Here is a 91845-nt window from a genome sequence, read left to right as displayed (position 1 = left end):
GGACGGATTCGAACCATCGAAGGCAGTGCCGGCAGATTTACAGTCTGCTCCCTTTGGCCACTCGGGAACCCCTCCAGAGGATTTTTATACTTAGCAAGATGTTTTCCCAACTCATCTCCCAAGTGCGGAGCGAATCATAGCAAACTCGCTCAGGCTGTAAAGCGTTTTTCTTGCGTTTTTACGTTGAATGCTGTCTTTTTGGGCAAAGATGGTAGAAAGTCAGCGTTTTGTGTGTCCTTTGAACAGAAGAGAAACGCTCTTTTTACTTGAATTTACACTACTTGACGTTAAACCACGTATCTACTGATAAAATGTAAGCAGTTTAATGACATAAGTTTATTCGTTTAGAAGTCAATATCATGAGCATGAAAGCCACGTTATCGTTATCTGTTTTAACGCTTTCTATATTAATGAGTTCTCCATCAGCTTTCGCAGCTATGCGAGGCTCAGCAGTTACCGTCGTAACTGAACAAGTAGAAACGCACGAGATCAATCAATCCTTATCGCTTATCGGTAAATTAGAAGCGGCGGAGTCTGTGGTTGTTGCATCGGAAGTCGCCGGCAAAGTGAATCAAATCGCTGTTAAAGCGAATCAAAATGTCCAACAAGGTCAGCTGTTAATCAAGTTGGATGATGATAAGGCTCAAGCCGCTTTGATTGAGGCAGAGGCGTACCTTAAAGATGAACAACGTAAGCTAAAAGAGTTTCAACGTTTGGTTAAGCGAAATGCTATCACCCAAACTGAGATCGACGCACAAAAAGCAAGCGTTGAAATTGCACAAGCAAGGCTGGACGCCGCTCAAGCAAATTTGGCCGATCTTCATATTACGGCTCCATTCTCTGGCACTGTTGGTTTCATCGATTTTAGTCGCGGTAAAATGGTTAGCGCGGGTACAGAGCTGTTGACCTTGGATGACCTTTCCGTCATGGAGCTGGACTTACAAGTACCGGAGCGCTATTTATCGATGCTTTCTATTGGTATGGAAGTCATTGCCAAAACCAGTGCATGGGGTGAACAGACGTTTACTGGTCAGGTTACAGGCATTGATACGCGGATCAGCTCAGAAACTCTGAACCTGCGTGTGCGTATTGAGTTTGAGAACCCTGAAAACCGCTTAAAGCCGGGCATGTTAATGAATGCATCATTGGCCTTCCCTGCGATTGAAGCGCCAATTATCCCGGTTCAAGCACTAGAATACTCTGGCACCAAGCGTTACGTATACGTCATCGATGACAACAATAAAGCGACTCGACAAGAAGTCATTCTCGGTGCTCGTGTCGATAACGAAGTCGTTATTGAATCAGGCGTTGAAGTTGGCGACAAAATTGTTGTACAGGGCATCGTTAATATGCGAGATGGTGTTGAAGTTAAGGAAATTGTCGCACCAGGAAAGTCAGAAACAGCTAACGCAACGGGTAATCAAGGTGTTCAAAGCACGCAAGACGAAGCGGCTAAGGAAGCAAACTAATGTTACTTTCTGACGTTTCTGTAAAACGCCCAGTCGCAGCGTTGGTATTGAGTATGCTGCTGTGTGTATTTGGTTTTGTATCCTTTACGAAACTAGCGGTGCGAGAAATGCCGGACATTGAAAGTCCGGTCGTTTCCATTAGTACGCGTTACGAGGGCGCTTCCGCGACGATCATCGAGAGTCAAATTACTTCTGTATTAGAAGATCAGCTTTCAGGCATCAGCGGAATCGATGAGATCAGTTCGACGACGCGAAACAGCAGTTCGCGTATCACGATCACTTTTGAGCTAGGTTACGATCTCAATACGGGTGTTAGTGATGTTCGCGACGCGGTGGCTCGCGCTCAACGTTCGCTACCTGATGAAGCGGACGATCCAATTGTCTACAAGAATAACGGTTCAGGTCAGGCCTCCCTCTATATAAATCTCAGTTCTGCAGAGATGGACCGCACTCAATTGACGGATTATGCAGAACGTGTACTGATGGATCGCTTTAGCTTGATCTCTGGGGTGAGCTCCATTGATCTCTCTGGTGGTTTGTACAAGGTGATGTACGTGAAGCTTAAGCCAGAGCTGATGGCGGGGCGCTCAGTCACGGCTTCGGACATTACATCGGCACTGCGAAGTGAAAACTTAGAAAGTCCGGGTGGTGAAGTTCGTAATGACTCGACAGTCATGTCGGTACGGACAGCGCGTAGCTATAACAAGCCGGAAGATTTTCAGTACCTCGTGATTAAAAGGGCAAGCGACAACACGCCTATCTATTTGAAAGATGTCGCTGATGTTTTTATCGGTGCAGAAAACGAAAACTCGACCTTTAAAAGCGATGGCGTCGTCAATGTTAGTTTGGGGGTAGTTCCTCAGTCTGATGCGAACCCGTTAGAAGTAGCAAAATTAGTTCGAGCTGAAGTTGATAACATCCAGAAGTTCTTGCCGGAAGGAACGCGGCTTGCTATCGACTACGATGCGACGGTGTTTATCGAGCGCTCGATAGAAGAGGTGTATAGCACGCTATTTATTACGGGCGGTTTGGTTATTTTGGTGTTGTACATCTTCATTGGTCAAGCTCGTGCAACCTTGATTCCTGCGGTTACGGTTCCGGTATCGCTGATTTCCTCATTCATTGCCGCTTATTACTTTGGCTTTTCTATCAACTTAATTACCTTGATGGCATTGATCCTGTCTATCGGCTTGGTAGTGGATGACGCGATTGTGGTTGTTGAAAACATCTTCCACCATATCGAACGTGGTGAATCGCCTTTGCTTGCGGCCTATAAAGGTACGCGGGAAGTAGGCTTTGCCGTTATCGCGACAACGTTAGTGCTGGTGATGGTATTCCTGCCGATTTCTTTTATGGATGGCATGGTAGGTCTGCTATTTACTGAGTTTTCTGTCTTGTTGGCGATGTCTGTGATTTTCTCGTCTTTGATCGCCCTAACATTAACTCCTGTATTGGGTAGTCAGATTTTGAAGGCGAATGTAAAACCAAATCGATTTAATCAAGTGGTCGATCGCCTATTTAGTAAACTTGAGAGTGGTTACCGCTCATTATTGAAAGGCGCATTGAAAATGCGTTGGGCTGCACCGCTGGTGATTTTGGTGTGTTTGGGCGGCAGTTACTTCTTGATGAACCAAGTGCCAGCCCAGTTGACCCCTCAAGAAGATCGCGGCGTGATGTTTGCGTTTGTACGCGGGGCTGATGCCACGTCATACAATCGTATGTCAGCCAATATGGACATTGTTGAAGACCGATTGATGCCATTACTCGGGCAAGGGTATCTGAAGTCGTTTAGTATCCAAACGCCTGCATTTGGTGGACAGGCAGGCGATCAAACCGGCTTTGTTATCATGATTCTAGAAGACTGGAACGAGCGAGATGTAACAGCTCAGGAAGCGCTTAACAAAGTGCGTGGCGTACTGGCTGGCATACCTGATGTTCGAGTGTTCCCATTCATGCCTGGCTTCCAAGGTGGTTCGAGTGAGCCTGTTCAGTTTGTATTAGGTGGCTCTGATTACGATGAACTTCTCGTCTGGGCTGAAATGTTGAAAAACAAAGCAGAAGAATCGCCAATGATGGAAGGTGCTGAGATCGATTACTCAGAGAAAACGCCAGAGCTATTGGTTACGGTCGACAGACAGCGTGCCGCAGAACTAGGGGTCAGTGTCAAAGACATCTCTGATACGCTAGAAATCATGCTTGGTGGTAAAAGTGAGACGACTTATGTTGAGCGTGGCGAAGAGTATGATGTGTATCTTCGTGGTGATGAAAACAGCTTTAATAATGCTGCGGATTTAAGCCAGATTTATCTGCGAACCAATAGTGGGCAGTTAGTGACGTTAGACGCGGTCACTAAAATTGAAGAAGTGGCAGCTTCTATTCGTCTATCTCACTACAACAAACAGAAATCCATCACTATTACGGCTAATCTGTCAGAAGGCTACACATTAGGAGACGCGCTGAATTACCTTGATCAACAAGCGATAGACAACTTACCAGGTGACATCTCGGTGAGTTATTCTGGCGAGTCAAAAGACTTTAAAGAGAACCAAGCGAGTGTTGCTGTCGTGTTTGCGTTGGCATTGCTTGTGGCGTATCTCGTGTTGGCGGCTCAGTTTGAAAGCTTCGTGAACCCGTTAGTGGTGATGTTTACGGTGCCGATGGGCGTATTTGGTGGCTTCCTTGGCTTGGTTGTGATGGGGCAAGGCATGAACATTTACAGCCAGATTGGCATGATCATGTTGATCGGCATGGTGACGAAAAACGGCATTTTGATTGTTGAGTTTGCCAACCAGTTGCGAGACCGCGGTGTTGAATTCGAAAAAGCGGTTATTGATGCAGCTGCGCGACGTCTACGCCCGATCTTGATGACAGCATTTACCACGCTTGCTGGTGCCATCCCGTTGATTGTATCGACAGGGGCTGGTTATGAGAGCCGTATTGCCGTGGGTACCGTGATCTTTTTCGGGATGGGATTTGCGACATTGGTGACCTTATTTGTCATCCCGGCTATGTACCGATTGATTTCGGCGAAAACACAGGCGCCAGGCCATGTAGAAGCAGAATTGAACAAAGCACTCAGCCACGATACAAAAGGCCGTATTGCTCATCCTTAGCCGCTGTACGTAAAGCTTTGATTGAAAACACCGAACAAAAGTTGTTCGGTGTTTTTTTATATTGAGAGTGATTACTTATAGATCTAATGATTATTTTTGTTTATTATTTCGCCACTTCTTCGAGGGGCACAGGACTCGCTCATCGTATTGACTGAATGTCGGGTCTTGTTAGGTGTCATGCCGGGAAAGCAGCATATACCTATTATTTGAGGTGTTCTCTTGAAAAAAGTACGTGGTAGTTACATGGTAGAAATGGTTTTAGTTGCGGGTGTTATGGCGTTGTTAGCGACCACTGCACTTCCGACGTTAACGAATGCACTAAAAGATCGTCAAGATGGCATTTTACACTCTCTCGATGCCGGGCAACCAAGTAGCCATGTGAATCAAGAGACAACAGAAAAGTTCTCCGCTCAGTAACTGATGACACTCCGTAGATTATAAAACAAGCCGAGGTAAAAACCTCGGCTTGTTTGTATTTCAATTCTGGTAACTTGGTGCTATCTAATGTTAGAAGCGTTTCCCTAAGCTAACTTGCACACCTTCGTAGCTGTCGTAAAAATCTTCAAAGCCCATATCTGCGACATTATAGATGTACTCTGCGCGCAACCAGATGTCTTTGCTCATATCCCAATGGACACCAGCACCGATATTGAATAGTGCTCCTGAATCATCGGTGACTTTTTGTTGGTTTGGAACGTACATTTCTGCCTGAGTCCCTAACGCGGTCACGCGGCCAAACAAAGAAAGTGGCGTATCGCCAAGGTTATCACTGGTCAATACAGCTGATATACCCGCTTGGTAATAGTGCAAATCCAAATCTGTTTTCAGTTTGTCGTTCTTCAGTTCGTTTTGGGAATAGCGAAGCACACCTTCAAACGCAAGGTATTGATTGACATGATAGCCCCAACCAACAGTGATATGTGGTGTGGACCACTCATTGTCTCTGTCTGAGCCAAAATAGGGTGTATCAAAACCGACGTTACCAGTACCCAGATAAAAATAAGATTGATGAGTTTGTTCTTGAGCAGCAAAAGTCGGCACACTGATGGTCAAGGCAGACAATAATAGAATGGCGTTTTTCATAACTTGACGATAACCTTTGTAAAAGACCGTTGTAATGAGTTGTGTTAATATTAATTTAATCAATAAGATAGATGGCGTTTATCATATCAGTTTTTACGCAAAGGTAGTCATTTAGACTGGGAATTGTTGCGCTAAAGCAGACTTCCTAGGCTGGAGAACTTACTATTCGGTATGGTGACTAACGTCAATCAAATAAGAGAGAAGGAAAGGAAAGTGTCTGAATTCAAATATAAAAATCTGACTCAAGAAGAACAAGATAAGTTAGACGCGGCTACATTTCGTCGTTTATTGGCGCATTTAGACGCGAATAAAGACGTGCAGAACATCGACCTCATGATTCTTGCGGGCTTCTGTCGCAACTGCTTTAGCAAATGGTACAAAGCTGAAGCGGAAAATCTCGGTGTGGATTTAGACATTGATGACGCTCGCGAACGTGTTTACGGCATGACTTACGATGAATGGAAACAAAATCATCAGCCAGCGGCAACGCCAGAACAATTGGCGGCGTTTGAAGCGCGTCAGAAAAAGTAATACTCATTTCCAAAAAAACAGCCCGCACATCAGCGGGCTGTTTTTTTACATTCGAATTTACATATTAAGCGGTAATTGGACCGCAACATGCAGGTTCGACACAGCCTTTCGCTTGAATGACTTCAAGTTGCGCGAGGTAAGGTTGAATATCACCGATGTTCTCTTTTACCCATGCTAAGTCGTAATACGTATCTAAGTAACGCTCACCAGAGTCACATAAAAGTGTCACGATAGAGCCTGTTTCACCGCGTTGTTTCATTTCGCAGGCCAGTTGAAGCACACCGTAGAGGTTCGTCCCCGTTGATGCGCCTACTTTACGCCCAATCAGTTGAGAAACCCAATGTGCAGTTGCCACACTGGCAGCGTCTGGAATTTTGCGCATCTCGTCAATAACACCTGCAATAAAGCTTGGCTCGACACGTGGTCGACCGATGCCTTCAATTTTGCTGCCGGTCTCACCTTTTAATGAGTGATTACCTGACTGGAAAGCGTCGTAAAACACCGAGTTTTCAGGGTCTACGACACAAAGTTTGGTGTCGTATTTTTGGTAACGAATAAAACGGCCAATGGTTGCAGACGTGCCACCAGTTCCTGGGCTCATTACTACCCAATTAGGAATTGGGTGATCTTCTAGTTCCATTTGGCTAAAGATAGAGTTCGCAATGTTGTTGTTGCCGCGCCAGTCAGTCGCACGTTCAGCATAAGTAAACTGATCCATGTAGTGACCATTTAACTCTTGGGCCAAACGTCGAGACTCGTCATAAATCTGATCTGAGCGCTCTACAAGATGCGCTTTACCACCGTAAAACTCAATTTGTTCAATCTTTTTACGTGCGGTGGTTTTCGGCATAACAGCAATGAACGGTAAGCCAAGCAAGCGAGCAAAATACGCTTCTGAAACGGCAGTGCTGCCTGAGGACGCTTCAATCACTGTGGTTTCAGGACCAATCCATCCGTTACAAATCGCATAAAGAAACAACGAGCGTGCCAATCGGTGTTTCAGAGAGCCTGTTGGGTGCGTGCTCTCATCTTTTAGGTAGATATCGATACCATCAAGAGAAGGCAGTTCGAGTTTAAATAAATGAGTATCAGCAGAACGTTGAAAGTCTGCTTCAATTTTACGCACTGCATTGTTGATCCAGTTGTGGTCAGTACACATGGCGTCTCTCCTTGGAAATCGATAGATAAGCATTAGATGGGAATAATTTACCTATAATACGAGAGAAAAACTTTGCTATAGTTGCCGGTAATGACTATTTTGATAGAAAAGTTTTCTACACTTCGTGGGTTTTATAGGATGATTTTGGATCGGGTCGATAAGCAGCTGCTTGCGTTGTTACAAACCGACAGCACCTTGTCATTAAATGAGTTAGCAGAGCAGGTAAATCTGACAACGACGCCATGTTGGAAGCGTTTGAAAAGGTTGGAAGAAGAAGGCTACATCGAAAAGCGCGTGGCGTTACTGAGTGCAGAAAAACTCGACCTGTCTTTTATCGCTTTTGTTCAGCTAAAAACCATCGATCACTCCGAAGATTGGTATCACCACTTTGTCACAACAGTGAGTGATTTCCCTGAGGTGATGGAGTTTTATCGTATGGCCGGCGAGTATGACTACATGATGAAAGTGCTAGTCAAAGATATGAAGTGTTTTGACGAGTTTTATAAGCGCTTAGTTAATAGTGTAAAGGGACTGTCTAATGTGACTTCAACATTTGCTATGGAATCCATTAAATATACGACTGAGTTACCACTTCTCAACTAAATAGCTTTATACGAATTTTATTTAATGGTTACTCTATCTGTTAGCATTTTAAATGTTAACAGGTAGCAGGGTTATTCTAACTAGGTTACTTTTTACTGGGTTGGAATAAATATAAACGATATTTATTCTCTCTTCTATTTTCGCATTAAATGTTTGTTTTTTATCCTTTATTAAGCGCCCATACAGCAAAACGCATGAAAAAATAACGCAATTTTTTCTCTTTATTTTTCGTGTTTTATTTTTATTGAATATTCATTTTTACTAAATTAATTAATTGGTTTAATTTAAACGTTTGCTTAGTGTTGTTTTGTGTATTTTAGTCACCGCTTCTGAACATTTCTTTTTATGCGTAATACAGTAGCAAATACTTAAGTAATAAAGTACTCAAAAATGGATATAGTGATTAATAAAACATCGTATTATTATCGCTAGCACTTATTTGTGACAAAGTGTTTCTAAAAATGAACAGAAAATATTATTTGCTTTTTCTCGCGGCTTTACTCGCTGGTTGTGGTGGTGGAGGTGACTCTAAAACGAACAATACAAAGACACCAACTACTATAACAAAGCAGAGCCGTCCACAGTTAAAAGCTGAAGACACGGTATTGAAGTTTGAGGGCGTGGGAACCGTTACAGAGGCAAAATTGAGCAATGTACATGGCTCGGTGTCTTATCAAGTCATTGACTCTAATCCGCTAAATGTTGTGAAAATTAATGACTCTGGAATGCTACAAATTTTGCGTCCAGGAACGGCAACAATTCTGGCTACGGATAGCAGTTCTGCTTATGAATCCTCTGAAGCACGATTTTCTATCACTGTGGAACGAGGTATTAACACAGACCTTTCGGTTAGTGATCTAAACTTTAATGCAATCGAATCTGAAGGGAAAGCGCTGACCGTTCGTGGCCAAAAAGGTGAATTGAGTTATGAAGTAGAAAGTGGTCATAACTTGATTCGGGTTGATGAGAACGGTTCGGTATATTCATTAGGCTCAATTGGTCAGGCGTCGGTACTGATTACTGACTCAGGTAACGAGCTTTATCTGCCGAAGCAAGTTCGCGCAACGGTGAAGCTTCATGGAGTAGCATCCGGGCAACTTCAATTCGCCTTGCTGGAAGACGAATATAGAAAAGGGCTGACGTTAGAACCTGCACGTTTAGATAAAGCTCAAACGCAAAGCATCACATACAAAATCATTCGCAGCGAACCAGACAACAAAGTTGCCGAGTTACTCAACCCTGAGTCAGGTGTGCTCCTTGTTCATAATGTTGGGCAGTTAACCGTTGAAGCGACAGCAACTTACAGCGATGCCTTTTTAGATAAGCAGCAAACGGCGCAATTTGTTGTGGATGTAAAACAAGGTCAACGCGAAGCAATCAGCGTAGCGGATGTTGTGAAAACTTATGAGGAAGGTGGCCGAATTTTCCCTAAGGTGACGAACGCTCGCGGCGACTATTCACTGCGAATTATTAGCGGCACAGATGTTATCGCTAAATCTATGAGCAGTGAAGCACTGCTGATCAAAGGTGTAGGTACGGCTGAAGTTGAAATCTACGAGCATGAAATGCGTAATTATCCTGCAAGCAAAGCTCGCTTCAATGTTGAAGTTAATCGCGCGCCTCATCCAGTGATGAACGACATTGAAATGTCGCTTATTTATCAGCCTAGCCTCTCAATTCCTTTGGCATTTTCAGGACAAAAAGGCAACGTAAGCCTAGTCGGCAGTTTACCGGACGGTTTAAGAATGACCGATGGCAAATTAGAAGTAGAGACGGCTGGTGAATATAGTCTTAAGTTTGAAGATGATGGTGGGGATTTATATCAACCAATTCAGTTTAATGTAGTCATCAAAGTAGCGAAAGCTGCGGGACAAGCCATGGTGACACAAGATTATGAAATGGTGTATAGCAAAGACTATAGCTTTGATCTTCGTCGTGACTTTGGTTTAAGTACAAGTAACGATCATGTAGAACTCGTTGATAACACTGCTACAGATGTTATAGAGGTTACTGCGGATGGACGTGCCTATGTTTACAAAGCGGGTAAAGCGACGTTAACAGTTCGCAGACAGGAGAGCGCGAATTATACTGCGGGTCCAGATCAGAAAGTGTACGTTAATATTCTGAGTGCGCCGAGTCGGATTGATGTGCAATCCGATGTGGAAGATACTTGGAAAACCAGCCAGCCTTATGTTCAAAAACCGACCATCTCTGGTACGGTTGGCGAAGTTTCGTATCGATTTGCAGAAAATGCAGCAACGGATGTGGTTTCCCTAGACAGCAAAACGGGCGAGATGCGCATCCTCAATGCTGGCAGCACAAGAGTTGTTGTGTCGGATGCAGGGGACGATAAATTTACTCCGGGTGAAAGCAGTTTCTCTGTAACGATCAAACAGGGCACAAACCCTGTATCGATTGCTTATCCAACGGTAGACTTTTCAGCGGGTACTATTATCTCACCAGTGATGAGTGGAGGAGAGGCGAAAGCCAGCTATCGTCTTATTAACCAAAAAGATCCTGTGGTTGAGTTAGTCTCTTCTGAAACGGGGCGTTTGAAGATTTTGCACGCAGGCGAGTACCAATTAGAAGTGACGCTAACTGCACGTAACTATACAACTAAAACCGTATTGGTTAACGGCACCATTAATAAAGCGGATCATCCCGGTCTTACCACGAAACTTCAAACCGTTGAGTTTACGCCTTTCAAGGCAATTGACTTAGATTTCGGTAGAACGGTTGGTACTCGCACTTACTCATTTGGCGATACTGTGAGCAAAGATCTTGCTACGTTAGACAATGCGAATGCTGAGTTGACGCTAACCAATTACTCTCAATACCATTCTATTGCGCTAGATATCTCTGAGAGTGAATCGCGAGATTACAAAGCGTTACCAAGAACAAAAGTCACGGTTAGTGTCGATTTGGCAGAGTCGGGTGTTGCAGATAAATACACACAACTTAATAGCGAACAAACCGTTATTGTGAGCACGCTTAGTGCCCCACAGTTTGCCAATTTAGAAGAGAGTGAATTTGGTATCTTGGGTTCGCGTTCGGTACGTGAACCGACGGATGACGAGTTGCAAAAATACGGTAAAGGTAAGGTTGTGCTATTTATGTTTAAGCCAGTTGGTAGCGATGACCGAAGACAAGAAAAGGCAGCGTGGGTGCATGTTGCTCGATTCGATGGATGTACATCAGAGCTATTTGCTGATGACCTTAAGCCTTTTAATGCAATTGGTTATGATGATCCAGGGTATTGCACCAGCGGTAGCACTATCCGTATGACTCGGTTCTTAGTGATTGATGATTCTAATTTGGAAGACATAGAGTATGAGTTGGCTGCACCAATCATTACTTACCGTCGAGGGGTGCGTGAATTTTTAGCAACGGATAAAGGTGGATTCTATGCTGACCCAAATGTCGTTTACGGGAAAAGCGAATACGGTTACCCGAAATCACTTTACGAATGGTCGGTCATTACTATGAAGTATCAACCGAATTAATCATCGTTTGATACCCACTAAAAAGGAGTGCTGAGCACTCCTTTTTGCGTCTTATGCGCACGGGTTACTTCGTGTAGCGCATGACTCCTTCTTGCACTGCGGTTGCCACTAAATGACCTTGCTGGTTATAGATTTCGCCACGCACTAACCCACGAGTATTACTCGCTGTTGGGCTTTCTATCGCGTACAACAGCCATTCATCCATTTTGAACGGACGGTGGAACCAGATTGAATGGTCAATGGTGGCAACTTGGAAGTTTGGCGTCATTAATGACACTTCATGTGGGTGCATTGCTGTCACGAGGAATCCCCAATCTGATGCGTAGGCCAACAGGTACTGATGAATAAGCAGGTTCTCTGGCATTTCACCATTGGCACGAATCCAAAGATACTGTTTAGGCTCTGCTTTTTTGGGTTTTAGGGGGTTGATGACCGTAACAGGACGAGTTTCAATTGGCTTTTCACCACAAAATGTTTTGCGTAGTCGCTCTGGCAGAAATTCGGCTATATGGCTAGCAAGCTCACTCTCAGAGGCGAAGTTTTCTGGGCCAGGAATGTCTGGCATTTCCTTTTGATGATCAAACCCAGGTTGATCGCCATGGTAAGACGCCGTTAGGTAGAAAATAGGGCGTCCATTTTGAATCGCCTTAACGCGTCTGGTGCTGAAGCTACGGCCATCCCTTAGGTTTTCTACATCATAAATGATGGGCTTTTCTGGATCTCCAGGGTACAAAAAATAGCTATGGAAGGAGTGTACCGCGCGTGTTTCTTCAACGGTGTAGCGCGCAGCAGAAAGCGCTTGCCCAATCACTTGGCCACCATACACTTGAGGCAAACCTAGGTTTTCACTTTGGCCACGAAACAAGCCTTCTTCTAATTTTTCGAGTTGTAGTAGGCTGAGCAATTCTCGTAATGGTTTACTCATTGTGTCTCCTCACCGTTGTCTTTCACTCCAACTTACCTCAACAGTCTCACTCTTGTGAAGTGCCATAGTTAAGAACTATTGAGTAACTTAGAAATAGTATTGTTCCGATTATGAAACAAAATCAATTGTTTGATAAATTCTAACTCAGTCAAACTATTGTCAAATAAACTGACAGGAAGCAGACAGTTTTATATTCCACGCCTATAATTGCTCCGGTTTAATACTCTTTTCGAGGAAGATATGAAAAAAACACTACTGCTTGTTACTTCTTTACTCTTTGGGGCTGCGTTAGTGGGTTGCCAAACTTCTCAAAATACAGAAATGGAATCTGCAGAGGCGTCAATGAAGACGATTACAGGTACAGTGGCTTACCGTGAGCGTATTGCTCTGCCGCCAAACGCAGTGGTTACCGTCGCGTTAGAAGATGTGTCTTTGGCTGACGCGCCAGCAAAAGTACTAGCAAAGCAGACATTCGAAACGGAAGGTAAACAAGTTCCTCTTTCTTTTGAGCTGAACTACGATAACAATGAAATCAAACCAAACCATCGTTACAGCGTTCGTGCGCGTATTGAAGTGGATGGTAAATTGCGTTTTATCAGCGATACACATAACGGTGTAATCACAGATGAAGCACAAACTCACCAGTTGGATATTCGTCTAGTTGGTACGCGTTAATATCAAACTCAGCGAACAAAAAATGGCAGCCTAAGGCTGCCATTTGTATTTTCTTAGCGAAATTTTTCCAATCTCAGATACTTCAATTCCTTCGGCTTCTAATTTCTTTGTTTGTCGTTCTAAATTACTGCCTTTTAAGGATATTTTTCCTTGACTATTTATCACTCTAAACCACGGGAGTTTGCTGTCCTCTGGCAAATTACCAAGCGCCTTACCAACATGTCTTGCGTAGCCCGGGTAACCTGCCATTTTTGCGATTTCCCCGTAGGTGGAGACTTTTCCTTTTGGAATTTGGTGAATTACAGCAAAGATTTGCGCTAAAAATTGGTCCATACTCAAAAGTGTCTATTGTGGATTACTAAGGAATGGTAAACCATCGGACTTGTATATTGCTAACGGTTCTTAACGTTTATATTGCCCGCGATTGACTTTTGTTGATCACATTTTCTCTTCAGTCGTGCCGTATGTTAATGAGCGTTAAAAAGCATAAAACAAACACAAGCTAAGCTTGAATCTAGACCCTCTCAACGACTTTTAATCCCAGTTTTTGCCGTTGAGTTACCAAGTAGGTGGGGAAGCCAGGAGGCGCTATGATTTTATCGACACTTCAATTTTTCATTACGACTTTACTCGCAGTGGTGTGCGTTCGAGCGATGAGTTTGAGCGAGGGAGATATTCCTGTTCTTGCACTCATGATCCCGGCGTTGTGGATCTTGCCACAAGGCGGGTTTGCAGGCTTGGTGTTGCTGGGCGCAATGATGGCTTTTGGCGCTACGCTCTCAATGCAACCAATCGCGCTATCGATTGGTATTTTGATCCTTTTCCCACTTTTAATGGTAGTGTTCTCTCGTAGAAGTTCGTTGGGCGTTCTGCTCACCGCAGGCCTAATCGTACTTACTCTACAAGTCGGTATTATGGTCACGCAACAAGGTGGGAAGCTAGATGGCTCCGCTTGGGTTACAGTGGTTCAAACTGTCGCTGTCATGGCGATGTGGTGGTCTGCTGTACATTGGACCCCATCCAATAAGCACAGCTGGTGGCCGATGCTGTTGTTGTTCCCATTATGGATTGCTGGCTTGCCATATGCCGTTCTTGTGGCACTGAGCGTGACAGGAATGCTGGCTTCAATGGAAACCCTCGCGAAGCTTAAACACTCCATTCGTTGGAGTAAACTATTGTGCTGGACATTACCGACTGTTGGCTTTGCTGCCTTAGTGGTAAGTCCGACTACAGATGTACCAAACCCTGTTTTTGTTGTTTGGATCTGTTTGTTAGGAACGGCTTGGATGACGGACTATATCTTACGTAGCAGCGATGAACAGGCAGAATTATGAGTATTTCGTCAGGTAAAAAGTGACACGTGCGGCAGACTATCGAATTGGTTGTGGAACAAAATGAAGATTAGTATATGTTCTTCATTTCATATTTACTAAACTTCCAATAATAATAACCACAATATAAGTGGTTGATTTAAGATAAGTTTGTCATGACTACCTTTGCTCGAACACTGTTGCTTTTTACTTGTTGCCTACTGAGTTTGAATGTAAAAGCTGAATCACCTTTAATTGCTCATTATAAAGTTGCGACAGAAGCGGATGATGTCGTCACCCGTGTTCTTTTTAATGCTGCATCGAAAGAGTTCGGCTTTACCGTTCAATATGTGAACTATTCCAGCTTTGATGCCATTCTAAATTCCGTCGCGAATGGGGAAGCGGATTTTGCTGCGAATATCACTTACACAGAAGAGCGTGCTCAACGCTTTAGTTACTCCCGCCCAACTAATATCGAATATACCTACCTTTTTGGTTTAAAAGACTCGACGTTGAGTGACATTTCACGAGTTGGCGTCCCTAAAGATACGGTTTATGCCGAATTACTTAAACAATACTACCCGGAGCTAAAACAGGTCTCTTATCAAGGTCATGACCAAGCGGTAACGTTACTGAGATCAGGCGTTGTTGAAGGCGTAGTCGATGCCATCAATCAGCTTAAGCCGATGCTGCTGGAGGGCTTTGACGCTAAGATGTTGAATGATCAGATTTCGATAAAGCCAGTATCGATCATCAGTAAAAAAGATCATCATCTCGAAGAGTTGGATACGTTCGCTACGTTTATTCATGGGGAAGGAGTGCAAAAGCAACTTCGTGAAGAAATCTCCCAGTATCAATTTGAATTAAGGCGAGCGGCATTGCGAGAATCTATTCGCTTATTACCTCTTGATTTCAGTGAGCCTATACGGATCAAGCTCGAATCTATCTTTCCATATGTTGTTTACAACGAAGACGGCAGTATCGAAGGGATGACGGCAGATGTCGTCCTGAGAAGCTGTGAGATCTTGGCATTAAACTGCGTGATCATTAGTGAGCCAAATGAAAGTTGGGGTTCCATGTATCATGAGTTTATGCAGGGGAATTTTGAAATTTTAGCGCCGTTAACGGTCAGTCGCGAGCGACATGAATTTAGTTACTTTCCCAAGCCCCATTACTCACCAGCATCCGTTATGGTCAAGCGTTTAGGTTACAAGCCGAACACTTACTCTCATGTGTCACAGTTGATCTCTGAGCGGATTGGCGTGGTTGCGGACGACTTTTTCGACCAAATGATGACGCAACTTTTACCGCTAAAAGAGCTGAAACGTTATCGTACCCAACAAGAACTCATTCAGGGTTTATTGAATGAAGAGGTCGATTACATTCCGATGGATACCGCGATGCTCAACCACTTTTTACGTCTGAGCGAGTTGGTTCCGATAGAGCAGGACACGGCGATTGGTGAGTTTTACCAGTCACAACTTTCTGTTGGATTGGTGGCGAACGAGAAAGGTGCCATGCTTGCTCCTTTTTTCAGTCGAGCGATAGCGATGTTGGAAGTTGATAAGATCATTGCCCAGTACGACCTGCGCCCAGATTGGCGTACCGCGCTTGAATATGAGGTTCGGCTGGCGACGCAAACACAGGCTGTGTTTGTCTTTGTATTGTTGTTTGCGATTTGCGTTTCGCTTTATCTTTACCGTCAATCGAATACCGACAATTTAACGGGGTTAAGAAATCGCCGCGCGTTGCAAGTAAAACACCGAAAAGGCGTAAACAAAGAGCTATCCATACTTTACTTGGATATTAACCACTTCAAACGAATCAATGATACGTACGGTCACCGTGCTGGTGATGAGGTGTTGCAATTATTGGCGCTAAAAATTCATTATGTATGGTCAGGAAAAAGTTACCGGATAGGGGGAGATGAGTTCATACTGTTGGGCTATCCGACTCAAGCAGAATTAAATAGGGCAATGAAAGAGCTCAGCAGAATTGATGTAAAAGGCAAACTGTGTAGTGAGTTAGAGTCTGTGGGTATCTCTATCGGTGTCTCTGCAAAAAGAGAACAGCACATGAGCTTAGAGCAAGCCATGCATTTAGCTGATGAAGATATGTATTCAAGTAAGCAGTCAACACGCCGTTATCCTTCTTCGCATCGTTACGTGGCTCAATCATAGAGGAATGAATTGATCGAGTTTTGTCCAAACGGTAATGAAATGACGAAATTCAAGGCTTTTGCTCTTGCATTATGAGGGCTGATACTGAATAATCGCCCCATCGATTGAGGCAAGTCCTCTCGAAAAGAATTATGGGGCTCTGGTCCTCTCGCAACAATAGCTCGTGAACTCGGTCAGGTCCGGAAGGAAGCAGCCGCAGCGGGTGACTTGTGTGCCGGGATGTGGCTGGGGTCCCACCCTTTAAAAGCCCTGCGTATATCGCAGGGCTTTTTTCGTTTTTGAACCCTCTTTTACTGCGTTTGCTCTTCAAAGTCTTCTGATGAATCAAGTTTCTTGAGGTTATTTAGGTATAATTTATAATCTCACGCGCTTGATACCGAACTGTCGTGAAGATTGTTTCGAGTACATTCGCCGAATAACCATTTTCACCTGGGATACTTTAATGATTTCAAAAAACCAATTAAAACTGCTTCGTGCTTTAGGTCAAAAGAAACAGCGTAAAGCGCATGGCTTATTCCTAGTTCAGGGTGAAAAGAACGTTTTAGAGCTGGCAAGCAGTTCATTAAAGGTGAAGCATGTCTTCGCAACCGAGGCATTTCTCGAACAAAACGCTAGTGCGCTAAGTGGTTTTGATTGCATTGAAGCATCGCTTGACGACCTGACCAAAGCGAGCACTCTCGTGAGCAATAACGCGGCCATTGCAGTGGTTGAAATCCCGAGTGTAAAAGTGCCTCAAGCAAAAGGCTTGATGATTGCGCTAGATGGTGTATCTGACCCAGGTAATCTAGGAACGATTATTCGTGTCGCAGACTGGTATGGCATCAAGCACATTATTGCGAGTACAGATTGTGCTGATCCGTATAACCCTAAGACGATCAGCGCGACCATGGGCAGTTTTGGCCGCGTACAAGTGAGTCTGGTTGATTTGCCAAGTTACTTAGAAGAAGCCAATTTGCCAGTTTATGGCGCGTTTCTGGAAGGGGAGAGCGTTCATAAAACGGAATTCGCTGCTGAAGGTATTTTGTTGATGGGCAGCGAGTCCCACGGCGTACGTGAAGAAGCTGCGAAGCTCGTGACAAATAAGATCACGATTCCGGCATTTGGTGGTGCTGAGTCGCTGAATGTCGCAATGGCAACCGGTATTATTTTAGACAATATGCGTCGACATCATTGTTAATGTAACTATGCGCCAATATTGAAGCCAGTCAATTTGACTGGCTTTGTTGTATTTACCACCTGTTAAAAATGAGCCCATTTGCAAGTTGTACTCAATTAAACAACAGTGAATGCCGATGATGACTTAATTTTGATTCAGATCAATAGGCTGCACCTATAAATAAAATTACTCATTTCCATTTAGTAAATTCAGGAAATTAGGCGACACTTATCTAAAGGCCGCAATAAAATGCCCTTAAGGAGATAAGAATGCATTCATTAAAAGTAAAAGATTACATGACGTTGCAAGCGGTGACCTTCACTAAAGATATGTCACTTTCGGCTGCTTTGAATAAAGTCATGCAAAGCGTCACATTAGGTGGCCCCGTCATTGATGAGAATGAAAAGGTAGTTGGATTCTTATCAGAACAAGACTTGTTAGATAAATTGGTGAAAGCGAGTTATCACTGCCAAGACACGCATACCGTTCAAGAGTGTATGCATGACGATGTTTTATCTGTTTCTCCAGACATGTCAGTGATTGAGTTGGCTGACATGATGAAGATTGGTAAGCCAAAAATGTATCCAGTGGTTGACGGTAAAGGTAAATTGGTTGGCGTTATCACTAGGCGAGATGTGCTGCGCGCCATCGGGATGACTTTAAATGAGTGTTTTAAGCATCCAGTTTAACCTTTTTGATCAAATATCATAGGTGCTTGATTTTAAATAAGTCATTTGGAAAGACGCTTCGGCGTCTTTTTTATTTTCAATCGACGAGTTTTTAAAAAATCACCTTGACCTTGGAGCTAGCTCTAAGGTTTATCCTTAGTCATAGGCAAAGAGCCTACACCAATAAGGAAAATAAATTATGTGTACGAAACATCAAGGTTGCCAATCTAGCAAAATCAAAACTGCGGTGCCGCTTGGCGCGAGCGAGTCGTGCTGCGCACCAGTGAAATCTTCACTCAATATTTCTCAAGCTGGCGTAGAAGTGTCCGAAAGTTCATGTTGCAGCGGAGGGAGCTGTAGCGCCGACCCTGGTGAGGAAGAAGAGCCCTCAAGGGAGAATGATTCCTCAATTCGAAACTCGTGGCTTGTGTCAGGTATGGATTGCCCTTCATGTGCGCAAAAGCTTGAGAAGGCTATTACGTCTTTGGAAGGTGTTAACCAAGCAAAAGTCTTATTTGCAACAGAAAAACTGGTTGTCGATTTTGACGATCGCGAGCTGACCTCTACGATAGAGCATACAGCCCAACAAACAGGTTTTCCGCTTTCTTTACTCGATGCTCCAAAACCAAATACCGCAACGAAGGGCTGGCGTGGGGTAGTAAAAGACAACATTCAAATTCTCTCTATTGCTAGTGCGATGGTTGTCGCGGCAATAATTTCTAAGATCGATCCTCAAATAAGCACTTGGTTATTCACGTTGACCTGTTTACTGGGTTTATACCCAATTGCGCTTAAAGCGTTCAAGTTGGCGCGTAGCGGTACGCCTTTTGCGATTGAAACGTTAATGAGTGTGGCAGCGATCGGCGCTTTATATTTAGGTGAAACCGCTGAAGCGGCAATGGTGTTATTGCTTTTCCTTATTGGTGAAAAGTTAGAAGCATATGCATCATCCCGCGCTCGAAGTGGTGTCCAAGCGCTAATGGACTTAGTCCCAGAAAATTCAATTTTAATTGTTGATGGTGAGCGTAAAGAGGTGCCTGCAGCTCAGCTTAAGCCGGGGGATATTATAGAAGTTGCACCCGGTGGTCGTTTGCCAGCGGATGGTGTGTTGCAAGATGCGCTTGCAAGTTTTGACGAAAGCGCGTTAACGGGAGAATCCGTTCCCGTTGAGCACCAAACGGGTAGCAAAGTGATGGCCGGGGCTGTAGTTGTCGATAAAGTCGTTCGTTTACAGGTGACTTCTCGTCAAGGCGAGAATGCGATTGACCGAATTCTCCATTTGATTGAAGAAGCAGAATCTCGTAAGGCACCATTAGAACGTTTTCTGGATAAATTCAGCCGTTGGTATACGCCGCTGATGATGTTGGTGTCCTTGATGGTTATCGTCACGCCACCACTGTTGTTTGCTCAACCATGGGAAACGTGGATTTATCGAGGACTTGCCCTGTTACTGATCGCCTGTCCGTGTGCGTTGGTTATTTCAACGCCTGCAGCGATTACTTCTGGCTTGGCGGCTGCGGCGAAGCGGGGGGCATTAATCAAAGGTGGTGCGGCGCTTGAGTTGCTTGGTAATGTGGAGTCCGTCGCATTTGATAAAACCGGTACATTGACGCAAGGTAAGCCGCAGGTGACCGACGTCTTTGCTTTTGATGTAGATGAAGACAAGTTACTTAGCCTGACAGCCTCAATCGAAGTTGGCTCAAGCCATCCTCTCGCGGTTTCTTTAGTTAATAAAGTGCAACAGCAGGGGCTTCCTATTCCTGAAGCGCTAGATAAAACCGCGCAAGTGGGCTCTGGTGTCACTGGTTACGTCGATGGGAAAATAGTCCAAGTAGTCACGCCTTCTAAGGCCGATTTCCCATTTTCTCAAGAAACCGAAGAGCGAGTGGTGACGTTGGAACAACAAGGTAAAACGGTTGTCATTGTGCGTTATGATTACGAGGTCATTGGCGTGATTGCATGGCAAGATACATTGCGCCCAGATGCCCAAGAAGCTATCGCTACGTTGAAGGATCTTGGGATAACGTCGGTGATGCTAACCGGTGACAACCCGAGAAGTGCTGAAGCAATGGCGACCAGAATAGGCTTGGATTATAAAGCAAGCTTATTACCAGCAGATAAAGTGCATTACGTCGAGAAACTATCACAGCAACACACCGTTGCAATGGTGGGAGATGGTATTAATGATGCGCCAGCGATGAAAGCTTCGAGTATCGGTATTGCGATGGGAGGCGGTACGGATGTTGCGCTGGAAACGGCCGACGCGGCATTAACGCACAATCGTCTGATTGAGTTACCTGCCATGATAGAACTATCGCGTGCGACGTTAAGCAATATTCGTCAGAATGTTGCGTTAGCGCTTGGTTTGAAAGGCGTTTTCTTGGTGACAAGTTTACTGGGCATTACGGGTCTATGGGTGGCAGTATTAGCCGACAGCGGCGCAACTGCACTGGTTACGTTAAATGCGTTGAGATTGCTCCGTTTTGAGTCCAAGCAGGCCAAGTGACCTACCTAACTAGCTAATAAAAAGCCCGAGGCATTCGTGTCTCGGGCTTTTTTAACCGTATCGACGAAATCTAATAAGATGTTTTAGTTTGTTTTTGAAATCACGCATCGCTATGCAACAAAATGAGCCAAACTCCCCAAAAGTGTGATCATTGCTTGTTTTGGGTGAAATTATAGTTTCATTACATTTTCTCATTGTGATTGTGATCACTCTATGTTGGTGGAAGGTTCGCTACAGTGCATTTGTACCCAATAACTGATTAATGAGCTTATTGTTCATAAAATAAGCCACAATAAGGAGCGACTTATGTCTCAAGCTGTATTTCATTTAGGTGTTACTGAAGCTGATCTTAATGGTGCGACTCTAGCCATCATTCCTGGTGATCCAGCGCGCGTTCAAAAAATCGCAGAACAAATGGAAAACCCAGTATTTCTAGCAAGTCACCGTGAATACACGCTATACCGTGCCGAATTAGACGGTAAACCTGTTGTGGTTTGCTCTACAGGTATTGGTGGCCCTTCTACCTCTATCGCAGTTGAGGAACTCGCGCAGCTTGGTGTTCGTACTTTCCTACGTGTGGGTACAACTGGTGCAATTCAACCGCATGTAAACGTAGGTGACATGATCGTAACGACGGGGTCAGTTCGCCTTGACGGTGCGAGCCTGCACTTTGCGCCAATGGAATTCCCAGCAGTTGCTGACTTTGAAGTAGCAACTGCAATGAAAGCGGCAGTAGAAGAGTCTGGCGCTGCGGTTCACATGGGTGTGACGGCTTCAAGTGATACGTTCTACCCAGGTCAAGAGCGCTACGACACGTTCTCTGGTCGCGTTGTTAAGCGTTTCCAAGGTTCTATGCAAGAATGGCAAGACATGGGCGTACTTAACTTTGAGATGGAGTCTGCAACATTGCTAACAATGTGTGCGAGCTCTGGTCTAAAAGCAGGTTGTGTGGCGGGTGTAATCATCAACCGTACACAAAAAGAGATTCCAGATTATTCAACTCTGAAAGAGACGGAAGCTCGTTCAATTAAGGTGGTAGTAGAAGCAGCGCGTAAAATGCTGTAAGCCGCGATAATTGGCATTTTAAACAAACGGAAAAACCAGAGGCACGCCTCTGGTTTTTTTCTACCTATCTAAACCCACACTTAAAAATTAGGTATGAAAAAAGCAGCCTGTAACGCTGCTTTTGATCATTTTGAATTCTAGTTCTTATCACTGATACTAGATCTCGTCCGAGCCGCCTGCGTCTTTAAACCAAGCCGTTAGGTGCGTTCTTAAATCTTTAAGCTCATCAGGGCCAATCAGAGCTAGCCCCAAATCTTCTGCACGAGTAATGTCATTGTGACGAAGCGGTCGGAAGCTCACCAGCATTGCACGTGCTTGTAAACCACCTAGTAGATCTCTGAGGGATTCTAGCTTGTACAAGGTGTCATCGCCGTCATCTCGCATGCCTTTGGTTTTACACTCAATGATGTGGAGCTTGTTGTTTACCACTGTTGCAACATCCAACTCATTGCGTACTTCACTTTCACCAAGTTTGCGATAAACCTGAACATTCAAAGAGCGATCTTGAATCGTCGGCATCGTATCTTGAATTTGCTTGACCGTGCTGTGTACCAGAGTCTCTAACCATTCACCGTTTGAAAAGCGGCGTGCATCTTCATCTGCAAACGTTAGAACGCCATTCTCATAAGTGGCGATTTGCGCTTCCACTAAGTCCGAAAGCAGCATGTTGAGCTCACGGTAGCCTTGTTGCTTTTCAGAAAGCTCCACATCAAGTTTTTGCTCTTTGCGGCATGTGGTTGCAAGGTAGTTAAGAGTCGCTAAGCCTGGACCAAGTTCAAGCGCATTTGAGGCCCAGCGTTCACCAAGTTCATACAGTTTTTTATCAAGAAGAGGAGGTAAATCAACGTGGTGGAACTCGCCGCGTGCGCCGAAGATAGTGAGGTAGTCAGCAATCGTAATGTGGTCTTCGACTTGAGTATCTTCTTTGCCATCTGGGTATAACCAGCAAAGCTTATCGCTACTTGGCTCAACCACAAAAATTGGCCAGCGATAGGTACGGAAAACCTCGTACACAGACAATAAGCGATGACGAAGACCGCAACTGGCGTTCAATTTCACATCTTCGCCGCGCTTATGGAGATCTTTTGCCAGTTTTTGAATCGCTTGTTTGATCAGCGAAGTATTGACGGCGGATGGGATTTCAAAAAATTCGGAAGTAATGTCTCGTTGCTCTAAAACGGCACTCAGTCGGTCAAATATATCTAACTGGCTCTTGTCTCCGATGAAGACGATATGTGTGCTTAGCGTACGATTATCTAATAGAGGAGTGACCAATCTCACTGGGTCTTGGTCGATAATACCAACATGAACAGCCATAGATTTTCCTTTTTATGAGGCCGCTCGAAAAGAGATGTGCAAGGGGATGAGCTGGCCATATTAATCATATGTAGACATGGCTGATAAAAAACAAGGGCGACTTAACAAAAAGTCGCCCTTATACAGTTGATTGCACTAATTAATGCTCAAATTTATAAATTATTTATAACTTAAAGCGGTGAACCAATTCATTCTGCTGATGAGCCAAGTGAGTCAGGGATTCACTGGTCTGTGCGATGCTCGACATAGCTTGGAAGCTTTCATCGGCGATACTATTGATATCTTCAATACTGCGTGCAATGTCTGCTGAGGTTTCACTTTGCTCTGCTGCCGCTTGCGAAATATGCGTACTCATTTGGCTGATTTCGATGATTAGCGCTTGAATCTCTTCCATTGAGCTGTTCGCTTTTGATGCTTGCTCAACAGACATCTCCATATCGCTCATACAGCTTTGTATTACTTGATTTGCTGACTGAGAGCTGGATTGCAGATTACTGATCATCGATTCAATTTCAGTGGTGGACTGAGTGGTTCTGGATGCAAGCACACGCACCTCATCGGCCACTACCGCAAAGCCGCGACCTTGTTCGCCAGCGCGAGCCGCTTCAATTGCTGCATTCAATGCCAGTAGGTTAGTTTGTTCAGCAATGTTGCGAATCACATCGAGGATAGAACCAATTTGACCACTCATTTTTTGCAGTTCAGAGACAGCGGAAACGGATTCGTTCAAACGCGTTTCCAGTTGATTTATGGTCGAGATATTGCTGCTCATGACATTTCTGCCTTCTTCAGAGGCAGATTCGACACGCTGCACCATTTCTAGTGAGCCTTGTGCACTTTGAGCGACTTCTTGCACTGAGTGAGACATTTCCGTCATTGCGGTCGCAACGTTTGCTGTTTGCTCGCGTTGTGAGCTTAATTTGCTTTGCGCTTGCGAAGACGTGCTTTCGTTTGTTGCTGCGGTCGAAGATAGGTTCTCTGACGCTTCGTTGAGTTTCACTAAGATCTCGTGAAGACTGTCGGCTAGTGAGTTAATGTGTCCACTCACTCGGCTGAACTCGTTGTTATAGCGAATATCGATACGTTCTGTCATGTCACCTTCAGTCAGGCTTTCAAGCACTTTTAGAATACGAGTCAATGGTTCGCGAACGCTATGCGCGATGTGGTAGCCAATCGCTGTGGCAAGTAGCACGACAACAACGCCAATGATGATGGCTTTCGTCACACCCGCAGAATAAATGTCACCAGCGTCTGCTAACGATTCATTAAGTTTATCCGTTGCGGTTGTCGTAAATTGCTCAAGAATCGCCATGGTTGAATCAACTTTATTCGCTAGGTTGGCGATGTTGTTGTATAGCGCTGCACGAGCATTGAGGTAATTATTGTGCTGGTCTAAGACCCCTCCACGCATTCCCACGTCGCGTGTGAATTGTTCTACCGACTCACCAAATGCTGTTTTTAGTTCAGGTAATTGAGTAACTAAACCACGGAAAGCATAGTTCAAATGAGTCACTGCTTTGCGGTTTTTGGTCACGGCTTGCGTAACAAACTCAGGATCAGAGCTGGCGAGGGCATCAGAGGTTATAACTTCGGCATCTTTTAGCTTAATGAAGTAACTCTTCGCCATGACTTTGACAGAAATGCTGGTTTGATCTGCCACATATTCTTTAAGTCCGACCGACAACTCGGTATTCAGCTTTTGGAAGCGACGTGACGATTTTTGCACTTTTTCTTGCGCAGCGAACATCGCTTCGTAGTTGTCCATGGCTTCAAGAGCTTCAGTAAAATAGCTCTGCTCTAACGCTTTTAATTGTGAAAACGGTTCGGCAAGAGAAGGGTAGATTTGGCTTGCAGTTTCCAGTTGAGCCAAAGTGGATTCGAAACGTTGTTGAGATCTAGCAAATTCCTGACGCATTTCATCCATGCGTTGTTTATTCTCTGTCGTCAGAAAATCTTTAAACGATTTGTCGGCAGAAAGCAGTTCAACACTGGTTTGGTTAGATAACGATACCAGAGGTAGGGATGATTTAGACACGGTGCCAAACTTCCCGTGAATATCACTCATTCCTCCCATCATAATGGCAATTGTGACGGCAAATAGGATGATGATCAGAGCAAAGCCCGCATACATCCTTTTAATAACTGAACCTCGCATAAGTGAGCTTCCTCTCCCAAAATAGACAAGCTACCCAAGAATTTTGAGCTTACTTGGGTATAAAAATAATAATTGTCTTAAAAAAGTAACAAAATTCATTGGATTGTATTGAGTTTGTGACGCGCATTTTATGACGCACACGACAAAAAAAGCTTCGTTAATTAGCGTTTGATTAATAATGTTAAGTGAACACTGTTTTTATTGAGCTCCGCTTTTGGTTGGCGCATACTAATTGGGGTCTAATTACCTTTATAAAATGGAGTCCTCATGGCGGAAGAAACGATCTTTAGTAAAATTATTCGTAAGGAAATCCCAGCCGATATTCTTTATCAAGATGAGTTGGTGACTGCGTTTCGCGATATTAACCCGCGCACACCGAGCCATATTCTCATTATTCCGAATAAATTGATCCCAACAACGAATGATGTTGAAGCTGAAGATGAAGCAATGATGGGGCGTTTGTTCACTGTTGCTAAAAAACTGGCGAAAGAGGAAGGCATTGCGGAAGACGGCTATCGCCTGATCGTTAATTGTAACCCGCACGGTGGCCAAGAGGTTTACCATATTCACATGCACCTATTAGGCGGTCGTCCTCTAGGTCCAATGGTATTGAGCTAAGCTTTAAAAAGTGGGTGGCGCAGTTCACCCACTTCTTTTCCTGTCGAATGACACATTTGTGGAGATAAATGTGAAGCTAGGTGTAAAGCTGTTAGGGCTGATGAGCTGGGCTTTAATGGCCTCTGGCTGCGCGAATTTGTCTGCGGGCAATCTGTTTAGTCACTACAGCAACCAGAATCAAGAAGTTTATCAAGCCGTTGTTGCAGGGGAATATGCGAAAGCGAAACAACTTCAATCGAGCGATGTGGGTGGCGAGATACTTGGCAACTTTGAAAAGGGCCGTATTTCTTTTCTTGCTGAAGATTACCCGACAAGTTTGAAAGCGCTGGAAAATGGTGATCGTGCCGTTCGTGTTCAGCAAGATCGCGCGACTATTTCTGTGTCAGAAACGGCAACGAGCGTCGGCTCTCTCGCAGTGAACGACAATCTCCAAGATTATCATCCCGCCGATTATGAACTTGGCTTTCTGCACCTTTATCTCGGGCTAAACTATTTACAGAAAAACGATTTGGAAGGGGCGCTTGTTGAAGTGCGTCGAGCCAATCAAGTTCAGGAAGCGGCAAGAAAGGCGCGTGAAAAAGAACTAAAAGCAGCAGAAAAAGACCTGAAAAAGCAAGGCATGTCTGCCAATTTAGGCAGTGTGTTGGCGAACTACCCTGATGCTGGTAAAAAACTAAGCGCAGTACAAAACGGCTATTTGTTCTATCTTTCTGGCTTGTTATATGAAGCGTCACGAGATTTAAACAGTGCTTATGTTGATTACCGACGAGCACTCGCTGTGATGCCAGACAACAAACAAGTTGTTGAAAGCACGTTGTACGCCGCTAAGAAACTAGGCATGCGTGAAGACTTACGCATGCTAGAGAAACGGTATGGTAAAGCACCTTCTGGGTTAACTCAGTCTCAAGGTCGAGTCATCGTTATTGATGAACAAGGCGTTGTGGAGGCTTTGAAAGGTTGGCGTATTGATCTACCGATTTACGACAGTCGCGATAATGGGGCCATTTATTCGTTGGCGCTTCCTTATTATCCGAATCGGGGTGCTCAACGTTTTAGCGATGTGGTTTTAAATGGTCAGGTATTGCCTTCTAGCACGCTGACTGATGTTAATGCGATGGCACAAAACGATCTTAATGAACGTCTGACTACAATGGTGATCCGTCAAGCGCTTCGCGTTTGGGCAAAAGATCGAATCCGAAAAGAGGCGGCGAAAAAAGGCGATGATGTGGGTAACATACTTTTCAATGTATGGAACACATTGACCGAGCAGCCGGATACGAGAAGTTGGCAAACATTACCAGCGCAAGTGAAAACGGCATCAAAAGTCGTGAAACCGGGAACACAAAGTTTAAACTTGGGTGATCAAACCTATCAGTTTGAAGTGCCTGCACAGCAGACTACATTGGTATGGGTATCTCGTCAGGGAACACACTCAACCGTGTGGCATAAACAGCTAGGGAGACTGTAATGAAAGCATGGCTTATTTGTTTAGCAATGGCTATTGGTTTAGTTGGATGCGCCGAAAACACGGCTGGTATTCGAATTGATGGTCAAACGCAAAAAGTATTTTTTAATGATAACGTTTTGGGTAGTCGCTTATTAGTGGACAACATCACCACCACTTACGTTGATGATCGTCCACGTGGAGTGGTGCAACTAAGCAGTAACTATAAAGGTGACCAGCACATTCTTTACCGCTTCTATTGGTATGACAATAATGGTTTAGAAGTGAATACCAAGCCTGGCCCATGGCGCAAAATGATTGTGCGAGGGTTTGAGCAAGTCACGTTATCTGAAGTTACTGTGAATCCAAATGGCACTAAATTCCGTGTTCAAATTAGAGAAGCACAAGACAATTAATCTTAACGGCTTTGCCGAAGCTGCCGCGCTAACGATGCGCTGGTATTGAAAAACTAAGGAACTCTCATGAAAAAAAGTATTATTGCTCTTTTAGGTCTTGCCGTCATTTTGGGTGGCTGTTCTAACAAAGTCTCTTACGGCGATGCGCAAGCAACAGAAACCACGACTATCGATTTTGGCTCAACAGATTTACAAAAAATCGCGGCTGAAATGGTGGATAGCATGATGATGTCGGGTTCTGTAGCAGCAATTACTCGTGATCAACGTCCTATCGTTTTTGTTGAGCGAATTAAGAACAAGACCAGTGAACACATTGACACTGAATCCATTACCGACACTATTTCTACTAAGATGCTGAACTCTGGTAAGTTCCGCTTTGTTGATATGGACCGTGTTGAGTCTGTGCGTGAACAGCTTAACTTCCAAAACACGGATGAGCTGGTTAACCAAAGCACAGCGATCCAATTTGGTAAAATGGTGGGTGCGCAATACATGCTTTACGGTAACCTATCTAGCATCGTCAAAAATGCAGGTAGCGATAAAGATGTATACTACAAGATGACCATGCGCCTAATGGACCTAGAAACAGGTTTGATTGAGTGGGCGGATGAAACGGAAATTCGTAAAGCGCAATCGAAGAGCTTATTCGGTCTTTAATCGATACTGATGGAGAAGTCATCAATGGCATGGTTTTCTTGGCAACAAGCAAAACAGTTAGATCCGAGTCTTAATGCTCTCGATGGCTTCTTTACTGAGCCTCCGGTAAAAGTTCAAACCGTTACCGGGGGGCTAACCAACCGCTGTTGGCGGTTGGAATCCTCTCAAGGCCTTGTATACATCTGGCGACCGACCAGTAATGTTTGCAAGGCTTTTTCAATTTCTCGCCACAATGAATATCAAGTTCTGAATGCTATCTCTTCATTAGAAATTGGCCCCAAGCCAGTGTTTATCCACGAGCAAGGTTTACTGGTGGAATGGATCGAAGGGCAAGCACTTTCAGATGTAGGGCTACCAGTAAGAGATTTATTATCCATTGCGGCGACCATTCATCAGCACTCGATCAGCGCGCTCCCTTTGGTTCCATTTTCTTATATTTCTCGCATCGATCATTATTGGCTTGAGCTTGATGGTCAGTATGCGGATACGGAATTTGAGGCTCTATACATGAAGTGGCGCACGGAACCGAGTGTAGCGCCGGTTCCACTAGCTCTTTGTCACTTTGACCTGGGGTGTTACAACCTCGTTCGGGGAGAGAGTGGGGTGAAAGTCATTGATTGGGAGTATGCTGGTATTGCTGACCCTAGGCTTGATTTGACCTTGACTATTCAAGTCGCGGATGCGCCTGTGGAAGAGGCAGTGAAACAGTATTGCCAAATTCGAGGTATCGACGATACGTCTCTTTGGTTAAGTGGTGTACAGGCGTGGCAGCCAAGAACCCTAGTGATGGCGATGCTTTGGTATCTACTGGCCTATAAATTGTGGGGAGATGAACAATACTTAAACAGTGCGCATGAGTTGAAAGGCTCATTGTGTATGGAAGATCACTGTTTTGAGAACTCGTGATATTTTCCCCTTTAACAGTAAGGAAATAGTGGTAGTTTTAATAAAAGTACCAGATACACACAGGGAGAGGTACACATGATTATTTACTTACACGGCTTTGACAGTACAAGCCCGGGTAACTACGAAAAAGTTCTTCAACTGCAATTCATCGACGACGACGTTCGTTTTATCAATTACAGCACCCTTCACCCAAAGCACGACATGCAACACTTGTTAAAAGAGGTGTCTAAAGTTATCGATCAATCGGATGATCCAAACCCGTTAATCTGTGGGGTTGGTTTAGGTGGTTATTGGTCTGAACGAATTGGTTTTCTATGCGGTATCAAGCAAGTGATGTTTAACCCGAACTTGCACCCAGAAAAAACGATGGCTGGTCGAATCGATCGCCCAGAAGAGTACGAAGATATCGCAACAAAATGTGTTGATCAGTTTCGAGCGAAAAATCAGGCGCACTGCTTGGTGATTTTATCCAAAGATGATGAAGTGCATGACAATGCGAAAACTGCAGCTGAGTTAGAAAAATACTATCAAATCATTTGGGACGAAACGCAGTCCCACAAGTTCAAAAAGATCTCTCACCATTTACAAGCGATGAAGGCATTTAAAAATACTTAAGAGTGTTTGAGTGTGAACAGTAAAGCGGCATTTTTTATCGGCTGCTTTGCTGCGAACCCCTCTTGTGAGTATGCCGAGTCACTTTCTCTTTAAAGGCCTCATTTTCTTGGTTTAGCGCTCAGAATATTGTGTTCTCCTTACCGTTTTCTTACTTCCATCCTATGTGGCACGAATACCTTGTTGTAGAGTAGTCGAAAAGTAGTCAATCCGTACTCGTCACACGGATTTTGGTTGCCTTCAAAGTACGTCTCTATATAATGAACCAGACTAAAATAATTTGATAAATATCAAAAAAAATTGAGAGCGAGTAATAAACTTGCCCAAAAATCTCTGGCGTCGTATGCGTACCAGACAAATATGCTGATTCCTAACAAGTTATTGATAAATAAAGAATAAAATTAGGCGGCAGTTTTTAATCCAAATAAATTGAGACACCTCTAAGAACCAAGAATTCATCGGTTGGATGTATGGCACAGCATGTCTGTGAACCATGTGTCGAGCTGAACCCCATATATTCATTTTTGTAGAGGAAAATCATTGTGACACGCATTATCGTTGTAGGCGGCGGTGCTGGTGGTCTTGAGTTGGCAACTAAGCTTGGCCGAACTCTAGGTCGCAAGAACCGTGCGCAAATTACGCTAGTAGATCGTAAGGCGAGCCACTTGTGGAAGCCATTATTGCATGAAGTTGCAACTGGCTCTTTGGACGAAGGGGTGGATGCTCTGAGTTATCGAGCTCATGCAAAAAACCACAGCTTCGACTTCCAAATGGGTAGCCTTCAAGACATCGACCGCGAACGTAAAGTGATCATCTTAAGTGAGCTTAAAGATGAGCATGGTGAGCTTCTGATGCCAAGCCGCGAGCTAGAATACGACATTCTGGTCATGGCGATTGGTTCAACATCAAACGACTTCAACACTCCTGGCGTTCGTGAGAATTGTATTTTCCTAGACAGTCCAGAACAAGCGCACCGCTTCCGCACAGAAATGAACAATGAGTTCCTAAAACTGCACGCGAAAAACGGTAACGGTACGGTGGATATCGCGATTGTTGGTGCTGGTGCAACTGGCGTTGAACTATCAGCTGAGTTACATAATGCTGTTAAAGAGCTGCGCACTTACGGCTTTGGCGATCTTGACTCTAGCAAGTTGAACGTCAATCTGATTGAAGCAGGTGAGCGTATTTTACCAGCGTTACCTCCACGTATTTCTTCTGCTGCTCATCAGGAGCTGGTGAAGTTGGGCGTAAATGTACGCACGGCAACCATGGTGACTAAAGCTGAAAAAGATGGCCTCACCACGAAAGATGGTGAGAAGATCCCGGCACAAATCATGGTTTGGGCTGCGGGTATTAAAGCACCAGATTTTATTAAAGATATCGCTGGTTTAGAAACGAACCGTATCAACCAGCTGGTAGTGAAAAATACACTACAAACGACGCGTGATGATGACATTTTCGTTATTGGTGACTTAGCACAATGTACTCAGGCTGATGGTTCGTTTGTTCCACCACGTGCGCAAGCTGCGCACCAAATGGCAAGCCAAGCATTCAGCAACATCGTTGCGAAGATCAACGGACGCGAGCTGAAAGACTATGTGTATAAAGATCACGGCTCATTGGTGTCTCTAAGCCGTTTCTCTACCGTTGGTAGCTTGATGGGCAACCTAACCAAAGGGTCGATGATGGTAGAAGGCCGTATTGCACGTGTCGTTTATATCTCGTTATATCGAATGCACCTGATGGCGTTGCACGGCGTATTTAAAACCGGACTGATGATGCTCGTGGGTCGTATCAACCGAGTACTGCGTCCAAACCTTAAGCTTCACTAAGACGCCAAATTCACATCTACGCGGATTGCGCGGATGCTGTATCTTCGAAATATAAAAAGCCACCGCAAGTCGGTGGCTTTTTATTTATGTTAGATCTGCCGGTAAAAGTGAGTACACAACGCCATCCTTAGGCTTACCATGAAAAATAAACCGGTTTCTGGCGATGGTTTCTTTTTGTGCACCGACTGACTCAATTAAGGTTTGGCTTGCTTCGTTGTCGGGGTCACAGACAATTTCCAGTCGAGTTAAACTCAGCTTTGCAAAGCAGAATTCAGCCAAGGCTCTAACGGCTTCTTGAGCATAGCCCTGTCGTTGATAGCGGTCAGCAACCCAGTAGCCAATACTTGCCATATTAAACGTGTGATATAACTCGTTTACGGCGGCCATTCCTACTAGAGTGTTACTTTGTCGCTCATAGATACCGAAACCGAAAGCTTCTGTTTTTACCCAGTTAAGTCGGGTTGCCAACAGGAAGTCCTGTGCATCTTTCAACGTAATGTTTTGATTACACCAATCTAGCCACTGGTGTAGGGAAGGGGATTCTGCAAGCAAACGTTGTAGTAAGTGAGCTTCTTCAGAAGGGATGAGCTTGAGCGCTAAGCGGGGCGCAATGATTTCAAAATCTGGACTCATGAACTGATACGACTTCCATGTTGAGTTTAAGTAATTTGAAAACTGTCTACTTCATACTGTAACGCAGTTATTTTCCTTGCTCTGCGTTGGTTAGGAATAACTGAGGACATAACAGATAAAAACAAAGCGCAGCAAATGCTGCGCTTTGTTGAATCACTCGTGCTTATCGAACGCGACGAACTTGAATGATCATGCCCATCAATGGGTTGTCTAGGTAATGAGTCTCACTACTACGCATACGGCGTTTTTGATCCATTCGATAGCTCTTGAGGAACTTTTCTTCTGTTATTGTAGGGGAGATTTCCGCCAAGTTACCCACTTGAACATTACCATCGACCTCACCTAAATCATCCGCCAATTGCTCGGTTGAAGTTGGTTCAAAACGCACTTCTCTAACACTTGGCTCGCGCAGGTCTAGTGTCGTTTCAGCGAATAGATAATGCTGCACGTAAATTTGGAATCGACCGTCTAGTTCATACAAAGGACCGTTGACTGTCTCTTCACTGTAACCGTCAGTGGAAAATGTCTGAGTACTGCCATTGATTGGACTACCATCTGCGTGATAAGAATCAGAAAAATCTCGTCCACCAACAATACGGAAAATTGGGGCGCTAGATTTGCCTCGGTCACCTTGACGCCATGCTACGTGTTTAAGCACTTTAAACCCAGCATGGTTGTTTAATGCCGCTTCTTGCGCATTCAGGCGGAAAGATGAGCGTGGCAGTAGTGTTACGCCTTTAGAGCGACGGTATGATTCACTCTCTAAGCTGCCGACATTTTCCATATCGATTTTTGGCAGTTGATTCGGCCAAGATTCAGTGGTGCTTTCAGCGTCGACTGCTCGCTTGAAAATGATCACTTCAATATCAAATTGACGCTGTGCCCAAGAAGGCATTGAGACACATAGAAGCAATAACGGGATCAGTATTCTCATTCGACTATTAGCTCGTTGGTAATAAATTTTGTTTAAAATCATTCAATAAGTCTTGAACAAACTGAATGCGTTTACGTCGGTCCGCCAATGGTACGCTAAACTTGAACTTAGTTGGACCTTCCATTGCAAATTTTTGCGGCTGTGATTGCAGCAGTTTAACCAAATACGCTGGATTTATGTCAGCATCAGGGTAAAACTCGATAAATCCACCCTTATCATGGGCTTCTATCTTTTTCGCTTTTAGGCTACCAGCCGAAATTTTCAATTCTGAGACAGCAAGTAAGTTCTTCGTCGCGTCTGGAAGCAGTCCAAATCGATCGATAAGTTCCACTTTGAGCTCTGAGAGTTCTTCACCACTCGTAACGCTCGCAATACGTTTGTACATCGACAGTCGTGTATTCACATCCGGGATGTAATCGTCTGGCAAGAGCGCTGGGATTCGCATTTCAACTTCAGTTTGTTCACGAAGCAGCTCGTCCAAAGAAGGTTCTTTACCTTCTTTCAATGCTTGGACTGCTTGTTCCAGCATTTCCATGTACAGTGTAAAACCAACCGATTGAATTTGCCCACTTTGCTCGTCACCAAGCAGTTCACCAGCCCCACGGATTTCCAAGTCGTGAGTTGCTAGAGTAAAGCCTGCGCCTAAGTCTTCCAGTGAGGCAATCGCATCAAGACGCTTGATAGCATCTTTGGTCATGGCTTTTGGATGTGGCGTTAATAAGTAAGCATAGGCTTGATGATGAGAGCGTCCAACACGGCCACGCAATTGGTGCAGTTGCGCTAAACCAAGGTTGTCTGCACGATCCATAATAATGGTATTCGCCGTTGGTACGTCGATACCAGTCTCGATGATCGTTGTACACACCAACACATTAAAGCGCTGGTGGTAGAAATCATTCATGATGCGCTCCAGTTCGCGCTCACGCATTTGACCATGTGCCACGGTAATTCGTGCTTCAGGAATCAGCTTTTGCAAGTCTTCCGCGGTTTTCTCGATAGTCTCTACCTGATTGTGCAGGAAGTAAACCTGACCACCACGCATGATTTCACGTAGTACCGCCTCACGGACCACAGATTCTTCTCTTTGACGAACAAAGGTTTTGATGGCTAAACGACGCGCTGGAGGTGTCGCGATGATCGACAGATCGCGCATGCCACTCATTGCCATATTCAGTGTACGTGGAATAGGTGTTGCGGTTAGGGTAAGAATATCCACATCCGCACGCATTGCTTTGACTTTTTCTTTTTGACGAACCCCGAAGCGGTGTTCCTCGTCAACGATCAACAAACCTAAATCTTTGAATTTAATGTCGCTTGAAAGCAGCTTATGCGTACCAACGACAATATCGACTTTACCATCGGCAACGTCTTGCAAAATGACTTTTTGTTCTTTGGCAGATTTAAAACGAGACAGTACTTCAACTCGGATTGGTAAGTTGGCAAAACGGTCACGGAAGTTTTCGAAATGCTGCTGAGCAAGCAGGGTTGTCGGTACGAGTACGGCGACCTGTTTACTGTTATCCGTTGCGACAAATGCTGCGCGCATAGCGACTTCCGTTTTACCAAAGCCCACGTCACCACACACTAGGCGATCCATCGCTTTTGCTTGGCACATGTCAGACAAGACGGCATTGATGGCCATCGCTTGGTCATCCGTTTCTTCAAATGGGAACGTTGCTTTAAACGTTGCGTATTGCCCACGATCTAGCTCAAATTTGAAGCCCGGTTTTAATTCTCTCTTAGCGTAAACATCCAGCAACTCGGCCGCGACATCACGCACTTTTTCTGCCGCTTTACGACGTGCTTTTGCCCAAGCCTCGCCACCCAATTTATGCAGTGGGGCACTTTCTTCAGCACCGCCTGAATAACGGCTAATAAGGTTTAGTGATGAAACTGGTACGTAGAGCTTGGCATCGTTTTGATACTCAAGGGTGACGTATTCCGTTTTCATGCCACCAGCTTCAAGTGTTTGCAAACCGATGTAGCGGCCAATGCCGTGATCAATATGAACCACGGGTTGACCGGGTTTCAATTCCGCAAGGTGGCGAATAACGGTGTCACTGTTGACTGCTTTTTTATCTTTGCGGCGTCGCTGGATAACGCGGTCACCAAGTAGATCACTTTCACAGATCAGAGCGAAGTTCAGCTCTTCGTGAATGAAACCATGCTCTGCAGCGCCTAAGATCAAACTGAAGCGATCATCTGAATCTAGAGCTTGGTAAAGTGAACCATGTACGACTGGGCGAACTTTGATGCCTTGCAACAGTTCCGTTAGTGCTTCACGACGACCTTCTGACTCTACCGAGAAAACAATTTTGCCGCTGAATTGCTCACTGAATTGACGAAGACGCGAAAGCGGTTCTTTATTTTGTTGCTGAACGCCAAGCTCGGCTAACGATTGTACTGGTAGGTTTTGACGACCAGCACGCTTAACCACTTTCTCTAGGCTCAATTGAGCCATAGGGAGCTGTTTTAGTTGGCTGAAGAGTTCGTCTTTTTTCAGCCAAAGTTGTTCAGGAGTCAAAAGAGGACGTAGTGGATCAACTTTTTTCTGGTCGTACCGATATTCGACATCGGTTAAGAAAGTATCGACCGCAGATTCAATATCACCATATGTGATGACTTGAGAGTCTTCTGGCAAATATTCAAATAAAGTCTCGGTATGGTCAAAAAACAGCGGTTGCCAATACTCAATACCAGCGGGCCAAGTGCCTTTGGTCACTTGCATGTAGATCGATTCTGGCTCTCGGCGTGCTTCAAATTGGGTGCGCCAACGTGTACGGAAATCCTCAATCGCTTCTTTAGTGGTTGGGAATTCATGTGCAGGCAGCAATTGGATTTGCTGAATATCGTCGATAGAGCGTTGGTTCTCTGGATCAAACGTGCGAATGGTATCTATCTCATCATCAAAGAAGTCGATGCGATACGGGTCATCGCTACCCATAGGAAAGAGATCCAGAATCGACCCACGGCTTGCGTATTCACCTGGCCCAAATACTTGGTCTACGTGGCGGTAGCCCGAATTTTCAAGTTGTACACGTAACTTCTCTAGCGAGATTCGATCACCAGTTTTCACCATTAAAGTGTGTTGCAACAGAAAATCACGTGGCGATTGGCGTTGCAATACTGTACTGACCGGGACGATGGTTATGCCATCACGTTGACTTGGCAGTTGGTATAGGCGTGCGATACGTTCAGAGATGATTTCTTGATGCGGAGAAAAGTTATCGTAAGGCAGCGTTTCCCAGTCGGGGAACAGGCTTACCGTTTGGTCGGTGAATTGCTCAATCTCTGCCTGAAGCTTTAAAGCAATTTGCGGGTCAGGCACAACGAGTAGCGAGTGACTCGAATGCTGCTTGGCTAGCTCAGCAATAGCTAGAGGTAGAGCCGCGCCCGGTAAATTACCTAGCTGTTTTTTGTCGCCACGCTCAGAAGGATTGGTGACGGAAAGAATCGTTGCTTTTGTCATAGGAGTTATTTTTTATCTCGCTCCATCGAGCGCTGACGTAAAAGTTTTTGTTGTTGATATAGTGCCGCTTTTATCAGCAAATCTTGGTCAGATTCACGTAGCATCTTATATCTAAGAGTGATAATGAAATCTTGCTCTGAAGCCTCACATTCTTCTACTTGAGCGTAACCGTAAATCGCTGCAGCAGGATGATCGAGAAACAGTTTAACACGAACGAGTTGTTGGGCAGATAGCGCTGTATCTGAACGGTAACTGAGTTGGCTGGCGCCAAACTTTGTGGTTTGGTATCGAATGGAGGCGTCATCTTGTTGTGAAAGCATAAAGCTCAACAAGAGGTTAAGTTTCGCGTTTTGCGTATCAAGCAAGTTAATCACATGCTTTAAATCTTTGTTTTTTAGCTCTAGACGTGCATTGTCTGCCAACATATCTAGATGGCTAAATTCGCTGGCAACAATAAACGGTGCTGGAATTTCGGAGACAAAGGTTTCTTCATCTGGCAAAGCAAAATCCGCACTCAACGTTTCGACGTTGATAGTGAGATTATGATGGACGGTAAAGTATTCTTGCTCTGTCATATAGTCGGTCCTTTTGCCAGCGAGCGCTCCCTGTTCACTCAACAAACAAAGAGAAGTAGGGCACTGATTATCGCTAACTGAATGAAGTTATCAAGTTTACCTGATTTGTCCTTGAACTTTTTGCCCTAAATACAGACTTATTGCATGTCGTTGACAAATTTAGCGATTCTCTTGTCTTCTTAATGAGAAGAGTAAGGTAAGATAATCTGCTAAAGCTTTATATCAAAACAACCAGTTGGTTTGTCTTATATGTATCATCCTATCTCATTATTTATTGGTTTGAGATATCTTCGGGGCCGCTCTGGAGATAGGTTCAGCCAATTTGTTTCTTATATGTCGACGGCGGGTATTACGATCGGTGTAATGGCGTTGGTGACGGTTCTTTCTGTGATGAATGGATTCGAATCGCAGTTAAAAGAGCGCATTTTAGGTGTGCTGCCTCACGCTGTTGTTTCACAACACGATGGAAAAACGCCGTTGACCGAGTCTGCCCCTTCATTTGTTCAAGCGATGTCGAGTGAATCTGAACCGGAGCCTATCGTTCGTGGAGAGGCTGTAATTCAGAGCTCTGTGCAACTGACGGCAGGTTACCTCATTGGCATTGAACCAAAGAAAGGCGACCCGATTAGCAACCATTTGATTGCCGGGCGATTATCGTCACTTCAAGCGGGCGGTTACAACGTCTTTTTAGGTCATAGCTTGGCGCGCTCGCTAAAGGTCTCAATCGGGGATAAAGTGCGCTTGATGGTGACCAACGCGACGCAGTTTACCCCACTTGGCCGTATTCCTAGCCAGCGAAACTTTACTGTCGCTGGTATTTTCAATACGGGATCGGACGTTGATGGTCAATTAATGATTGTTAACATGACGGATGCATCTAAGCTGATGCGTTTTCCGAAAGACACGGTTTCTGGTTGGCGTGTCTTTTTCTCTGATCCATTTATGGTGACGGATTTTGCTGATCAACCCATGCCTGACGGGTGGCAATGGAGTGATTGGCGCGAACAGCGTGGTGAGCTTTTCCAAGCGGTGAAAATGGAAAAGAACATGATGGGACTTATGCTAGGTCTAATTGTGGGCGTTGCTGCATTCAATATTATCTCCGCCTTAATCATGGTGGTGATGGAGAAACAATCAGAAGTCGCAATATTGAAAACTCAAGGCATGACTCAATCTCAAGTGATGACCATTTTCATGGTACAAGGGGCAAGCAGCGGTGTAATTGGCGCGATTGTCGGTGGCGCTGCGGGCGTGATCTTGTCACTTAACCTGAATGCGATTCTTGAATCTGCCGGTGTGGCGCTATTCAGTTTCGGTGGTCATCTACCTATTTTGATTGATTCACTGCAAATTCTTTTAGTGGTGGTGTTGGCGATTGCTCTTAGCCTTGCTGCTACGCTTTATCCTTCTTATCGAGCATCTTCTGTTAAACCTGCTGAGGCACTTCGCTATGAATAAGCTATTAGAATGTCGTGATATTCGTAAAGTCTACCGAGAGGGTTCGTTAGATACGGAAGTGTTGAAAGGCGTAAGTTTCGATATCGATAAAGGGGAGCTGGTTTCTATTGTTGGCTCTTCTGGTTCTGGAAAAAGTACCTTATTGCATATTTTAGGGGCGTTAGATGACGCAACTCATGGTGAAGTTGATTTTCTAGGGCAAAACCTATCGGCTTTAAGTTCGAATAAACAGGCGGCTTTACGCAACAAGCACCTTGGTTTTGTATACCAGTTCCATCACTTGTTAGCTGATTTTACTGCGCTTGAAAACGTGGCGATGCCACTGATGATTGGCGGCGCTAAAGTAACGGATGCAAAACAGGCGGCTAAAGCGCTGTTAGATAAAGTGGGTTTGAGTCATCGGATGCAACACAGACCCTCTGAGTTATCGGGCGGTGAGCGTCAGCGTGTTGCGATTGCGCGTGCATTGGTGAATAAGCCTGATCTGGTTTTGGCCGATGAACCTACGGGGAACTTAGATCATAATACGGCACTGTCTATCTATGATTTGATGCGCGAGCTCAATAAAGAGTCAAACATTGCATTTTTGGTTGTCACGCATGACAAAGAGCTGGCAGCGAAAATGGATCGTCAAATGCACATGCAAGATGGTTTGCTCGTGGATCGTTTTGTGACTGATACTGCGTTTGCGGAGGGCTAATTTTGTTTACCTCTTTAGCATTGATGATTGGTGGTCGCTTCAGTCGAGCGAAAAAGCGCAACAAGATGGTGTCTTTCATTTCGCTTTCTTCAACGATTGGCATTGCGGTTGGTGTAGCCGTGATCATTATCGGTCTTTCTGCAATGAATGGCTTTGAGCGCGAGCTGCAATCGCGTGTGTTGTCAGTTATTCCACACGGTGAGTTGGAAGGCGTTAATGGCCCGCTTCATAACTACACCAAAACGATGAATCAAGCTCTAAACCATGAAGATGTTGTTGCGGCAGCGCCGTACGTTCGTTTTACGGGCTTAGCAGAAAAAGGCAGTAAGCTAAAAGCGATAGAAGTTCGTGGCGTAGAGCCTACTTTCGAGCAAGCGGTGTCGAGCTTATCGAATTTTATTGACCAAGAAGCTTGGCAAAACTTTTATGCCGGTCAGCAGCAAGTGATCTTAGGCCGAGGTGTTGCAAACGAGCTAAATGTCGCAGTGGGGGATTACATTACGTTGATGATTCCGCAAACAGGCGGCGCAAACAAAGTGCAGGCTCCCAAGCGTGTGCGCGTGAAGGTGTCTGGGTTCTTAACGTTGAATGGCCAAATAGACCATTCTTTAGCGTTAGTGCCATTAGCGGATGCTCAGCAATACGCGAGGTTAGGGGAAGGGGTCACTGGCATTTCACTAAAAACGGATGATGTTCTCAATGCGCCTTCTATTGTTCGTGAGGTAGGTAGCATGGTGGATGTTTACGTGTATTTGAAAAGCTGGCAGCAAAAGTTTGGTTTTTTGTATCGCGATATTCAGCTCGTACGCACCATTATGTACTTGGTGATGGTACTCGTGATTGGTGTGGCATGTTTTAACATTGTGTCTACGCTGATGATGGCAGTGAAAGATCGAGCCGCAGAAATTGCAATTTTGCGAACAATGGGAGCAAAAGATAGCCTAATCAAACGTATCTTTGTTTGGCAAGGCGTGTTCTCTGGTGTATTTGGCAGTCTCGTCGGCAGTGTTATTGGTGTCTTAGTGGCGTTAAACCTGACTCCGTTAATTAAAGGGTTAGAGAGCTTAATCGGTCATCAGTTTTTATCGGGTGATATTTACTTCGTCGACTTCTTACCATCACAGTTACACTGGCCAGACGTAGCATTGGTGTCGGTGACGGCGATCGTTTTGAGTTTGCTTGCAACGTGGTATCCCGCTTCTCGCGCCGCGAAGTTAAATCCAGCAGCGGTGCTGAGTTCTAAATAACCAACCGTTTTACAATACGAGAAAAGCAAAAAAGGACCGAACTCGGTCCTTTTTTGTATTTATCCAACTTGAGCGACATCGTATTTCATTCTAACTGTTAGGTGCCCCTCAACTGATAGCGCAAATACTGATTTTTATGCAGTAACGTCTTATCTTATTTTGCGTTTTTGCCAGCTCCGAACTACTGAGTAGCGCCAAAGTCCTCTAATGCCGAAGTAGCCAATAATCGCGGATATGACACCACAGATAGCACAGCCTAATAAGAATGGAGGGCCAATAGTGCTCATCTGTTGCATGATGAATTCCCATGAAAGTTCAAAGTGGAAAGGTTGCGGAGGAACATGCATCACTAAAGCGCCAAGCTTATACGCAAAATAAAATAACACAGGCATGGTGATAGGGTTGCTTATCCATACCAAAGCGACGGAGAGAGGTAAATTGACGCCAAGCATGATTGCCAAACCTGCAGCCATGATCATTTGGCTTGGTAGCGGAACAAATGCCATAAATAACCCAACAGCAAAAGCCCCGGACGCAGAGCGACGATTTAAACACCACAAGTTCGGGTTGTACAACACATTGCCGAAGACCTTCAATGCTTTTTGGCGTTTGATCAATTCATGATCTGGCATGAAGCGTTTTATCAGCTTTCTAGGCATAGGACAGCATGACTCTCTCAGAAAAAAGTTGGACCTTGGCGTTATTTGTAGCGAGCGTAATTTCGTCAGCTTGGTGGCCGACAATACCAGATTGGCGTTGGTTGCTGCTGGGAATAATAACCACTGGCTCAATAATCAAATTACGTCGTGGCTTAATTAGCATAGGCGCAATTGCGGGCTTTATGGTTGTCATCGTCCACGGCAATGTATTGGAGTCTCAGAGACAAGCCCTTTTTCAAGCAGGGGAGAATATTACCATAATTGGTAAAGTTGACAGCCCTTTTACGCAAATAAGTCACGGATATGAAGGCATTGTGGCTCTAAAAAAGGTAAATTCTCAAACTCTGTTACCCTTTCTTAAACCTAAAATCCGTCTTATTACGCCTTTTCCACTCGATGTTAACAGTGAGTTTACGACATCCGTCTCGTTAAAGCCGATTACAGGCCTACGCAACGAAGCTGGTTTTGACGCCGAAAAGCACGCAATGGGTAAAAGTATTATCGCACGCGGTGTTGTTAACAAGGATGTTACCTGGATTATTCGCTCTACTACATCTTTGCGCCAAGCCATTATCGCTGATGTTTCGGAGGATGTGTCCTCCCTTCATCATTTCTCGTTAATAAATGCGTTAGTTTTTGCCGATCGCTCTTGGTTATCTAAGGAGGATTGGCAAGCACTCAGAGACAGTGGTTTACTGCACTTGGTCTCGATTTCGGGCTTACATATTGGTATGGCGTTTACTTTTGGGCTAGTGGTGGGCGGTGCCATTCGTTATGCGTTACCTCAATACCAGCTATTGCCTAGCTTATGTGGGCTGATGTTTGCCGTTGCCTATGCTTGGTTAGCGGACTTCTCATTACCTACTACCCGCGCGGTGTCGGTATGTGTTATTTACGTCGTTCTCAAATATACCTTAGTGCACTGGGCTTCCTGGCGGGTACTTTTGCTCGCGGTAGCGCTACAACTGCTTGTTCAACCTTTTGCATCGTATAGCATGAGTTTTTGGTTATCGTATTTGTCAGTTTGCGCAGTGTTGTTCGCAATCAATTTGATTCGGCATCAAAACGGGGGCTGGAAGGCGAAGTTAAAAGTGCTATTGCTTACTCAATTGATGTTGAGTGTGTTAATCGTGCCTATTAGTGGCTATTACTTTTCTGGTTTCAGTTTGTCATCAATTGCATACAACTTGGCGTTTATTCCTTGGTTCGGATTTATCGTTGTGCCTTTGACGTTTCTGGCCCTGTTCTCATCTTTATTTCTTGAAATGATAGCAAAGTCTCTGTGGCAGTTGGTGGACTGGTCATTGCAGCCATTGAGCACGTCAATACAGTACGCGATAGGCTCCTGGCAACCCATTAGTATAGAAATGACAGGGTTGATTCTGGCGGGAATTGCTTGCTTGGTGTTTCAACGATTCATGTTTCAGTACGCGTGGTGTTTGTTACTTGGCATTGTAATTAGTATTAAGCTCACATCGGAATATGATCAGCAACATTGGCGCATTGATGTACTAGATGTGGGCCATGGCCTTGCGGTGATTGTAGAAAAAGACGATAAAGTGTTGCTCTATGACACAGGTAAAGCATGGCAAAATGGCAGTATTGCGGAGCAGGTCGTCACTCCGGTCTTGCATCAACGAGGTTATGAAAGCATCGATACGATGATCCTCAGCCATTCCGACAATGACCATGCAGGAGGGCGCTTGTTCATTGAAGATGCCTTTTCGCCACAGCGCAAACTCAGTAGCCAAAACTTTATCGGATATGAGTCTTGTACTCGCGGCGATCATTGGAAATGGCAAGGGTTAAATATAGAAGTACTTTGGCCTCCTGCTCTTGTTCAACGTGCATATAATCCGCACTCCTGTGTACTACGTCTTACCGACCCTATTTCTACGTTCAGTATGCTTTTTACTGGTGATATTGAGACCATTAGCGAGTGGATCTTGCTCAGGGAGCCTGAAAAGTTAAAAAGTGATGTGATGTTGGTCCCTCATCATGGTAGTAAAAGTTCGTCGAATCCTCGCTTTATTGAAGCGGTAAACCCGAGTGTGGCCGTTGCTTCTTTGGCAAAAAATAATCAATGGGGAATGCCGGCAGAACATGTTGTTGCAGCATATCGCAAGCTTGACATTACTTGGCTTGATACTGGGGAATATGGTCAGGTAAGCTTCTCTATTCACCGTGATAATTGGCGCTCAGAAACCAAACGTAGCGATACATTTGAGCCTTGGTATAGGCAGATGCTGCGTAGCGGAACTAATATAAAAAGACCTAATGTCGAATTAGGTCTGTAAGTTTTAGCTTTTTATTTTTAATATATCCAACCTGAATTTTTTATTCTTTTTTAATGGTAGTGTAAAACTAAATAGTTTCTTTTCACCATTTGGTCTGGCTAGTTGCTCTAAGCTAGAAAAGTAGTCTTCGAAAAACTCGGTCTTAAGTATACATTCTAACCACAAGTTAGCTTTTATAGAATCTAATTTGTTCCATGGTTTTACTCTTGATGCGTAATGGAGTTGAATCGGATTATCATATGCATCCAATAATTCTTCTTTAGTATAGTTAACCTCATCCACAAACTCTTTTCTGTCATACATACTATACACATAGTTACAAACCATGTTTCTTAAGGGTAATTTTCCAACTCTAGGGTGACAACAGAAGTTTAGAACGTCTTGTTCTGGCTGTATTAATCTGTGAGAGTTTTTTTCGAGGTAGTCTTTAAACCTTTTCTCTAAATTATCTTTTCTAATGAGATCGGCATTCATAAAAAAGTATCCAGCACCTATTTTCAGTTGGCTAATCTCTTCATTAGAAAAACTCTTTTTATAAACATCATTATAGCTTAGGATCTTATCTACAGAGAATACCCCTGATATATAATTATTATCATCGTTGTTATTGTATTCTATAAAATCTTTTGAAATGTCATTTAAGTAAATAACATCGACATCAGATACGATCATTTTTTTATGTTCTTTAATTAAACTTGAAATACTAAGTTTGTAAAACATAGCTTTAGAGTAATGACCTTTTGTTTTTATGTTTTTCCAATCATTTTCAAAGTCGACATTTTCATTGAAATTAATGAAAATAAGTTCTGAGTTTTTGAATTTTTGTATGGTTTTTTTTAATTTTTCTTGATTTAGCAGCGTAATATCTTCATGTAAGACATATATCTGGTATTTGTAGTTTTTATCTGATTTCTCAAGCAAAGAATAGAATGCTACTGCAGCTGGAATAACATAGTTGTTATCAAAGCAATGAACAATGGGAATGACTTGCATATTTTTTATTGTAAATAAGAATGAACATATCAAGAGTATAGAGCGAAATATAAAAGACTAAAAGACTTTCTCTAAGTGGACATAACACATTTATTAATGTTTATCAGTAGATGAACAGGTACGATGGTCAAGTTTGCTTCACGATGAGGCTTGAGCCCCCAATTTTCATATTTAAGATTGAATATCAGTTGAGTCAGAGTAGGTTAGCCAATGATACATTGGAGATCTACTGGGTAAAAGTGGCAGTCTTATACGTTAGCAAACTTAGTGTACGTTCTAGGGATAGGCATATGAGCGCTAACAGAGTAGAATGAATGCCTTAATGTAAGAAAACAAAGCACTTCTATGTCAACAAATACTGATGAAACGACTTGGCAGACGTTTAAGCGTCTCTGGCAATTTATACGCCTTTATAAATCTGGCCTAATCGTTGCTGTTTTAGCATTAGTTATTAATGCAATATCAGATACTTATATGATTTCCTTGCTAAAACCGCTACTCGATGAAGGTTTTGGGAACGCTGAGTCTGATTTTTTACGCACGCTTCCATTGATTATTTTTGCTATGATGTTCATTCGTGGCATAAGTGGATTTGTCTCCACCTACTGTTTGAGTTGGGTATCTGGCAACGTAGTTATGCAAGTCCGTCGCATGGTGTTCAATCACTTTATGCATATGCCGGTGTCTTACTTTGATAAGGAAAAGACGGGCAATTTATTGTCGCGTATAACCTACGACTCAGAGCAAGTGTCAGCGGCAACTAGCCAAGCGTTGGTGAGCATTGTCCGTGAAGGCGCAAGTATCATTGGCCTGTTAGTCTTGATGTTTTACAACAGCTGGCAATTGTCGCTAGTGCTGTTTGCTGTTGCTCCCGTTGTAGCATGGGGTATTGGTGTTGTTTCTAAACGTTTTAGAAAAATATCCAAAAATATGCAGACCATGATGGGTAACGTAACTGCATCAGCAGAGCAGATGCTGAAAGGCCATAAAGTTGTGTTGAGCTATGGCGGCCAAGACATCGAACGTAAACGATTTGAAAAAGTCAGCAACCAAATGCGTCAACAAAGCATGAAGTTGGTGACGGCTCAAGCGGCGGCTAACCCTATCATCCAAATGATTGCATCACTTGCAATTGTTGCCGTTCTTTATTTAGCAAGTATTGACTCGATTAAAGAGCAGTTGACTCCAGGGACATTTACTGTTGTCTTCTCTGCAATGTTTGGTCTGATGCGCCCACTTAAAGCGCTGACTAACGTTACTTCTCAGTTCCAACGTGGTATGGCCGCGAGCCAAACGCTCTTCGCGTTAATTGACCTCGAGCCTGAGAAAAACGAAGGTAAGTTGACAGTTGAACGCGCAAATGGCGATGTTTCGGTTAAAAACGTAAGCTTTACTTACACTGGCGCAGAAAAACCAGCATTGGAAAATGTCAGCTTCGATATTCCAAGAGGAAAAACGGTAGCGCTAGTTGGCCGTTCTGGCTCAGGTAAAAGTACCATCGCGAACTTGTTCAACCGCTTCTATGATGTTGGCAGTGGATCTATCACATTAGATGGGCATGATATTCGTGATTACGAGCTAAAGAATTTACGTCAGCAATTTGCACTAGTATCGCAAAATGTTCATTTGTTTAATGACACGATAGCAAACAATATTGCGTACGCAACGGATGGCCAATACGAGCGCAGTGATATCGAGAAAGCGGCAACACTTGCACATGCGATGGAGTTCATCAGTAAGATGGATGGCGGACTAGATGCGATGATTGGTGAAAATGGTGCTAGCTTGTCTGGTGGTCAACGCCAACGTGTTGCGATTGCGCGAGCTTTATTGCGTGATGCTCCAGTGCTGATTCTTGATGAGGCAACTTCGGCTTTGGATACTGAATCCGAGCGAGCTATTCAAGCTGCACTTGATGAGCTGCAAAAAGACAAAACGGTACTTGTAATAGCGCACCGCTTATCCACAATCGAGAAAGCCGATGAAATTCTTGTGGTTGATGATGGTGCCATCATTGAACGTGGCAACCACGCTGAGCTTATTGAGAAAAATGGTGCGTATGCACAATTGCACCGTATTCAGTTTGGTGAATAAGCGCGGTGATTGAAAAAATCTGGTTTGAAAACCATCCAACAAAATATCTCTTGTGGCCGCTTTTGTGGCCACTGAGTTTATTATTTGGAGCGATAAGCAAGTCAAAGCGAAAGCAATACCAAACTGGCCGCAAGCAAGCTTATAATGCGCCTATACCTGTTGTTGTGGTTGGCAATATCACTGCTGGTGGCAATGGTAAAACACCAGTTGTTGTGTGGCTTGTTGAGCAACTACAGCAAATGGGCTTTAAGCCGGGGGTTGTTTCTCGTGGTTATGGGGCAAAGGCTCCTGCCTATCCGTTAGTGCTAAAAGAAGATACGCCAGCGAAGCATTGTGGCGATGAACCTAAGTTGATTCACCGCCGTACAGGAGCACCTGTTGCGGTAGATCCTGTGCGTTCAAATGCAGTGAAAGCACTGCTAGATTTGGATGTGGATATCATAATTACGGATGATGGATTACAACATTATGCGTTAGGCCGTGATATTGAGTTAGTGATTGTGGATGGGAATCGCCGGTTTGGTAATGAAAGCCTGATTCCATTAGGTCCTTTACGTGAAGGTATTGAGCGACTTAAAGAAGTCGACTTTATCATCACCAATGGCGGTCAAGCACATACGGGCGAAATCGCAATGACTTTAGCGCCATCTAAAGCCATTAACCTCAAGACTAAGCAACTTGTGGACGTTTCTGAGTTAAAAGAGCTAGTGGCATTTGCAGGGATTGGGCATCCACCACGATTTTTTCATACACTAAACTCGATGAACGCAGATGTTAAAGTCACAAAAGGTTTTGCTGACCATCAAGACTTTGACCAACAAGAATTAGAAGCATTGGCTCAACAAGGGGCCAATGTGATTATGACCGAGAAAGATGCCGTCAAGTGCAGCCATTATGCACAAGATAATTGGTGGTATCTGCCTGTATCTGCCCAGTTTGAACCAAACGATGCAGAGCAAATTTTAAAGAGAATAAAAGAGGTTAAAGCGGCTTATGGATCACCGTCTGCTTGAGATTGTAGCTTGCCCTGTTTGCAAAGGTAAGCTGACGTACGATAAAGAGAATCAAGAGTTGATCTGCAAATTGGATCGCCTCGCTTACCCGATCAAAGAGGGTATTCCCGTTCTGCTCGAGCCTGAAGCTCGTACTATGAGTATGGATGAGGGACGCTAATGTCTTTTACGGTTGTCATTCCTTCGCGTTACGCATCGAGCCGTTTGCCTGGTAAACCGTTGGCGGATATTGGCGGTAAGCCAATGGTTCAGTGGGTTTACGAGCAAGCGCTACAAGCGGGTGCGGAAGATGTTATCGTGGCAACTGATGACGAGCGTGTTGCTGATACTGTCTCGTCGTTTGGTGGTAAAGTCTGTATGACCTCTCCTAACCACGAATCAGGTACTGAACGCCTTGCTGAAGTTGTTGAAAAAATGGCTATTCCTGCAGACCACATTATTGTTAATGTGCAAGGGGACGAGCCTTTGATTCCACCGTCTATCATTCGTCAGGTTGCTGATAACTTATCGGGGTGTGACGCTCCGATGGCGACATTAGCCGTAGAAATAGACTCAGAAGAAGAAGTGTTCAATCCGAATGCAGTTAAAGTTGTGGCTAATGAGCAAGGCTATGCGATGTACTTTAGCCGAGCAACTATCCCTTGGGATCGCGATAACTTTGCCAAACAAGACAAAATCATTGCCAACCCATTAATGCGTCATATTGGTATTTATGCTTATCGAGCTGGTTTTATTAATACGTATGTAAACTGGGCTCCGAGCGCATTGGAGCAGATCGAGTGCCTTGAGCAACTACGAGTGCTTTGGTACGGTGAAAAAATTCATGTAGCGGTAGCGAAAGAAGCGCCAGCAGCCGGCGTTGATACGCCAGAAGATCTAGAGGCGGTGCGCGCTATTGTGGCGAAGCAAGCATAACTAAAGGTCACATTGAATTAAGAACGAGAAAGGCTCCTGAATTAGGAGCCTTTTTGTTGCTTATGCCCAAGTATTAGTTAGATGTTTGTGTCATATTGATTCCGTTTAGGGCAGGTCGCTAAGACTTCTCGGTGACCTGTGTCTTTTACTTCTTGCAGAATGACATCAAATCCCCACAATCGGTACACGTGTTTCAGAACTTCTTCGTAACTGTCATCAAGCGGGATTCGGTTATGAGGTACGTATTGCAACGTGAGTGAGCGGTCACCACGAACATCGACATTAAATACCTGAATGTTTGGCTCAAGATTAGATAAGTTGTACTGAGCGGCTAAGGTTTCTCTAATGCGTTTATAACCCATCTCATCGTGTATCGCGGCGACTTCAATAAAGTTTTTGTGGTCATCATCGTTGATCGCAAACAGCTTGAAATCACGGATTAATTTCGGAGAAAGGTACTGGCTAATGAAGCTTTCATCTTTGAAATTATGCATCGCGAAATGTACCGCATCTAACCAATCGGTTCCTGCCAAGTCCGGAAACCACTCCTTGTCCTCATCAGTTGGTTCTTCACAGATACGTTTAATATCTCGGAACATAGCAAAGCCCAAGGCGTATGGGTTAATACCATTAAAGTAAGGGCTGTTATAAGGCGGTTGAGCTACTACACTGGTATGGCTATGTAAGAACTCTAGAATGAACTTTTCGGATACCAAACCCTCATCGTAAAGATGATTGAGAATGGTGTAATGCCAGAATGTTGCCCAGCCTTCGTTCATGACCTGCGTTTGTTTTTGCGGATAAAAATACTGACTGATTTTGCGTACAATCCGCACGACTTCACGTTGCCACGGCTCTAGTAGCGGGGCATGCTTTTCGAAAAAGTAGAGCAAGTTTTCCTGAGGCTCGCTTGGGAATCGCTCTTTAAGATCTTCCTCTTTGGTTTTGGCTCTTGGTACTGTGCGCCACAATTCATTCACTTGAGACTGTAAGTATGCCTCGCGTTCTTCTTGTCGCGCTTTCTCTTCGGTAATGGAGATTTTCTCTGGTCGCTTGTAACGATCCACACCAAAGTTCATTAAGGCGTGGCAGGAGTCGAGCAGTTTTTCCACTTCCTGTACTCCATATCGCTCCTCACATTCAGCCAAATACTTTTTGGCAAACAGCAAATAATCGATGATGGAGCTAGCGTCCGTCCAGGTTTGGAACAGATAATTACCTTTGAAGAAAGAGTTGTGCCCGTAACAAGCGTGAGCAATCACTAGCGCTTGCATTGTCACGGTGTTTTCTTCCATCAAATAGGCGATACACGGATTGGAGTTAATGACAATCTCGTAGGCTAACCCCATTTGACCATGCTTATAGTTCTGTTCCGTTTGGATGAACTTTTTACCAAACGACCAGTGGTTGTAATTGATGGGCATACCAATACTTGAGTAGGCATCCATCATTTGTTCGGAAGTAATCACTTCTATTTGGTTAGGGTAAGTGTCTAGGCGATAGTGTTGTGCGACACGCTTAATCTCTTTGTGGTAGCGTTCCAACAGCTCAAATGTCCAATCCGGTCCATCTGGCAGCATTTTACTATTACGCTTCTTAGGCGCCTCTCCTGAGAGGTTTTTCGTTGCGGTACTCATCGCTAGCCTCCTTACGCCGTTTCTTTTTGGAATAGTTCACGGAAGACTGGGAAAATATCCTCCACAGAGCGAATGTTTTTCATTGCGAAGTTCGGAAATTCATCGGTGAGTTTTTCGTACTCATGCCATAGAGTTTGGTGCGAGCGTCGCGTAATTTCTATGTAGGAGTAGTACTGACAGTTTGGCAGTAGTTTGTTCACTAATAGATCGCGGCATCTTGGCGAGTCATCTGCCCAGTTATCGCCATCAGATGCTTGCGCAGCATAAATGTTCCATTGTCCAATTGGATAGCGCTCTTTTACGATTTCGTCCATCAGTTTCAATGCGCTGGATACAATAGTGCCCCCGGTCTCTTGCGAGTAGAAGAACTCGTGTTCGTCCACTTCTTTCGCTTGGGTGTGGTGGCGAATAAAGACGACGTCTACATTCTCGTAAGTACGAGTTAAAAACAGGTATAACAGAACGTAAAAACGTTTTGCGATGTCTTTCGTTGCTTGATCCATCGAGCCCGATACGTCCATCAAACAAAACATCACAGCTTGACTAGATGGTACAGGGCGTTTTTCATAGTTTTTAAAGCGTAAGTCGAAGGTGTCAATAAATGGAACCCCCTCAATTTTCTTACGCAGCTCTTCAATTTCAGCCTTCAAGCGGTTCTCTTCAAACTGCTGAGCGGGTTCAATGTTTTTGATACGAGCAAGTTCATCTTCTAGCTCTTTGAGAAGACGTTTCTTACCTGCGGTCATTGCCGTACGTCGTGCAAGAGATTGTTGTAGCGAACGTACTACCGCAATGTTTGAAGGGATACCAGCAGTTTGAAAGCCTGCGCGGTGCGTTTTCCATTCAGTAATTTTGGCAATTTGGTTTTTTTCTAGATTAGGCAGCTCGAGATCTTCGAACAAAATATCTAGGTACTCATCTTTTGATATTTGGAATACAAATTCGTCTTGGCCTTCTCCATCTGGACTGGCATTGCCTTCTCCCGAGCCACTACCTTGACCGCCACCTTTAGGACGCTCAATTTTATCACCAGTAATGAACTGGTCATTGCCGGGATGAACTCGTTCGCGAACACCACCTTTGCCTTGATGAAAGATCGGCTCATTGATGTCTTTGTGAGGGATAGAGACGTCTTCGCCCGTTTCCGTATTCGTAATCGAGCGTCGATTCACTGCGTCTGCTACCGACTCTTTTATTTGCTCTTTGTGGCGCTTCAAGAAGCGCTGTCGATTAACAGCGCTCTTGTTCTTGCCATTGAGCCTTCGGTCTATAAATTGCGCCATGAAATAGCCCTCTTCATGTTTCACAAGCGACCTAACTCAATACTGGGTTAGGATGACTTACGTACTCGTAGGTACCACTCAGAAAGTAGGCGAACCTGTTTCTCGGTATAGCCTTTTTCCATCATGCGAGCGACAAAGTCGTCATGCTTCTTCTGATCTTCAGAAGAGGTTTTCGCATTAAATGAGATAACCGGAAGTAGCTCTTCGGTATTGGAGAACATTTTCTTCTCGATTACTGTGCGCAGTTTTTCGTAGCTGGTCCAAACCGGGTTTTGACCATTGTTATTCGCTTTCGCACGAAGCACAAAGTTAACGATTTCGTTTCGGAAATCTTTCGGGTTAGAAATGCCAGCTGTTTTTTCGATCTTCTCTAGTTCAGCATTCAGTGAAGAGCGATCAAATAGCTGACCAGTTTCTGGATCTCGGTACTCTTGGTCTTGAATCCAGAAGTCTGCATAGGTGACATAGCGGTCGAAGATATTCTGACCGTATTCAGAGTAAGACTCGAGATAAGCGGTCTGAATCTCTTTACCGATAAATTCAACGTAGCGAGGCACTAGATAGCCTTTCAAGAACTCGAGATATTTCTCTGCCGTTTCAGCAGGGAACTGTTCACGTTCAACCTGTTGTTCAATCACATAGAACAGGTGTACAGGGTTGGCTGCCACCTCTGTTTGATCAAAGTTAAATACGCGCGACAAAATCTTAAAGGCGAAACGTGTAGAGAGACCATTCATGCCTTCATCGACACCCGCATAATCACGATACTCTTGATAGCTTTTTGCCTTTGGATCGGTGTCTTTGAGCGTTTCACCATCGTAGACGCGCATTTTTGAGAAAATGGATGAATTTTCAGGCTCTTTCAGGCGTGAAAGAATACTGAATTGCGCTAAAGTTTCGAGCGTGCTTGGAGAACAAGGAGCCTGAGACAGCTCACTGTTTTCAAGCAGTTTTTGGTAAATTTTCACTTCTTCGGATACGCGGAGACAGTAAGGTACTTTTACAATGTACACACGGTCGAGGAAGGCTTCGTTATTTTTGTTGTTACGGAAGGTCTGCCACTCAGATTCGTTCGAGTGAGCCAGAATCATACCGTCGAATGGAATCGCAGATAGACCTTCAGTACCGTTGAAGTTACCTTCTTGCGTTGCCGTCAATAGTGGGTGCAGTACTTTGATCGGCGCTTTGAACATCTCAACGAATTCCATTAAACCTTGGTTTGCTTTACACAGCGCACCGGAATAGCTGTAGGCATCTGGGTCGTCTTGCGAATAATGTTCGAGTTTGCGGATATCGACTTTACCAACCAGTGATGAAATATCTTGGTTGTTTTCATCCCCAGGTTCTGTTTTAGCAATACCGATCTGATCGAGAATTGAAGGGCGAACTTTCACTACCTTAAATTTAGTGATATCGCCGCCAAATTCATGAAGGCGCTTAGCGGCCCATGGCGACATAATCGAGCGAAGATAACGTTGCTCGATGCCGTATTCTTTTTTCAAGATATCGCCGTCTTCCGTGGCTTTGAATAGACAGAATGGATGGTCATTCACTGGGCTACGTTCGCCATTAGCAGTAAGAACATAGATAGGCATCTGTTCCATCAGAGCCTTAAGTTTTTCAGCAAGTGAGGACTTACCACCGCCGACAGGACCGAGTAGATAAAGGATCTGCTTACGTTCCTCTAAACCTTGCGCCGCGTGTTTTAGGTAAGACACAATTTGCTCTATGGCATCTTCCATACCATAAAAATCTTTAAAGGTTTCATAACGAGAGATAACACGATTCGAGAAGATGCGGCTCAATCTCGGGTCTTTTGCCGTATCGATTATCTCTGGTTCACCGATCGCCATCAGTAGGCGTTCTGCTGCATTAGCATAAGCGCTTTTGTCATCCTTACACAGGGCTAGAAACTCCTGTAACGACATCTCTTCATCTTTTGCAGCTTCATATCTTGATTGATAGTGGTCGAAAATACTCATGTCGCTTTCCCCTTTAATAGTCAGTCTACCGACGAACGTTGATTCAGGCTTTCCCACCTATTGTTATGCTCCTTGTTGTTTGAATATACGTCCTGTTATCACATTTGGTTCGTACAGAATGTAAGATTGGCGACACCAAAGACTTTGCTTTATGGACAGTTTTTTCATTACAACGGTGAGCGGTGGGTATGAATCTTTCAATCACAGCCTTTCTCTACTTAAGCCTAGTCGGGGATTTGCAATTTTGCTTAACAATTATGAATTTATTGCAAAAGTGACATTTGAATCACTCTTTCACTGAAGATGAATTTATGTCGTGAATAGGTGCAATAGAAATCAAATATTTGGCAAAGACAGACGAGTCTCAGTGATTCATTGCTCTACATCGCACAAGGGAAGCGTAAGAAGGTGAAAAAGCAGCGGTAAGGTTGTGATAGGGCAAATAAAAAAGGAAAGCGAGTGCTTTCCTTTTCGTAGACGAATATTTTATGCGCTGAAGATTTGTGCAAGCTCGTTTTCGCATAAATGGTACTGACGAGGGCAGTTGCGCCAAGTTTGTAGCATACGACGGTATTTATCCAGCATTGGCATTTGGCTGTTAAAGTGATGGTCTGCTTTATCAAATTGAGGGTACAGACCTTCAGAATCAATAAGGAAGCGTACGTAATGGACTTGTTGGGCCTCTGAAGCAATATCAAACCCAAGGAACTGCAAGCGGCGCTGATCCACTTTGTTACGATCTTCGGTATCGAGCATGTTGTAAGATTCTTGCATCGCGTGATACATCTCCATAACGTCGATGATCTCACGACACTCCGCTTCTGACAGACAGCCGAAATCTTTATTCAACTCACGCATTTGTAGCTCATAGCCACGTTCAACGATCGTTTGTAAGCGTTTGTATTTGGCCGCATTACTTGGATCAAGTTGAGACATAAGGTTGTATTGGTTTGATAGAATCAAACGTTGAGCGTTTGACATTTCCATGATGACCTCACTAGATATCTAATACATTTTTAATGTGCTTAGGTTAACGCTTAAGACATGAGTGAAACATGATCTCAACACATATTTAATACTAAAAAATGGCAAGAACTGTCACTTTTGACTAGTTTAAAAACACTTATTTATGGTAATGATTGTATATGTAGTCTCGGTCTGAAAATACTCTTAGCCACTCTGGCTTGAATACGGTTAAAACCGCCAGTGACATACCATTTAATAGGCCCTCAGGGAAGGCAAGCAACGGTACAAAAATAAAGTAGTTATGTTGAATAGTTTCCCAATCGTAATGACCAACCGATAAATGGTAAAAGGAGTTAATCAGCAGATGCAGGCTTCCTGTTATCGCGCCGTTGAAAAAACCTGCAACGAAGATGAACACAAAAATGTTTCTTGGCAAGTAGTGATAACTCAAAAGAAAGACGAGGTAACTAATGAAGATAGGAAGCAGGGCAGACAATACTAAAGACGTGGGTAACTGCAACAACGACACATCATGTAGCAGGTGGTTGACCAGCATTGCGGGGATACTGATTAGAAAGGCCATACGCCAACCATACATCATCGTCAGCGTTGTTAGCGCGAGAAAATGAATCTGTAGTCCTTCTTTTACGCCTGCTTGAGTTGCCCATAGGATGCTGAAAAAAAAGAGTGTTGCAAAAACGAGGTGCTGAAATGCTTTTTCCTTTTCAAGCTTGGGCCAAACTACTTTTTTCCAATCTGGTAGACAGTAGGCGAGCACTATCCAAAGTATGACAACCAGAGAGCCCAAGTTAAACCAATCCATGTTACTTCCTTCCTATGCGATCATGACGCAATCATTTCTATTGTTCTTTTTATACCTAAATCAACTCATAGAGATTCATTGAAGGTACTTAGGTATAGTTAAAAAAATACCAGCAATATGCTGGTATTTTAAAGAGGTTAGTCTTGCTGTTCACTTAGTATTTTACGTTATCGTTGTACTGCGCAAGAATGGATTGAATCTCGTCCATAGTTTCTTTCGGTGGAGGGTTTACCCCTTCGAGTGGGTATTCTAAGCCCAATGCTTCCCATTTATGGGCACCCAATTTGTGATAAGGAAGTAACTCGACCTTTTCGATGTTATCCATATCTTTAATAAACTCACCAAGCATGTGTGCTGCTTCAGGGTCATCTGTGTAACCAGGCACGACTACATAGCGAATCCAAGTTTTCTTTCCGATTTTTTGCAAGTAACGAGCAAAGTCCAATGTACGTCGGTTCGATACGCCGATGAGATCTTGGTGCACTTCATCTTTCATGTGCTTGATATCAAGCATTACTAAGTCTGTTGCATCCAGTACTTCATCAATAACATCAGTGTGTTTACGAACATAACCGTTCGTATCTAGACACGTATGAATACCTTCTGCTTTAGCTGCGCGGAAAAAGTCCCGTACAAATTCAGGTTGAAGCATCGCTTCGCCGCCAGAACAAGTAACGCCACCACCTGATGCATTCATGAAGTGGCGGTAACTTTTCGCTTCGGAAATGATCTCTTCAACCGTAACTTCTTTGCCATCATGCGTATCCCATGTATCGCGATTGTGGCAATACTTACAGCGCATCAAACAACCTTGCAAGAAGACGATAAAACGAATACCAGGTCCGTCTACGGTACCACATGACTCAAATGAGTGAATACGACCAGTTGTTGACATCTTTTGCTCTCATTACTAGTAAATTCTAGCTGTTATTTTATTACAAAAAGCAGGGTTAAAACAGCTTTGTCGGTACTAAAGGCAAGGTTATGTGAAGAAAGAAAATAGATAGACCAATCTAAATAAATGCTTGATCACAGGGTTGGTTAATACCAAACGAGAGAACTTGCCTTGTATTTAGATTGGTGTGGATACAGGGATAAGTCAGCTTTTAAAAAAAGGCGAACACAGAGAAGGAGCCTGTCCCATAAACATCAGTTTGGGATTCTTCATAATCTGGCGTTTTTATCGTAAAGGTTAGGCTTGCACCGTAATTTTGGTTATACCAAGTTGCACCTGCTACGGCGCTTGCTTGCCAATTTTGCAGTGTGACGTCGTATGGCGCTGATGGCTCAGGAATACCAGGGCGATTGCCTTCGATGGTCATGTCATTGAAACGGTAACGACCTTCAAACCCCGTAAATAAGAACCAGCTTGAAGTATCCTGTGCGAGCATACTCGCTGAGAATGGGCTCTCTACACTAATATTGGCGGCTCCGATGCTGCTTGCTAGGTTTGTACCCCAACGAAACATGACGCCTTGAGAGACATCACTACGGAAGTTACCCGCATTGATGTCGTTAATGTTGATGATTTCCCATTGCGTTTTTTGTCCTTCGCTGCGCATCAATTTATTAAATACGCGGTAGCCAAGGCTAAACGCCACTTTATCGTCGATCTGGTAATCCCAACCTTGTGGGTCAGTCGAGCCTGTTATGCCGTGAACGATTTCTTGCGCTTTTTCTGAAAGCGAACTTTCACCTGTTGCACCGATGGTGAAGTTGTAGCGGACGGCTTTGTCATCAGTCAGAGAAAGATAGTTGATCTCAGTATGTAGATAACCCGCATATGGGCGATCATTGACCAGTGGGTAATCCGCTTCAATGTCGCTCGGAGTCCACATTTTGTGGCCAAGAACCAACTCTATTTTATCGATATTGGCGTGTTCTGAGTCAGCCAGACTCAGCCATCTCCATTGGCTTTCTTGTTTCAGTTGGCCTGTTGCGTAGGAAAGAAAAATACCATTTGTGTAGTCTTGGTCGACGCCGAAAATACCATCATTGTCGAGTGTAAAAGAGACCGTAGACTTAGTGGATGCCATCGCAACTGGAGAAAGAAGAGTAAGAACAATTAATTTACTGAGTTTCATATACTTTATTTACTAACTTTTTTCGCATCATACGTAAGAATGTGGGCAAAATCTTTCGTAATATCACAACTTTCATTCAAGAAATAAAAAAAGGCTGATGCTTAGAAGCATCAGCCTTTGTTGTATCACTAAAACGTTATTTCATTAAAGTCTTATAGAGACTCTGTGAATGTACGTGCGATTACGTCAGCTTGTTGCTCTGCAGTTAGAGAGTTAAAGCGAACAGCGTAACCAGATACACGGATTGTTAGCTGAGGGTATTTCTCTGGGTGCTTAACGGCGTCTTCTAGAGTTTCGCGGTTAAGAACGTTCACGTTTAGGTGTTGACCACCTTCGATACCCGCTTCGTGGTGGAAGTAACCATCCATCAGACCAGCAAGGTTAGCGCGTTGTGAACCCTCATCTTTACCTAGTGCATTAGGTACGATAGAGAATGTGTAAGAGATACCATCTTGTGCGTCAGCAAACGGCAGTTTTGCAACTGAAGTTAGTGATGCTACGGCACCTTTCTCATCGCGACCGTGCATTGGGTTAGCACCTGGAGCAAATGGAGCACCAGCACGACGACCGTCAGGTGTGTTACCAGTTTTCTTACCGTAAACCACGTTTGAAGTGATAGTAAGAATTGACTGAGTAGGGATTGCATCACGGTAAGTCTTAAGCTTACGGATTTTGCCCATAAATACAGAAACAAGTTCACATGCGATATCATCAACGCGTGGGTCGTTGTTACCAAATTTAGGGTAATCACCTTCGATTTCGAAGTCGATTGCTAGACCGTCTTCGTCACGGATTGGCTTAACTTTTGCGTATTTGATTGCAGACAGAGAGTCAGCCGCAACAGATAGACCAGCAATACCACAAGCCATAGTACGTTTAACGTCACGGTCATGTAGAGCCATTAGTGCCGCTTCGTAGCTGTACTTGTCGTGCATGAAGTGGATAGCGTTTAGTGCAGTCACGTACTGCTTCGCTAGCCAATCCATGAAGTGGTCCATTTTCTCCCACAACTCATCGTAGTTCAGTACATCGCCTTCGATCTTCGGCATTTGTGGACCAACTTGGATTTTTAGCTTCTCATCCACACCACCGTTGATGGTGTAAAGCATAGTTTTCGCAAGGTTAGCACGAGCACCAAAGAACTGCATTTGCTTACCAACAACCATTGGAGATACACAACATGCGATTGCGTAGTCGTCAGAGTTCATGTCTGGACGCATTAGGTCGTCGTTTTCGTACTGGATTGAAGAAGTATCGATAGACACTTTCGCACAGAACTTCTTGAAGCCTTCAGGTAGTTGCTCAGACCAAAGAACAGTGATGTTTGGCTCTGGAGAAGGACCCATTGTGTATAGTGAGTTTAGGAAACGGAAGTTTGTACGAGTAACTAGCGTACGACCGTCAAGACCCATACCACCCATAGACTCAGTTGCCCAGATAGGGTCGCCAGAGAATAGATCATCGTACTCAGGAGTACGTAGGAAACGAACCATACGTAGTTTCATTACGAAGTGGTCGATCATTTCCTGAGCTTGTTCTTCTGTGATGCGGCCAGCAGCGATATCGCGCTCGATGAAGATGTCTAGGAACGTAGAAGTACGGCCTAGAGACATTGCCGCGCCGTTTTGAGATTTAACAGCAGCTAGGTAACCGAAGTAAGTCCACTGGATAGCTTCTTGTGCAGTTTCAGCTGGACGAGAAATGTCACAACCGTATTTTGCAGCCATTTCTTTGATTTGACCTAGAGCACGGTGTTGCTCTGCGATCTCTTCACGAAGCTGCATTGTCATTTGTAGGTCTTCGCCGTTCTCGAAACGCTCTTGTAGAGAAGAGAACTGTGCGAATTTATCCTTCATTAGGAAATCAATACCGTATAGAGCAACACGACGGTAGTCACCGATGATACGACCACGACCGTATGCATCAGGAAGACCAGTCAATACGCCAGACTTACGACACGCCATGATTTGTGGAGTGTAGATGTCGAAAACGCCTTGGTTGTGAGTTTTACGGTATTCTGTGTAGATTTTCTTAACTTGTGGGTCAAGCTCGCGGTTGTAGGCTTTGCATGAACCTTCAACCATACGGATACCACCGTTAGGGATGATCGCACGTTTTAGAGGAGCGTCAGTTTGAAGACCTACGATAGTTTCTAGGTCTTTTTCGATGTAGCCTGCATCGTGAGCAGTGATGGTAGAGATAACTGAAGTATCAAAATCAACAGGAGCGTGAGTCGCGTTCTCTTGTTTGATGCCTTCCATTACCTTAGCCCAAAGCTTGTTAGTCGCTTCAGTACCTTCAGAAACTAGGAAAGATTCGTCGCCTTCGTACGGAGTGTAGTTCTTCTGAATGAAATCACGAACGTTTACTTCGTTTTGCCAGTCGCCTGCAGCAAAACCTTCCCAAGCTTTAGCAAATTGCTCTGCCATGACATACCTACCTTTTTAGTAGAAAAAAATACGTACTGCTTCGCCGTTGAGCCAGCTATCCCCAAGTTAAAGAGGGGAACAGTACACTCTTATGAATAACAATATTTATAGTCTTAAATTTAAATGTTCGAGTTACAAAACTATAAATATTGTCACTAGTTTTAACGTTTCTCTTTTTAAGCAACAGTTAGAGGTTAAACTAAAATTTTTTTGCAAACCTTAAACTAAATCAATAAATCCTCAAAAATCTCGATAAAAATGGGGTAGCGACTAGCGCTACCCACACATTTTCTGAACTGTCAGCTTTACAGCCAAGCTTGGATGCCATATTGTCCTTCAAGCATACCAACTGCAAGCATAGCAACTAAACAGATAATAAGTACGCTTACTGGGATCACAATCTTGTCTACAAACGACAAGCGAGACGCGCGCTCTTTATCACCAATTAAGCCGTTGTTATCTAAAAGCATAGTTAGTGCCCAAGCTAGAACAGGGTTAACGACTGCTGAACCAAAGATACAGATGCCTGCTGCTTGTGAATCTTTTGAGTCTTTCACCATCTGCATGCCTGCTTCAAGTAGTGGTAGAGAGACACCAACGAGAAGAGCAACGCGCATAACTGGTGGCCATACTGCAACATCCATAGGGAAACCAAGGATTGCAACAATAATACATAGAGAACCTAGTAAGATTGCACCGCCAGGAATAGGGCGCTTCGCGATTGCAGCAGGGATCATGTAAGTCCCCCAAGATGATGTGATGTTACCACCACCGACAGCGGTACCGACCATTTGGCGCACAGAACACATTGTCATTGTGTCATCAACGTCCATCAGTACTTTTTCACTCTTACGTGGGTAGTTCATTTCTTGGAAGATGCGGTGACCCAAGAAGTCAGGAGACCACATTGCTACAGCAAGAATTGCGAATGGTAGAGAAGCAATGAAGTGTTCCATATTAGGAAGACCAAGCATCCAACCTTCTTCTGTTGAACCCCACCAGTAGATTGGGTTTAGGTTTGGAAGACCCGTCTCGGTTACGAATTTAATATCGAAGCCTGCGCCAAGAACAAGTGCGATTGCAAGGCCAGTGAAGGCACAAACAGGGATTGATAGCCAGCGTTTGTTCACTTTAGCAAGGAACGCGTATAGGCCAATAGTAACCGCAAGAACGATTAGACCGATGTAACCCATGCTACCTGCGGCAACTGTGTCGGATTGCAAACCAACAGCCCAAGCTTGAATGGAATTAATTTGGCTCATCGTTCCGGTTAAACCCAAGAAGATGAGAAGGCCACCAGCCGTACCTTCAGAGGTGAGGTTAACCAGTTTTGAACCACCTTTTAACAGGCTCAGAATTAAACCAAACACACCAATGAGAATTGCCAATGCAAGAGGGTGAGCACCAGCAAGCGCGATGGTACCAATAAGAGGGATCATTGGGCCGTGGTTACCTGCTAGGTTGGCTTTAGGGTTAATAAAGCCAGAAGCAAGTACACAGAAAAGAAGTGCAGGGATGAGCATCTCTACACGGGCAACTTCGATGGCGAAATCTTTGCCCAGGTTAACATGGTCCCATGCGGCAGTTAGGCCTTCAGCCCAAGACATCATTACCGCAGAGTACATCGCGATAATACCAATCGTACCGGCAAGTGCTGGAACAAGATCTTCAAGTTCAAAACGGAAGTCACGACCTGGCAAGTTTAAGCCGAAACGACGCGGCTTCATAATTTGTAGTTCGTGGTCTAGGTAGTCTGAACGGCTTGCGAACTCAGATGCTGGACGATGAAGCTCACGGTAGCTCTTGGTCTCGATATCTGAATCAGAGTGCGTTTTGTTAACTGCGTCTGACATAGATTCCTCATATATTTAAAAGTTATGAATTCTTCATTCAATTGTGTTAATCCGCATCCTGCGGCACGCTTATGCTAGCTATTATTAGATTTGTTACACGTCGACATTGTGCCTAAGCATAGCTAATAACTTATTGTGTTGAGGCACAAAAAAATCCTCATCTTTTGGCAGGAGTCTAGCAAGATAGCCATTTAGGGTGATTGATTTAGATCACTTTAAGAATGGTTGTGAAATAAAACTACAGAAAGTTTCTGGCATGCGAATGAGATGGTGAAATCTTGTGTAATTTCATTACACAAGTTGCATAAAATTAGAATTTGTTGCTCTTATCGTTCTGGGATGCAGGGTAAATATCAATATTCATGATGATTATATAAAGCTGGCTTTATTCTTGCTTTCTACAGGGCAAAGACGATTTTTTGGCTAATCATTGCCGCTCAGTTTAGGAAAAAGACATGAAACAGCTTAAAGTACTGCCACTAGTGGCAATCATCTCAGGGTTAATGGTCGGTTGTGGCGGCGGTGGCGGTGGCGGCGGTAGTTCCACACCAAGAACTACATTCACTTTTACTTTTGCAGCTCCAAATGTCATTAGTGAAACAAATGCACAAAAAGACAGCTGTACTATTTACGACCGTAGAGTAGATGGCAATGGCATCGAGCAGGTATTGACCTATCAACCAGCCGTCAGTGCACAGCTAACAGGAGGTAAGGTTGTCGGTTTCTATTCAGACAAGAATGGTGTCCGTCAAGGCGACTTTATCTACCCATCAGGCACTACTTTGAAATTTGTTCTAGAAGACATTCCTGAGGACGGCTATTTTACTTATCAGTTGCTTGATGCTTCTGGAACCGTATTTACGGCAAACAGCTTCAGTCGAGATTTTTTAAAGGACAATAACCTTAGAAACTCAACGTTCTCAATGAATCGAGAGGCGGTGTCTGCTTGTAATAAAAATGGCAACTTCCGTAAGGCTACCCGAACTGACCTTAAATATGAAGCAACGGAGGCTGGTGGCTTAGAGTACAACTTCATATCTCAAATTGCGAAAGAGTCTAAGCCTACCTATTCTATTGATTCTTTAGATGTAAGAGCAATTGGTTCGAAGATGGAGTCGACAGTCGTGCTGCAATATGCAGACGCAGCGAAAACAGAACTGCACCAGTATGGTATTCGCGATTGGTCGAGTGAATCACCATTGCCATTGGTTGGCATGAATGGTTCTTCTCCAATCTTTAACCCAACATCTTTCAAATATGACACTTTAGACATCAGTGTACTTGTTGGTGATTACAACTACGAAGTTGCAGAGCTACCTATGTCAACGACGAAGTTCTACCACCCGCTTGAGCCAAAAACGGAAACTTGGACTTACAGTGTTGCAGCTGAAAAACCTATCAATGGTTGGACGGTAGCGCTGAACCAAAAGATGTATCAGGACGCAAATTGGGATATCTCAATTGATCCAAGCGCTTACTACAACCTAAATGCTCTGCCTGCGTCGCATGTGGTGAGAGGTTCAACTATTGATACTGGTTTTGCTTTCACTGACCAAGATAAAGGCTTTAGCCGCCTTGCATATCGTGCAGAGTCTAACTCTGGAACACTACACCGAGTAACACACAAGATATTTACAACTTTAGAGAGTGATGTCGTTGTTCCGGAGTTGTTCTACTACACATTCGATGACAGTGTGAAACAAGATTTGAAAGTTTCTTCTACAAGTGATTACTCACAATCTATTGTCGTGGAGTCTGCTGAAGCAAACCTAAATAGCTATGACTTTGTTTCTCTTTTCTCTCATGGTGATGTGACCGATCTTAAAGTGGATCACGATGGTCTTGTGATCAGTGAAGTTGATTCTGAGAAGGTCAATACGAATGCTCAGAAATCTGATTTTATGGTATTGGTTAAGTAGCGTCTTAACACTTTTGTAAATTTATTAAGCCCCTTCTAAAGGGGCTTTTTTATATTTAATATTCAGCTTTTGAAGAATAAGTTGCTATATATTGCATATTAATTTGGCTATCGTATCTTTCTATTCGAATTATCTAGGTTAATAATTTGTTGCAAGTTTCAGGGCGTGGTGCTAATTTGTTCCGAATTAGAGAGGGCGGAGTCCCTTAATTGCAGTGACAAAAACACAGGGAGTAGAGCGCATGAATGATGTACCAGCGCTAGATATAAAAGACCTGCACAAAACATTTGGACAGAATGAAGTCCTGAAAGGCATTTCACTTGCCGCGCACAAAGGAGATGTCATCTCCATCATTGGCTCTTCCGGTTCTGGTAAGAGTACCTTTCTTAGATGTATCAACTTGCTAGAAACGCCTACCGCAGGCGAAATTTGGGTGAATGGTGAATTAATCCAAATGAAGAACAACCGAGCAGGGGAATCTGTTCCTGCTAATGAAAAGCAAGTGCAACGTATTCGCTCACGGCTAGCGATGGTGTTCCAAGGTTTCAACTTATGGTCACACCTGACAGTACTAGAAAACGTGATTGAAGCCCCTGTTCATGTTCTAGGCGTACCAAAAGCCCAAGCGATTGAAAACGCAGAAGTCTTGCTTAAGAAAGTAGGCCTATATGAGCGTAAAGACTATTATCCTGGGCACTTATCTGGCGGTCAGCAGCAACGTGCCGCTATTGCCCGTGCGCTAGCAGTTGACCCTGAAGTGATGTTGTTTGACGAGCCAACCTCGGCGCTTGACCCAGAACTTGTTGGGGAAGTATTAGGGGTAATGAGAGATTTGGCAGATGAAGGACGAACCATGCTGGTGGTCACGCACGAAATGGCGTTTGCGCGAGACGTATCAAACCATGTGATGTTCTTGCATCAAGGCTTAGTGGAAGAACAGGGAAATCCAGCTAAGCTATTTACAAACCCGGATTCGGAACGATTACAGCAGTTTATCTCATCCATTTACTAATATTTTTAGGCGGCAGACTATTGCCTCCTAAGCCAGCACAACAAACAAAACGAAATAAAATTGCAATCACAGGAGTATGGAAATGAAAAAGTGGTTATTAGCAGCAACGATCGCTGCAACGGCAGTATCTGGTGTCGCTCAAGCGAAAGAATGGAAAACAGTTCGCTTCGGCATTGAGGGTGCTTACCCTCCGTTTAGCTGGACAGAAACTGATGGTTCTCTGAAAGGCTTCGACGTAGACATGGCCAACGCGCTTTGTGAAGAAATGCAGGTGAAATGTAAGATTGTCGCGCAAGATTGGGATGGCATCATTCCTTCTCTATTAGCGCGTAAGTACGACGCAATCATCGCTGCGATGTCTATTACTGAAGAACGTAAGAAGAAAGTCGATTTCACTGGCAAATACGCACTGATTCCAAACAAATTTATTGCCAAGAAGGGTGCGAATCTGGATTTTGACAACCTAGATGGCAAGAAAATCGCCGTTCAACGTGCAACAACACACGACAAATATCTGACAGATAACTATGGCGATAAAGTAGAAATTGTTCGTTACGGTTCTTTTGATGAGGCTTACCTAGATTTAGCCAATGGTCGTGTTGCCGCTGTATTGGGCGACGCCTCTGCTCTAGAAGAAGGTGTGCTTAATAAAGCGGGCGGCGACGCGTACGAGTTTGTTGGTCCGTCATTGACCGATCCTAAGTGGTTCGGTGAAGGTTTTGGTATTGCCGTGCGTAAACAAGATAAAGATCTAACGAAGAAATTGGACGCGGCGATAATTTCACTACGTGAGAAAGGTGTTTATCAAGAAATTGCTGGTAAATACTTTAACTACGATGTGTACGGTGAATAAACCGTAATTAAGCGACCGTTGGCTTGTTCCTAGAAGTAGTCAACGGTCGATTTTTTGAGTTTAGGGATTAGGAACTCACCTATGCTAGATTTACAAGGATACGAAGCTTCGATTTTAAAAGGGGCTTTAGTAACGATAGAAGTTGCAGTGCTTTCACTCCTTCTTGCGGTGATCTTAGGTATGCTTGGCGCACTAGCTAAGTTAGCGCCTTACAAATGGGCAAGGGCGATTGCCACTCTTTACACCACCGTCATTCGCGGCATTCCAGATTTGGTTCTGATGATGCTGATTTTCTTTGGTGGACAAATACTTTTAAACAATAGCCTGTACTCCATTAACGAAACGCTCAATGAGTGGTTTGCTTCGAGTGATCCAAACCATGAATGGACGTCTTACTTACCCGACTATATTGATGTCAGCCCATTTATTGCAGGTGTACTCACGATTGGTTTTATCTTTGGTGCCTACATGGCGGAGACTTTTCGCGGAGCGATCATGGCGGTGGACAAAGGTGAACTAGAAGCGGCGAAAGCTTATGGTATGAGCTCAGCCTTATCGTTTAGAAGAATCTTACTGCCTCAGATGATTCGTCATGCATTACCTGGATTTGGTAATAACTGGTTAGTGTTACTCAAGACCACAGCGTTAGTTTCCATCATCGGCCTGGATGACATGGTGAGAATGAGCTCGTTGGCGGCAGGTACGACGAAAATGCCGTTTACCTTTTACATGGCTGTCGCGCTCATCTTTCTGTTTTTTACCAGCGTTTCGACCGGGCTACTCAAGCTTGTTGAGCGTAAGTTCAGTATTCATGCGAGGTAAGTTATGGATTTTTCTTTGATTATTGAAAGTTTCCCAACTTATCTTCAGGGCCTTTGGACGACAGTTTGGCTGGTAGGATTAGCGTTGGTTATCGGTTTGTGTGTCTCGATTCCATTAGCCGTGGCACGTAATAGTACCAATTATGCCTTTAGCTTACCTTCTTGGGGATTCATTTACTTTTTCCGTGGAACGCCGTTGTTGGTCCAGTTGTATTTGATTTACTACGGTATGGATCAGTTCTTTCCTGTGAAAGATACCTTGTGGGAAAACGCCTGGTTCTGTGCTTTGGTCGCTTTTATTCTTAATACGTCGGCTTATACTGCAGAAATTATTCGTGGTGCGATTAATGGCTTGCCCAAAGGTGAAGTAGAAGCTGCCAAAGCGTATGGGATGAGTAAGTTTATGACATACAGACGTATTATCTTGCCTAGTGCACTGCGTCGAGCATTACCAGCTTATTCAAACGAAGTGATTTTCATGCTGCACGGTAGTGCGGTCGCGGGTATCGTTACCATTATGGATCTAACTGGCGCTGCGCGCTTAGTTAACTCACGTTACTATGCGCCATTTGAATCTTTCCTTACGGCGGGGCTGTTCTACATGGCACTGACATTTATGATCTTGTGGTGCTTTAAAGTGGCAGAGAAGCGCTTCTTGGCATACCTACGTCCTTTAAGTTAATAATTAATGTCAGCAATGGTATCGGAATGGGTACCATTGCTTTTTGATGATTTTGTTATCTTCATTCCTATTTTTCCTACCGATACAAAAGACTATTTCTTTTTATTCATGTACTTACATTAATATTTGATAAACCCATTGTTTAGTAAGTAAAAATGAAAAAAACAATTCTATCGTTGGGCCTTGCCGCCGTTGCCACTGGATGTGGTGGGGGAGAGGGAGAGTCACAATCTAATGCTCAAGTAAAACCAACGCCAGCTCCAGTTCAACAAGCTCTGGAAACTGGTAATGCACTGCTCGTTTCTGACCCGAACGATTTCATCCGAGAAAGTCGGCAAGTTGTGGAAGGGCACAAGAAACAGTCGAATACGATCAAATCTGCAATTGCGAAAAACCTTTCTGGCCTTTATTGGGATCCAACCCATGATGCAGCGATCTTGGCACCTCAGTATGGGTTCAACGACACCATCTTGATGACCAACAAGGCCATGGCTAGCGGTTATAAAGATCAGGCGTTGTCAATTGGCGTTGCTGGAGAAAAAGCTAATGGTCAACGTTATGCGCTATTAGGTAGTAACCCATTTAGAACGGCACAACGCTTTCCCGAGTCTTCGAATGCAACGATGACTCAATGGCTAAGCAACCTGGTCACTTGGTTGTCAGGCGGAGCTACTTCAAACGTTGTCATCGCGCAAATGGATCAGTCTTATTACTTCCCTGATGAGCAAGCGACTCGGAATTGGCTGAAAGACAATGTTTCACAAGAGTTGGCGTTTAACGAGGCCAACCTATGCGATGGTTCGAAGCTACTTAGCTGCTTGCAAACCAATACTCCAAACTTATTGATCTTGTCACAGCATCTGCAATCTGGCGACACCAACCAACAAGTACTCGATGCTCTGGCATACGCTGAGCAATCCCAAATTCCTGTTCTATACCTACATTGGGATGGAGGACTAACTGAACTTGGCCGAGACATTTTGGAAAAATTCCATGTTGATTATGTGGGAGATAACTATTGGCGTAAGTTAGGCTTGGTTGATTGGGCGCCTTCATCACTCATGAACTTCGTGCCAGACTCTGTTGCTACGCAACAAGCGCTGTTGTCTCGTTTTGAATCTCAAAACTTCAATGTTGACTTGTCACAGTGTGATGACAAATCTTGTCCTGACACTGCGAATATGGAAAGTCAATTTTATGCAGGGGCAAACAGTATTCGCCATCGGTTGCAAAAGCTTGATGAACAAAAAGTAGATTTGTTTAATCAAGACGGCTACCAATACGAAAAACTCATGGTATTGCTGGCTGATCACTATCGTCAAACGGTTGTGTTCCCAATGGACAAACAATCAACCCAAACGACCGAATTCCTAAAGTCGTATTTTGCCGATTACGTACAATACAACAGCCGAAGTGTGAACCCAAAACAACCAAATATGGGGAACTTCAGCCGTAGTGAGTTTAGCCCTGAAGTAAAGAGAATCAGCGCAACGATTAATATGGAATCAAAGCGTAACTTCCGCTCTGCTGGTGTGTATGCGCTTCCTGGGGAGACCTTTACGGTCACGCGCAATGACAGTAATGAAGTGACGACTAAAATTGTCATCAACAGTTTAAGAAGTGGCGCAACTCATGAGTTCAGCAAAGATGGATACACGCGACCAAAAATGCTGACTTCTTTCGCCTATGAGGTGAAGCCGGGTGAAACCATCACGCTGACTTCACCTTATGGCGGGCCTATCCAGGTTCACTTTAACAATAATGATGTACCAGTAGCTCTAACATTTAGCCATGTAGCGCAACACCCTGTATGGAGAAGTGAAAAGGATAACGATGCGTTTATTCAGGAGCTTGAAGCGAATTTGTTCGATTGGGCTGAACTGATCACGCCTGGATTTGAGGTACACTCTAAACGTGACAAAATGCTTGAATCTGTCAACGATGAGATGTGGTCGACACCAGCTGAAATGGCGCTAGCGACAGAAGAGTATGTTCATAACTACCCACATGTCTTGGCTGGTTTCCAAGGGCCGGGGATCGATGAGGTTCCGGAAATTATCCAGTATGCCAAAAATCAAGGTTGGGAAATCGCCAATATTGGTATGGTGAAGCATATGAACGCTGACCAAGCGACGTGTGGTTACGGCTGTTCTGGTAACCCATACGATGCTTACTGGTCATTCAGCCCACTCGGTCACGGTGATTTACATGAGCTTGGTCATGGCTTGGAAAAAGGTCGATTCCGATTTGCAGGCTGGGAAGGGCATTCAACGACCAATTACTACTCGTATTACAGTAAGTCTCGTTTCTTCCAGAATACGGGGAAAGTTTCAACTTGCCAAAGCTTGGATTTCAAAGGCCAGTTTGAATTATTGCAAGCAAGCCGAACTCAAGCGGATCCAAACGCTTACATGGCAGCGCAAAATCAAACTGGTTGGAGTTGGGGAGCTCGCGTTTACATTCAAATGATGATGGCGACGCAGCATGAAGGTGTACTGCAAAATGGTTGGCACTTATTGGCGCGATTGCACCTGATTGAACGTGAGTTTAACCGCTTGAAATCGGATGATGCGCTTTGGAATGAGAGACGATTGAGTATTGGTTTCACCAACTACTCTCGTGAAGAGGCAAATAGCATCTCAAACAACGACTGGTTGCTTATTGCTCTGAGCTACATCTCTCAGCGAGACATGACGAGCTATTTAGATATGTGGGGCTTCTCGTTCACAGAAAAAGCGAAACAGCAGGTTGTGGCGCTGAATCTACCGCCGATGCCTCTCACTTACTTTGCAAGCAGCAATACCGGCTACTGTCTGAACGAATTTGCTCAAACGCCAGTCAGTGTTGATGGTCAAACGGTTTGGCCGCTGAACTAGCTGAGTAGAAAGTAACTTGCATGAAAAAGGGAGACAGAGTCTCCCTTTTTCATGGGGTAAGCTTAGCGTTGAGTCCCGCTTATTGCTCTGTTATGTATTACTTGAACGTCGACCAAATTGGAGCGTGGTCTGAAGGTTTTTCAATACCGCGCAATTCATAATCGATACCCGACTCAATACATTTTTGCGCGAGGGAAGGGGTCGCCAAAATGACATCAATTCGTAGACCTCGGTTATCATCAAACCCGCGAGAGCGATAATCAAACCACGAGAATTGATCGTTCACTTCTGGATATAGCTTGCGGAAGGTGTCCTCAAAGCCCCAATCTAGCAAGGTTTTCAGCCATTCGCGCTCTTCCGGTTGGAATGAACATTTACCTGTTTTTAGCCAACGCTTACGGTTTGGTTCGCCGATACCGATATCTGCATCAATAGGGCTAATGTTGATGTCACCCATAACAATCAATTGCTCGTCGCTATTGTGATGATCGTTTAGGTAGGTCATCAGATCTTTATAAAACTGACGTTTGTATGGGAATTTTGTTTCGTGGCTGATGTTATCCCCTTGAGGGAAGTAGCCGTTTAGCACCGTGATCTTCTCGCCGTTTTCATTTAAAAACGTTGCCATGATCATTCGCTTTTGATGTTCCTCGTTATCCGTCGGGAACCCTTTTTGTACGTGTAGAGGCTCTTGCTTACAAAGCATTGCTACGCCGTAATGTGCTTTTTGACCATGGAAATACACTTTGTAGCCCATGGCTTCGACAGCTTCAATCGGGAATGCTTCATCGTGAACTTTAATTTCCTGAAGACCAATCACATCAGGTTGGTGTTTGTCGATTAGCGCTTGGAGTTGGTGCAGTCGCGCACGTAGTCCATTGATGTTAAAGCTGATTACTTTCATTATTTATCCTTTTGGGGGCGTACTTTTTTATGAATAGTATCATTGTGTAAGAGCACTGAAAATGAGTCTCGTGAAAGGAGTGAAACGCTCTGAGCTACTTTGCTTTTAATTTGTTTTCTAAGTCATTTTGCACGATCTTCAAAGCGTTAAGCGCAACTTCTGGATCTATCTCATTGCTCTCAAGCAAATAGATTAAATCGACAGCCAGTTTGATCTCTTCAGGTGCGTCATCTAAAGGCGAGGTTGGTTGGTCAGCCATTATTGATGTTTTTCCCTATGTGTAATTTGGTTCTCTAGTTTCAGAAGCGCTGTCTCACAACGTGCCAAACGTTGCTCGGTCGCTAGTAACACTTTCTGAGCCTCGGCACGCATAAAACTAGGAGCGGTTTCGACAGCACGTTCTTTTTCTAACACCATTTCGCGCAAGCGTCTTGCCCACTCTTGGTGTTGAGCGAGTTCCTGGTAAAGCACGTTAATAGGCTTGCGGAAATGGCTGCTATGTTTGATCTCATTCTTGCGAATTTTGGTGGTAGAGATCTCGCGTTGAATCGCACCGATTTGCGCTACTAACCGTTCAGTGAGGTACTCAGCACGCAAAGCGGTGAGCTTACCTTCATTTTGCTCACGCACAATCGCATCCAGCGTAGCTTCTGCTTCTTTTACGCAAGGAGTAAGTAAGCGAGAGCGACAACCAAATAAGCGCTCATCAAAAAGCGGAACATGGTGTTCGCCTCTTTGACGGTCAAGAACAGCGGCTTGCTTCGCCATTTGTTCTAGGTTTTCCTGGAGTTGAGAAATGTTCATGACAAACCTACAAACCATGCGTCATAAGCCAATTTTATGGCCAGTATACTGACGACAGTAACAAATACAGGGCGAATGAATTTAGAACCAAACCGAATGGCGGAGTGCGCGCCAACAAAAGCGCCAGCCATTAAACATACCCCCATTGTTAAGCCTAGCACCCAGTTGATATGACCGAGGATTGCAAACGTAATCAAAGAGGTAAAGTTGCTGGTAAAGTTCATTGCTTTTGCTAAGCCAGAGGCGAGCAAGATATTCAGCCGATACAGAGCCATTGAACTGACCGTCCAAAAAGCCCCAGTTCCAGGCCCTGCGAGCCCGTCATAGAACCCTATGGATAATCCTTGCATGTACTGTTTTCTATGAAGTTTTGGGCAAGGCTCGGGAATTGGACTTTGATGAGGAGAGTGTGGTGTTTTATGGAAGACGGTATATAACGCCGCCGCTAAAATAACAAGGGGTAACCCTTTTTCTAGCCAATCCGTGCTAATCGCGTCCACAAGTAGGGTACCTAATGTTGCTCCGACAAGCGTCGCTACAAATGCTCTTCCCCAGCATTGAGGCTTGAATAAACGTTTCTTGTAGTACGTAAATGCCGCAGTAGAAGAGGCAAAGGTAGCCGCAAGTTTATTGGTGCCTAGTGCAATATGGGGCGGCAAGCCCAATGATAGTAGAGCAGGTACGGTTAGCATGCCACCACCACCGGCAACTGCATCAATAAATCCAGCGACAAAAGCGACAAGCGCCAACACCAACAGCATAGTTGGCTCAATCATTTCCATAAATGGTGATTCTTCTAATATTCTATTTTACGTTTAAATGGAGGTAGTGAGTCGATTAAGGCTTGTCCGTATCGCTTAGTGACTAGGCGTCGATCAAGAATCGTTACTCTACCAGAATCTCTCTCTTTACGCAGTAAGCGACCTACGCTCTGGATCAACTTTTTGCTTGCGTCAGGTACAGTTATTTGCATAAACGGGTTCCCACCTTTTTTCTCGATATATTCGGAGTGAGCCTGTTCGACAGGAGAGGTTGGAACACCAAATGGAATTTTTGTAATTACCAAGTTTTCAAGTAATTCGCCAGGTAAATCTAGCCCCTCAGAGAAACTGCCAGTACCAAATAAGATGCTGGTTTTATTTGATTCTATTAGCTTTTTATGTTTTTTTAGAATTTCTTGACGTGAGCTTTCACCTTGAACTTGCAACGCCCAGCCTTTTTTTATGAACTCCGAAGACAGCGCCTTCGCAACTTGGTTCATCTGCCAATAGGATGAGAATAATACTAAGTTGGCTTTCTTGTCTTCCAAGTACTTAGGCAATATCTCAATAAGATATTCAGTAAATTGAGGCGCTGGTGGTTCATATTTCATCGCAGGGATGAGCAATTCTGCCTGGTTTTGGTAATCGAATGGTGACGCAAGCGCTAAAAACTGTGTGCCTGATTCTGGTTTTCCATCAATACCAACCTGATGGCAAAAGTAATGGAAGGAGTTTAATGCACGCATCGTTGCGGAAACTAAAATGGCGCCAATGCACCTGCTCCAAATTTGTTGGTCGAGTTGCCATCCAATTTCAAGCGGAGAAACACTCACAATGAAATCACCCTCGCGATCGGGGTGGGTTTCTAACCAGCGAGCCAAAGGCGCACCTTTTTCACGAGTTGGCTCAGCCATCAAGTGCCAGACTTGCGCTAGGTTTTCTAACCTTTGAATGTAGAAGCCGAGCTCTGCAAGCGCTGGTTCAGCCAATCTTGTCGCAAGCTCCCCATCTTTTACTCTTTCCGCAATAAGGTCGGCAATTTTTGCCACACTTTGATTTGCTTTTTTACTGAACTGCTTTAACTCTTTGGATTGGTTCTCTAGCCATTCTGGTAGTTCACCGTGCTCAAAGCGGTAGATACTCTCTTCAAATTGAGCTGGATCGAACTGTTTAGGCAGTTGAGTCAGTGCTGGTATCAAGTTCTGAACCGCGTCTTGAAGGTCGTTGCGAAATCGAGCTACGCGCTTCTCGTCTGCGAGCGATGAAAACTTGCTAATCGACTGATTTAACTTCTCAAGCCACGCTGCCGCACCTTTTAAGCTCGCAGATGCTGAAGCATGATCGCGGGCGACATGAGGCAAGTGATGTGCCTCGTCAAAGACGTATATCGTGTTTTCTGGCTCAGGTAAGATTACTCCGCCCCCCAAGTCTGCGTCTGCCATGACGAGAGAGTGGTTCGCAATGATGACATCATTCTTATCCAACTCTGAGCGCGCTTTTTGGAATGGGCAGCCGCGATGGCCGGGTAAGCTGTTATTACAACTGTGTTTATCACTAACAATCAGTTGCCATAGCTTATCATCAATGGTTTTAGGCCAAGAATCACGGTCACCGTCCCACTTACCTTGCGCAAGAGAGCGATGCATTGTTTCCAACAGCTCTATATCTCTTTGCTTAGGCTTGGTTTCGAACATGGCTAACTGACCACCATCAGCGCCACAAGCTGAAGCAAGTTTTTCTGCACAACAATATCGTTGACGGCCTTTTGCCAAAATAAAAGAAAACTCTCGGTCGGTAATCCGACGAAAAAGAGGGAGGTCTTTATTTATGAGCTGTTCTTGCAGAGCTACGGTCGCCGTTGAGATAACCACTTTTCTATTATTATGTACAGCCACGGAGATGGCAGCCATTAGATAGGAGAGCGACTTACCAATTCCAGTCCCTGCTTCTGCAACCAGTATTCGGTTAGATTTGTGGTACTGACCGCACAGCGTTTTTGCAATCTCTGCAACAAGGTAGTTTTGTGCTCTTCTAGGTACAAAGTTATCAAGTTGATCTTGCAGGTTTTGATAGCTATTACGAATCGATTTTTGAATGTTACTGGTCAGCATACGGGCCTCAAATGCGTTGGAGGCGAATAGTAGCACACATCACTAGTTGTACAGTAGTTCACAAAACGGAATGCTTTTATGAGGAATGTAGATCTTCTTCACAAAAAAATATTGAACCTTATCTAAATGAAATTAATTTCATTATATGAAAAATATAAAACTCCAAATATGATGTTTGTATGGTTTTTTATTCTATATATTTTGTTTTTTAGTATTTGTTTTGGGTTTAAAATCTCATTGTTAATGGTTTTATAAATTATGAAAAATCAAGAGGATTGATTAGATGTTCGTCGAATAAATAAAGATAAACTTTTCAAGTTGTTGTTTTTAAATGTTATTTTTGTTTTTTTACATTGGTATTTAGAAAATTTGACAGCCAGAATAATCTTTTGCACTCTTAGCTCCAGATTTTGAGAAGGCGCTGTATAACGTTTTGTTAACGCTCTATCTCAAACATATAAAAAAAGGGAACCGGACAAGGATATCCCGAACTAAGAAAAGGCAGTGGATTAATTATGAAAAAAACTCTATTAGCACTAGCTGTAGTTGCGTCTGCAACTTCAGTGAACGCAGCTGAAGTATTCAAATCTGAAGAAGGTTCTGTAGATTTCTACGGTCAGCTACGTCCAACTCTTCTATTCCTAGACAGCACAGACCACACTGCAGAGCTAAACACTAGCTCTTCTCGTATGGGTGTAAATGGTGTTTACGTTGTAAACGACAACCTAAAAGTTCTAGGTGAAGTTGAAATCGGTGTTGCTCTAGGTGACAACTACGGTGCAGGTGCTGATTCAAGCGAGCGTACTGATGACTCAGTATACGTACGCCGTCACATCTTTGGCTTCGACATGGGCGATATGGGTACACTTCGTTTTGGTAAAGAAGGTACTTGGGCTGATGACATCTACGGAGCTGATTACTCATACTTCTTCGGTGGTTCTGCACTTCTTTACGGACACGCGTGGAACAACTCTTCTCAAATTAAATACGCTTACGAAAATGACGCATTCTGGCTAAAAGCTGGTTACGCGCTAGGTGAGAAAGATCAAAACGAAGAAATCCGCGAAGTATTCGTAGGTAAGTCTTTCAATGACCTATCTGTACACGCTGGCGTTCTTTCTTCTGAGAACAAGATTGCTTCTAAAGGTAACAACACTGAGAACCTATCTTTCGAAGTAACTGCTGAATACGCTCTAGATGAGCACACTCTAGGTGCTACGTACTACTACAACGAAAATGAAGACAAAGCAGCTAACGAGACTATCGATTCTCACGGTATCTCTCTAGCAGGCATGTTCGCTGTAGCTCCTAAAACAACACTTTACTCTGGCTACGAGCTAGTAATGTCATCTTCTGACAAATCTGGCAAGAAAGACGGCGACCAATCTAAGTTTTACGCTGGCGTTGAATACAAGTTCTCTAAATGGGCTCGCGTATTCGCAGAAGCGGGTTACAATTTTGATGGTGATAAGCTAGAAGCTGGTAAAACAACTGCAGAAACTGATTCTAAAACTGACTTCGGTGTTGGTGCACGTTTCTACTGGTAATCAATACCCAGTTTGATATTGTAAGACCCAGCTATATGCTGGGTCTTTTACTATGAAGATAAGGATGAAAAACTCTATGCAGTTATCATTAAAAGTGGCAATGGCGTTGTCTATTCTTGCCAGTACAAACCTTTATGCTGCAACGACTTTAGTGGTTCCAGAAGACGTGAAGTTACTGGCCGTCAATATGGAGAAGCCAAAACTTGAGGGGGGACTTTTCTCTAGTGAGAAGACAATTGAGATCCCCGACGGAACTAACCAAATTGTCTTCAAATATCAACCTGCTTTTGAAACAAACGAAAACCTTAAGACAGTTTACAGTGACGTGATCATCGCTAAGTTTGATGTTGAAAATGAAAAACTAAAGTTTGAACTACCAGAGTTTAAAACTCTTCGTCAAGCGCAAAACAACATCTCACCTTTAGATTGGCAACTGCTGGACACCAAAGGTCAACCTATTGCTTTGGTCGAAGATGTATTAGAGTCAGATGGTGTTCAAATTGGTCGTAATTACCCTCAAGAATCTCGTAACTACAATATTGCTGGCGGTATCGCGAGTGTTGCCGTTAGTTATGTAACTGTGAATCAGCATCAACAATCAGTAAGTGATATCGAGCCTCGAGTTGAGAGTAGTGATACCCGTTCAACAGTCGCATCGAACGACAGCCCAATGGTTGATGTATTAAAGACGATGTACCAGAAAGCGTCTCCGGCGGAAAAAGAGGCATTTAAAAACTGGCTTGCTGAGCAGTAATCCCTTAGTTCATTAGATAGGGCTTAACTGAAAAAGTACGAATCTAAAAAGCAGGCTTTAAGCCTGCTTTTATCTTTTCTGCCGTATTAGAGAGAGATTTCTCTCCATTCACCAGGCATTAGGTCGTTAAGGACGATATCACCCATCGAATGACGGATGAGGCGCAAAGTAGGGAAGCCAATGTGTGCAGTCATGCGACGCACCTGGCGATTTCTTCCCTCAATAATGGTAATGGCTAGCCACGTTGTTGGGATATTTGCCCGAAAACGAACAGGAGGGGTTCTATCCCAGACTTGTGGTTCTGGAATCACTTCAACTTCGGCTGGTAGAGTCATACCATCTTTTAGCTCTACTCCCTTTCTCAATTTTTCAAGATCTTGCTCCTGAGGAGCGCCATCAACTTGAACCCAATAAGTCTTCGGCGATTTTGACTTTGGCTGCGTTAGCTTCGCCTGCAAGATGCCATCGTTAGTGAGTACCATCAAACCTTCGCTGTCTCGGTCCAATCGGCCAGCCGCATAGACATCTTTGATTGGGATATAGTCCGCTAACGTTTTGCGACCATCACCATCGGTAAATTGACTGAGCGTGTCGTAAGGCTTGTTGAATATAATGACTTTACGGTCTTTTGGATCCACTTTTGGCTTTTGGTTTCTTGCTGAGCGAACAGGGCGACGGTTTGTTTGAGTACGAGTCTTTGAGCTATTGCGAGCTCCTGAGTGTTTAAATCGGCCCGTTTGGGATTGATTGCGACCGCGACCTTTTTCATGACCTGTACGAGATGACATGTTAACTACCCTGCAAAAATGTAAATGAACTGTGTTTGAAAGTTTTAAGTTTTCTCATGATCGGATATGATTTGCGCGCCTAAAACTAACAAACGCGCACAGAATGATAGACTAATTCGTGTTATTTGTTTAATTATATCAGTGCACTCATGGATTCAGAGCCCAGAGCTTCAAACTACAACAAAGAGTGCGAACCGCATGTGGCGTTAGTGAGGAGACATGTACTGCTAACGTGCAGCAATGCGTCAATTAAACCAACTCAGACGCTGAGTTGATCAGCCAACAAGTTGATTAAAAAATAGGGAAATTTCATGCCTACAGAAAAACCTACAATTATCTACACCATCACTGATGAAGCGCCGGCGCTAGCAACTTATTCATTACTACCAATCATTCAATCATTCACAGCATCGTCTGGCATCAATGTAGATACTCGTGATATTTCACTAGCAGGTCGAATTATCGCTAACTTCCCAGAGCATCTAAAAGAAGAACAGCGCATTGGCGATGCGTTGACAGAGCTTGGTGAACTAGCTCAAACTCCAGAAGCAAATATCATCAAGCTACCTAACATTTCAGCTTCAGTTCCTCAGCTTAAAGCGGCGATTAAAGAGCTTCAGGCGAAAGGTTACGATTTACCAAACTACCCAGAAGAACCGAGCACGTACGAAGAGAAAGCGATTAAAGCGGCTTACGACAAAATCAAAGGTAGTGCGGTTAACCCAGTACTTCGTGAAGGTAACTCAGACCGTCGTGCTCCAACTTCGGTTAAGAACTACGCGAAGAAAAATCCACATTCAATGGGTGCGTGGTCATCAGAGTCTAAGTCTCATGTTGCGAGCATGTCAGACAATGACTTCTTTGGTAGCGAAAAGTCCACGACTATCTCTGGTGCAACAGAGGTAAAAATCGAGTTTGTTGGTAATGACGGTACAGTTAAAGAGCTCAAGTCTGCGTTCCCATTACTAGATAAAGAAGTCATTGACACTTCAGTGATGAAGAAGAAGGCGCTGGTTGAATTTTTCGAGAAAGAGATTGCTGAAGCGAAAGCACAAGACGTGCTGCTGTCTCTTCATATGAAAGCGACAATGATGAAAGTTTCTGACCCTGTCATTTTCGGCCATGCAGTAAAAGTTTACTACAAAGACGTTTTCGATAAGTACGGCAAGCTGTTTGAAGAGCTAGGCGTTGATGTAAACAATGGCATCGGTGATGTTTACTCAAAAATTGAGTCTCTACCTGAAGCGCAAAAAGCAGAAATTGAAGCGGCAATTCAAGCGGTTTACCAAACTCAACCAGAACTTGCGATGGTTGATTCTGATCGTGGTATCACCAACTTACATGTACCAAGCGACATTATTGTAGACGCTTCTATGCCAGCAATGCTTCGCTCTTCTGGTCAAATGTGGGGACCAGATGGTAAACAAAAAGACACCAAAGCGATGATACCAGATCGTAGCTACGCAGGTATTTACCAAGCGGTGATTGATTTCTGTAAAGAGCACGGCGCATTTGACCCGACCACTATGGGTAGCGTGCCTAACGTTGGCTTAATGGCTCAAAAGGCAGAAGAGTATGGTTCTCACGACAAGACATTTATTCTAGACGCAGCGGGTACTGTTCGCGTTGTTGATACTGCGGGTAACGTATTGTTAGAGCAAGCGGTTGAAGAAGGCGATATCTTCCGTATGTGTCAGGTGAAGGACGCACCAATCCAAGATTGGGTTAAACTAGCAGTGACTCGCGCACGTGCAACAGGTGTTCCAGCCGTATTCTGGCTAGACGAAAACCGTGCGCACGATGCTGAACTCATTAAGAAAGTAAATACCTACTTACCAGAGCACGATACTGACGGTCTAGAGATTAAGATCCTATCTCCTGTTGATGCTTGTAAGTACTCGCTAGAGCGTATGAAAGCGGGTTTGGATACTATCTCTGTAACGGGTAACGTTCTTCGTGACTACCTAACAGACTTGTTCCCAATTTTAGAGTTAGGCACGTCAGCTAAGATGCTATCTATCGTTCCACTGATGAATGGCGGTGGTCTATTTGAAACAGGTGCTGGTGGTTCTGCTCCTAAGCATGTTCAACAAGTAGAAAAAGAGAATCACCTTCGTTGGGATTCTTTAGGTGAGTTCTTAGCACTAGCTGCATCCCTAGAACATCTAAGTGTGGTGGCAAACAACCCGAAAGCGCAAGTTTTGGCGGATACGCTAGACAAAGCGACTGGTGAGTTTTTAGATACCAACAAGTCTCCGTCACGTAAAGTGGGCGAATTAGATAACCGCGGTAGTCATTTCTACCTCGCACTTTACTGGGCGAAAGCACTTGCCGAGCAAACAGACGATGCTGATCTCGCTGCTGAGTTTGCACCGATTGCGAAAGCGTTGTCAGAGCATGAAGAAAAAATCGTCGCTGAGCTAAACAACGCACAGGGTGTGAAAGGAGAACTGGGCGGTTACTATCTGCTAGATGATGCATTGGTTTCTAAGTTGATGCGCCCAAGCGAAACCTTTAACGCGATCATTAACAAGTAAAATAGATGAAAAGAGCACGTCGCTTTCGGCGTGTTTCTTCTTTTATCAATACTTTGTATGTGGTCTATCTGTATTTCATAAGCTACAAATAGTAAGAAACCCGCTATCTTGGCGGGTTTATTTTTCTCTTCAGAACATCAAAATGACGTTTCGAGAGCAATATTTTTATTTTTCGACAGCGCTCTAATTATTTGGCTTGACCTTCAAGAGGCACGACGCTACTCGCGTGACAGCCTTTGGGACCTTTTTCAATCTCGTATGAGACTTGTTGGCCTGCTTTCAGTGTACGATAACCGTCCATCTGGATAGTTGAGTAGTGGGCAAAGATATCTCCCTCTTCTTCATCTGAACAAATAAACCCAAATCCTTTGGCATTGTTAAACCACTTTACTGTACCTGTAGCCATGCTTTTACATCCCTCATGCATTTTTTACTGAGTTGTTACAACAACCAAGTTATACCTTTAACCTGGTACTACTATTGTCAGCGAACGCTAACAAACATCTAGTCAATGAGAAATCACATTCACCAAGCTGCTTAAAAACAAATGGATTCAAAATGACGATTTATGCATCAACACTTTCCACTGTAGTCAATGAATCCCGACAGTCAATAGCATTAAGCAACAAACAGAAACATAATTGAAAACAAATCACTTTTGAGATTAACAAATTTGCAAACAGTTTTTCGTATATACGCGGAAGTTTGGTCAATTAGCCTGCAAAGTAGTATTCACTGGAAAAACCATACTGTTCGTGTTGCTTATGATAGATGAATCCTCTAACTGAATAAAAAATGAAGTTTTCGTGATAATTACCCCATTCTCAGTTAGGAAGTGTGATCTCGGTAGAAGACTGAGAGATGTTTCGCAATAGCTCGGAGGGGGTAAAAAGAAAGTTATTTTATAAGTAAAAATGTGTAACTTATCGACAAGCATCTTTTATTTGCGCCCCCTCAAGACCTGCATTAGTCTCTATATTAGGTAGCAACTTTTATCGATCAAAGATCGAATTCGGTGCCATATCTCACTACACCGCGCTGCACGCTTGTGGTAGATTGTTTTTATAGGTCGAAAACATCAACCCTTTGATACGATATCTTTGAATTGCCATGAGTAAAAATTTTGAATGGGTCACTCCGGACTCTGATCTTCTGGAGCGAGAAAGTACGAAAGTTCAGCCACCTAAGCTGTACAATGTTGTACTAAATAATGATGACTATACACCTATGGATTTCGTCATAGAGGTACTTGAGCGATTCTTTTCACATGACATTGATAAAGCGACTCAGATCATGCTCAAGATTCACTATGAAGGAAAGGCAATCTGTGGCACATACAGTGCAGAAATTGCCGAAACAAAAGTAGCGCAAGTTACGATGTACGCAAGGGAAAATGAACATCCGCTACTTTGCACTATGGAGCAAGCGTAAACAAAGAAGACTTGCTCGAACAACCCAAGTTGTTTTTTCGGGAGGTACTTATGCTAAATAAAGAACTAGAGTCAAGCCTTAACGGTGCATTTGCTCGGGCGCGAGATAAACGCCACGAGTTTATGACTGTCGAACACCTCCTACTTGCATTATTGGAAAATGATGCAGCTAAGGAAGCCCTTTTAGCTTGTAAAGCGGATCTTGACGCTTTACGTAACGAACTCGATATATTCATCGATCAAACTACGCCTCTTATCCCAGACAGTGATGAGACGCGTGAAACCCAGCCGACTTTGAGTTTTCAACGTGTGCTACAACGCGCCGTCTTTCATGTACAGTCGTCTGGCCGCAACGAAGTAACAGGTGCAAACGTGCTTGTGGCGATCTTCAGTGAGCAAGAGTCGCATGCCGCCTACCTACTGAAGAAAAACGACATCTCCCGATTAGATATTGTTAACTTTATCTCCCATGGTATTACTAAAGCGTCAGGTGCAAGCGAAGACCCATCATCAGATTCGTTCAGTTCAGAGAGTGTCGAAGAGCCGAATTCTGAAGAACGTTTGGAAAGCTTTGCGACTAACCTTAATCAGGTCGCTAAAGATGGCAATATCGATCCACTGATTGGTCGCGATAAAGAGCTAGAGCGCACTATTCAAGTACTTTGCCGCCGCCGCAAGAATAACCCATTATTAGTGGGTGAAGCCGGGGTAGGTAAAACAGCCATCGCAGAAGGTCTTGCTTGGCGAATTGTAGAAGGGCAGGTCCCGGAAGTTATTCAAAACAGCGTGATTTACTCATTGGATATTGGTTCTCTATTGGCTGGTACTAAGTACCGTGGTGATTTTGAAAAACGCTTCAAGGCGATTTTGAAACAGCTTGAAAAAGAAGAAGATGCAATTTTGTTCATCGATGAGATACACACAATCATCGGTGCGGGTGCGGCTTCTGGTGGTCAAGTTGATGCCGCAAACCTTATCAAACCTCTACTAAGTAGCGGTAAGTTGCGTTGTATCGGCTCGACTACATACCAAGAATACAGCAACATTTTCGAGAAAGAGCGTGCGTTGTCCCGTCGCTTCCAAAAGATTGACGTTGTAGAGCCTTCTCTGGATGACACAACTAAAATCTTGATGGGCTTGAAGCCGAAGTACGAAGCACACCATGAAGTACGTTACACCAATAAAGCACTGCGTGCCGCGGTAGAACTTTCGGCGAAATACATCAATGAACGTCATTTACCAGATAAAGCCATTGATGTCATTGATGAAGCTGGCGCTCGCAGTCGTCTTGCTCCTGCAAGCCGCCGTAAGAAAACGGTTGGTGTTGCCGATATCGAAGCGATGGTTGCCAAGATGGCCCGAATCCCAGAGAAGTCGGTTTCTTCTTCAGATAAAGACATCTTGAAGAACCTAGATAGCAAGATGAAGATGTTGGTATTTGGTCAAGATAATGCGATTGATGCATTATCCGAAGCGATAAAGCTGACACGTGCAGGTTTGGGCGTGGATAACAAACCAGTTGGTTCATTCTTGTTTGCTGGCCCTACTGGGGTGGGTAAAACAGAGGTGACGGTGCAGCTGTCTAAGCTTCTAGGGATCGAGCTACTTCGTTTTGATATGTCGGAATATGGTGAGCGTCACTCCGTGAGTCGCTTAATTGGTGCTCCTCCTGGTTATGTCGGTTACGACCAAGGTGGTTTGCTGACAGACGCTGTTATCAAGCACCCACATTCAGTCGTATTGCTTGATGAGATTGAGAAAGCGCATCCAGATATCTTTAATTTGCTATTGCAAGTGATGGATAATGGTACGCTAACAGACAACAACGGTCGTAAAGCAGACTTCCGTAATGTCATCCTCGTTATGACAACCAACGCGGGTGTGGCTGAAACTGAGAAGAAATCAATTGGTTTGATTCAGCAAGACAACAGTCACGATGCGATGGCGGAAATTAAGAAGGTATTCACTCCTGAGTTCCGTAACCGTCTTGATAACATCATCTGGTTTAACAGCCTTGATGAAAGCGTTATCCATCAAGTTGTTGATAAGTTTATTGTTGAACTGCAGGTGCAACTTGATGCTCGTGGCGTATCAATGGAGGTATCGCAAGATGCACGCCATTGGTTAGCGAATAAAGGTTATGATAAGGCGATGGGTGCTCGCCCAATGGGACGCGTTATCCAAGAGCAACTTAAGAAACCTTTGGCTAATGAATTGTTGTTTGGCTCTCTAGTCGACGGCGGCACTGTGAAAGTAACACTAGTGAATGACACACTTAAATTTGAATATTTGAGTGAGAAAGAGGCAGCGATGCATTAATTGCTCCGTAGGGAAGTAAAAGCGCACGATTTTATCGTGCGCTTTTTGTTTGTCTGAACCTACTCGGAAATAAAAATCATGCAATAAAAAACGGAGCAAACTGCTCCGTTTTTTATTGCATCCGAAAATCAGAGATTAACGAGCGCGGAAGACGATGCGGCCTTTTGACAGGTCGTATGGAGTCATCTCTACAGTTACTTTGTCACCCGTTAGGATACGGATGTAGTTCTTACGCATCTTGCCAGAGATGTGAGCAGTCACAACGTGACCGTTTTCAAGTTCAACACGGAACATAGTGTTTGGTAGAGTGTCAAGGACCGTGCCTTGCATCTCGATTACGTCTTCTTTAGCCATTTAATCCTCTTTAGAAATTAGGCAATATTAGCGGGCTATATTCTGCCGCTAAATAGTAATTATGTAAAGTTGAGGCGTATTCTACCCTCGCCAACGCTGATTTACTAGCCTTTGGTGGCGTTGAAAGCGTGTTTTATAGTTCATTGCTGGACACTCATCAATCTGATAACCCAAATAAAGCCACTGTTGTTTGTTTTCTTGGCAGTATTTTATTTGATAGAGCACTGCCAAAGTGCCAAGAGATAACGGGTAGTCAGGGTCAAAAAAAGTATAAAATGCACTCGAACATTGAGTCATTACATCCGTTACCGCAATGGCGAGTAATTGATTTGACTCATCGTAAATATGCAAAAATGAAGTGGTCAACCAGCTGGTTTGGGCAAACCGATAAAATTCATCACGCTTTGGTGGGTACATAGTGCCGTTTTTATGCCGTTTGCAGATGTACCGACGGTAAAGTTCAAACCATTCCTCATCCATTTCGGGTTTCATTTCCCAACGTAAAGGCTGTGCTTTACTGAGCAGCCTCTTCTGGCTTTTTGATAGCGTCACATCCGGAATCGAGACTCGAATTGGCTGGCAAGCATTACAATGCTCACAGTGCGGTTTATATATGGTATCTCCGCTACGACGAAAGCCGTTGGCCATCAGCAGTTGATAGTTTTCTTCAGTATGTAGCCCTGCATCAAGTGCTACCGCCACACGCTCTTGCCGTTCAGGCAAGTAACTGCAAGGGTGATTATTCGTTAATCCAATTCGAATATGTTGTATATCCGTACTCATACTGAATCCTGCAAAACTTGGGGCTTATAGGTATCAAATAGTGTTTGTTTTTCTCTTAAAGATAGTAGTTTTTGCATAAACTCGTTACGCTCTAGTTCAAATGCGCCAAGTGATGCCAAGTGCGAGTTCATAACCTGACAATCGATTAATTGACCTTGCTTTGACGCCAAATGGTTGCATAAGTACCACAATGCAATTTTAGATGCGTTATCTTTTAGGCTAAACATCGACTCCCCGCAAAAAAGTTGACCAACGCAGATGCCATATAGTCCCCCAATGAGCTCGTTGTCATGCCATACTTCTACAGAGTGACAGTGACCAAGTTTAGCTAACTCAATATAAGACGCTTGCATTTCCTCGTTGAGCCAAGTTTCCTCTGCAGGACGTGTTGATGAACATAGTCTAATCACTTCTTCTGTCGCGAAATTGAGCGTTACTTTATAGTTATGTTTACGCTGAAATTTTTTGAGACTTTTAGACGGTTTAAACGCTAAGGGATCAAAAACAGCGCGTGGGGAAGGGCTCCACCATAGAATAGGTTCTCCAGGACCATACCAAGGGAAAATGCCTTGATAGTAACCATTGAGGATTCTCATGGGATCTAAGTCACCGCCAAAAGCAAGCAAACCATTGGGATCGCTGAGTGCTTTATAGGGTGAGGGAAAGTTGAACGTTTCATCGAGTTCAGTTAAATAAATAGCCATAAGAAGTCGTTACCAACATTGGAGTCAGAGGAGTTTATGATGACCTGGTTAAGAAATATCGTAAAAGTATGGCTTGGGATCATACTGTTTTTACCACTTGTCGCCAACGCAGCCTATGAAAGAAATGTTGCCAAGCCAGTTAATGAAGTAGTTTACGGGAAGATTGACTCTGTCCGTTATATTACTCAACAAGAGGTTGTTCAATCGAAAAGTAATGGTTGGAAAACGCTACTTGGTGCCACAATAGGCGGTTTAGTCGGCAATCAATTTGGTGGTGGTACTGGACGAGAAGTTGCGACGGCAGTGGGTGCACTTGCAGGTGCAGCGGTTGCACAAAATCAAAGTAATTACCAATACACGGTTGAATATAAGTTAGTTGAGCTACTCATTAAAGTGAAGGGCGACAAGCTGATTAATGTTATCCAAGATGTTGATAAAAATATGTTATTTAGTCGAGGGGATGAAGTTCGTATCTTATATTTTGATGATGGAGTCAGGGTTGATATCGCTTATTAATCCTACGTTATTTTAACCTAAGGTAGCCTAACCAGGCATGCACAGTAGGGCTGGCTTATCGTCAAATAAAGTCGAAATAGCTTGCTGTTTCGTCGCGCCTCTTTCGCTCTTATTTACATCGCTGGCAATGCCTTTAATTCTGCATCTTTAAGCTACTTGAGTATATTCATAAATTAGCGCCGATTTGCTCTGGTTTTGTCGTGTTTTTTTGGGTAGTCTGAATTCACGAAGAATTGTTTAGCTCTCATAAAAAATCGTATGTTGAGGGCACAAAGGATTATCAACTTTTAATGGAAAGCCTAACGTTACAACCTATCAATAAAATTCAAGGGGAAGTGAATCTTCCTGGCTCTAAAAGCGTTTCTAATCGAGCTCTTTTACTTGCTGCTCTTGCTAAAGGCAGAACTCGCCTTACTAACCTCCTCGACAGTGATGATATCCGTCATATGCTGAATGCGCTGACTAAACTCGGCGTTCAATACCAACTTTCCGAAGATAAAACAGAATGTCTCGTTGAAGGCCTTGGGCGTCCGTTTTCTGTCTCAGAACCGGTAGAGTTATTTCTCGGTAATGCTGGCACTGCGATGCGACCATTAGCTGCGGCTCTTTGTCTTGGAGAAGGGGAGTATGTACTGACGGGCGAACCTCGTATGAAAGAGCGTCCAATTGGTCACCTTGTCACGGCACTGAAAGATGCTGGTGCGAACGTTGAGTACATGGAAAACGAGAACTTTCCGCCTCTCAAAATAGTCGGTACTGGCCTAAAAGCAGGTACAGTTTCTATCGATGGATCCATTTCAAGTCAGTTCTTGACCGCTTTCTTAATGTCTGCGCCATTGGCTGAAGGTGAAATTCGCATCAACATCGAAGGCGAGTTGGTTTCTAAGCCTTATATCGATATCACCCTGCATATCATGAAGCAGTTTGGGGTCGATGTGATCAACAACGACTATCAAGAGTTTGTGATTCCTGCCGGTCAGCAATACATCGCTCCAGGTGATTTCTTGGTTGAAGGTGACGCGTCTTCTGCTTCTTACTTCTTGGCGGCGGCAGCCATCAAAGGCGGAGAAGTTAAAGTCACGGGTATCGGTAAAAACAGCATTCAAGGTGATATTCAATTTGCTGATGCGCTTGAAAAAATGGGTGCAGAAATTGAATGGGGTGATGACTACGTAATTTCACGTGTTGGTCAATTGAAAGGCATCGATATGGATTACAACCATATCCCTGATGCTGCAATGACCATCGCGACAACAGCGCTATTTGCCGAAGGCACTACTGCTATTCGTAACGTTTATAACTGGCGTGTAAAAGAAACAGACCGTTTGTCAGCTATGGCGACGGAATTACGTAAAGTGGGTGCGGAAGTGGAAGAAGGGGAAGACTACATCATTGTCAAACCTGTCTCTCAGTTAAAGCATGCTGCGATTGATACTTACGATGATCATCGAATGGCGATGTGTTTTTCGCTGGTGGCACTTAGTGATACGCCTGTGACGATTAACGATCCAAAGTGTACGTCGAAAACGTTCCCTGACTACTTCGACAAACTTAAGGCTTTAAGCTGCTAAATATTCTGACCTGAAACAGGAAAGCCAGAGTGAATAACACTCTGGCTTTTTTGTTTTCCGCTACTATTTAACCAGCGTAAATTCCTTGGAAAGGTGATGCGCTAAGTATTTGAACATATTGAATACTGCAGTCGTATTTGAAGTTGGTAAACCTTTGTCATCAAGGAAGTATTCACCTTTAAAAACTAAAACACCTTCTTTTTCTTCTACGCTTGTTGCTCGCATCCCTTCGATGTAATCATCGTGTTCTTGGATGATTTGGTTAGCGATCAAAAGAAGGTCGAACTCTTCGATAAACGTTCTATCAGACATACTTTTTCTACCATTCATTTCAGTTGAGAACGCTGAGTATACCTACAACTAAAATGGGTTTGCATGATTAATTCAGTCAATCGTTCACTTAGCCTAAACAGATCAATTTTTAGAGTGTAAGTATGATTAGTTGGAGGAGTATGACAGAGCCACTGAACGAAACTATTTTGTGATGCGTAACAAAATTTATTGCATTGGATTAGCGGATGCTAAGTTTGCCTGTTTAGATATGCCGCTCAATACCTTTCAGAACCCTGTCTCTTTGAAGTATAAAGACGATGAATTGTCAACCAATCGGATCTGAATTTCAAAAAAGCAGTTGATCTTCTTTTCATCTCGCACAATAGTAAAAAAAGAAGCAATGAAATAGAACATTATGCGGGTGGCCTTTAAACAAGGTTTCTACCCGCATTATTATGAAGGACGTTAGAGTCAGTTATGGGTAAATCACTCGTTATAGTGGAGTCACCAGCCAAGGCAAAGACGATAAATAAGTACCTTGGTAAAGACTTTATTGTTAAGTCTAGTGTTGGTCATGTGCGTGATCTGCCTACGGCCGGTCAAAGCACTGGTGAGAAAAAAGCCGCAGCCATCTCAACAAAAGGGATGAGTCCGGAAGAGAAAGCGCGCGTTAAAAAAGAGAAAGACCGCAAAGCGTTGATCAAAAAAATGGGGATTAACCCATATCATGACTGGGAAGCGAATTACCAAATCCTTCCAGGCAAAGAAAAAGTTGTCAACGAACTACAAAAACTCGCCAAAGACGCAGATTGCGTTTATCTCGCAACCGATTTGGACCGCGAAGGGGAAGCAATCGCATGGCACCTTCGTGAGATCATCGGTGGCGATGAAGAGCGATACAAACGTGTAGTTTTTAACGAAATTACGAAAAACGCGATCCAACAAGCTTTCCAGACACCTGGTGAGCTGAACATGGATGGTGTTAATGCCCAACAAGCGCGTCGCTTCATGGACCGTGTCGTTGGTTTTATGGTTTCACCTTTACTTTGGAAGAAAGTAGCTCGTGGTTTATCTGCTGGTCGCGTGCAGTCTGTTGCGGTGAAACTATTAGTTGAGCGTGAGCGTGAGATTAACGCGTTTGTACCAGAAGAATTCTGGGATATTCATGCGAATACGAAAACGAAAGACAAAGCTGACTTTAAACTGCTTGTTGCTCAGAAAGATGGTTCTGCGTTTAAGCCAGTTAATGAGGCAGAAACCAAAGCAGCGATGTCTGTGCTTGAGAATGCAAGTTACGAAGTATGTAAGCGTGAAGATCGCCCTACAAAGAGCAAGCCTTCAGCACCTTACATCACCTCTACGCTTCAACAGGCAGCGAGTACACGTCTGGGCTACGGCGTGAAAAAGACCATGATGCTAGCTCAGCGCCTCTATGAGGCCGGTTACATCACTTATATGCGTACGGACTCGACTAACCTAAGTGCCGAGGCTGTGGACGCTGTACGTGACTTTATTGGTTCTGAGTTTGGTGATAAGTACTTACCAGCGAAACCGCTGACGTATGGCAGTAAAGAAGGGGCACAGGAAGCGCACGAAGCGATCCGTCCTTCAAATGTGGGTGTTAAAGCGGAAGACCTGCAAGGTGTCGATGCTGATGCGCACAAACTTTACGCTTTGATTTGGAATCAGTTTGTCGCGTGTCAAATGACGCCAGCAGAATACGATTCAACAACCATCAGCGTAAAAGCAGCAGAATACACGCTTAAAGCGAAAGGCCGTATCCTTAAATTTGACGGCTGGACTCGTGTACAACGTCCAATGGGCAAAAACGAGGATACAATCCTTCCTGCGGTACAACTTGGCGATAAGCTAAGCTTAGAGTCACTTGACCCTAAACAGCACTTTACAAAGCCACCTGCGCGCTACACTGAAGCAGCACTGGTTAAAGAGCTGGAGAAACGAGGCATTGGTCGTCCGTCGACTTACGCATCGATCATTTCTACGATTCAAGATCGTGGTTACGTGAAAGTTGATCAGCGCCGTTTCTACGCTGAAAAAATGGGTGAAATTGTTACTGATCGCCTTGATGACAGCTTTAACGATTTGATGAACTACGACTTTACTGCGCGTATGGAACAGAAATTGGACCAAATCGCTGAAGGTGAAGTGAACTGGAAAGCTGTGTTAGACAACTTCTTTGCTGATTTCACTGGCGATCTTGAAAAAGCGGAATTGGATGAGTCAGAAGGCGGTATGAAGCTAAACCATATCGTCATGACGGATATCGAATGTCCGACGTGTAGCCGTCCAATGGGTATCCGTACTGCTTCGACAGGTGTGTTCTTAGGCTGTTCTGGTTACGCGTTACCACCAAAAGAGCGTTGTAAGACAACCATCAACTTGGGTGACGAAGAAGGTATTATTAACGTTTTAGAAGAAGACGTTGAAACGGCCGCGCTTCGTGCTAAAAAGCGTTGTCCGATCTGTGAAACGGCGATGGATGCGTACCTGATTGATGACAAGCGTAAGATGCATGTTTGTGGTAATAACCCGAACTGTGAAGGCTACCTTGTTGAATACGGTGAGTTCAAAGTCAAAGGCTATGATGGTCCAGTTGTTGAATGTGACAAATGTGGCTCTGATATGGTGCTTAAGAACGGTCGCTTTGGTAAATACATGGACTGTACGAGTGAAACGTGTAAGAACACTCGTAAGATTCTGAAGAATGGCGAAGTCGCGCCACCGAAAGAAGATCCTGTTCATTTCCCCGAGTTGCCTTGTGAAAACTCAGATGCGTATTTCGTACTTCGTGATGGTGCTTCAGGTCTATTTATGGCGGCAAGCAACTTCCCGAAATCGCGCGAGACACGTGCTCCTTTGGTTGCTGAACTGGCACGTTTTGAAGAGCGTTTACCTGAGAAGTTCAAATACCTAGCGACCGCACCGCAAGAAGATCCTGATGGTCGTCCTGCAGTTGTACGCTTTAGTCGCAAAACAAAAGAGAACTACGTTCGTTCGGAAGAGAACGGCAAACCATCTGGTTGGACAGCGCTCTTTGTTGAAGGTAAGTGGGAAGTCACAGATAAGCGTAAAAAAGCGAAAGCATAAAAATGCACCATTAAAGTAATGTAAAAAGGCAGCGATATCGCTGCCTTTTTTGCGTAGGGGCCTACAGTTTTCTTCTGCGCATTCTTCCTCTAATCGACCTTTCCTCACTTTAACAAGCACCATTGTCGCTAGAAAACACCAGAGTCACGATTTATTAGTAGTGAACGTATTTTTTATGTAAAAAACATTCGTCGTAACTTTCATTTTGCGTTCATATATTTGTTATATATTAAGCTCAAAAAGTCGGTGGTGTAGTGAATCCGTTCGTAAATTGTTTTCATAATGTAATCGTTTGCTTTTGCTTGTGTGATCTAGATATCGTCTTGAGTAAGCAAGAACTGTATGGAACACAGAATGGCGTATTAAAAATTGTAATTTAGAACCTGCTTAGATAATTTATTCTGTGGATACAGAAAACCACGGGTTTACCCGTGGATGAATGCCTTTGGAGGCGGTACGATGGATAAATGC

At 44.0% G+C, this 91845-nt stretch carries 74 protein-coding genes, 1 tRNA gene and 1 other RNA gene; 43 read left to right on the top strand and 33 right to left on the bottom strand.

What is annotated here, in order from left to right; genetic code table 11:
- A tRNA-Tyr gene (locus tag ACWYVB_RS19930) sits at positions 1 to 67 on the bottom strand.
- Between the two features lie 292 nt (positions 68 to 359).
- Here ACWYVB_RS19930 and ACWYVB_RS19925 point away from each other — a divergent pair.
- From ACWYVB_RS19925 to ACWYVB_RS19915, 3 genes are all read left to right on the top strand, one after another.
- Entirely contained in the window at positions 360 to 1469 is a 1110-nt protein-coding gene (locus ACWYVB_RS19925) for an efflux RND transporter periplasmic adaptor subunit (RefSeq protein ID WP_301582719.1), read from the top strand.
- Positions 1469 to 4582, top strand: a complete 3114-nt coding sequence (vmeF, locus tag ACWYVB_RS19920) for a multidrug efflux RND transporter permease subunit VmeF (RefSeq protein ID WP_457529894.1) — start codon at positions 1469 to 1471, stop codon at positions 4580 to 4582. Before ACWYVB_RS19925 ends, vmeF begins: the two co-directional genes overlap by 1 nt.
- Before the next feature lie 219 nt (positions 4583 to 4801).
- Complete coding sequence (locus tag ACWYVB_RS19915) at positions 4802 to 4999, top strand: type II secretion system protein (RefSeq protein WP_005390570.1); 198 nt, start codon at positions 4802 to 4804, stop codon at positions 4997 to 4999.
- Between the two features lie 90 nt (positions 5000 to 5089).
- Here ACWYVB_RS19915 and ACWYVB_RS19910 read toward each other — a convergent pair whose 3' ends face one another.
- Complete coding sequence (locus ACWYVB_RS19910) at positions 5090 to 5665, bottom strand: porin family protein (protein WP_457529892.1); 576 nt, start codon at positions 5663 to 5665, stop codon at positions 5090 to 5092.
- A gap of 213 nt (positions 5666 to 5878) precedes the next feature.
- Between ACWYVB_RS19910 and ACWYVB_RS19905 the strand changes: the two genes are divergently transcribed.
- A complete protein-coding gene (locus ACWYVB_RS19905; RefSeq protein ID WP_457529890.1) occupies positions 5879 to 6196 on the top strand; it encodes a DUF1244 domain-containing protein in 318 nt (105 codons plus the stop codon).
- 64 nt (positions 6197 to 6260) lie between these two features.
- On the opposite strand, the gene ACWYVB_RS19900 is transcribed toward ACWYVB_RS19905, so the two are convergent.
- On the bottom strand, positions 6261 to 7355 hold the full coding sequence (locus ACWYVB_RS19900; RefSeq protein ID WP_005390576.1) for a PLP-dependent cysteine synthase family protein: 1095 nt from the start codon (positions 7353 to 7355) through the stop codon (positions 6261 to 6263).
- A gap of 138 nt (positions 7356 to 7493) precedes the next feature.
- On the opposite strand from ACWYVB_RS19900, the gene ACWYVB_RS19895 reads away from it, so the two are divergent.
- Both ACWYVB_RS19895 and ACWYVB_RS19890 read left to right on the top strand, forming a co-directional pair.
- Positions 7494 to 7958, top strand: coding sequence for an Lrp/AsnC family transcriptional regulator (locus ACWYVB_RS19895; RefSeq protein ID WP_053807138.1), 465 nt, complete (start codon positions 7494 to 7496; stop codon positions 7956 to 7958).
- A 461-nt stretch (positions 7959 to 8419) separates the two neighbouring features.
- Positions 8420 to 11461 (top strand): cadherin repeat domain-containing protein, encoded by a 3042-nt coding sequence (locus tag ACWYVB_RS19890; protein WP_457529887.1) that lies wholly within the window; start codon positions 8420 to 8422, stop codon positions 11459 to 11461.
- Positions 11462 to 11525: 64 nt separating this feature from the next.
- Here ACWYVB_RS19890 and tesB read toward each other — a convergent pair whose 3' ends face one another.
- Positions 11526 to 12386: an acyl-CoA thioesterase II gene (gene tesB / locus ACWYVB_RS19885; protein WP_005390581.1), complete on the bottom strand. Its 861-nt coding sequence runs from the start codon at positions 12384 to 12386 to the stop codon at positions 11526 to 11528.
- Between the two features lie 240 nt (positions 12387 to 12626).
- Between tesB and ACWYVB_RS19880 the strand changes: the two genes are divergently transcribed.
- Positions 12627 to 13061, top strand: a complete 435-nt coding sequence (locus ACWYVB_RS19880; protein ID WP_012842007.1) for a YbaY family lipoprotein — start codon at positions 12627 to 12629, stop codon at positions 13059 to 13061.
- A gap of 30 nt (positions 13062 to 13091) precedes the next feature.
- Here the strand turns inward: ACWYVB_RS19880 and ACWYVB_RS19875 are convergent, their stop codons facing one another.
- On the bottom strand, positions 13092 to 13394 hold the full coding sequence (locus ACWYVB_RS19875) for a DNA base-flipping protein (RefSeq protein WP_005390592.1): 303 nt from the start codon (positions 13392 to 13394) through the stop codon (positions 13092 to 13094).
- Between the two features lie 257 nt (positions 13395 to 13651).
- Between ACWYVB_RS19875 and ACWYVB_RS19870 the strand changes: the two genes are divergently transcribed.
- From ACWYVB_RS19870 to udp, 7 genes are all read left to right on the top strand, one after another.
- Entirely contained in the window at positions 13652 to 14395 is a 744-nt protein-coding gene (locus ACWYVB_RS19870; RefSeq protein WP_046874702.1) for a VP0952 family biofilm-associated protein, read from the top strand.
- Between the two features lie 152 nt (positions 14396 to 14547).
- A complete protein-coding gene (locus ACWYVB_RS19865; protein ID WP_395185556.1) occupies positions 14548 to 16551 on the top strand; it encodes a diguanylate cyclase in 2004 nt (667 codons plus the stop codon).
- A gap of 137 nt (positions 16552 to 16688) precedes the next feature.
- Positions 16689 to 16785, top strand: an RNA gene (gene ffs, locus ACWYVB_RS19860) — signal recognition particle sRNA small type.
- 208 nt (positions 16786 to 16993) lie between these two features.
- The gene (locus ACWYVB_RS19855) at positions 16994 to 17728 is read left to right on the top strand and encodes an RNA methyltransferase (protein WP_005390601.1); all 735 of its coding nucleotides are present in this window, start codon (positions 16994 to 16996) and stop codon (positions 17726 to 17728) included.
- Positions 17729 to 17976: 248 nt separating this feature from the next.
- Positions 17977 to 18396, top strand: coding sequence for a CBS domain-containing protein (locus ACWYVB_RS19850; RefSeq protein ID WP_005390603.1), 420 nt, complete (start codon positions 17977 to 17979; stop codon positions 18394 to 18396).
- Positions 18397 to 18574: 178 nt separating this feature from the next.
- Positions 18575 to 20881 carry a zinc/cadmium/mercury/lead-transporting ATPase gene (locus ACWYVB_RS19845; RefSeq protein ID WP_457529883.1) on the top strand — a complete coding sequence of 769 codons (2307 nt, stop codon included), beginning with the start codon at positions 18575 to 18577 and terminating at the stop codon, positions 20879 to 20881.
- A 306-nt stretch (positions 20882 to 21187) separates the two neighbouring features.
- Complete coding sequence (gene udp, locus ACWYVB_RS19840; protein ID WP_457529881.1) at positions 21188 to 21946, top strand: uridine phosphorylase; 759 nt, start codon at positions 21188 to 21190, stop codon at positions 21944 to 21946.
- Positions 21947 to 22102: 156 nt separating this feature from the next.
- Here udp and ACWYVB_RS19835 read toward each other — a convergent pair whose 3' ends face one another.
- Together ACWYVB_RS19835 and ACWYVB_RS19830 are read right to left on the bottom strand one after the other, a co-directional pair.
- Positions 22103 to 23263 (bottom strand): DUF1887 family protein, encoded by a 1161-nt coding sequence (locus tag ACWYVB_RS19835; protein WP_457529879.1) that lies wholly within the window; start codon positions 23261 to 23263, stop codon positions 22103 to 22105.
- Positions 23264 to 23426: 163 nt separating this feature from the next.
- A complete protein-coding gene (locus ACWYVB_RS19830; RefSeq protein ID WP_457529878.1) occupies positions 23427 to 25418 on the bottom strand; it encodes a methyl-accepting chemotaxis protein in 1992 nt (663 codons plus the stop codon).
- Positions 25419 to 25685: 267 nt separating this feature from the next.
- Between ACWYVB_RS19830 and hinT the strand changes: the two genes are divergently transcribed.
- From hinT to ACWYVB_RS19795, 7 genes are all read left to right on the top strand, one after another.
- Entirely contained in the window at positions 25686 to 26036 is a 351-nt protein-coding gene (hinT, locus tag ACWYVB_RS19825; RefSeq protein WP_005390611.1) for a purine nucleoside phosphoramidase, read from the top strand.
- Between the two features lie 70 nt (positions 26037 to 26106).
- The gene (locus tag ACWYVB_RS19820) at positions 26107 to 27504 is read left to right on the top strand and encodes a COG3014 family protein (RefSeq protein WP_457529876.1); all 1398 of its coding nucleotides are present in this window, start codon (positions 26107 to 26109) and stop codon (positions 27502 to 27504) included.
- Positions 27504 to 27896 (top strand): YcfL family protein, encoded by a 393-nt coding sequence (locus ACWYVB_RS19815; RefSeq protein ID WP_005390620.1) that lies wholly within the window; start codon positions 27504 to 27506, stop codon positions 27894 to 27896. Before ACWYVB_RS19820 ends, ACWYVB_RS19815 begins: the two co-directional genes overlap by 1 nt.
- A gap of 66 nt (positions 27897 to 27962) precedes the next feature.
- On the top strand, positions 27963 to 28553 hold the full coding sequence (lpoB, locus tag ACWYVB_RS19810; protein ID WP_005378467.1) for a penicillin-binding protein activator LpoB: 591 nt from the start codon (positions 27963 to 27965) through the stop codon (positions 28551 to 28553).
- 24 nt (positions 28554 to 28577) lie between these two features.
- Positions 28578 to 29459 (top strand): thiamine kinase, encoded by an 882-nt coding sequence (thiK, locus tag ACWYVB_RS19805; protein WP_457529874.1) that lies wholly within the window; start codon positions 28578 to 28580, stop codon positions 29457 to 29459.
- Between the two features lie 75 nt (positions 29460 to 29534).
- A complete protein-coding gene (gene ycfP / locus ACWYVB_RS19800; protein ID WP_457529873.1) occupies positions 29535 to 30074 on the top strand; it encodes an alpha/beta hydrolase YcfP in 540 nt (179 codons plus the stop codon).
- 539 nt (positions 30075 to 30613) lie between these two features.
- Entirely contained in the window at positions 30614 to 31903 is a 1290-nt protein-coding gene (locus ACWYVB_RS19795; protein WP_005390626.1) for an NAD(P)/FAD-dependent oxidoreductase, read from the top strand.
- 84 nt (positions 31904 to 31987) lie between these two features.
- On the opposite strand, the gene ACWYVB_RS19790 is transcribed toward ACWYVB_RS19795, so the two are convergent.
- The 4 genes from ACWYVB_RS19790 to ACWYVB_RS19775 all read right to left on the bottom strand — a co-directional run bounded on the left by ACWYVB_RS19790 (position 31988) and on the right by ACWYVB_RS19775 (position 37514).
- Positions 31988 to 32536 carry a GNAT family N-acetyltransferase gene (locus ACWYVB_RS19790; protein WP_005390628.1) on the bottom strand — a complete coding sequence of 183 codons (549 nt, stop codon included), beginning with the start codon at positions 32534 to 32536 and terminating at the stop codon, positions 31988 to 31990.
- 163 nt (positions 32537 to 32699) lie between these two features.
- Positions 32700 to 33470 carry a peptidoglycan binding protein CsiV gene (locus ACWYVB_RS19785; RefSeq protein ID WP_074191059.1) on the bottom strand — a complete coding sequence of 257 codons (771 nt, stop codon included), beginning with the start codon at positions 33468 to 33470 and terminating at the stop codon, positions 32700 to 32702.
- Between the two features lie 7 nt (positions 33471 to 33477).
- Positions 33478 to 36939 carry a transcription-repair coupling factor gene (mfd, locus tag ACWYVB_RS19780; RefSeq protein ID WP_457529870.1) on the bottom strand — a complete coding sequence of 1154 codons (3462 nt, stop codon included), beginning with the start codon at positions 36937 to 36939 and terminating at the stop codon, positions 33478 to 33480.
- A 5-nt stretch (positions 36940 to 36944) separates the two neighbouring features.
- On the bottom strand, positions 36945 to 37514 hold the full coding sequence (locus tag ACWYVB_RS19775; protein ID WP_114322529.1) for a PilZ domain-containing protein: 570 nt from the start codon (positions 37512 to 37514) through the stop codon (positions 36945 to 36947).
- A gap of 249 nt (positions 37515 to 37763) precedes the next feature.
- On the opposite strand from ACWYVB_RS19775, the gene lolC reads away from it, so the two are divergent.
- The 3 genes from lolC to lolE are packed head-to-tail and all read left to right on the top strand — an operon-like array spanning position 37764 to position 40919.
- On the top strand, positions 37764 to 38972 hold the full coding sequence (lolC, locus tag ACWYVB_RS19770; RefSeq protein ID WP_457529867.1) for a lipoprotein-releasing ABC transporter permease subunit LolC: 1209 nt from the start codon (positions 37764 to 37766) through the stop codon (positions 38970 to 38972).
- Entirely contained in the window at positions 38965 to 39672 is a 708-nt protein-coding gene (gene lolD, locus ACWYVB_RS19765) for a lipoprotein-releasing ABC transporter ATP-binding protein LolD (RefSeq protein ID WP_374092659.1), read from the top strand. Before lolC ends, lolD begins: the two co-directional genes overlap by 8 nt.
- Before the next feature lie 2 nt (positions 39673 to 39674).
- Positions 39675 to 40919 carry a lipoprotein-releasing ABC transporter permease subunit LolE gene (gene lolE, locus ACWYVB_RS19760; RefSeq protein ID WP_139059759.1) on the top strand — a complete coding sequence of 415 codons (1245 nt, stop codon included), beginning with the start codon at positions 39675 to 39677 and terminating at the stop codon, positions 40917 to 40919.
- Positions 40920 to 41068: 149 nt separating this feature from the next.
- On the opposite strand, the gene ACWYVB_RS19755 is transcribed toward lolE, so the two are convergent.
- Complete coding sequence (locus ACWYVB_RS19755; protein ID WP_006742150.1) at positions 41069 to 41578, bottom strand: DUF2062 domain-containing protein; 510 nt, start codon at positions 41576 to 41578, stop codon at positions 41069 to 41071.
- Positions 41579 to 41586: 8 nt separating this feature from the next.
- Here ACWYVB_RS19755 and ACWYVB_RS19750 point away from each other — a divergent pair, with 8 nt between their 5' ends.
- Complete coding sequence (locus ACWYVB_RS19750) at positions 41587 to 43875, top strand: DNA internalization-related competence protein ComEC/Rec2 (RefSeq protein WP_457529864.1); 2289 nt, start codon at positions 41587 to 41589, stop codon at positions 43873 to 43875.
- A 3-nt stretch (positions 43876 to 43878) separates the two neighbouring features.
- On the opposite strand, the gene ACWYVB_RS19745 is transcribed toward ACWYVB_RS19750, so the two are convergent.
- Positions 43879 to 44868, bottom strand: coding sequence for a glycosyltransferase family 8 protein (locus tag ACWYVB_RS19745; RefSeq protein ID WP_033905043.1), 990 nt, complete (start codon positions 44866 to 44868; stop codon positions 43879 to 43881).
- Between the two features lie 345 nt (positions 44869 to 45213).
- Between ACWYVB_RS19745 and msbA the strand changes: the two genes are divergently transcribed.
- The 4 genes from msbA to kdsB are packed head-to-tail and all read left to right on the top strand — an operon-like array spanning position 45214 to position 48890.
- Positions 45214 to 46962 (top strand): lipid A ABC transporter ATP-binding protein/permease MsbA, encoded by a 1749-nt coding sequence (gene msbA, locus ACWYVB_RS19740; RefSeq protein WP_104978934.1) that lies wholly within the window; start codon positions 45214 to 45216, stop codon positions 46960 to 46962.
- A gap of 5 nt (positions 46963 to 46967) precedes the next feature.
- Positions 46968 to 47975, top strand: a complete 1008-nt coding sequence (gene lpxK, locus ACWYVB_RS19735; RefSeq protein ID WP_268979451.1) for a tetraacyldisaccharide 4'-kinase — start codon at positions 46968 to 46970, stop codon at positions 47973 to 47975.
- Positions 47956 to 48135, top strand: coding sequence for a Trm112 family protein (locus ACWYVB_RS19730; protein ID WP_005390649.1), 180 nt, complete (start codon positions 47956 to 47958; stop codon positions 48133 to 48135). The genes lpxK and ACWYVB_RS19730 overlap by 20 nt, the downstream gene beginning before the upstream one ends.
- A complete protein-coding gene (kdsB, locus tag ACWYVB_RS19725; protein WP_258652915.1) occupies positions 48135 to 48890 on the top strand; it encodes a 3-deoxy-manno-octulosonate cytidylyltransferase in 756 nt (251 codons plus the stop codon). Before ACWYVB_RS19730 ends, kdsB begins: the two co-directional genes overlap by 1 nt.
- Before the next feature lie 77 nt (positions 48891 to 48967).
- On the opposite strand, the gene ACWYVB_RS19720 is transcribed toward kdsB, so the two are convergent.
- The 9 genes from ACWYVB_RS19720 to ACWYVB_RS19680 all read right to left on the bottom strand — a co-directional run bounded on the left by ACWYVB_RS19720 (position 48968) and on the right by ACWYVB_RS19680 (position 61947).
- The gene (locus tag ACWYVB_RS19720; RefSeq protein ID WP_457529861.1) at positions 48968 to 50527 is read right to left on the bottom strand and encodes a SpoVR family protein; all 1560 of its coding nucleotides are present in this window, start codon (positions 50525 to 50527) and stop codon (positions 48968 to 48970) included.
- Between the two features lie 11 nt (positions 50528 to 50538).
- The gene (locus ACWYVB_RS19715) at positions 50539 to 51810 is read right to left on the bottom strand and encodes a YeaH/YhbH family protein (protein ID WP_005390656.1); all 1272 of its coding nucleotides are present in this window, start codon (positions 51808 to 51810) and stop codon (positions 50539 to 50541) included.
- Between the two features lie 47 nt (positions 51811 to 51857).
- On the bottom strand, positions 51858 to 53792 hold the full coding sequence (locus tag ACWYVB_RS19710) for a PrkA family serine protein kinase (protein ID WP_005390658.1): 1935 nt from the start codon (positions 53790 to 53792) through the stop codon (positions 51858 to 51860).
- Positions 53793 to 54278: 486 nt separating this feature from the next.
- Positions 54279 to 54779 (bottom strand): YfbU family protein, encoded by a 501-nt coding sequence (locus ACWYVB_RS19705; RefSeq protein ID WP_005390659.1) that lies wholly within the window; start codon positions 54777 to 54779, stop codon positions 54279 to 54281.
- 136 nt (positions 54780 to 54915) lie between these two features.
- A complete protein-coding gene (locus ACWYVB_RS19700; RefSeq protein WP_006742143.1) occupies positions 54916 to 55581 on the bottom strand; it encodes an energy-coupling factor ABC transporter permease in 666 nt (221 codons plus the stop codon).
- Between the two features lie 154 nt (positions 55582 to 55735).
- Entirely contained in the window at positions 55736 to 56476 is a 741-nt protein-coding gene (pflA, locus tag ACWYVB_RS19695; protein WP_005390663.1) for a pyruvate formate lyase 1-activating protein, read from the bottom strand.
- Positions 56477 to 56687: 211 nt separating this feature from the next.
- On the bottom strand, positions 56688 to 57665 hold the full coding sequence (locus tag ACWYVB_RS19690) for a lipid A deacylase LpxR family protein (RefSeq protein ID WP_457529858.1): 978 nt from the start codon (positions 57663 to 57665) through the stop codon (positions 56688 to 56690).
- A 152-nt stretch (positions 57666 to 57817) separates the two neighbouring features.
- Positions 57818 to 60094 (bottom strand): formate C-acetyltransferase, encoded by a 2277-nt coding sequence (gene pflB, locus ACWYVB_RS19685; protein ID WP_005390666.1) that lies wholly within the window; start codon positions 60092 to 60094, stop codon positions 57818 to 57820.
- Positions 60095 to 60399: 305 nt separating this feature from the next.
- Positions 60400 to 61947 (bottom strand): DUF3360 family protein, encoded by a 1548-nt coding sequence (locus ACWYVB_RS19680; RefSeq protein ID WP_457529855.1) that lies wholly within the window; start codon positions 61945 to 61947, stop codon positions 60400 to 60402.
- A gap of 455 nt (positions 61948 to 62402) precedes the next feature.
- Between ACWYVB_RS19680 and ACWYVB_RS19675 the strand changes: the two genes are divergently transcribed.
- The 6 genes from ACWYVB_RS19675 to ACWYVB_RS19650 all read left to right on the top strand — a co-directional run bounded on the left by ACWYVB_RS19675 (position 62403) and on the right by ACWYVB_RS19650 (position 70110).
- Positions 62403 to 63866, top strand: a complete 1464-nt coding sequence (locus ACWYVB_RS19675; RefSeq protein WP_457529853.1) for a 54K polar flagellar sheath protein A — start codon at positions 62403 to 62405, stop codon at positions 63864 to 63866.
- A gap of 241 nt (positions 63867 to 64107) precedes the next feature.
- Positions 64108 to 64878, top strand: a complete 771-nt coding sequence (locus ACWYVB_RS19670; protein ID WP_005378438.1) for an ABC transporter ATP-binding protein — start codon at positions 64108 to 64110, stop codon at positions 64876 to 64878.
- An 82-nt stretch (positions 64879 to 64960) separates the two neighbouring features.
- Positions 64961 to 65731 carry an ABC transporter substrate-binding protein gene (locus tag ACWYVB_RS19665; protein ID WP_012841998.1) on the top strand — a complete coding sequence of 257 codons (771 nt, stop codon included), beginning with the start codon at positions 64961 to 64963 and terminating at the stop codon, positions 65729 to 65731.
- Positions 65732 to 65812: 81 nt separating this feature from the next.
- Positions 65813 to 66553: an ABC transporter permease gene (locus ACWYVB_RS19660; protein WP_006742137.1), complete on the top strand. Its 741-nt coding sequence runs from the start codon at positions 65813 to 65815 to the stop codon at positions 66551 to 66553.
- A gap of 3 nt (positions 66554 to 66556) precedes the next feature.
- Positions 66557 to 67234, top strand: coding sequence for an ABC transporter permease (locus tag ACWYVB_RS19655; protein WP_005390676.1), 678 nt, complete (start codon positions 66557 to 66559; stop codon positions 67232 to 67234).
- Between the two features lie 155 nt (positions 67235 to 67389).
- Positions 67390 to 70110, top strand: a complete 2721-nt coding sequence (locus ACWYVB_RS19650) for an ImpA family metalloprotease (protein ID WP_457529849.1) — start codon at positions 67390 to 67392, stop codon at positions 70108 to 70110.
- A 97-nt stretch (positions 70111 to 70207) separates the two neighbouring features.
- Here the strand turns inward: ACWYVB_RS19650 and xthA are convergent, their stop codons facing one another.
- The 5 genes from xthA to dinG form a co-directional block, all read right to left on the bottom strand.
- Positions 70208 to 71014 carry an exodeoxyribonuclease III gene (gene xthA / locus ACWYVB_RS19645; protein ID WP_203346496.1) on the bottom strand — a complete coding sequence of 269 codons (807 nt, stop codon included), beginning with the start codon at positions 71012 to 71014 and terminating at the stop codon, positions 70208 to 70210.
- Positions 71015 to 71108: 94 nt separating this feature from the next.
- A complete protein-coding gene (rsmS, locus tag ACWYVB_RS19640; RefSeq protein ID WP_005378432.1) occupies positions 71109 to 71273 on the bottom strand; it encodes a pleiotropic regulatory protein RsmS in 165 nt (54 codons plus the stop codon).
- Positions 71273 to 71818, bottom strand: coding sequence for a primosomal replication protein (locus ACWYVB_RS19635; protein ID WP_457529846.1), 546 nt, complete (start codon positions 71816 to 71818; stop codon positions 71273 to 71275). Before ACWYVB_RS19635 ends, rsmS begins: the two co-directional genes overlap by 1 nt.
- Positions 71815 to 72600, bottom strand: a complete 786-nt coding sequence (locus ACWYVB_RS19630; protein WP_104974302.1) for a sulfite exporter TauE/SafE family protein — start codon at positions 72598 to 72600, stop codon at positions 71815 to 71817. The genes ACWYVB_RS19635 and ACWYVB_RS19630 overlap by 4 nt, the downstream gene beginning before the upstream one ends.
- A gap of 14 nt (positions 72601 to 72614) precedes the next feature.
- Positions 72615 to 74690, bottom strand: a complete 2076-nt coding sequence (gene dinG / locus ACWYVB_RS19625; RefSeq protein WP_457529844.1) for an ATP-dependent DNA helicase DinG — start codon at positions 74688 to 74690, stop codon at positions 72615 to 72617.
- A 515-nt stretch (positions 74691 to 75205) separates the two neighbouring features.
- On the opposite strand from dinG, the gene ACWYVB_RS19620 reads away from it, so the two are divergent.
- A complete protein-coding gene (locus ACWYVB_RS19620) occupies positions 75206 to 76237 on the top strand; it encodes a porin (RefSeq protein ID WP_006742133.1) in 1032 nt (343 codons plus the stop codon).
- A gap of 76 nt (positions 76238 to 76313) precedes the next feature.
- Positions 76314 to 76991 carry a DUF2057 family protein gene (locus ACWYVB_RS19615; RefSeq protein ID WP_012841993.1) on the top strand — a complete coding sequence of 226 codons (678 nt, stop codon included), beginning with the start codon at positions 76314 to 76316 and terminating at the stop codon, positions 76989 to 76991.
- An 86-nt stretch (positions 76992 to 77077) separates the two neighbouring features.
- On the opposite strand, the gene ACWYVB_RS19610 is transcribed toward ACWYVB_RS19615, so the two are convergent.
- Entirely contained in the window at positions 77078 to 77779 is a 702-nt protein-coding gene (locus tag ACWYVB_RS19610; protein ID WP_114322518.1) for a pseudouridine synthase, read from the bottom strand.
- 311 nt (positions 77780 to 78090) lie between these two features.
- On the opposite strand from ACWYVB_RS19610, the gene ACWYVB_RS19605 reads away from it, so the two are divergent.
- On the top strand, positions 78091 to 80316 hold the full coding sequence (locus ACWYVB_RS19605; protein ID WP_005390697.1) for an NADP-dependent isocitrate dehydrogenase: 2226 nt from the start codon (positions 78091 to 78093) through the stop codon (positions 80314 to 80316).
- Positions 80317 to 80503: 187 nt separating this feature from the next.
- Here ACWYVB_RS19605 and cspD read toward each other — a convergent pair whose 3' ends face one another.
- Entirely contained in the window at positions 80504 to 80722 is a 219-nt protein-coding gene (cspD, locus tag ACWYVB_RS19600; protein ID WP_005378407.1) for a cold shock domain-containing protein CspD, read from the bottom strand.
- Positions 80723 to 81426: 704 nt separating this feature from the next.
- Here cspD and clpS point away from each other — a divergent pair.
- Both clpS and clpA read left to right on the top strand, forming a co-directional pair.
- On the top strand, positions 81427 to 81747 hold the full coding sequence (gene clpS / locus ACWYVB_RS19595; RefSeq protein ID WP_031780157.1) for an ATP-dependent Clp protease adapter ClpS: 321 nt from the start codon (positions 81427 to 81429) through the stop codon (positions 81745 to 81747).
- Positions 81748 to 81797: 50 nt separating this feature from the next.
- Positions 81798 to 84065, top strand: a complete 2268-nt coding sequence (gene clpA, locus ACWYVB_RS19590) for an ATP-dependent Clp protease ATP-binding subunit ClpA (protein ID WP_005390700.1) — start codon at positions 81798 to 81800, stop codon at positions 84063 to 84065.
- 135 nt (positions 84066 to 84200) lie between these two features.
- On the opposite strand, the gene infA is transcribed toward clpA, so the two are convergent.
- From infA to aat, 3 genes are all read right to left on the bottom strand, one after another.
- Positions 84201 to 84419, bottom strand: a complete 219-nt coding sequence (infA, locus tag ACWYVB_RS19585; protein WP_001040192.1) for a translation initiation factor IF-1 — start codon at positions 84417 to 84419, stop codon at positions 84201 to 84203.
- 81 nt (positions 84420 to 84500) lie between these two features.
- The gene (locus ACWYVB_RS19580; protein WP_457529840.1) at positions 84501 to 85202 is read right to left on the bottom strand and encodes an arginyltransferase; all 702 of its coding nucleotides are present in this window, start codon (positions 85200 to 85202) and stop codon (positions 84501 to 84503) included.
- Complete coding sequence (gene aat / locus ACWYVB_RS19575; RefSeq protein WP_104971465.1) at positions 85199 to 85906, bottom strand: leucyl/phenylalanyl-tRNA--protein transferase; 708 nt, start codon at positions 85904 to 85906, stop codon at positions 85199 to 85201. The genes ACWYVB_RS19580 and aat overlap by 4 nt, the downstream gene beginning before the upstream one ends.
- Before the next feature lie 39 nt (positions 85907 to 85945).
- Here aat and ACWYVB_RS19570 point away from each other — a divergent pair, with 39 nt between their 5' ends.
- The gene (locus ACWYVB_RS19570) at positions 85946 to 86422 is read left to right on the top strand and encodes an outer membrane lipoprotein (RefSeq protein ID WP_395186955.1); all 477 of its coding nucleotides are present in this window, start codon (positions 85946 to 85948) and stop codon (positions 86420 to 86422) included.
- Positions 86423 to 86712: 290 nt separating this feature from the next.
- Entirely contained in the window at positions 86713 to 87993 is a 1281-nt protein-coding gene (gene aroA / locus ACWYVB_RS19565) for a 3-phosphoshikimate 1-carboxyvinyltransferase (RefSeq protein ID WP_046874732.1), read from the top strand.
- Between the two features lie 63 nt (positions 87994 to 88056).
- Here the strand turns inward: aroA and ACWYVB_RS19560 are convergent, their stop codons facing one another.
- Positions 88057 to 88305 (bottom strand): YciN family protein, encoded by a 249-nt coding sequence (locus ACWYVB_RS19560; protein ID WP_005387884.1) that lies wholly within the window; start codon positions 88303 to 88305, stop codon positions 88057 to 88059.
- A gap of 438 nt (positions 88306 to 88743) precedes the next feature.
- Here ACWYVB_RS19560 and topA point away from each other — a divergent pair, with 438 nt between their 5' ends.
- Positions 88744 to 91374 (top strand): type I DNA topoisomerase, encoded by a 2631-nt coding sequence (gene topA, locus ACWYVB_RS19555; RefSeq protein ID WP_005390711.1) that lies wholly within the window; start codon positions 88744 to 88746, stop codon positions 91372 to 91374.
- Positions 91375 to 91845 lie beyond the last annotated feature (471 nt).

It is taken from the genome of Vibrio sp. JZG10, from assembly GCF_054064075.1.
The sequence above is the reverse complement of the archived record's forward strand: the minus strand, read 5'-3'. Positions and strand labels throughout refer to the sequence as shown.

Bases quoted from the DNA above. Each gene is read 5' to 3' on its own strand.
- ACWYVB_RS19720 (WP_457529861.1), bottom strand. From the start codon at position 50,527: ATGAGTACCGCAACGAAAAACCTCTCAGGAGAGGCGCCTAAGAAGCGT.
- ACWYVB_RS19870 (WP_046874702.1), top strand. From the start codon at position 13,652: ATGATTTTATCGACACTTCAATTTTTCATTACGACTTTACTCGCAGTG.
- ycfP (WP_457529873.1), top strand. From the start codon at position 29,535: ATGATTATTTACTTACACGGCTTTGACAGTACAAGCCCGGGTAACTAC.
- ACWYVB_RS19605 (WP_005390697.1), top strand. From the start codon at position 78,091: ATGCCTACAGAAAAACCTACAATTATCTACACCATCACTGATGAAGCG.
- ACWYVB_RS19670 (WP_005378438.1), top strand. From the start codon at position 64,108: ATGAATGATGTACCAGCGCTAGATATAAAAGACCTGCACAAAACATTT.
- ACWYVB_RS19750 (WP_457529864.1), top strand. From the start codon at position 41,587: ATGACTCTCTCAGAAAAAAGTTGGACCTTGGCGTTATTTGTAGCGAGC.
- ACWYVB_RS19815 (WP_005390620.1), top strand. From the start codon at position 27,504: ATGAAAGCATGGCTTATTTGTTTAGCAATGGCTATTGGTTTAGTTGGA.
- ACWYVB_RS19680 (WP_457529855.1), bottom strand. From the start codon at position 61,947: ATGTCAGACGCAGTTAACAAAACGCACTCTGATTCAGATATCGAGACC.
- ACWYVB_RS19875 (WP_005390592.1), bottom strand. From the start codon at position 13,394: ATGGACCAATTTTTAGCGCAAATCTTTGCTGTAATTCACCAAATTCCA.
- ACWYVB_RS19895 (WP_053807138.1), top strand. From the start codon at position 7,494: ATGATTTTGGATCGGGTCGATAAGCAGCTGCTTGCGTTGTTACAAACC.
- infA (WP_001040192.1), bottom strand. From the start codon at position 84,419: ATGGCTAAAGAAGACGTAATCGAGATGCAAGGCACGGTCCTTGACACT.
- ACWYVB_RS19630 (WP_104974302.1), bottom strand. From the start codon at position 72,600: ATGGAAATGATTGAGCCAACTATGCTGTTGGTGTTGGCGCTTGTCGCT.
- aroA (WP_046874732.1), top strand. From the start codon at position 86,713: ATGGAAAGCCTAACGTTACAACCTATCAATAAAATTCAAGGGGAAGTG.
- cspD (WP_005378407.1), bottom strand. From the start codon at position 80,722: ATGGCTACAGGTACAGTAAAGTGGTTTAACAATGCCAAAGGATTTGGG.
- ACWYVB_RS19775 (WP_114322529.1), bottom strand. From the start codon at position 37,514: ATGACAGAGCAAGAATACTTTACCGTCCATCATAATCTCACTATCAAC.
- msbA (WP_104978934.1), top strand. From the start codon at position 45,214: ATGTCAACAAATACTGATGAAACGACTTGGCAGACGTTTAAGCGTCTC.
- pflA (WP_005390663.1), bottom strand. From the start codon at position 56,476: ATGTCAACAACTGGTCGTATTCACTCATTTGAGTCATGTGGTACCGTA.
- ACWYVB_RS19620 (WP_006742133.1), top strand. From the start codon at position 75,206: ATGAAAAAAACTCTATTAGCACTAGCTGTAGTTGCGTCTGCAACTTCA.
- ACWYVB_RS19690 (WP_457529858.1), bottom strand. From the start codon at position 57,665: ATGAAACTCAGTAAATTAATTGTTCTTACTCTTCTTTCTCCAGTTGCG.
- ACWYVB_RS19710 (WP_005390658.1), bottom strand. From the start codon at position 53,792: ATGAGTATTTTCGACCACTATCAATCAAGATATGAAGCTGCAAAAGAT.
- ACWYVB_RS19675 (WP_457529853.1), top strand. From the start codon at position 62,403: ATGAAACAGCTTAAAGTACTGCCACTAGTGGCAATCATCTCAGGGTTA.
- ACWYVB_RS19850 (WP_005390603.1), top strand. From the start codon at position 17,977: ATGCATTCATTAAAAGTAAAAGATTACATGACGTTGCAAGCGGTGACC.
- ACWYVB_RS19910 (WP_457529892.1), bottom strand. From the start codon at position 5,665: ATGAAAAACGCCATTCTATTATTGTCTGCCTTGACCATCAGTGTGCCG.
- thiK (WP_457529874.1), top strand. From the start codon at position 28,578: ATGGCATGGTTTTCTTGGCAACAAGCAAAACAGTTAGATCCGAGTCTT.
- ACWYVB_RS19635 (WP_457529846.1), bottom strand. From the start codon at position 71,818: ATGAACATTTCTCAACTCCAGGAAAACCTAGAACAAATGGCGAAGCAA.
- ACWYVB_RS19755 (WP_006742150.1), bottom strand. From the start codon at position 41,578: ATGCCTAGAAAGCTGATAAAACGCTTCATGCCAGATCATGAATTGATC.
- topA (WP_005390711.1), top strand. From the start codon at position 88,744: ATGGGTAAATCACTCGTTATAGTGGAGTCACCAGCCAAGGCAAAGACG.
- dinG (WP_457529844.1), bottom strand. From the start codon at position 74,690: ATGCTGACCAGTAACATTCAAAAATCGATTCGTAATAGCTATCAAAAC.
- lolD (WP_374092659.1), top strand. From the start codon at position 38,965: ATGAATAAGCTATTAGAATGTCGTGATATTCGTAAAGTCTACCGAGAG.
- ACWYVB_RS19650 (WP_457529849.1), top strand. From the start codon at position 67,390: ATGAAAAAAACAATTCTATCGTTGGGCCTTGCCGCCGTTGCCACTGGA.
- kdsB (WP_258652915.1), top strand. From the start codon at position 48,135: ATGTCTTTTACGGTTGTCATTCCTTCGCGTTACGCATCGAGCCGTTTG.
- ACWYVB_RS19890 (WP_457529887.1), top strand. From the start codon at position 8,420: ATGAACAGAAAATATTATTTGCTTTTTCTCGCGGCTTTACTCGCTGGT.
- tesB (WP_005390581.1), bottom strand. From the start codon at position 12,386: ATGAGTAAACCATTACGAGAATTGCTCAGCCTACTACAACTCGAAAAA.
- lolC (WP_457529867.1), top strand. From the start codon at position 37,764: ATGTATCATCCTATCTCATTATTTATTGGTTTGAGATATCTTCGGGGC.
- lpoB (WP_005378467.1), top strand. From the start codon at position 27,963: ATGAAAAAAAGTATTATTGCTCTTTTAGGTCTTGCCGTCATTTTGGGT.
- ACWYVB_RS19855 (WP_005390601.1), top strand. From the start codon at position 16,994: ATGATTTCAAAAAACCAATTAAAACTGCTTCGTGCTTTAGGTCAAAAG.
- ACWYVB_RS19705 (WP_005390659.1), bottom strand. From the start codon at position 54,779: ATGGAAATGTCAAACGCTCAACGTTTGATTCTATCAAACCAATACAAC.
- udp (WP_457529881.1), top strand. From the start codon at position 21,188: ATGTCTCAAGCTGTATTTCATTTAGGTGTTACTGAAGCTGATCTTAAT.
- ACWYVB_RS19580 (WP_457529840.1), bottom strand. From the start codon at position 85,202: ATGAGTACGGATATACAACATATTCGAATTGGATTAACGAATAATCAC.
- ACWYVB_RS19660 (WP_006742137.1), top strand. From the start codon at position 65,813: ATGCTAGATTTACAAGGATACGAAGCTTCGATTTTAAAAGGGGCTTTA.
- aat (WP_104971465.1), bottom strand. From the start codon at position 85,906: ATGGCTATTTATTTAACTGAACTCGATGAAACGTTCAACTTTCCCTCA.
- rsmS (WP_005378432.1), bottom strand. From the start codon at position 71,273: ATGGCTGACCAACCAACCTCGCCTTTAGATGACGCACCTGAAGAGATC.
- ACWYVB_RS19655 (WP_005390676.1), top strand. From the start codon at position 66,557: ATGGATTTTTCTTTGATTATTGAAAGTTTCCCAACTTATCTTCAGGGC.
- ACWYVB_RS19700 (WP_006742143.1), bottom strand. From the start codon at position 55,581: ATGGATTGGTTTAACTTGGGCTCTCTGGTTGTCATACTTTGGATAGTG.
- ACWYVB_RS19560 (WP_005387884.1), bottom strand. From the start codon at position 88,305: ATGTCTGATAGAACGTTTATCGAAGAGTTCGACCTTCTTTTGATCGCT.
- clpA (WP_005390700.1), top strand. From the start codon at position 81,798: ATGCTAAATAAAGAACTAGAGTCAAGCCTTAACGGTGCATTTGCTCGG.
- ACWYVB_RS19835 (WP_457529879.1), bottom strand. From the start codon at position 23,263: ATGGCTGTTCATGTTGGTATTATCGACCAAGACCCAGTGAGATTGGTC.
- pflB (WP_005390666.1), bottom strand. From the start codon at position 60,094: ATGGCAGAGCAATTTGCTAAAGCTTGGGAAGGTTTTGCTGCAGGCGAC.
- hinT (WP_005390611.1), top strand. From the start codon at position 25,686: ATGGCGGAAGAAACGATCTTTAGTAAAATTATTCGTAAGGAAATCCCA.
- ACWYVB_RS19730 (WP_005390649.1), top strand. From the start codon at position 47,956: ATGGATCACCGTCTGCTTGAGATTGTAGCTTGCCCTGTTTGCAAAGGT.
- mfd (WP_457529870.1), bottom strand. From the start codon at position 36,939: ATGACAAAAGCAACGATTCTTTCCGTCACCAATCCTTCTGAGCGTGGC.
- ACWYVB_RS19880 (WP_012842007.1), top strand. From the start codon at position 12,627: ATGAAAAAAACACTACTGCTTGTTACTTCTTTACTCTTTGGGGCTGCG.
- ACWYVB_RS19900 (WP_005390576.1), bottom strand. From the start codon at position 7,355: ATGTGTACTGACCACAACTGGATCAACAATGCAGTGCGTAAAATTGAA.
- ACWYVB_RS19830 (WP_457529878.1), bottom strand. From the start codon at position 25,418: ATGCGAGGTTCAGTTATTAAAAGGATGTATGCGGGCTTTGCTCTGATC.
- ACWYVB_RS19745 (WP_033905043.1), bottom strand. From the start codon at position 44,868: ATGCAAGTCATTCCCATTGTTCATTGCTTTGATAACAACTATGTTATT.
- ACWYVB_RS19570 (WP_395186955.1), top strand. From the start codon at position 85,946: ATGACCTGGTTAAGAAATATCGTAAAAGTATGGCTTGGGATCATACTG.
- ACWYVB_RS19790 (WP_005390628.1), bottom strand. From the start codon at position 32,536: ATGAGTCCAGATTTTGAAATCATTGCGCCCCGCTTAGCGCTCAAGCTC.
- ACWYVB_RS19715 (WP_005390656.1), bottom strand. From the start codon at position 51,810: ATGGCGCAATTTATAGACCGAAGGCTCAATGGCAAGAACAAGAGCGCT.
- ACWYVB_RS19610 (WP_114322518.1), bottom strand. From the start codon at position 77,779: ATGTCATCTCGTACAGGTCATGAAAAAGGTCGCGGTCGCAATCAATCC.
- vmeF (WP_457529894.1), top strand. From the start codon at position 1,469: ATGTTACTTTCTGACGTTTCTGTAAAACGCCCAGTCGCAGCGTTGGTA.
- ACWYVB_RS19925 (WP_301582719.1), top strand. From the start codon at position 360: ATGAGCATGAAAGCCACGTTATCGTTATCTGTTTTAACGCTTTCTATA.
- ACWYVB_RS19615 (WP_012841993.1), top strand. From the start codon at position 76,314: ATGCAGTTATCATTAAAAGTGGCAATGGCGTTGTCTATTCTTGCCAGT.
- ACWYVB_RS19865 (WP_395185556.1), top strand. From the start codon at position 14,548: ATGACTACCTTTGCTCGAACACTGTTGCTTTTTACTTGTTGCCTACTG.
- ACWYVB_RS19785 (WP_074191059.1), bottom strand. From the start codon at position 33,470: ATGAGAATACTGATCCCGTTATTGCTTCTATGTGTCTCAATGCCTTCT.
- xthA (WP_203346496.1), bottom strand. From the start codon at position 71,014: ATGAAAGTAATCAGCTTTAACATCAATGGACTACGTGCGCGACTGCAC.
- ACWYVB_RS19845 (WP_457529883.1), top strand. From the start codon at position 18,575: ATGTGTACGAAACATCAAGGTTGCCAATCTAGCAAAATCAAAACTGCG.
- ACWYVB_RS19665 (WP_012841998.1), top strand. From the start codon at position 64,961: ATGAAAAAGTGGTTATTAGCAGCAACGATCGCTGCAACGGCAGTATCT.
- clpS (WP_031780157.1), top strand. From the start codon at position 81,427: ATGAGTAAAAATTTTGAATGGGTCACTCCGGACTCTGATCTTCTGGAG.